We start from the raw sequence: 115,343 nt of genomic DNA on the forward strand, positions 1-115,343 counted from the left end.
GTAGAATATAAATTATCAAATGATGAGTATGTTGATCATCGAGCATTTGAATAAAAAGTAAAAGCTATCCATCATAAATGATGGATAGCTTTTACTTTTTATTTAGTTAATGTTACTAATGTGTAGTTCTTTTTACCTTTACGGACAAGAACGAAACGCTCATCAAATGAGTGAGCAGGTGTTAATGTGAACTCTAAATCAGTGACTTTTTCACCGTTTAACGTGATCGCACCATTTTTAATATCTTCACGTGCTTGACGTTTTGAAGGTTCGATACCTGCTTCGATTAACCAATCTACTAGTAAGCTTTCGCCGATAGGCATGTCAGCTGAAGGCATGTTTTTGAAGCCTTGTTCGATTTGGCTAGCAGTTAAGTTAGACACATCGCCAGAGAATAGGGCAGCAGAGATTTCCAATGCTTCATCTAAAGCTTCTTGACCGTGAACGAAACGAGTCATTTCAGCAGCTAATGTTTTTTGAGCTTCACGTTTGTGAGGTTCTGTTTCTACTTTTTCAGCTAAAGCTTCAATTTCTTCTTTTGTTAAGAAAGTGAAGAATTTAAGGTATTTAACAACATCGCGGTCATCTTGGTTTAACCAGAATTGGAAGAATTCGAATGGAGATGTTTTCTCAGCATCTAACCAAACAGCGCCACCAGCAGTTTTACCAAATTTAGTTCCGTCTGCTTTTAACATAAGAGGGATAGTTAAGCCGAATGCTTTAGCTTCAGCACCTTCTTTTTTACGGATAAGATCAAGACCTGCTGTAATATTACCCCATTGATCCGCGCCACCAATTTGTAATTGAACGTTATGTTCGCGGAATAGGTGTAAGTAATCCATAGATTGTAGAATTTGGTATGTGAATTCAGTAAATGAAATTCCAACTTCTAAACGACTTGATACGATATCTTTAGCTAACATTGTATTAATGTTAAAGTTTTTACCGTAGTCACGTAAGAAATCTAATAATGTTAACTCATGAGTCCAATCGTAGTTGTTAACCATTGTTAAATCTTGGTTAGACTCAAAATCGAACAAACTCTTCATTTGAGCAGTTAAAGCATCAACGTTATGTTGAACTTGTTCTAATGTTTGCAATTGACGTTCTGATGTACGGCCACTCGGGTCGCCGATTGTACCAGTTGCTCCGCCAATTAAGATGTATGGATGATGTCCAAATGATTGGAAACGTTTCATCATCATGAACGGGATTAAGTGTCCAATGTGCATACTATCTCCAGTAGGATCCACACCACAGTATAATGAAATTTTTTCGTTAGATACTAAGTCGTATAGTCCGTCAGCATCCGTTTGTTGGTTAATCGCGTCGCGCCATGTTAATTCATCAATAATATTCATTCTTTTTCTCTCCTTTTAGTTTTAATACATACAAAAAAGTCCCTGCAAGTTCTAGAAACTTGCAGGGACGAAATAAACAGATTCCGTGGTACCACCCAGATTGTATGATTAATAATTTAACCATACCACTTATTAGACCTGTAACGTAGGTAGCACGCTTGATTTTTTATGTGAGTGTAATTCATTACGGTGTATGTGCCAAATTCCAGCGACCTTTGGCTCTCTATAAACAGTGACAGGTAATTACTTCGCTCAATCAAGTTATTTTTGAATGTAAACCAAGTCTAGTCCATCTAATTTTAAATGTCAAACACAAATTTTCTTTATTATAATTTAATGAGAAAATAAAGGTAGGGTAAACAAAAGTGGTCGGATTAATCAAAAAAAAAGTAGTTGCAAAAAAATAGAGGGTTGATAATACAATGTTTATTGTATCAGTGCTTATAGAACGGATTAAAGCTTTAACGCATTAAAGAATGCAAGCGTAGAATTGGCGAAATGGTTTGCTAATCAAATTTTAATAAAACTAAAAAAATCGCTTTGACAAAGTATTTTTTCGGCGATATACTTCACTTGTGAAAAAGTTGCATTAGATTTTTAGGCCTAAAAACAAAATGTGCGATCTTTTTTTAATAAGGAGGAACAACATATGTCACAAGGAAAAAAATTATCACTTTTTGGTTTGATCGGTATTACAATGGCATTCTTTGGTACCGTTCGTAGTGTTCCGACATTGGCATCATCTGGTTGGACACAAATTGTATACATGTTAATTGCAGCACTTATGTTTGCTTTACCAATCGCTTTAATGTCTGCTGAACTATCAACAGCTTGGCCTGAAGAAGGTGGCCCACAAGTATGGGTAAACAAAGCACTAGGAGAAAAATGGGGCTTTGTGACATCTTGGTTACTATGGGTACAAATGTTTTTCGGTATGGTTATGGTAGCTTCAACAGTAGGTGTCCTATTCGGATATGTTATTAATAAACCGGAATTAGGTAGTAATAATATCTTTATCTTCTTTACTATCGTGTTATCATATTGGGTTATTACATTACTTAACTTAAAATATGATATGGTAAAAATTGCAGGTAACTGGGGAGCAATCATCGGTGTCTATATTCCTTTTATCGCCTTAGTTGGATTGAGTATCGCTTACTTTGCTAAAAATGGTATTAACCCAAATGGTTACTTAGCTGATTTTACAGTAGGAAAATTATTCCCAGATTTAACTAATTTAAAAACATTACCAATCTTAACAGGTGTTATTTTTATCTTTGCAGGTGTTGAAATTTCTTCAGTACATGCGAACAATATTGATAACCCAAAACGTAATTATCCAATCGCTGTTATTGCATCGGTATTAGTATTAGTTGTCTTTAACTTAATCGCTGGTCTTGGTGTTGCCAATTCAATCGATGCAGGTCAAATTAACAATTCAGATATTACACAGCCATTCGTAGCAATGACGACAGATTTGGGTATCCCAGCTATTTTTAATAATATTATTTCATTAATGATTTTAATTGGGGTTCTCGTTCAATTAAGTGCTTGGGTACTTGGACCAAGTAAATCAATGATCAAAGTAGCAGAAGAAGGTAACTTACCTCCATTCTTCCAAAAACGTAATGGAAATGGTATTCCAATTAATATCGTATTAGTTCAAGCTACTGTTATTTCATTAGTATCAACTGCGTTCTTATTTATTGAAGATGTAGGCGCAGCGTTCTTAGTTATTACGATTACTACAACAATTTTATATTGCTTGGTTTACTTGTTAATCGCTATTTCAGCTATGAAACTTCGTAAGACATTACCAGAGATTGAGCGCCCATTCCGTCTAGGTAGTAAAGGAAATGGTTTGATGAATTTTGTTGCAAGTATTTCTATTATTAGTGTAATCTTAACAATAGCCGTTAGCCTAATTGCTCCTGAAGGGGTAGACAATCAGCTAGGTTATCTTGCTTACCAAGTTATTGCAACAGTTGTGATGGTTGGTATTGCCTTGTTAATTTACAACTATAAAAAACCAGAGTGGAAAAAATAATAAAACGATAAACTACTATTAAGGAGAGAGTTAACATGTCAGAAAAAATTATTTCAGAAGAAATCATTGATCCATCAGAAACAAATTTAAAAGCGTTATTCTTAGGTGATAAAGGTGAAAACGTTGATATCTATAAAAATATTATGAACCGTATGATCGATGAGCATGTAGGCTGGAGACAAAACTACATGCCACAAGATTTACCAGTGATTACACCTCAAGACCGTCGTGAAGAATCATTCCAAGCGACCGTAGATAACATGAACAGCGTATTTAATGTTTTGAGTTCTCGCTTACGTACAGATTCATTACCATGGCACACAGCAGGTCGCTTCTGGGGTCATATGAACTCGGAAACACTAATGCCTTCAATCATTGCTTACAATACAGCCATGTTATGGAACGGTAATAACGTAGCGTACGAATCTTCTCCAGCAACATCAAAAATGGAAGAAGAAGTAGGACAAGACTTATCAGCTTTAATGGGTTATGGCGATAAAGGTTGGGGACACATCGCATGTGATGGTTCAATCGCTAACTTAGAAGGAATCTGGTATGCTCGTAACTTCAAATCATTACCACTTGCGATTAAAGAAGTTGTTCCAGCAGCTGTAGAAGGTAAAACTGAATGGGAATTACTAAACATGTCTACAGAAGAAATCCTAGATGTATTAGATGAAAATCAAGACCACATGGATGAAATCAAAGAACGTTCAGCTCGTAGTGGTAAAAACTTAGAAAAATTAGGTAAATGGATTGTTCCTCAAACAAAACATTACTCATGGTTAAAATCAGCAGACATCATCGGTGTTGGGTTAGACCAAGTTATTGCGTGTGATGTTGATAATGAATACCGTATGGACGTTGATGCTTTAGAAAAACTAATTCGTGAATTAGCAGCTGAAGAAACACCAGTTCTAGGTGTAGTAGCAGTTGTCGGCTCAACTGAAGAAGGTCAAATTGACCGCGTTGATAAAATCGTAGCACTAAGAGAAAAATTAGCTGCTGAAGGCATTTATTTCTACATCCATGTTGATGCTGCTTACGGTGGATATGCTCGTTCAATCTTCTTAGATGAAAACAGCAACTTCATCCCTTACGATGAAATCCAAGCAGCTTATGAAGAAAATGGTGTCTTCCAAGGTGAAAACCACTGGTTAACTCCTGAAGTTCATGCGTCATTTAAAGCAATCGAATCATGTGAATCAGTAACGATTGACCCTCATAAAATGGGTTATGTTCCTTATTCAGCTGGTGGCGTTGTTATCAAAGACGTTCGTATGCGCGACGTGATTTCTTACTTCGCAACATATGTCTTTAAAAAAGGTGCTGATATTCCAGCATTACTAGGTGCTTACATTCTTGAAGGGTCTAAAGCAGGGGCTACTGCGGCAGCTGTTTGGACAGCACACAAAATCTTACCACTTAACGTTAAAGGATTTGGTAAATTAATCGGAGCAAGTATTGAAGGAGCTTTCCGTTTCTACAACTTCATCGATGGTTTAGAATTCCAAGTTGGCGATAAAACAATCGTAATGAATGCTTTAACTCGTCCAGACTTTAACATGGTTGACTATGTGTTCAACGAAAAAGGGAATACAGACCTTAAAGTGATGAATGACTTAAATGAAGAGTTCTACCAATATGCGTCATACGCTAAAGGTGGCACTTACCATAACGAATTTATCACATCACATACTGATTTCGCTGTGCCAGATTATGGCGATAGCCCATTCCCATTTGTTGAAGGATTAGGCTTCAGTCGTGCTGAGTGGGATAAAGAGCAAAAAGTAACAATCTTACGTGCTGCTTGTATGTCTCCATACGCTCATGATGAAAAAGTATTTGCTGAATATTCAGCTAAAATTAAAAAAGCAATTCAAGAAAAATTAGAAGCCATCTATAACGAAAAATAAAAACTTCTGATTTTAGACGGAAAAGGTGTATAGCGTTTGAGTTATACATCTTTTTCCGATTTTATTTAATGGATCTGAAAAGAGGGATTGTATGGATAACAACGTGTCTTTTAAAGAATCAGTTGTCATGTTACTTCTGATTTTAATAACTATTGGTTCAGGTATTATTTTCTTTCATTTGTCGGCGCATATTGCAATTTTAGCAGCTATTTTTCTTTTAATTAGTTTTATGATGTATAAGGGCATGAGTTGGGATGACATGCATGAGGGCATTATTTCAGGTATTACACCAGGACTAATCCCAATCGTTCTCTTTATATTAATCGGGGCAATTATCAGTGTCTGGATAGCATCGGGAACGATTCCTACTATTATGGTCTATGGTTTCTCTTTTTTATCACCAAATTTTTTCTTAGTGGCAGTTTTTGTCATTTGTGGGATTGTTGGTGCAGCAGTAGGAAGTTCATTTACAACAGTTACAACTGTCGGTATTGCATTTGTAGGCATGGGTAAAATGATGGGGTTTGATCTAGCTGTAACTGCAGGTGCGATTGTATCAGGTGCTTTACTTGGTAATGTTATTTCACCATTGTCTGATACCGCCAATTTAGCAGCTGCAACAGCAGAGGTTGATTTATTTGAACATATTAAAGCTGTTCTTAAAACAGTTATTCCTGCATTTGTTGTATCGCTACTATTCTTCTTTATTTTAGGAAGAAACCATACCAATGCGGTGGACACTAATGAGATTGATCAGATGGTAGCGGTTTTGAAAACAAACTTTACGATTTCACCAGTTGTGTTACTACCGGTATTGGTGTTATTAGTTTGTGCATGGAAGAAGATACCAGCTATACCAACACTGTTATTAAATATTCTTTTATCAATCGTTTTAATAAAAATATATCAAGGTTCAGCCGTGACAATACAAGATTTTGGCACGTGGTTGCAAGAGGGATTTGTTGCTAAAACAGGTGATAAAATGATTGATCCACTCTTGTCAAGAGGTGGAATCCAAAGTATGATGGGCTCTGTATCCTTGATTATTTTGGCCTTAACATTGGGGGGCTTACTTATCAAGATGTCTGTTATTGATACAATATTAGACCGTATCAATGATGTGTTATCTAAACCAAATAAATTAATTGTTTTAACTGCCTTAACCGCAATAGGAGTCAATTTATTAATAGGTGAGCAATATCTGTCAATCATCTTACCTGGCAAAGCATACCGTCAGCGTTATGAGATGTTAGGATTAGAGCCGACGTTACTATCACGTACTCTATCTGATGCAGGGACAGTTGTGAATCCGCTTATACCATGGGGAGTAAGTGGTGTGTTCATTGCAGGCGCCCTAGGTGTTCCGACATTATCCTATGTCCCATATGCCATTTTCTGTTATGTTTTACCACTATTAACACTTGTACTAGGCGCTTTTTATAAAAAAGAAAAAGTGGTTTAATTATCTAAGGAGGACTATTATGCGTATTGATCAATTAAAAGAACAAGATATTGAAACGTTTTTTAAAGCCGTGATGTCACTTGAGAATGTTGATGAATGTTATGATTTTTTTGATGATTTAATGACACTGAAAGAAATGAAAATTTTCTTAATGCGTTTTAACGTAGCGCAGATGTTACTAGATGGTAAAACGTATCAAGAAATTGAAGCAGAGACTCATGCGAGTACCGCCATTATTTCTAGAGTGAAGCGTTCCTGTGAGGAAGGCAATCAATCGTATCAATTACTTCGTGAACGTCTAGTCAAGCAAGATAGACTTATTATAGAAGAAGCCCAAGGATTTAAGCATTAACTGATGGCGTATGCCATCAGTTTTTTGTTTTTTGACAATCTGTCTTATTTCCTTTAGGATATAAGAGGATAAGATGTTATAGGAGGGAAAAAATGATAAAATCACTATTAAAATCGATACTTGCTTATTTTTTAGGTTTATCAGTGTGGTCAATTGGAACGGGCATTTATGATAGTATGACAACTTTTAACGAGACTGAAGGTGTTGGGCCGTTCAAATTATTTTGGAACTCGTTGTTGCAAAATTTAGTGGATGGTGTGATACAACATTTCTTAATTTTTGTCATTTTTATTACGGTAGCCTTATTGATTAAAGGCAAACATTATCAAAGTATCATTAAAGAAAGTATGATTGTCTCTGGATTATTTATATTAGCTAATTTTGTGATTATGGTGGCTCACTATATCAGAGTAGGGACACTTGAAATGGGACTTAAAGCAATTGCTATCCAAGAAAGTATGATTTTAATTCGCTTAATTCCATTAGCTATTTTAATTGGATTATTCTATTATGCTATTAATCACGATCGTCATTTTGATACCTATGATGAGTTAGAGGAAGCGGAAGTTGAAGATGTATTAGAAGACAGAGATGTTACATCACACATGGCTAAAATAGAAGAAATTGCTAAAACAAGTAATTTACAACCTGATTTAGTCGAACCAACAGAGAAAAATATTTCAGAAGAAGTGTTAAATACAAGTTCAAAAGAAACGATTAAAGAAGAAACAACTAATTAATTCAATTTAAAAGAAAAGAGACGATTAGATGGTATTTCAGGCAACTTTAGAAGACTTATCTGAGTGTTTGGAGCTTGCACAATTATTGTGGCCGAGTTCAGATAAGATAGCACTTGAAAAAGAGTTAGAACAGTTACTGCAAGATTCTAATGCTGCTCTTTTTATAGAGAAAGATAAACTAAGCAGAACACTAGGGTTTGCGCAAGTACAATTACGTTTTGATTATGTAGAAGGTACCCGTTCATCACCTGTAGGCTATTTAGAGGGGATATATGTTCGTGAAGAGTCAAGACGTGAAGGCTTAGCCAAACGTTTGATTTCAGCTTGTGAGAGTTGGGCGAAAGTTAAAGGGTGTAGTGAGTTTGCTAGCGACTGTGAACTAACTAATACAGAAAGTTATATGATGCATTTGAAATTAGGATTTGGCGAAGTAAATCGTGTGATTTGTTTCAATAAAGATTTATAAAAGGACGGCGAGTAATCGCTGTTCTTTTTTTTATAACAATGTAAAGTGTGCTTGACATAAATAGCTGACTATTTTATACTAGGGATGTAAAGTTAACTTGTCATACGGAAGAAGGTTAAGAGATGAAGAATTGTTTAAGTGAGATAAGAAAGCAAGCGAACCTAAGTCAAGAAACTTTAGCTAAAGAACTACGTGTCTCAAGGCAGACAATAAGTTCACTAGAAAGCGGAAAGTATAATCCATCGATTATTTTGGCGATGCGAATTGCTAGGCGATTTGATTTAGCGGTAGAGGATATTTTTATTTATGAGGAGGAAATTGATGATGCAAGTAAGTAATAAAAAAATATGGAGCTATGTGATGTTAGGCATAGGAATAGGTTGTATTTTAGGGAGTTTAGTAGTAAAAGAAAGTACAATGAGTGGTTATATTATGGGGTTAGGCGCTGGTTTAATGGGGGCGTCGGTTGCTCAGTTAATTAAGTATCATAAATTATTTAATACAGAAGAAAAAAGGGAGTCGTATCAAATCGAAGTAGAAGATCCCAGAAATACGGAAATTAGAACAACAGCACGAGCTAGGGCAGGATTTTATTTGGATTGTGCGCTTGTGGGCTTGGTTTTAATTTTACCTTTTACTAACGCACCATTTTGGGTAACGGTGGTACTGATAGTGCTATTCTTAGGCTATGAAGTATTGACTTATAGTTTTATCAAACGATTAAATAATAAGATATAAAAAGAGCAGACGCTAATGTCTGCTCTTTTTATTTTATTCTTGATAGAAATATTTTTTAACTAAGAAACTACCATCGATGACTAGGAATAGGCCAACGATTAACGTGAACCATGAAACGGTATCGTTCTTCAAGTACATGAATAGGCTGAAGGCGAGTAAGATAATGCCTGATACCAACATAGCTGTAAATGAAATTAAGTTCTGTGTTTTCTTTTGTTTTTTTATTTTTAAATCAGACTCTAAGTGCTCATCAGATTTGATTAGTTCATCTACTGAGACGTTGAAGTGTTTAGATAACAGCTTTAGGTTTTGAATATCAGGTAAGTTTTCGCCACGTTCCCAATTTGAAACCGCTTGTGGTGAAATATTTAACTTATTCGCTAACTCTTCTTGTGTCATATTAGCTTCTGTCCGTAATTCTTCTATTTTTTTTGAAATACTCATAATAAATCGACCCTCTCTTTATTATAATGGCGTAAATGTTGTATAAAAACGAACCGATTAACATTAACAGTAACCGTTATAGGCACATTATAGCAATCTTTTCTAAAAATGTCACAAACTAACTGATAATTTTCATACATTTGTTTCTAAAGTCTAAAATAATGACTGTTCCCCTTTACAAAACGAACGTACGTTTGTATTATAGAGGTGTAAGAAATAAGAAGGTGATACAGTGACTATTTTTATGGACTATGCTAATGAGACTAGACGAGCAGTTCTTTGTATTGATGTTAAATCCTTTTTTGCATCAGTCGAATCGGTTAAACATGGGTTACATCCTCTTCAAAGTGAGGTAGTGGTCATGAGCCGAGGGAACCAAAATGGTGGATTGGTATTAGCGGCTAGTCCAAAAGTAAAAGAAAAATATGGATTGAAAACAGGGTCGAGAAAGTATGAATTCCCACGTAAACACCAGATGTTGATTGTGCCACCGAGAATGGGGCTTTATGTGAGGGTTAATGGATTGATTAATCAAATTTTTCAGCAATACGCTGCTAAAGAAGACATTCATACTTATTCTATAGATGAGTCGTTTGTTGATATAACAGCAAGTTACCATCTATTTGGAACATCTGTTTACGAAGTGGCACAAAAAATTCAACGTCAGATTTGGGATGAGCTTCGCCTTGCTGTTGCTGTTGGGATAGGTGATAATCCGCTGCTGGCTAAACTTGCTTTAGATAATGAAGCAAAGGATACCGTGTCGCATATTGCTTATTGGTCATACGAGTCTGTCTCAGAAACCATTTGGAAAATTCCTAAATTAACAGATATGTGGGGTATTGGAAGTCGGACAGCAAAACGGTTAAATACACTCGGGATTTATTCTGTTTATGATTTATCACAAGCCGATGTGACACTTCTAAAAAAGCGTTTGGGTGTGATCGGAAGCCAACTCTATTACCATACTCACGGTATAGATAGAAGTGTGATAGCTCAGAAGCACATTATTCCACCAAGTTCCAAGTCGATAGGGACAAGTCAAGTATTAGAACGTGATTATACAAAACGTGAAGAGGTAGAGTTGATTATACGAGAAATGACGATTGTGTTGTCTGAACGCTTACGACAGACAGGTAAGCAGACCAGTTGTGTGTCTCTTTCGATTAGCTACTCTAGGACGGAACAGTCCAAAAGTTGGTCGAAACAGTTAACGATTAGCCCAACGGATCAGACTAGAATACTTAGTGAAACCTTGCTCCATCTATTTAGAGAGCATAGAGAGAACAGAGCAGTTCGGACGATTGGTTTAAGTTTTGGAAAATTAGTCAATCAACCGTATCAGCAGCTCAGTTTATTTGACGAACCGGAACGACAAGTTAAAGCGAGCCAGTTGGACAAAGTTGTTGATCAAGTGAAAAGTCATTATGGCAAGACGGCACTATTTCTTGCTAGTAGTTTACAGGAATCGGGCACTTATATTAAACGAAGTCAATTGTTAGGAGGGCATCAGCGTGATAGTACAAGTTGAAGAAGACTACGAAGATAGAGGAATGATGAAGTGGCAAGGTTTTATTCTGACAGAGCACGAAGAGGAATTACTCCAGTTACCAGAATTCAAAGAAATTGTTAAGAAAGTTGATGTGTACTGGGATTAAATTTATAGAATAGATTATTAAGTTTTTTAAATAATGGATTATATTTAAGAAAGTCAACACAAAACAAATGTTAAGTGGTAAAATAAATAAGAAGAGTGTACGAATAACTCTCGTTAATAACAAGGTCTAATTAGAGTAACAAGGAGGAATTTTATATGTGTACAGGTGTAGGATTTATTACAAAAGATGGCAATACAGTATTTGGTAGAACGCAAGAATATGCGATGCCACTACCAGTTCAAGGGGCAATCATTCCAAGAGGATATGTTTCAACTAGTCAGTTGTTAACGCCAGTGACATTTAAGTATGCGACTGTCGCAATTGTTATGGATGGTAAAATGAAAGATATGAATCTAGCTGAACAATTAAAAGCATTTAACCCAGAGATGGCTGCTTTAGTTGATCAATCTGAAGAAACAGAAATGATTATGGATGGTGTTAATGAAAAAGGTTTAGCAGGTGGGTCATTCTACTTTGGTAATGGCTATAACAAATATGCTGAAGTTGAAGATATCAAGGCTGCAGGTAAAACACCAATGCGTGGAGAAGAGATTGTCACTTATGTATTGGCTAACTATAGCTCAGTAGAAGATATTAAAACTAACATTAACAACGACGTTCAAGCTGCAAACGTAAAAAATGTTTTGGGTGTCGCACAACCGCAACATTACGTCTTCTATGATAATACAGGTGCCTCAATCGCAGTAGAACCTGATAATTATGATGGTTTTACTATTACTGAAAATACAGCTATGGTATTTACTAATACACCGCATATGGACTGGCATTTAAAAAACTTACAAAATTATGTAGGTCTTGATTACTATAAAAATGAACCTCGTGAAATTGGAACAACTATGGCGATGTCAGCAGGTAAAGGAAGTGGCGTCTTTGGTTTACCAGGTGATTTCACACCTCAGTCTCGCTTTGCTCGTGCCGGTGTTTTAAGAAACTTAATGGTTCAACCTAAAGATTCTGAAGAAGGGTTGCACCGTGTCTACAATTTATTAAATCAATTTGATTTACCGTATGGTATTGTTCGTACACCGGGTGAAATGATTAAAGGGGAAGATGCGGTTCATTACACAGAATACACATCAGCTTACAGTTTGGACCCTAATAATCTTGTTTTAACAGTAAGAACATTTGAAGATGGTCAAATCCAACGTTTAGAGATGACACCAGATATGTTCGAAGGTGACAAAGTATTACGCGCCGCTGTCTCAAGAAAACAAACATATAATGTTCTATCAGCAAATTAATTAATAAAATAAAAAACAGCCTAGAAGCCCCAACTTCTAAGCTGTTTTTTATTTTAAAGATTGTCTATAAAGGTCATGACTTTTAAATCCTGCTTTTAGGCAAGTAATCATGGTATCTGTTCGTTTGGTTTGAGTCACTTGTTGTTTAGCGCTAAAAATAAAACGCGCCCAACTGCGTTGATAACCAGGAGTCAAGGCTTCAAAGAATAGCCGTTCATCTGGGTGAGTATTAAGTAAATTTATAACATCTGGAACTAAGTGATCATAGTCGGAAGCGATTTGGCTCTTAGTAGGTAATTTTAGCTGTTGTTTGGTGCTGTATTTAAGTCCGACTATTGTAAAAGTGTCATCAAGGCTAACCATTCTAGAAAATTTAAGGAGACTATTGGGGACATATCCCTCTTCATCTACCTCTAAGCTAGGTAAAATTTCATCTCGATGGACATAGGTATTGTACATTTTATTTCCTTTTTTGGGATAAGCAATAAAGAAGTAGCCATTTTCTTTTAAAAGTTGTAAATAATTGACCTGTGTAACCAATTCTTTCATGTCATCCATCGTTAAAGCGAAAGCTATAATTAAATCATAAGAAGCTTCTAAAACATCACAATCACAGTTGGTTAATTCTAAATCTAAAGTGTAGCCTTTAGGCTGTTTAAGAATTAGTTTACTAGGATATTTCGTCAAATTTAGTTTCTTGATTATCGGATGTGGTGTCACAGAGTATCCCTCCATAAGTTGAATTGTTACTTGTAGTTTATCATAATCCTGAGATTTGAGAAATAAACAAGATTATGAGATTAAATTAATGAAAGTTTACAGAAAATATGAGATACTATTCTTTGTGATTTTAAAATTTAAAATTGAAGTGAAAGAGGCGTATGGTGTGAATGTATTAGTCGAATTGTATCAACCGTTTTTTGATAAAACGAACTGGATTAATTTTTTTAGCTCGTCAAGTTCTTGGATGTTATTGTTATCGCTGATTGTTATGGAGTGTTTGTTATCAGTTGATAATGCAGTTGTATTAGCGGCTCAAACGAAAACTTTAGATAGTGAATCAGATCGTCGTAAGGCGTTATCTTATGGTTTGTGGGGGGCTTACTTATTCCGCTTTATCGCCATTGGATTAGGAACATATTTAATTAATCTATGGCAAATAAAAGTAGCTGGTGCGTTATATTTAATCTATTTAGCTTATGCTCACTTTTTCAAACCAACAAAAGAAATTCAAATTAATGAAAATGCAAGTACTAAGAGTTTTTGGAAAACCGTGTTATCTATCGAGTTAATGGATATTGCCTTTTCAGTAGATGCCGTATTAGCATCACTTGCTGTAGCAGATAATCCTGTTGTTATTTTATTAGGTGGCTTTATTGGTATCCTATGTATGCGTGGTATCGCTCAAGTGATTGCCCGTTGGATGGATAGAATACCAGAACTTGAAGGTATGGCTTACTTCTTAATCTTCTTTATCGGAATCAAATTATTCTTATCTATTCCAATGATCGATTTTGAAATTCCAGCGAGTGTCTTTGCTGGTGTGGTAGCATTATCGTTTATTGTAACGATTGCACTTAATAAATATCGTCAGAGCAAAAAAGTTTCAAATTAATTATAAATAAAAGTCCTCATATGTAGACGTCTGTATAGACTAACCTATGTATGAGGGCTTTTTTATATGAATAAATAGAAAAAATAATAAGGATGAGAACGGCTATAAATAAAGGGGTGATGTAGGTAAAGATAAACCGATAAAAATGAAGACCTATTCTTTTCTCAGTATCATAGCGCGGGTCATTAAGGTCTCGTTTAAATTGATCAGGTGTACGACTAAAAAATAATGCCCCTGTTAGTGTTGTAAGGAAAGCAATTAAGGTGAGGATGCCAGAAATAAGTAAGAGGATGAGCAAGAGAGTCGTGATAGTTTCGATTGTCATCGTTAATTTTCCTTTCGTGTTCAGAGTATCTGTTACCAAGTAGTATAGACTTAAAGAATTATTAAGACAACCTTGATCAGATAGGTTTAGTAATCTCTTTCTATGGACTTTTGGCGGTAACGTGAGAAAATTAATGGGAGTAATTCTATTAATCAAAGGGGTGACTATCATCGAAATAAATAAATTATTAAAAGCAAAACGTCAAGAGTTATCTTTAACACAAGAACAGGTAGCAGAAAAGATATATGTCTCTCAGAAATCTGTTTCAAATTGGGAGACAGGTAAAACCTATCCTGATATCGAGAGTTTAGTTCGCTTGGCAACTTTATACGAGTTATCTTTAGATAACTTATTGTTAGAAGAACCAAAGGCAGTTGAGGCGAGTACAGAGCAAACAAAGCGAACAGTATTAAAAAAACTATCACTTTTCCCATTTTTAACAATAATTGTCTTGGTAATCATCTTACTTGGACAAAAATGGTGGGGAGAACTTTCGGAAGAAGTCAGTCTTTTAATTAGTTTAGCAGTGGTATTAAATCTTGTTCCGCTATACAGTTTAACGAAAAAGGAAATAGGGGAAACAAAAAATAGCAGCGATCAAGCGAGTCGTTTGAAAAATAACGGAAGGCTTGTTTTTATCGTGTTAGTGACGATAATTGGGTGTTTTTTAATCTATAAAGTTCCAAGTTTAGTATCCGATTAACGCTTGCAATAAGACTGAAGCTTGTGTTTTAATCAGAGAGATGTAAGACAAAGTTCAAGATAGAAAGCGATGTGACCTATGAAAGTACTAATAGTAGAAGACGAGACAGATTTACGTGCAACCTTAGCAGAAGGCTTGAGACTATCTGGCTATGCAGTAGATGAAGCTGAAGATGGTGATCAAGCGTTGTTTCTTTATGAAACAGAAGGGTACGATCTAATTATCTTAGACATTAATTTACCGAAACGAAACGGTTTTTCAGTATTAGAGCGGATTCGTCAGTCAGACTTAGAGACAAAGATTCTAATGTTAAGTGCCCGTTCACAGGTAGAGGATAAGATTAAGGGGCTGGATGTTGGCGCTAATGATTATTTAACAAAGCCTTTTGATTTTAATGAACTCGAGGCCCGCATCCGTAATTTGTTGCGTCGTCAGTTTATCCAAGAACCAGAAGAACTTTGCTTTGATAAAGTGGTATTGAGTACCGCTAAGAACGAGGTGACGATTTCAGGAACTATCTTGAAATTAACAAAAAAAGAATTTTCTATTTTACGTTATTTAATGACGAATTCAACTAAAGTCATCAGTCAAGAAGAGCTAATTTCTCATGTATGGGACAGTGGTGCTAATCCGTTTAGTCACTCGATTCGTGTGCATATAGCCTCTCTTCGTAAGAAGTTAAAGGAACAGCTAGGCTATGACATTATCGTGACAAAAGTCGGGGTAGGTTACGTCTTAGAGGCTAGAGCAGGTGATGGAAATGGTTAAAAATCAGCCAATTCGAGTGAAGTTGATGGTCGTAACCATGAGCGTGTTATTGATTTGTTGTCTAGGGTTGACGGTGTTTACAACATTATCTGCTAAAAGAATGTCACATCAGATTGCCTCAACGACTATCCCAGCTGTCAAAATTAATGGCGCAGATGATGCAGTTGAAGAGAGCTTTCCAGCACTGCCTATGAGTGAAGCACCAGCACTGCCGGATCCGGCTGAAGTGAAAGTCAAACAAGAGAATATTTTAAAGCGGTATTATCTAAGTAGTTTTGGTTATATGGTGGGGATTATTATCGTAGGTGGCTTATTAGCGTATTACCTTTCAGGGCGTGCTATGGGAAGTCTAGTAGACTTAAATACTAAGATTAAAAATAGTTCAGTAGATACACTAGCAGATGAATTAGAAGTTCCCCCTACACATGATGAGATAGCTGAATTAACGGTTTCTTTTAATAAGATGACACGCAAGTTGAAAGAGTCCTTTGATTTTCAACAGCAGTTTTCAGCTAATGTAGCCCATGAACTTCGCACACCTTTAACGGTTCTTAATACAAAATTAGAGGTCATTAAACGTAAGAATCCAGAGTTAGATCAGGAAAGTACTCGTTTTATAGATGAATTAAGTCTACAAGTAGGACGTTTGATTGAGATGGTGGAGAAATTGCTGCAATTGACGCATGAGTACCAGTTAGAAGAGCAAAGTACGATTTTAGCAGAGGATTTAATCAATAGCATTTTGCCAGACTTTTCGGAAAGTATTCAAGAAAAAGAGATAAGTGTAACAGTTGAGTTAGGCGAACAGGAATTAACGGGTGACTTAGAATTACTGTACCGTGCATTTTATAATGTGATTGAAAATGGGTTGAAATATAATGTACAAGGTGGCAGTTTAACAATAACAGGAACTGAAACACAGGACTCTTCCCAATTTGTAATTGCGGATACAGGTATTGGTATTCCGAAAGAATATCAGGACGACGTTTTTCAGTCGTTATTTCGTGTAGATGATGCAAGAGACCGTAAAGTCGGTGGCGTCGGTTTGGGATTAGCTATTGTGAAGAAAATTATAGAGGCCCATCAAGGCACTATTACTGTAGAAGATAATCAAGAAGAGGGTAGAGGAGCAGCATTTAGTCTAACACTACCAAACAAAAAGGAAGCGAGCTAATCGTTTCCTTTTTTCTTTACATAAATTTAACACCTCTTTTGTTACAGTTGCAAAGTAGGAAGAGGAGGAAGAATATGATTCAATTAAAAAATCTAACAAAAACAATCGAAGGGGATCGCATACTGGATGAGATTACACTTACATTAGGTGAAGGTCTAACTTTTTTAACAGGACCATCAGGAAGTGGAAAGTCTACTTTATTACGCTTACTCTCAGGGATTGATGGAGCCTATGAAGGTGAAATCAAACTAGGCGGGCAGGTTTTATCTGAGTTGAAAGGCAAAGAAAAAAGTTATCTTTTAAATCAAAAAGTAGGGTTCATTTGGCAAGATTATAAACTTTTTAATGAGATGACCGTGTACGAAAACATGATGATGCCCACTCATTTAGCCAAAAGGAAAGTACCTAATGCAGAAAAAATAATGAATCAGTTAAAGCTATCCGTGTATAGTGGTACGAAAGTTCGTGATTTATCAGGTGGACAACGTCAACGTGTCGCGATTGCTAGAGAATTAATGAAAGATCCAGATTATCTGTTAGCCGATGAGCCGACTAGTGCTCTTGATAAAGAAACAGTTGCAGACGTTATGGCAATTTTTAGAGACTTAGCGAAAACGAGAAATGTGATTATTGTAACTCATGATAAAACTCAGTTACTAGAGACGGACCAAGTGGTAGAATTAGCCAAAGGACGGGTAAAAGAGACTCGAAATCTTGACGAGACTGCTGTTAATCCAGCCTTGAAATTAGAGAAAAATAGAGTGTTAGCCTTTAGAAAAGTAGCAACACTTTTAAAAACAATGGTAATGACTCATAAAGGGCGATTTTTAACGGCAATCTTAGCGTTAATTCTGGGTACAACTCTTCTTTTAGGTGCGACAAGTGGCACAGTAGAAGAATCAAAAGAAGGTGGATTAGATAACGTCTTGGAGACATATGGTGATACTGTATTAGACATGAGTTTAGTAGGTAGTTTTATGAGTGCCGCTGGAACTGATGGTGATGATGATCAAGGCCCTTCAGCAGATGTTAATCAAGATGTTAGCAGTTTATATAAGCGTTACAAAGAAGATGAGCGTGTTCAATTTGTCGCCTATAGTGTGGCCTTTAATGATATTAAAATCAAAGTAGATGGGGAAGAACATACCGTTCAAAGTTCTGGAAATGCCCCTGTGATTAATAAAGTGTTAGCCGGCCGAATGGCAAATGGTAAAGAGAATGAAGTAGTCGTACCCGTAAGTTTTGTTGAAAAACTGGGTCTGTCTAATGAAGAAGCTTTAGGAAAAGAAATTGATTTTTCCGCAACCGTGACGACATGGAAAGGTGATGAACCTATCTTTAAACCCACTCAAGCAAAAGCTAAAATTGTTGGTGTGATTGGGACAACAATCGTAACGGGAACGGGGCCTGATATTTTTACTTATGAAATAGAAGATTCTTTCTTCTTTAGTGAATCAGCTTTAACTAAATTACTAAGTGTATCGGATAAAAAAGTCAGTGAATCTAATTTTATCTTGCGTGCGACAACCCCTCAAACTTTGATTGAGCTTAGAGATGAAATGACGAGCGAAGGCATTGTACCATTAGGCAATTTTGAGGTTGTGGAAGATGTAGTTAATCTGTCAGAAGAAACAGATGAGCAAAAATCAAACGTTCAAGGGATTATGCTTATAGTGGTAACGGTAATGATAGTCGCTATTTACTTGATTAGTAGCTTGTTACGTCGTAAAGAGTATGCGATTTATAAATTAAATGGTTACGATAAAGTAAATCTTACCCTTCTAAATACTGTTGAGACAGTGCTAGAGATAGTTCTGGCAGGAGTGTTATTAATCATACTAGCACCTATACTGACTAACATTATGGGAAGCGTAATGGGAGTAGAAGAACCTGTCCAACAGCCAGTAAACCAAACGTTATTAGTTGTGACGGTATTAGGACTATTAGGTGGTATTGTAAGAGAAGTTATTTTAAGAACAACAACGGTAATGAGAGCATTTAAGGTAGGGAAAAACTAATGTATCAGTTAAAAAATGTAACAAAAAAATATGATGAAAAAGTAGTCCTAGAAGATGTTAATTACACGGCACCAACCTCGGGTTTACTTTGTGTGATGGGAGAATCAGGGAGTGGTAAAAGTACCCTCCTTTCTCTTATTGCAGGACTAGACCGTGACTATGTGGGGGATATTCAGTTAGCTGGACAATCCCTGCATGAGTTGAGTGATAAGGCCTTAACCCAATACCGCAAAGACTATATTGGTTTTATTTTTCAAGAGTATCACTTATTAGAAGGGTATACTGCTTTGGAAAATGTGGTGTATCCAGGTGCCTTGAAGGAACAAACGCAATCTGCAGAATTAAAAGCTCTAGCTTTACTTGAAGAAGTGGGCTTGAGCGATAAAGCGTCATCTAAAGTAGAAGCATTGTCAGGTGGTCAAAAGCAACGTGTCGCAATCGCCAGAGCTTTATTAAATGAACCAGAGGTGATTATTGCGGATGAGCCGACAGGTGCACTAGATCATGAGACGATGACTGGAATTATGACAGTACTTCAAGAAATAGCGAAGACGAGATTAGTTATTTTAATTACCCACGATCCAGAAGTTTGTGAGTACGCAGATGAGGTCTTAACTATTCAAGAGAACAAACTCATTGTGGCAAGGGCTATGGATAAAACCGTTCAGCATCACAAGCGTTCCTTTGGCCTAACCCCTTATCCCAAAGTACCGACAGCTAAACTGGCTGCAAAAGAAGTGAAAGTCGGTCTAGGGCACTATCTATTACTCGCCTTATGTTTCGCGATTGCCAGTACCTGTATTATGCTTGCTTTGTCAGCAGGAGGTGTGGTAGATAATTCTATCGCTGAGTTTAAAGATAAGAACGAAGCCCTAGCAAACGGTTATCTTAATAAGAAAAACGGGGCAACAGATAAGGTTATCAGCGAGTTAAAAAAAGACCCACGATTGGATACGGTATACAAGCAGTATATCTTGAAAAACTTAACATTAGAGTCTCAAGGTAAAACAGTAAAACTTGCCGAAAAATACCCTATGGCAAAATCAAATGAAAGCTTTTCATATGGGAGAATGCCTAAAAAAGGGAAAAATGAAGTGGCTCTTAGTGGCACCTTAGCCAAACAGTTTGCGCCTAAAATTAACGAATTAATTGGTGAAACAGTGAAGCTAACTGTAAATAAACAGACAAAATCGTATCAAGTTAGTGGTATCTATAACGCAGGATATGATGATATTTACCTGAGTTCTGACCGTGAACAGGCTTACTATGACTCACTAAAAAATGAAAAATGGTACTCTGTCACGTTTGATGTAACAGAGTTTGATAGTTTACCTAAGGTGTACAAGGACTTAACAGCTAAAAAGTTAAAGCCAGAGATGGCAGTCGAGGAAGTAACGGCAATGTTAGCATCTTTTGCTAAGTTAAAATCACTATTTTTAGTGATAACAGGCTTAGTGTTGCTCGTTTGCTTATTTTTAGTCAGTGTTATGATGATAAAACTTCAAACAACACGGAAAAAAACATTGAGTATTCTAGCTGCTTTAGGATTTAACAGAGCCTTACTGTCTAGGTTAATCGACTGGGAAAATAGTATCCTAACATTGGGAACAGTTGTCTTAACAACGATAAGCCTTACAGCGTGTTACGGCATTAGTCAGTGGTTAAACATCCCACTGGGACTTAGCTTGACTAAACTGATGAGTGTCATAGCCGTGACAGCAGGAGCTGTTTTAATAATCAGTTGGGTTATGAAAAAAGTACCCAAACAAGCGCAATTGCTTATGGATTTAAGAGAATAAAGTAAACGCCCCACTACTCAAAAATGAACTGCCCCCATAGATTGAGACGAATATAAAAATACCTCCGTTGAATTCATGTAAAATGAAGAAAATGGAGGTGTTTTTGCTATGAAAAAAGAGTAACTTATTCTGTTGAAGTAAAAGAAGCGGCTATCAAAATGAAATTAGAAGGTAAAACAACACGTGAAATTATGGATGCCTTAACTATTAAAAATAGTACCCAGGTTAAAACGTGGTGGAAAGTGTAATCGAAACTGTACAAAATTTCATCACATATTATATAATGAAAATAGAATTCAACAAAAATACGGTTACTTGTCTTCGATAGAGTATCGAAGACAAGCAACCGCGTAGGTGTTTTTATTACTCTCTCATTTCAGGGGTTCAGCCCCCATTATGTTTGGCTTTTTTTGTTTTTAAAATAGTGATACAATAAATTTCGAAATGATGACAGACTGATAAAGGAAATGTGCGGATAATGGAAGAGAAAAATAATGGAAAAAAACATGTAGCCTTTCCAAAGTATCAACAAGTAGCGTTGGAAATAGCAGAAAGAATTGTTGAAAATCGCTATAAATTTGGAGAAAAAATACATGCCCGATCAACGCTAGCTAGTAATTTTAATGTCTCACCTGAGACTGCTCGTAAAGCCATCAATGTCCTGGTTGATTTGGATATCATGGAAGTTCGTCATGGGAGTGGTTCTTATGTGGCCTCTCGTGAAAATGCCCAACGATTTGTCGATAAATATAAAGATGTTCAGTCGGTTCAGGAAGTAAAAATAGATATTTTGGAAAGTGTATCTCGACAAAAAGAAGAGTTAAACCATTTTTCTGAATTATTAAATGACCTTGTTAGTCAAACAAGTAAAGTTCACCAGATATTACCCTTTGCCCCTTATGAGCTAGTCATCAATTCAGAAGCGGTACTGATTGAAAAAAGCATCGTGGAACTGAATATTTGGCAAGAAACAGGTGCGACGATTGTAGCCATTCAAACAGGGACAGAACTGTTAGTCTCGCCGGGACCGTATGCTAAAATCAAAGAAAATGATACAATTTATTTTGTCGGAGATGAAAGCGCCTTACAACGCATGACCAGTTACTTTTATCCAAATGAATAACGCAAAACTAAGACTTGTAGCGGTTTTTACAAGTCTTTTTCTTTTGACACAAGTGACCACACAATGTTACGGTTGAGTGGTCACTTTGATTTTTTAGAAATCAGAAGTAAGTTTGTATGAGGGGTGTTTTTTTGAGTAAAGTAAGAGTGGAGAATCTAACGAAAGTCTTTGGTAAAAAAAGTCAACAAGCGTTAGCGATGGTTAAAGAAAACAAAAGTAAAGATGAGATCATGGATGCAACTGGCGCAACTGTGGGAGTGTATGATGCCAGCTTCGAAGTTGAAGAAGGAGAAATATTCGTTATCATGGGTCTGTCAGGAAGTGGTAAATCTACGCTGATCAGACTGTTGAATCGTTTAATTGAACCATCATCAGGACACATTTATATTGATGGTGAAGATGTTTCTAAAATGAATAAAGACATGTTACGTGATGTGCGTCGTCATAAAATCAACATGGTATTTCAAAACTTTGGTTTATTTCCCCACAGAACGATTTTGGAAAATACCGAATATGGGTTAGAAGTTCGTGATGTTCCTAAAGTAGAGCGAACAGCTAAGGCGGAGAAAGCGCTAGATAACTCAGGGTTACTATCGTTTAAAAATCAATATCCTGATCAATTATCAGGGGGAATGCAGCAACGAGTTGGTTTGGCTCGTGCTCTAGCTAATGATCCAGAGGTCTTATTAATGGATGAAGCATTTTCTGCATTGGATCCTTTGATTCGTCGTGAAATGCAAGATGAATTGATTGAGCTACAAGCGAAAGTTAAAAAAACAATTATCTTTATTACTCATGATTTAAATGAGGCATTAAGAATTGGTGACCGTATTGCCTTAATGAAGGATGGTCAAATCATGCAAATTGGAACAGGGGAAGAAATACTTACAAACCCTGCTAATGAATTTGTTCGTGAATTTGTTGAAGATGTTGATCGCTCTAAAGTACTAACAGCTCAAAATATTATGGTGCCGGCTTTAACAACAAATGTTGAAATTGATGGGCCGAATGTTGCTTTACAAAGAATGCGTAAAGAAGAAGTGAGTATGCTCTTAGCGGTTGATCGTAAACGTAAATTAAAAGGCAGTTTGACGGCAGAGTCAGCACGTGATGCTAGAAAAAATAATTTAACTATTAAAGAAGTCATTGATAAAAACGTTAAAAAAGTTCATCCAGACACACTAATAACGGATATGTTTGATTTGATTTATGATTCACCAACTCCGTTAGCTGTAGTTGATGACGACGATCGTTTGATTGGCGTGGTTATCAGAGGTAGTGTTATTGGTGCTTTGACTGATACAGATCATGATGTTGAAGTGTCAGTAGAGGAAGCGGGAGGTGTTGCAAATGTTTAATATTTTACAATCACCTATTCCGGTTGCAGAATGGGTTACTACTGCAACCGATTGGTTAACGAATACATTTTCAGGTTTATTTTCAGTTTTACAAAAATCTGGTCAATGGGTTATGGAGCTAATGACGAATTCGTTGCTCTTTATTCCACCGCTAGTAATGATTGCTATTTTAACAGTCGTTGCCTATGTTATTTCTAAACGTAAAATAGGTTTAACGAGTTTTACGTTGTTAGGCTTATTATTTATTTATAATCAAGGGTTATGGTCAGAATTAATGAGTACCGTAACATTAGTTATTATCTCAAGTTTAGTTTCAATTATTATTGGCGTGCCACTAGGGGTCTTAATGGCAAAAAGTGATAAAGCACAGAGCATTATCACGCCAATCTTAGATTTCATGCAAACCATGCCAGGTTTCGTTTACCTAATTCCAGCCGTTGCTTTCTTCGGAATTGGGATGGTTCCAGGTGTTTTTGCATCAGTAATTTTTGCTTTGCCCCCAACGGTCAGAATGACAAATCTTGGGATTAGACAAGTACCAACTGAATTAGTTGAAGCGTCAGATTCTTTTGGTAGTACTGGTAAACAAAAGTTGTTTAAATTAGAATTACCACTTGCTAAAAGTACAATTTTGGCAGGGATTAACCAAACTATCATGTTAGCCTTATCAATGGTTGTTATTGCATCGATGATAGGAGCTCCTGGATTAGGCCAAGGCGTTCTTTCAGCTGTTCAACGTTCGCAAGTCGGCAGTGGCTTTGTAAATGGCTTAGCGCTTGTTATATTGGCTATTATTATGGATCGCTTTACCCAATATCTAAATCCAAAAGAGCGTCGTGCAACAAGTGATACAGCCAGTAAGAAAAAGAAAATTTTAACTCGTTTACTAGCTTTAGTCGTTATCTTTGCTATAGGTGGTGCAACCTTATCATCTTTTGTAGGTAAGAAGAATCAGGAAGTCACACTAGCCTATGTCGAGTGGGATACAGAAATTGCATCAACAACTGTTGTATCTGAAGTGTTAAAAGACATGGGATACGATGTGAAAATGACGCCACTTGATAGTGCGATTATGTGGGAAGCTGTCGCCAACGGTGAAGCTGATGGTATGGTAGCGGCTTGGTTACCAGGAACTCACGGCTCTCAATATGATAAATTTAAGGATAAGTTAGATGACTTGGGTCCTAACTTAGATGGTGGTGCGCGCTTGGGATTAGTTGTTCCAAGTTACATGGATGTTAACTCAATTGATGAGCTAACAACTGAAGGGAATCAGCAAGTTGTTGGGATAGAACCGGGTGCCGGTGTGGTTGCGGCAGCTGAAGAGACAATGGCTGAATATGCTAATTTATCAGATTGGAATCTGATGTCATCCTCAAATGGAGCGATGACAACGGAACTAGCAAAAGCGATTAAAAATAAAGAAGAAATCGTCATTACAGGCTGGTCACCTCACTGGATGTTCTCTAGATATGATTTGAAATACTTAGAAGATCCAAAAGGAACGATGGGTGGTGATGAAAGTATTAAGACGATGGTACGTAAAGGATTAGAAAAAGATAGTCCGGAAGTGTATCAAGTCTTGGATAATTTTAATTGGGAGTTAGCCGATATTGAGTCAGTTATGCTAGCTATTGAAAAAGGTGAAAAACCGGTGGAAGCAGCTCGCCACTGGATAGACAATCATCAAGAACTTGTAGAGAGCTGGAAAAAAGCTTAGTCATTTGGGAACTGATCCCATAGATTGAGACACATATAAAAACACCCCCGTTGAATTCATGTAAAATGAAGAAAATGGAGGTGTTTTTGCTATGAAAAAAGAGTAACTTATCTTGTTGAAGTTTGGAAATTGGAAGAGCAAAAGGCTATTTTTAAGCCAGAAAGAGTTACCGATTGAAGAGTTTGCTACAGGAGATTCATTAGAGTTAACAAGGGTTGATTCTAATGATAAAAAATCTATACTTGAAGAAGGGAAAGTTGTAACACCTATTCAAAATAAAGTGAAAGAAAGTCAACATTTGGAAGACAATTCATTTATTATTGGAAATAGAATAAGCACACTTTGTTATGAAATATCATGTAATGGTGATAAGAAAAAAGTTGTTAAGCCCGTATCGGTCAATAGAGTAATGGATAATCTGTCTATATTAGAATTTAGTCATCTTTTCGAGATACCTTATTCATGGAGAGGACACGATATAACGTTTAATATTAGAGTGCAAGATACTTTTAACAAAATTGTTGAAGGTTCTGAAGAAAAAATAATTATTCAGTCTAAAAAATAGGAAGTAACTTACTAAAAAACAGGAAGTAACTTATATGAAATAAAGCGAGTATTCAGAATAGATAGCTAAAATTATACTTAAAAGTGGTTAACTAAATCTTAAAGTTATTTTTATCTGTTTAACAAAACCCAAGCCCCACATTACCGTAATGGAGTAGTGTGGGGCTTGGGTTTTGTTTATTTTTTAACCATCTCTGGCAATTGTCGTTTGACTAATTTACCAAGTGAGTTACGTGGCAGTTCATCTATCACGTAATAGCACTTAGGTTGTTTGTAATGAGCGACAAGTCCATCTATTTCTTGTTTAATCAACTCTTCATCGAAAGTAAGTCCTGGATATAGGACAATATAAGCTGTAACGATTTCGCCCCAATACTCATCAGGTTCTCCTGTTACGGCGACTTCTTTAACTTGTGACGTCGTGAGTAGGGCATTTTCCACGCGGAGTGGGTAGATATTTTCACCACCAGAAATAATCAGCTCTTTCTTACGTCCAACGACATATAAGAAACCTTCCTCATCAAGATAACCAAGGTCACCTGTTTTTAGGAAGCCATCTGTTGTTTTAATCATCTCTGCATTGATGTAACCCGGTGACACATTTGGTGCTTTAATCAGGATTTCACCTATGCCATCTTCGTTAGGGTCTTCGATTTGAAGTTCCACAGGGAAGAGTGGCTGACCACTTGAACCGATTTTTCGCTTAGCATCACGGGCATTTAGTGCAATCACTTGCGACGCTGTTTCCGTCATACCGAAGGATTGAATAATCGGTAAATCAAGGGCATGGGCTTCTTCTAATTGAGCGACCGTTAGGGGAGCACCACCTAATAGGACACAACGAAGTGACTCTTTGTTCTCAGCAAAGTCTGGAACTTTGAGAAGTGCCGTCAGCATCGTTGGAACGAGCGAAATATGCGTAATAGTAGCTTCTTTAATCAGCTGACAAATCAGTGTCGGATTAAATTTTTCGACAAGATAAACGGTATTTCCGTAAATAAGACTCTTCATCATCATAGAGTACCCACTAATATGGAACAAAGGAACCGTTAGGAGCCATTTGTCATCAGGAGTCATTCCAACATTAAGAGCAGAGCCTGTCGCACTTGATAAGTGATTCTGATAGGTCTGTTTCACGCCTTTAGGGACACCTGTCGTACCAGAGGTAAACATAATGGTTGCCACGCTATCAAGCTCTAATGGCTTCTGAGTGTAAGATAACGCATCTGTTGTAATCTGTCTTAGTTCAACTAAATCAAGTACAGGACAAGGGCAGTCTATCAGCTTATCGCTAAAAATAGGATCAACAATCACACAGTCTGGCTCAGCGATTGTAAGTTGTTGTGCGATTTCACCAGCCGTTAATCGGTTATTTAAGACCACCACTTCGACTTGTAGCAAGTGAAGGGCAAGGAGTAGTAAATAAAAGTCTGCATGATTACGACCTAAAACAGCCACCCGTTGTAAAGTGGGTGACTGTGAGGTAATCGCAGTGGCAAGTTGTGTCGCATCAGTTTCTAATTCTTTAAAGGTCCAGCATGTATCGTTAAATACTAAACCCAATTGATTCGGACTCATCTTAGCCCGTTTGATTAACCAGTTTTCCATACTTAGCCTTCTTTTTATGGGAATTTAGGGAATTGGTCAAAGTTAGGTTCTCTCTTCTCTAAGAATGAGTTTTTACCTTCTTTGCCTTCTTCAGTTGTGTAGTAAAGCATTGTGGCATCACCAGCGAATTGTTGTAAGCCAGCAAGTCCATCTGTATCAGCGTTCATAGCAGCTTTGATGAAGCGGATAGCAGTAGGGCTCTTCTTAAGAATTTCTTTCGCCCAGCTGATTGTTTCTTCTTCAACTTTATCTAAAGGAACAACCGTATTAATCCAACCCATTTGTAAGGCTTCTTCAGCAGGGTATTGTTTACATGTGAACCAAACTTCTTTAGCTTTCTTATGTCCAACGACACGTGCTAAGTAGCCTGAACCGTATCCAGCATCAAAACTACCTACGTTAGGGCCAGTTTGACCAAATACAGCATTATCAGCTGCAATTGTTAAGTCACAGACTAATTGTAAGACGTTACCGCCACCGATAGACCATCCTTTAACCATTGCAATAACTGGTTTTGGAATCACACGGATTAAGCGTTGTAAGTCTAAAACGTTTAAACGAGGGATACTGTTTTCGTCGATGTAACCGCCATTTCCACGGACACTTTGGTCTCCGCCTGAACAGAAAGCTTTATCGCCTTCACCTGTAAGGATGATAACACCAATTGAAGCATCATCGCGAGAGATAGTAAAAGCTTCAATCATTTCTGAAACTGTAAGTGGTGTAAAGGCATTATGAACTTGAGGACGGTTGATTGAGATTTTCGCAATCGCACCTTGACGCTCAAATAAAATTTCGTTGTATTCTTTAATAGTTGACCAAGTCATATTGGATCATTCCTTTCTCGTATATCTAGGAACATTATACATTATTTTCAGAAAAAAACATTGAAACTGGCTCAAATTAAGCCAATATTATTGAATGGACTAGTTATATGTGATTTACTTACTAAGTGAAAAGCGATAGTTCAATAGAGTTTGGAGGGATAAGATGGATATTATAAATTTATTAGGGATTGTCCAAGAGACAGTCACGAAAGAAAAAGTAGTGTTATCAATGGAAGTAAAAGAAGAACATTGCCAGCCTTTTGGTATTATGCATGGTGGTGTATCCGCTGTACTTGCCGAAACAGCAGCAAGTCTAGGGGCTTTAGAAAATGCGGAAGAAGGTCGTATTCCTGTAGGGATGGACATTCATTCGAGACATGTTAAGTCTGTTGCAAAAGGTAGACTAGCGGTGGAGGCAGAGCCTGTATCAATTGGCAAGACGGTTCAAGTCTGGGAAGTGACGATTACAGACGACCGAGAACGTGTGATCAGTCATAGTACGTGTAGTTTAATGATGATTGAAAGGAAAGGGTAACATGGCATTAACAAAACAAAATAAGATAAAAGGCTTAATTTTACTGGCTTTTATGTTTGGTTTATTAGTAGGCCCAATTCCTTTTGGGTTAACGGTTAATGGTTGGCGTGGTGCTGTGTTATTTATCAGTTTTGTGATCAGTAGTTTATTAGGACTTGCCCCAATCGGCATGCAATCGTTGATTGTCTTGACATTAATAGGGCTGTTCAAATTAACGCCAGACAGTAAAGCGTTATTTGCAGTCTTTGGTTCGGAAAGTATTTGGCTAGTTATTTTTGCCTTTTTCATTGCCATTGGCTTTCGTAATACAGGTTTAGGAAACCGAATTTCATATGGACTCATTCGTTTGATGGGAAATTCAGTTCAGTCCGTTGGCTATGGACTTATCTTATGTGACCTTGTCGTCGCACCCTTCATCCCAAGTAGTAATGCAAGGGGAGCAGGTATCGGTTATCCGATTACTACTTCTGTGATTGACTCATTAGAGATAGAGGATAAAGAAGAACGTAGACGAGCGGGGTCTTATTTTAGTATGGTAAGTTACCACGGAAATTTACTGACAAGTACGTTGTTTTTAACAGCGATGGCGACGAATCCAATGGCTCTTTCAATGGCGAAAGATTTAGTAGATGTTGACCTAAGTTGGGGGAAATGGTTAATGATTATGGCTATTCCTAGTGTCTTAGCTTTGTTATTAATTCCTTATGTTTTGAAACAACTTATTAAACCAGTCGATTTTGATACAGCTAAAATCAAACAGGATGCGTCAGTTAAACTAGCTGAGATGGGGAAATTAAAACAATCAGAGATGATTTTAATCGCAACCTTTGTCTTGATGATTTTCCTATGGTCATTCGGAAAGCAGTTTGGTGTCAACGCCACAGTGGTATGTATGATTGCTACGTCGATTTTGTTAGTGACAAATGTGATAGCTTATGATGATATCTTAAAGGAAAAGAATGCTTGGGATATTTTAATATGGATGTCGCCTTTACTACTTTTAACGTCAATTATGACCAAAGAAGGTGTGATTGACCGTGTGGTTCAGTTAGCGCAGAACTTACCAATGAATGTCTCATGGGTGAGTGTTTATATTATCGTATCGTTATTATATGTGTATTTACATTACTTCTTTACGAGTACAGTGGTTCATTTGCAAGTGTTATTTTTACCATTCTTAACGATTATGTTAAGCTTCGGCGTACCAAGTTTACTTGCAGTGATGACGTTAACAACGTTACTTGCGATTACACCAGGTATGACGCATTACGGAACAGGGACATCTGGACTTTATTTCTCACTAGGTTACACGCCACAGAAACAATTATGGCTAATTGGATTTGTCATTTCAGTTATTGAATTGGTATTATTTCTTGGGTTATTACCCCTTACAACAGGGTGGTTTGGATAAGAAAAAAGAGGCTTAGGCCTCTTTTTTTTATTACATTTGAAAACTGACATTAATATTATTATTTTTTCCAGTGACAGTCCCTTTTAACCAACAAGTTTGCATGATAATTCCCATATAATCTGTTGCGTTGAAAGATAGTTTTCCATATTTATCACCTTTTGAGAGTTTTTCTTTAGAGTACGTACAACCGATTGTAAGTATCCACATATTTGAAACAGATGTGACTTTATTATTTGTAACTTTCATATCAAAAGAACAATTTATTATTAATCCAGTATAAGAAACTTCCCATATGGTCCATGATTTTGATGAATTGCTACTTACAAGGTGTGAGTTTTAACGTATAAAGGTTACCATTAGAATCTAAACCTTGAATCGTTTTTTTAGTGCCGTCACTTTTAAAATTGACAGTTTCAGTCAGTTTATTTATATGATGTGAATTATTATGTTGAGAGGCATAGGAAGATGTTGTTCCAACAAAAGTGAGAAATAGAGAGATTAAAACTGTTAGGAAAATTTATTTTTTAAAATTATCATGTGAAACTTCTTTTGAAATAAAAAAAAGTAATTTAAAAATGATAAAAGCGATTAGAGAGACAGATAAGAGTGTTAGTGTTGTGAAGGTGAAGTGATGATAATAGGAAAAAAGTAAAAATGTAAATATTAGAAGTAAAAAAAATAATTTTTTACTTCTAATCAATATTTTCCTAAAATAATATCTACTGTCAATAGGTTGACTTGTTTTTTCGGAATTAGTAGTGGTAATGAGGGAATCGAGTGATACGTTAAATAGGGTTGTAAGTTGAATCAAATGCTTTAAATCTGGAATTGTTTCGTCACGTTCCCATTTTGAAATAGATTGTCTTGATATGTTTAACATTTCAGCAAGTGATTTCTGAGAGAGTCCTTTTTCTTTTCTTAATTCAAATATCCTATAACCAAGTGTTTTCATCAAAAACCTCCTATTTATTGAAGCATAGTTTGCAATTTAATTGTAACATTTTTTGGGGATTATCTAAGAACTTTCAAGTTGCATAGTTGTAAACTATTAGTTTCATTTTTGTATTTTAATAAAAAGACTTGCTTTTTATACAGTTACGCTATATAGTTTAACTATACAGTTCGACTATATAAGAGGTGAAAATATGAGAAATTCAAGATTACCGTTAACCGAGACAGTATATTATCTTCTATTAGTCTTTAAAAAGCCGACCTATGGCTATTTAGCTATTAAGGAAATCGAAGAATTAAGCGAAGGTGACGTTAGGATTGCGGCGGGAACCATGTACGGTGCGATTGAAAATTTATTAAAGTCAGAGATGATTGTCCAAGTGTCATCGGAAAATGAACGACGTAAGATGTATCAAACAACAGCTTATGGTAATGAGGTATTGGAAGAAGAAGTAGCACGTCTAAGTCATTGTGTACGTGTCTGGGAAAAATTGAATCGATAGGTATTGGAGGAGAAGATAATGAGAGAGAAGAAAAAGTGGAAGATTTTTGTATCATTAGATAAAGAAGAAGCGTGGTTAAACAAACAATTGGAAAATGGCTGGCGCTTTACTGGTATAACAGCTATGGGCCGTTATAAATTTAGAGAAGTTGAAGCAGTGGACCATGATAAGGTTATTCGCGTTGATTACAGAAAATTTGAAAAAACAGCCCCGTATTCAGACTATCTTCAGTTTATGGAAGATGCAGGATGGAAGCATTTGGCAGGCAAAAAAGATAGTGGCACCCATTACTATATTGGGAGTAAGACGAATCAAATGGAGCTTTATTCAGATAATGATTCAAAATTAGAACGAGATAAGCGCTTAAGAAAAGGGTATGCGGTGTCTATGTTACCTATTTTAGTCATTTATTATGTTTTATTTGAAAAAGGTAGTGTGTCAGCCGTTATGAATCCCTCGCAATTTTTCTTAACACCAGGACTATGGGAAAAAACAGGTAGCGCCTTTACAAAAGCCTTTTTATTTGAACTCCCATTTGCGGGAATGCGATTAGCAGTTGCCTTAATATTCCCAATAGTATTGATTTTCTTTGGGGTAACGTTGGCTAAAATCCAATGGAATATTTTGCAACGAGAGAAAATGATTAAAAAATAAAAAATGTTCTTTTTTTGTTCAACTGTTATTTTTAATGAAAAAAATGCTAAAATACAGAGTGGTGTAAGCGTTTTAAATAAAAGTAATGGTAAAGAACAGGAGAGATTAGATGTCAAATAAGTATTCTGCAAAAGGACCGAATCAGCCTTATTTTCACGGGTTTAGTGCTCAACAGTTATTAAATTGGTCACCAGAAACTGATAAAACTGCGAAGTATTTTAGATCAGAAACACCATTAGCAGCAAGAAATAAGACATATAGAGAGACTCAAGCACAACCAGCGATAGCTCATCAAGCAGAGGTTATAACATTATCAGGTGATTATGGAGACCCAGGAGCAGATCTATTAAAAGGGATACCTGATGTTACTCGGACAGTCGATGCTTTTGCTCGTCATAATTTTCAATTTTGGCAGTATGTTGATTATTACGGGGCATGGAATGGTATGGCAATAGATGGTATGACCTATGATGATATCAAAGAGGCAAAGGATACAGTGTATGGTGTACTTAATTATCCTAACCCAGCCTATACAGATGCAGCTCATCGTAATGGCGTGAAAAGTTTAGGCGGTTGGTTTTGGCCTAGAGAAGACGATTTTTCAGAATGGGTAGCCAGCGAAAATGGTAAATTTCCAATTGCGGATAAAATGATTGAGTTAGCGAGATACATGAACTTTGATGGGTATTTTATCAATCAAGAAGCGACAGTGTCTGAAGAACACGCAGTAAAATTACAAGAGATGTTAATTTATTTTAAAGAACAAGCACCTGATTTATATATTCAATTTTACGACTGTATCAAGCCTGATGGTGAGCTATATTATGTTAATGGGTTTACAGACGTGAATAGTTACTGGGTAGAAGCTGAAAATGGATGCGCGTCAGATAGTATGTTTATGAACTATGCGTGGCATACCGAACGTTTAAAAGAAGCCAATCGTCACGCAAAAGAAATGGGGAGAGATCCTCTTGAGATTATCTTTGCAGGAACAGAGCATCAAAAATATGGGTTTAATCCACCGTATGATATCCGCCAGGTTTTTAATACTGAAGAAACACCTTTAGCATCATGGGGATTATTCTGTACGGATTTCACTTTTTCGCGTTATCCAGGCGATAATTTAGATAATGCTAATCAACATGATATCAGTGAACGTGACCGCCAGTTTTGGTCGGGGCCAAAATCAAATCCGACAGATACTGGGCGTTTAACTGAAGAAAACAGCGCTCCTTATTCGGATAAAATGGTACCTAATGACCGTGATAACCCGGATCACTGGGATGGTGTCGCTCATTTTATTGCTGAAAAAACAGTGATTAATACGGCACCATTTGTGACTCATTTTAATACAGGACATGGCTTAGCTTTCTTTACAGAAGGTGAAAAGCAAGCGACAAGAGAATGGAGCAACATGAGCAGTCAGGATATCCTCCCAAGCTGGCAGTGGTGGCAAACAGGAGAGGCGCTAATTGACTTTGATTACAACACAGCGTGGAATGGCGGAAGTTCGCTTAAAGTATCTCAACTTTCTAAGGACACGTTGGTTAATTTATTCAAAATGGATGTCATGTTAACAGGAGTAGAACAACTTTCTGTGATTACAAAAGCTAAAGGAAACGTAAAAGGAAGTTTAGTCCTTTACTTTAAAGATGATTTAGAAAATCCAGTTAGTCTGCCATTTGGTGTCAGAGAAACATGGGAAACAAGTTGTTTTGAGTTGAGTTTCTATGAAGGGCGCGAAATTGGGAAACTTGCTTTAAATGTAATAGGTGAATCAGATAGCGAGATATATGTGGGTGAATTGAGTCTGAAAAATAACATAATAGAGTTAACTGGAAAACCTAGTTTTTCTGTGGAACAGTATCTAGAAGAGAGTGGCGAAGCTTTTGTGACGGCTACTTTAGATGAAGAGATTATGTATTACGATATTTGGGACAACACTAACAATTTTATTGACCGTGTCCATGCATCGGACAGTTATCTTAATCATATCAGTAAAGACGCCACACAGTTAATCGTAAAACCCGTGTCACACAGTAGAGCCTCTTATGATGAGATTGTGGTTGAGTTAGTTTAAAGAAGGAGAGTATTAATGTCAGGAAAATTAATTAGAGATTTATTACAAGAACCAATTACTAAAACCTTCCCTGATGCGGAGTTTCGAGAACTTACAGGTGAAGAATTACACGATGCTTTAACAGGTAAATTACAGGAAGAGGTTTTAGAATACATCCAAGCGCCCAATCGTGACAATAAACTGGAAGAGTTAGCTGATATTTATGAAGTATTAGAGGCCTTAGTGACGTATGAAGGATTTGATAAAGAGACAGTGACCTCTAAAAAAGAAGAAAAGAAAGCCGAACGTGGAGGATTTGAAGGCGGCGTGTATTGGGATAAAAAATAAGCTGTTTTAGTCTTTTCCTTGAACGATAATTGTCCAAAAAATAGTGAAGCGAACACCGTTATATCAGCGGTTGTTCGCTTTTTATATATATAGCGTAGCAGTATAATAGCCGAGTAAAGAAGTTATGGTGGTGGCTATCTATAAATAGGAGGTGGTGCTTATGAAAATAAGGGCTAAATACTATGAAGGGAGAAGCCTTTTGTCAGCATTAGAGACGATTAAGCTGATTTTAGCTATAGGGATGTTTACTATATCTTTAATCAGGTTAGTGGTCGACTTGCTAAAAAATGACGAAAAAAAATAACCAACCCTATACTTTGACGAGTTAGCTGGTTATTTTTAATCAGATAATATTGTCACCATCTTAAATGGCTTTACATAGAGAGTGATACGTGCAAGTTGACTGTCATTCTCTTTTCACTTAGGATTATACGCTAGTTGTGTCGGAGTTTCAATTTTTATTTAATGAAAGGTGTGAACGTTGTGAATGTACCATTGATGTTGTCTACAGGAGTATCTTTAGGGTGTGCGGTTAGTAGTTTTATTTTTCGAAAAGAGAAGTACCGCTATAAGATCGGTTATAGTAGTAAACGCGCAAAATCTTCACGATATTCTTGGGATATGGCACAAAGTTTTTGTCTAGTCATCATTACTGGTGTTAATTGCATTTATCAAGTTGTTGGAATCAAGTTTCCTCAAGTAGGAAGTTTTGGGGGAGTATTGCTTGTTAATGGTTTTGCGGTAGTGTTAGCAATAGGTCTCACGGAATTAGTATTAAAAAGGCAAGATTCAAAATAAAATGATAGAGCGTAGTGAAAGAGAGTATAGTCCTTAAAAGACCTGTTGAAGGTCTTTTTTTTGAACATTAAATTTAAAAGAACTTGACATGTTATTTTTAGTAGTATATTATACGTTGTATAGTATTATAAAAAGAAAAGGTGATAGCGTTGAAATTGCTTAGCAGTTCACAGATATTAGAGTTAAGTGTCTTAAGTTTGCTAGAAAAAGAAGATTTGTATGGTTATTTCATTACACAAAAAGTACAAGAAGTCATTGATATTTCGGAATCAACACTATACCCTGTTCTACGAAAACTTGAAAAGAATGATTTTGTTGAAACCTATAATCAAGAATTCCAAGGTCGAAATAGAAAATATTATTCTAAAACAGCCAAAGGAATAGGACGATTAGCGGAGTTAACAGCTGAATGGACAGAGTTTCATACTAAATTTAATGAGTTAATAGGAGAATGATATGAAAAATAAGACGGATTATTTATCGGAATTAAAACTTAATTTAAACAAAGTCTTACCAGCTGTAGAAGCGGAAAATGCCTTTTTATATTTTGAAGAATATATTTTAGAGGCAGAACTTTCAGACTATGGTGAGATTGAAGAAAAGTTAGGAACACCTAAAGAGGTAAGCTACAATGCGATTATTGATTATCAAGAAGATCAATTGGAAAATAAAGAATCAAGCCGTCGCGTGAAGTGGTTACTACCGATTACATTGTTGTTATCTGCTCCAGTGGGGCTACCTTTAATTTTAGCAGGGATCCTAATTGTCTTAAGTGCGTTAATTATATTAGGAATAGGCTTATTTTTACTAAATCTGATTGTTGTTTTGTGTTGGGGAATGGGCGGTGTACTTGTTTTGATGAGTGTCTATACACTCTTTCATCATGTGCCTACAGGTTTATTTAATCTAGGAAGTGGCTTAGTTCTAATTGCCTTAGCTTGGATTTTAACACCGTACTTTATCACATTTTCAAAACAAGTATCACTGTCTGTTTATAAATTTTTATTAAATAAAATTAGACCTAAAAAAAGAGGCGAGGTGAGTTACCATGACTAAAAAATTAATCGTGTTAGGCATAGGAGCAAGCTTGATGCTAATAGGGTTTATATTTAAACCATACTTATCAGTATCTTATGATATGGATAAAAAAGAAATCGTAATGTCGCATAAAATAGATTAATCTGTGAGGCGAAAGATGACTGTGAAATCTGAGTCTCTTTTATTATAAAACTAAATAATAGACCAGTCTGTCTAGTTGGAGTGTATATGAAAAAATGTAAAAGTTGTGACCTAATAATAGTGACAAAAAATGAGCACTGCCTTTTTTGCTCAGAAGAGTTGATCGCAAGTGAGGAGGTCGTTAAAAATCCGATTTATTATCCGAAAAAGCCACTTACGACTAAAGATGTAAAAAAAACGGAACGTTTTATTTTGAAAATAGGTGTTATTTTGGGTGGTTTATGTCTCTTACTCAATCTTATGACGTGGGGTATAAAGCCGGTCTTATGGTCGTTTGTGGTGATAGCAGCCTATTTATATGCTGGGAAATTCCTAACGGTTTATATGAGAGATTTTTGGAAAGGGAAGTTTGGCAGATCCTTAGTAACCCATTATATTTTTCTAAGTTTTTTTGTGACAACAATCGATTGGGTTACGGGTTTTTCTGGATGGTCTTTAAATTACGTTATTCCACTTTTACGGATTATAAGTGTGGTCTTAATTGGAAGTATTGCCTTTTATCGAGGTAGTTTTTGGACCAGTGAATTTGGTTACATACTGACACTGTTTGCGACCAACATATTTTCCGTACTGATGCTATTTTCTGACTCAGCACGGGTCATTTGGCCCAGTGTTTTATCAAATTGTTTTATGGGTGTGGTACTTATTATTTTAATAAGGCTAAAACCTAACGAATTAAAAGAAGAAATCAAAAAAAAATTACATTATTGAAAGAGGTTAATAGTATGAAAAATATTTGGGATTATAAAGAAGTTGCATCAGAGGAGTCAATTGAGTTAACACAGGAAGCCAAGTTAAAATGTTTGGTAAGTGAGTTAAAAAAATCAGTACCCTTTTATAAAGAAAATCTGCAACAAATAGAAGCCAGTGATTGTAACTTATCTAAATTAGAGACACTACCTTTTACGACAAAGCAAGACTTACGAGATAATTACCCATTAGGAATGCTAGCAACAGATATGAAAAAAGTGGTGAGATTACACGGTTCTTCTGGTACAACAGGGAATCAGACATTCGTGGCTTATACTAAAAATGATTTAGAGGTGTGGTCAACATTAGTAGCACGGTCATTAACAGCGATTGGTGTCACATCAGAAGATAAGATGCAAATTTCATTTGGTTACGGTATGTTCACTGGTGGTCTGGGAATTCATGGGGGAGCAGAAAAAGTTGGAGCAACTGTTATTCCAGCTTCGGCAGGCAATACTCTCAAACAATTAACATTTATGAAGGATTTAGAAACAAGTGTTATTTGTTGCACGCCGTCGTATGCGTTGTATCTATCTGATGCTCTCAAAGAGCAAGGGCTAACATCAGCTGACTTAAAGTTAAAGGTGGGCTTATTCGGAGCAGAACCATGGAGTGATGAGATTAGAGAAGAATTAGAGACGACCTTGGGCATACAGGCCTTTGACATTTACGGTTTATCTGAAATTATGGGACCAGGTGTGGCATATGGCTGTCAAGAAAAAGAGGGGTTACACATCAATGAGGACCACTTTATTGCAGAAGTAATTGATCCCGTAACAGGAGATGTTTTACCAGAGGGTCAAGAAGGAGAATTAGTTATTACCACATTATCCAAAGAGGCATTTCCACTATTGCGTTATCGTACAGGCGATATTACACGGCTAATTCCAGAAAAATGTAGCTGTGGTCGTACATTTAAACGAATGGCAAAGCCAACAGGTCGGGTAGATGATATGTTGATCGTGAAGGGTGTGAATCTTTATCCTTCTCAAATAGAGGCACTACTTCTTTCTAATAAGAACTGTCTGCCTCATTATCAACTAGAACTTAGAACGGTTAATCATATGGATGAATTGAGTATTAAAGTAGAGAGTCGATTGATTAATGAAAGAGACGTTGTTAAACTGGAAAAGGATCTAAATTCTCTTTTTAAAACTGAGATAGGTTTATCATTGCCTGTTAAGGTTTTAAAAGAACAGACACTAGAACGTTTTGAAGGAAAAGCGACACGTGTTATTGATAATAGGAAGGAAGATTAATATGAAAGAAGTATCGACTAAAGAACATATATTAGTAATCGCCAAAGCGTTATTTCAAAAACAAGGCTATGCGGCAACTGGCATTACACAAATTTTGAGAGCAGCTGACATCCCAAAAGGCTCACTGTACCATTTTTTTCCAGGTGGTAAGGAAGAACTGTTAATTGAATCGATAAAAGCGACATTAAAAGACAATGATGCGTTCCTCACTACTTTATTTAAAGGGATCAAACCAGGTATCTCGCGTATTTACAAGTTACTAGAAGAAGTGGGGTCATATGAGTCGTATGATGGTGTGGTCCCTTTTGCACTTATTGCCCTTGAAACAGCCGAGGGGAACGAGAATATTAGACAACACTGTGAACAAGCTTACCGTTATATTTTAAATCGTTTGGCTAAGGAATTTGAAGCAGAAGGTATGGATTCCGAACAAGCGTATCAATTAGCGGGTATGATTGAAAGCTCACTTGAGGGGGCATTAGTTTTTGTTCATACCTTTAAAGATAAGACGTACATCCAAACGACAGTAGATAACCTTAAGCGTTTAATTGATTTAGAAATGGCAACTCTTAAAGATGAGTAAAAAATGGCATAAACTAGATAATGCTAGTAAGCTATTCAGTGCCGTAGCAACAGAAAAGAATAGTGCTGTGTTTAGAGTGTCTGCTACATTAGAAAAAGCAATCGATAGAGTCGCCTTGCAACATGTTACGGATCAGGTTATTCAACGATTTCCAGGTTTCGGTTATACCATCAAGAGTGGATTTTTCTGGAATTATCTCGAACAAAATCCTCAAAAGGTCAAAATAGAAAAAGAAACACCCTTAATCGGTGCGCCATTTGATTTAACGAGTTACGATGAACATCTTATTCGAGTGCTTTATTATCATAATAAACTATCAATTGAGGTCTCCCACATTGTATCGGATGGAGCAGGCGCATTGGAGTTTTTTAAAGTATTATTATTTTATTATTTGAAGGAAATCGGATGTCAGTTAGATGATCGTTCTTTTTTATTCAAATTAAATGAAGAGCCAAAACTGGAAGAGTGGGAAGATTCCTTTAAAAGATATGCTACAGCTGAAGAGACTGAAACATGTAGTTTACCTAATGCCTATCGACTTAATGGAACGTCATTAAGAGAGGTAGAGGTTATCCACGGTACAGTCTCACTGACCGAATTAAAAAAATGTGCCGCCTCTCATGACCTTAATATGACAGCCTTTTTGGCTAGTTTGCTTATTTATAGTTGTTATCAAACAAAGGTTAAAGAAACACAGACAGACGATTCAGTCGTCGTATCTATTCCGGTTAATTTAAGAGGATTATTTCCTTCAAAGACGCTAACTAATTTCTTTGGCACCATCACAGTTGAAGTAAAGGGAACTAAAGAGCTTACTCTACCGGATATTTGTGAAGTGGTTAGGGCACAATTTAAAAATCGCTTAACTAAAGAAAATCTTCAAAGAATGATTAATGAGAATGTTGAAATGGAATCAAAACAGTATTCTCGCTTAACACCTTTAGTTATTAAGGAACAAGTCATGAGGTTAGCATTTGCTAAGCGTGGAGAGCAGAAAAAAACACTAACATTTTCAAATTTAGGTGCGTTTCAAGTACCACAAGAACTGCAATCGCATATTAAAGCGATTAACGTGGTATCGTACCCTACTTCAAACGTCCCAATTAATTGTTGTGCGATCTCTTATAATGACAATATGGCCATTACTTTTGTTAGAAATATAAGTGAGACAGATGTTATTCAATATTTTTTTAGCTATTTGAGTCAGAGTGAAAAAGTGAGGGTTGAAATCAGCACGTCTTAAGGATAATTTAAGAAACAAATGCATGTAATAACTGTACGCTTAGACTGAATCTAGGTTAAACTATAAGTAACCACAATGTATAAGGAGTGACAAGCAGATGAAAAAGAAATTATTAATAGGTGCAGGAGTTGTCTTAGTCGCTGGTGCTTCATTTTATGGCTATAGAACAATAACAGACAACAAAAATCGTCAGAAGGCAGTAGATAATTTTGTATCAGATTTAAAAAAACAAAACTTTGATGCATACAGTCAATTATTTTCAAAAAAATCACTAGAAGATTACACGTTAACGAATAAAAAAGTAAAAGAACGTTATGAAACAATTTTTGATAGTATTGGTGTTACCAAAGTCAAAGTAACCAATCTTAAAGATGAAAAATACGGCAAGAAGAACTACAGACTGACTTATAATTTAGAATTAACTACCCCAGAAGGTGTTATTAAACCAGAAAAATATAAAGCTATTTATTCTAAGTCTAGTAATGGGAAGTATGAGTTCAAATGGAGCTCGTATTTAATTTTCCCAGGTATGGAAGCGACCGATAAAGTGTTGTTACAAAATGATGTTGTCGAACGTGGCGCTATTTTGGATCGTAATGGGAAACCACTGGCAGAAAATAAAGAATTTAAACAAATTGGGATGAATCCGACTCAACTAGGTGACGATAAACAGGCGGCGTTGAAAGAAATTAGTGAAGCTATCGACATGCCAGTTGAGAAACTAGAAGCCTTACTCGAACCTGAGTGGACAAAAGGTGACGTTTTTGTGCCTATTAAAGTGCTAAATGATAAAGAAGAAGAGGCGCTAAAAGATAAGTTGCCAACTGGAACAAGCTTAATAACAAAAAAACAGCGTTACTATCCTTTAGAACAGTCAGCGGCTCATTTAATAGGTTATGTAGGACAGCCGACGGCAGAGGATTTGGATAAAAATCCTGATTTGGATGAAACGACTCCAGTGGGACGAATGGGACTTGAACAAACGTTAGATAACGAATTAAGAGGTAAAAATGGGTTATCACTAGTTATTACTACAGCAAAAGGTGATGTCAAAAAGACCGTATTCAAAAGAAAAGCGGTTGAAGGAAAAACGATTAAATTAACACTAGATAGTGACGCACAGCAAAAAGCTTTTGCGTCATTAAAAAATAAACCAGGCGCTATGGTTGCTTCTGAACCGAAGACAGGTGACCTTTTAGTCTCAACAAGCTCACCTTCTTTTGATCCTAATCAATTTGTAAGTGGTATTGGAGATAAGGCGTATAAAGAATTATCAGAAGATAAAAATTTACCTTTCCTTGCAAGATACGCTAATCGCTATGCGCCAGGTTCAACTTTCAAGACGATTACCGCAGCAATTGGTTTGGATGCAGGTGTTATCAAACCGGAAGAAGCATTACCAATCGACGGTTTAAAATGGCAAAAGGATAACAGCTGGGGTGGGTTTTGGACAACACGTGTTAAAGAGCAACCGACTGTTAATCTAGAGCAAGCGGTAGTGTATTCTGATAACATCTATTTTGCACAACAAGCACTCAAAATGGGTGAGAAAACATTAATGGATGGGTTAGCTAAATTCCCATTTGGTAAAGAAATGTCACTCCCTATTGCAATGGAACCTGCGAGTATTGCGAATGAAAAGAAACTAAAAAATGATATTTTATTGGCAGATACAGCTTATGGCCAAGGACAATTAATGATGACACCTCTCCAACAATTAGAAATGTATAGCGTCTTTATGACAGATGGCAATTTAATCTCACCAAAACTTGTTGCAGATGCTAAAAATGAAAAGACAGACGGTGTGATCAGTGCAAAATCTGCACATTTGGTTTTAAATGATTTAGTGGGAACTGTTGCCAATGAAGATGGTTATGCTCATAACTTATATCATGATAATTTTAAATTAGCAGCTAAAACTGGGACAGCTGAGATAAAAGAAAAGCAGGATACCGTCGGAACTGAAAATAGCTTCCTGTTATTTTTAGATCAGGAGAAGAGTCGTTTTATGGGACTTGTCTTTTCAGAAGATTCACGTAAAAATGGTGCAGCAAATGAGAAAGCAGAAGAACTTGTTAATTATTTGGAACAAAACTATAACTAAATGTCCACATCAAAAATGATAGAAACCAGAGCATAAAAAAGTAGGGATTTTGAAAAGTTATAGCCTTAAGTATATGATTTGTTGAGTGATATGAGGTAGAATGAAGGTGTCGATATAACCAGACGTGAAAGGAAGAAGACATGAAAACATTTAAAGAAGCGTTATTAAACAAGTTAGATGACACAATGATTCCAAACGTAGCGGCACATTTAGTAGAGATGTATGAAACCGAATTAGAAGAGGATTCGTTAAGAAATGCTTTAGTCAGTTTTAAAAATTCAATAGCATCAGTTAGCGATCAGCCCAATGATGATTTTAAGGTTCTTATTGAAAAAGAAATAGAGCCTATCACCAAGATAGAATACTGGAGTCCAACACTTTTAAATGTTGAAACAGAAGAAAAATTTGCAGCAGATTTAGTTCCTTTTGAAACTGTTTTTAATTATATAATGGCAGAAGATTTACCAAGCGAGGCTAGCGTGCTAGGTGACATTATCTGGGAAATCACTTTCGATGGGTGGACAAAAGAAGAGCAGCTAGAACGAATTAAAAATTATAGAGGGTAATAAAAAACGACCTTAATCAAGGTCGTTTTTTTGTTAAGTCGTAAATTAAACAGATATTATACAATAAAGAGATTAATAATTTCTTTTTTTATAAATTTCACCCTATTTTTTCAGTAAAACATAAAAATGTAAGTTAATACCGCGCATTAAAATAGCGTTTTCTTGTATAAAAAGTATCCCGTTTGATCTATACTGAGTGTAGTGACTTATATTCTTAAGATAGGGAGGAAGTTTTAGTATGTATTTAAAATCACTTAAATTAACTAATTTTAGAAAGTTTAGAGATGGGGAAAATGTGTTAGAAATTGCACATGAATCAAACAAATATGAAGAACCAAGCAAATTGAATGTATCTAAAAATACAACAATGATTGTAGGTAGGAATAATAGTGGTAAAACTACAGTTTTAGGTTTGTTAAGCAAGTTATCACAAAGTAAAAGTGGGTCTACTTCATTATTTAATGTACATGATTTTAACCTTAATTATTTAAAAAGCATATATGATAAAATCATTGTGGGTTCAACTGAATATGAATTACCAACAATTAAATTTCAGTTAGAAGTAGGGATTGATGATTTAGAACATAATTCTTTGGCGTACTTAGAAGAAATTTTATTAATTAAAGATATTGGTAAAGCGGGAAGTTTTAAAATTGACATTTTATATCAAGCGCTAAACGAAGTGAAGTTAAGAACGGAATTTGACAGTATTTATAGCTTATATGAAAAACAACCTGTTCGAAATTTAGAAAATATAGAAAAAGAGTTATATGAAAAATTAAAAGAGAAAAGTTTAAAAGAGTGCATTGAATATTGCGATGAACATTCCGAAAGAGAAGAAACTAATAAAAAAGGGTATCAATATATTAAATTTCAAAAAGAAGAGTTATTCCGCAAATATTTAACTATACTTAGTAATGCAACTTATGAGTTAGCTTTTTTTCCGGAAGGTAGTGATGATAAAGCAGACAATTTTTCATTGTCTAATCTGTTAGATGTTAAAATGGTGAAGGCGAACAATATAAATGGAGAAAACTGCTTATCAAAGGCATATAACAAAATAATTAAAAGCTTTTTATCAAATAATCAACGGGGAATTGATCAATTACTTGAAGATATTAATTTTGAGACTAAAAGTTTAATAGATACAAATTATACGCAGCGTTTAAATGGTGTTGTTCAAAAAATAGAGTCTTCAAAAAATTTGGAAATGAACTTAATATCAGCTATTAAGATGGATGACATACTAAAAAATGCAGTAACATATGAGTATTTAGAAAATGAAAATTATATACCAGAAAATCAATTCGGATTGGGTTATACTAATTTAATGGTTATAATAGCGGAACTTGTAGAGTATATTGATATGTATAAGGAGCAGAATTATACAGATAAAATTAATTTGATTTGTATTGAAGAGCCTGAAACTTATATGCATCCACAAATGCAAGAATTATTTATTACAAATATTGAGGAAGCCATAAATACTTTATATGACAGTAAAGATTTTTCTGATTTTAGAGAAAATATCCATAAAATTAATTATCAATTACTTATTTCAACTCATTCACCGCATATATTAAACAGTAAAATACATCAAGGGAACAAATTAGATAATATTAATTATTTAACCCATACTAATACTAGTGAGTCTACAGGTAAAATTATTCCGCTAAAAGATGATAAAATAATTGGACAAGAGATTAAAAAGAGAGATAAAAAATCAACTGAAAATTCAAATGAAGCTTTTGTTGAGGTTACAGATTTTCAATCTTTAACCTATATAAAGAAACATATGAGAGTGGAAACTTCAAATATTATGTTTTCCGATGCAGTTGTTATTGTCGAGGGACCAACAGAAGAGGCTTATCTCAAATATTTGATTAGTCAAGATAGTAGGTTAAAAAAATTGTATATAACAGTTTTGTGTATTAATGGTGCATATGGAAAAGTGTATTTTAAACTTTTGAAATTAATGCATATTCCAACAATACTTTATACAGATATTGATTTTAATAGAACTGACGAAGCAAAAAAAGGAGGTTACGAACAATTAAAAGATTTAAGTAGTGAATTATTGAAAGATAGTGCGAAACTTACTACCAACTCAACACTTAAGTACTTTTTAGATGAAAAAAATGACCAATGTGCTAAAGTTTTGCATACAACAAATCAACAACTTCTTGAATTGAAAACGGATTATTATAAGGATCAATCAAAAGATGAACAGTATTTTATGTATGATTTTGATTCTTTATTTGTTATAACTCAAGGAAAAGTTCATGATTCATATGCTACAAGTTTGGAAGAAGCAATATTATTAACTAATGCGGAAACAGAGTCAAAATATTTAAATGAATTGTTAAGAAAAATGATGCCTCATATATATAAGGAAGCAGCAGGAGGAACTAAAGAGAGTGAAGCTGATCTTAAAGAGAAGGCTTTCTATTTTCAAATAAAGATAGGATCAAGTAGTAATAAAACAAAGTTCATGAATCAAATATTGTTTGATTTAATTACAAAAGATAACAAAAAAATAGATATTCCTATATATATAAAATTAGGATTAGATATTTTAGCACATAAGCTTGGTGTTGAGGGAGGGGTTTAAATGTTAGCTAAAGAAAATCAAGAGTATATAAAAGACGAGAGGTCCATACAAGATGAAATAAATAATTGTTTGGACAATTCAGTAAGTTTTTGTTTTAATGCGGGAGCAGGGGCAGGGAAGACATATGCTTTGGTTGAGTCTTTGAAATATGTTTTGAACTCAAAAAAGATTTTAACCTATGCAAATAGTAAAGCTTTGTGTATTACATATACAAATGCAGCTAAAAATGAAATGAGAGATCGTTTGGGGAATAATGAGCAAGTTGTGATTACAACAATTCATGATTTTATGTGGGAATTAATCAAAAGACAACAGCCGTTATTATTAAAAGTACATAGAGAAAAAATTGTGAGTGAGTTAAATAAAATAAATACTTTGTTAGAAGAGGATAAAAAGTGTGAATGTCCAGACGAATTAGAAAGTTTACTAGATAATCCCGAGTTTATTGAGCAATTTTATAAGAGTTATTCTTTGAATAAACCTGAATTTATTGCAAATATGCAAGAGTATGTACAAGGTGAAGCTTTTGAAGAGTTAAAGAAGAGATTCGGAAACTTTAAGGCGCGAATTAATAGTCTTATTAAGAAAAAGAATTATACCCAAACATTAAGTAATATTGATAATAAAGAAACAGGTTTTACAAAAGTGAAATATAAATCAACATACAATCGCGATAATTTAAATAAAATGTACTTCAGTCACGATACATTATTAGAGTATGCTAATAAAATTATTGTGACGGAGTCAACAGATATTTATAAAAAAATGATTGTTGATAAATATTCAGTGATTTTTATTGACGAGTATCAAGATACCACAGAAGATGTTGTCATGATATTAAAAATGTTGGATGACTTTGCTAAGAAGAAGAATTACAATTTTACAATTGGTTATTACGGTGATGATGTTCAAAATATCTTTAATAAAGGAATTGGAGATAAACTTGGTGAAAAGCATCCTAATTTAAAGCAAATAAATAAAAAGTATAATAGACGTTCGTCAGAAGAAATCATAGGCACTATCAATAAAATTAGAAATGATAAAATTGTCCAAAAGTCAATTTATGAGGATGCATCAGGTGGAACAGTAACATACTGTATTGTTAAAGATGAGGATAATTTTTCTGAGAGTATACAAAAAGTAACAGAGGATTATATTAAAAAACATAAAAATATTAATCAGGTTGATGAGTTTGCGTGCTTGCTTTTAAAGCATGAAGGGTTATCAGAGATTCAAGGGTTTAAGGAATTATTTGACAGTATTAAAGATATGCCTAAGTATAAAGGTGATAATTATAAGCAAATAAATACTGAATTTTTGAGTAATAATGATAAAAATTTAGGTTACTTTCTATTATATATTAAAAATCTCATAAGGTTTAAACAACTAATGTTAGACAAAAATACACCAATAAAAACTATAATTTCATACGTAAAAGATGATAAAGATTCTCGTAAACTTACATTTTTGATGTTAAGAAAGTTTAATGAACAATTTATAAAGATCGAAAACGAATCAAAAGAGAGTACATTATCAGAATATCTCGAGAGGCTAATAAAAGTATCAAAAGAAGAAATACTTGTAAAAAATTTGTTGTGTTCTATATTCGGATTAGATAAAGAAATAATAGAATTAGAGGATATAAAAAATAGTGCTGTAAATTTCTTTAAATGCGAAGATAATACTGAGAAAGTGAACGTTTTTTTTTATTTAAGTATTAAGCAATTTGTTAATTGGTACAAACACTTGACGCGAGAAATGTCAATAAATATGAATTATTTAACTTATCATAATTCAAAAGGCTTGGAGTTTGATAATTTATTAGTTATCTATGACAATATTTTTGCACGTGATAAATCATATTTCTCAAAGTTTTTAACTAATCTAGAAGGTGAAGGTTTGTCTGAATCTAAAGAAGAGAAATGGAGAGAAGCCAGGAACTTATTATATGTTGCTTGTTCTAGAGCACGTAAAAACCTTTGTATGGTTATAAAAGAATCTGATCTCCATGAGATTTCTGAGGGAATTAGGGCATTGGGGTTTAGTGAAAAATCAATATAACATTTGTAAAATTATGCGGTATAAATACTAAAAAAGCCTCGAACGTAATCGTTCGAGGCTTTTTGTTATTTCCAAGTTGTAATATCAGTGATAGGTAAACGAGCGGTTTGTTTGCCTTCTTCAGCAGCTTTACCGATGCTCACAATCATAACAGGCATATGACGAGTAGGGTCCATATCAAAAGCTTCTGCTAAGTTCGCACGGTCAAATCCGCCAATAGCGTTTGTGTCATAACCGTAAGCACGAGCTACTAACATTAATTGCATTGATACAAGTCCAGCATCTATTAGGGCAATTTGTTTCAAGCCTTCTTCTGGCATGTTATCGTACATCTGAGCGAAACGACCTAATTGTTTTTCTTTGATTTCTTCAGTTAAGCCACCGATTTCAACTGATTTAGAGTAAATCTTTTCAGCATTATCAAAGCTTTTTAAGTCACCGAATATTAAAATCATGGCAGCTGCTGAATCACTTTGTCTTGAATTAAAGCCAACTAGTGGGCGTAATTTCTCTTTACCTTCAGGTGTATCAACCACAACAAAACGCCAAGGCTGCATGTTAATTGATGAAGGAGCCGTTGTAGCATCTTCTAAGATTTGTTTCATAATGTCTCGGTCAATCTTCACGCTAGGGTCGTATTGACGGATCGAACGACGGCCTTTTAAAATATCGCTAAAATCATTGTTTATATATGTATGTTCACTCATGTAAGTGACCTCCTAATAGTTCGTTATAGTGTTCAAAAATACCTGAACTCAAACAATATAGCATGTTTCCATAGGGTTGTAAACTTTTAACATTGTGTTATAGTGAGCGAATTAAAGAAAATTAGTTTGAATAAAATGAAACCATTTTGCAATATGAATCATCTAATAAGTATAGTGGTAAAGGAGTGAGTGAATGAAAGAGGAAGTAGTGGTCAAACGGGCCATAAAAGGGAACAGTGACGCTTTTGAAGAGTTAATGACTAGGTATCAAGAACAAATGTATCGGACGGCTTATTTATATTTAGGTAATCAAGAAGATAGTTTAGATGTAGTCCAAGAATCAGTCTATCAAGCACTAAAAAATATTAAGCAAGTCCAAAAGCCAAAGTATTTTAAAACGTGGTTAATGCGGATTGTCATTAATAATGCGATGGCTTTAAATAAGAAAAAAGCACAAGTGATTTTCTTTCCTGAAGGTGATGAGCGAGAAGGTATGGATGCTGTTATTTATGAAGAATCAATAGAAAGACAGACCGATAGTCACCTGGATATAACGACCGCCTTGGCACAACTCAAAGAAAGTTACCGAAAAGTGATTATTCTTTATTATTATCAGTCCTTATCCGTAAGAGAAATCGGTCAAGTGTTAGAACTATCAGAAGGAACAGTCAAAACAAATCTAGCTAGAGGCAGACAAGCGTTAAAAGAGGTCTTATTAAAGGAGGGTGAGTCTGATGAACGACAAACAAATTAAAGAAAAAATGGCAGAGATTGAAGTTCCTAAAGAAGCCTTGGAAAACGCTGTCAAACAAGGGATGAATCGAGCTAAACAAGAAGAGGTAGCGAGTGTCGGAAAAGGAATGGGCAGAATAGGAAAAATCATACTTTCAGCTGTAGCCGTGGGTGGTTTATTTGTTGGTTCGGGTTATCTGATTCCATCTTTAGGAGAGGTTTATGCCGACATTCCATTTGTAGGGAAATTATTTCAAAGATTTGATCCAAATATAAACCTTGCAAGTACCTCTTTATCAGAATTGGACTTAGTTGAACCATTAGAAACTGACGGTTTAACGATACATGTGATTGGTAGTTATTATGATGCGGGTAAAATAGATATTGTGTATCAAATAGTCTCAACAAATAGAGATAAGAAATCAGATCAAAAAGATTTAAAGCTGACAGTTGATGTTGGAGAATCACCACTTATTAAGGGTAACGATGTGAGCAATGATATGCGTGAATCAGAAAATGGAGAGGCATTATTTGATGGGCAGTTAACTATAGATTTATCTCAGGATAAAATACCGGATAAGATGATGGTTCCACTAATTGTTGACACTGGTGGTAAAAAGAAAAAAATTAATGTTCCTGTTGAAAAAGTTGTAAGTCAAGCCTTACCATCAGGTTATTCAGTAAGTACCGAAACAGAGGAAGGTCGTTATACTGCAACTATCACTAAAGTGTTAAAAGGCGAGTCACGCACCATGGTTGATTATAAAATTGAACAACCGAAAGGAACAAGTGTTGATGCGAGCTGGGCATGGTTTATGGGAAAAGATAAAAATGGGCAAGAGGTGGAATGGCCTATTTATTCAACCGGAGCACTTGTAAAAGTAGAAAAATCTTCAACTAGTGATATCGGTAGTTATCGTGCGATTTTGCCAAACCGCTATGTTGATAATGAAGGCGAGGAAGAAAATGTACTAGGAAATGTTTCTGTTAAGTTTGATATCGCAAATGCACCAAAGAATAAGCCTGTAGTGGCAGTGAAAGATAACTTTCCTCGTGTTCTTCCAGCGAAAGATGAACGCTTTACGATGGAAGTTATGGATGTGACTGAAGCGGAAAATAAAATTGTAATGTCTGTGACATTTCCAAATTTAGCGGAGGATTATAGTAAAGATGATTTAGAACAAAGTTTAGCAGCCTTTACGTTAGGGAATAAAGAGTATGTTTCCAGCAATACTGTCCCAGATGAGTATTTTACTGATCCAACAACATTTTTACACAAAGAGCCAGTTGTAACGGATGTTCACTTTGAGCAAGGTCAAGGCTGGTTGGGAACTGTTAGTTTTGATCTAAAAAAACTCCATGGATTTGGAAAAAATAAACACCCTAAATACGATCGAGACCAAGCTTATATAGGTGGAAATATTAGTAGTCAGAACGTTAGCTTAGGTAATTTAGAATTAGATTTAGGAGAATAAGTAAAAGCCACTACTTTTAATAGTAGTGGCTTTATTTGGGGTTTCATGATACGTTAAGTCTTAAATAGAGGACTTGTTTTATCTGAAGTTAGTAAATTGTAATTCGATTGGAAGGGTTAAGTCACGTGTTAATTTAATAACAGCTTGTAAATCATCACGACTTTTCCCTGTGACACGGATTTGTTCATCTTGAATCGTTGCTTTGACTTTTAATTTTGAGTCTTTAATCGCTTTGATGATTTTTTTAGAATTGTCACGGTCAATCCCACTCACTAAGTCACCATATTGACGAGCATTTCCGCCAAGTGCATGTTCGCTATCTGTGAACTGAATGTTTTTAATCGGGACATTGTGTTTGACTAATTTGCTGAATAGCACATCTTTTACTTGTTCAACTTTATAGTCATCTTCAGCAACTAGTAATAGTTTGCCATTTTCTAATGACATGCTTGCGATTGATCCTTTAAAATCAAAACGGTTTTTTATTTCTTTTGTCGCTACTTGTAGGGCATTTTTTACATCTTCTTCATTAATTTCTGAAATGATATCAAAACTAGGGTCTTTTGCCATGTTTTATTCCTCCTGAAACGCAGCTCAATCGTGCGTTAGTATTTAAGTGTAAACGTACTCATACTATATCATGAATAGGAGAGACAAGAAAGTATCTAAAATAACAGTAAAAACGATTAAAAAAGCTTTATTTAAACAGAATAAACTGCTATTCTATCTTATGGAGAACAAAAACAATAATAGAAATAGGGGGAAAGTTATGCAAACAAATTTAAAATGGACGTTTAAGAACGAATTATTAACGAAGTTAATTGTAGTAGTCGTAACAGGTATTTTAGCGGCTGTTTCATTAAATATATTTTTAATACCAGCCAATGTATTTTCAGCAGGACTTAACGGAATTGCGCAATTGGTCTCAGGAGCATTTGATATGTACCTTGGGATGACGGTTAATACAGGGATATTGATTTTTGTACTAAATATTCCGATCTTTTTAATCAGTTGGTTGAAACTAGGTAAAGAAGCAACGGTCTACAGTTTCTTAACAGTAGTCTCAATGTCAGTCTTTACAATGATTATTCCACAATATTCTATAACAGATAATGTGTTATTAAATACAGTAGCCGGTGGTGTAGTAGTAGGTCTAGGTGCAGGGCTTTGTCTTGTTTTTGGCTTTACAACAGGTGGACTTGATATTATCGCATTAGTCGTAGCAAAAACAACAGGTAAAACAGTCGGAAGTCTTTTGTTCTTACAAAACTTATTAATTATCCTAGTGTCAGGTTTGATGTACGATTGGGAAACAGCATTATATACTATTATTTCAATTTTCTGCTTAACACAAATCGTAGACAAGATGCATACTGGAAGCCAAAAAATGACAGCCTTTATTATCTCTAGTAAATCTGATGAGATTAAAGCCGCTATCCATTCAGCGATTCCTCGTGGTATGACATTATTACCAGGACGTGGTGGTTTCACTAATAAAGAGAACACGGTTATCATGATGGTTGTGAGCAAGTATGAATTATATGATTTAGAAAAATTAGTTTATGAAATCGATGAAAATGCCTTCGTTAACATCGTGCCAACACAAAGTGTTATGGGACAATTCTTAAATGAAGACCAACAACGTGAACATCGTAAAGCCTTACAAACAAAATAAATTGTAAAGAGTGGGACTGTAAAAGGTCACCGCTCTTTTTTATAGCGGATATCAAGACTTTCTCATTTACAAACGCTAGTGTAACGGTTATTATAGATGAAGAATATAGGATAATTAAGGAGGCAACTGACGTGAGCGAAGTAAACGAGTGGTCAGCTGAAGAAATAGAAGAAATCCAAGGTAGAATTGTCACAGCCCTAGAAACGGTAGTCGATCCAGAATTAGGAATCGATATTGTAAACTTAGGTCTTATTTATGAAGTAGAATTAGCAAAAGATGGTTTCTGTACAATCAAAATGACTCTAACAACAATGGGATGCCCATTAGCAGATGTAATTACAGATGATATCCATAAGGCTTTAAAAGACGTACCAGAAGTCACAGATTCAGAAGTGAAGCTAGTATGGTACCCAGCGTGGACAACAGATAGAATGAGCAGATATGCACGTATTGCTTTAGGGATTAGATAGAGCTAAGTTTAATACTCTCATGGTATTGATTAAATTTTTAATCGGAAACCAAATTATAATGACAAAAATAATAAACTCTTTCGTTAGCTAATAAGTTGATGAGGGAGTTTTTTGTTATGAAACTATTATGATTAAAGTATTAAGAGGCTTATCTCCAAAGACAATAAAAAATAGGGGATAACTTTATCAGGGAGGGAATAGTGTACTCATTAAAAAATAACTATCTTTATACATAAAAACTATTAAAAAAGACCTATAGCTAGATTGAAAATAACTTAATTTCAATGGTAAAATATAAATAATAGCGTTAGTTATGTTAACAACGTTTTTTTATGCTAGGTAAACGAAAGTGATATAACGATGACTAGCATAGCCAAGAGACTCTAAAGGAGAGTATAATGATTTATTTTTACGTTACATTGCTAATTTTGTCTAGTATTTTAATAGTGTTTGCTACTCAAGTAATGAAACTATTTAGGTTAAAGCAAGAACAGAAAAAAAGAGTTAAGAACTATCAAGAGCTACATCGTATGACTGATTCTGAACTTTTATTGTTCAAGAACGAAATGGCTGAAGCCAAATCAACTATTCTTGGGATCGAGAAGGTGATAAAGGATGTCCCTTCCCTAGAGAAGAATGAAGTTATTTCTAACACATTAATGGAATCTAAAAGTATTTTCAATCAATTGATGGAAAATCCGCGTGATTTAACGCAATATGATAATTTCCTATATCGTAACTTGCCGACTCTTCATCTATTACTGTCTAAGTATGTTGAACAAAGTGATAGTACAGAGGAGTTATTGCATCTTATAGGTCAGAATATTAATCAAGATTATGAAAAGTTATTAAAAACAAAACAAGCTGATATAAATATGGCGAAGGAGTTTATCAAATGAAAAAAGAATCTTCTTTTTCTAAAGAGTATGATGAACTTTTTGAAAAAATTACCTTAAATTTATTTGTTACACTGCAAATGAAAGTCTATTTTTTGGTCGGTTCGGTGTTGCTTATAGGTTTGTTTTTATTCCAATCTTTTTATTTGCCTGCACAAATCAATAATACTATATCCGATTTCAATAAAATTATGGAAGAAGGAAATAAAGAGTTGGATAGATTAGATGAAGAATTACCATATAAGGAAATACTTCCACTAAGAGAGTTAGGCTTAAAACCCATTTTCAAACTAAACAATACAGATGCTGAACCTTATCAAATAACTGTTAGTAAGGAAAAAATAACATTTGGAAATGATTATATTTTAACAATAAATAGTCCTAACTATACATTAGACAAAGATTTTTCTAAGGGTTTAAAAATTACTCCTATTGAAAGAGTATCCTATAAACACCGAGTACCAAGTAGTGACGTTCTCTCAAGTTATAAATTTGATGTACTCAATTACATTGTTAATTATGATACTAAGTCAGAGAAGCTTACCTATTTTACTGATACAGCCTATGATTCACAGGTGTATACTAATATTTTTATATCTGAAAACATTATTGATAATCTTTCAATTCAGGTTAACAAAGATGAAGGAGCTTTTTATAAAGTGTTCCCTATGAAAAATATTGGCAATGTACAAACAGGATTTATTATCAATGCTGAACCATCTGATACTAGCGTAGATGAAAATAATAATAGTATCCCAAGGACCTATGTTGGTCTAGATAAATATTGGATTTTTCCTGATGGAATGGGTATTTATGTTAGACAACAACAAGATTTTTATGGGGATTTACGTAGTGATGATAAGCAAAAAAGTTCTATGGAAAATAATCTAGAAGAAATTAATATCTTTATACAATTATTTGACGATAAACGTTCTATGTATACATGGTTAAACGACACGTTTAAATTGGAATTAAAGTGATAAGTTTATTAGAGTGAAGAAATCTAAAAAGTATAAGTAAACTTGCATGGTACCCAGCGTTGACGACTGATAGAATGAGCAGATATGCACGTATTACTTTAGGCATAATATAATAAAAGGCGGTCTAACTTTAGTTAAAAAGTTAGACCGCCTTTTATTTAGCTGTTCTGCTATCAAAAAATGACAAAAATAACCAAGCCTTAACTTTACCCAGTTAATTGGCTTTGGGAAAAGAAATCATGTTTCCGCATGTTTCTCTTTCAAGTCGGATTATACGCCAATATATTTTGAGATTCAAGTAAAATAATCAAAAAAACACACTATAAATAGACAGGAGTATCTATAAATTTAAAAGTGATAAATTGTGATGTTATTTAAAAATAAATGTTGGAGAAAGTAATACTTTAGATAAAGAAATCAGAAGATGAACTAGCCTTTAAACACTGTTATATCAATGTTTGTTCGCTTTTTTTATTTATAAGGAGTGCTATAATGGTCGGGTAAAGAAGTTAGGGTGGTGGCTATCTTAGAGTGGAGGTGGTGCTTATGAAAGTAAGGACTAGAATCTATGAAAGGAGAGGCCTTTTGTCTGCGTTGGATACGATTAATTTAATCATAAATATAGGGAAGTATACTATAGCCGTGATTATATTAGTCGTGCTGATATCAAATAATGACAAAAAAAATAACCAAACTTTAACTTTAGCCGGTTAATTGGTTATTTTTTTTTAGTTAATCTCGCTACCATCTTAATGGCTTTACGACTAGAGAATCATGTTTGCGCATGGTTCTCTTTTCAATTTGGATTATACGCTAGATGACTGGAAGTTTCAAATGAAAGTTATCTCTTTTACTAGTCGCTAAACTGATGCCCTTATATAGTTATTACGCATAGTATTATTTTTTTTATAAAATAACAATTTTAACAAACGGTTCATAAAAGGCTTATTAATCAAATGGAGAAGTGATATAATTAATTTGCGTATATTAATCGCGTGAGTGCAGTGATATGGTTGATAATAATCAATCTTTAAAATCACTCTTGCTAAATGAATGATAACGATAAAGTTGACTTATTTGAATCGGATGGGTGATTTTAGATAGTTTAAAGAGAGAAGGTAATGATGTGAGCGTTTCTATAGAACCAAAGCAAGAAGACTGGAGTAACCTGAAGACCAAATTGACTGAAGGTGAAATGACAATAGTTACAAGAATTAAAAAGCTCTTTGAGTCAAGTAATAGAACGATTGAATTGTTTATTCAACCAAATATTAATGGCTTAAGACCAGATATTATCTGCATTGAAAAATCAAATGGTACTGTCAAGGGTGGTATTTGGATCATTGAAGTAAAGGATTGGGATTTAACTCATTTTTCTATCAAAAATGATAGCTGGATTTTTGATGATACATATGAAAAAAAATCTCCTATAAAACAGGTAGAACAGTACAGAAATGAAATAATAGATATTTCTAATACGTTAAAATTCAAACTATTAGTAAATACAAAAAGTCCGTCAAATTATTTAGTAAAAACAGCCGTCTATTTTCATACAGATACAAGAATTGCATATGATTCAATCTATACTGAAGTGATATTTAAAGGAGTTACCGATGAGGAATTGAGTAAATTTTTTGTATCAACAAGTCGTGATTCTCTGGAGCTGGAAACTTATAATAGTGTGAAGCAATATCTAGGTTATTTAGAAAGTGATTTTGAAACACCTGAATTTAGTGGTGATTCCAAACAAACGAGGATATTGTCTGAATTTAACTCAGGATTTAAAAGAAAAAAAATTATTGGGCCAGCAGGTTCTGGAAAAACTGAACTCTTAGCTCAAATGGTAGCAAGTGAATTAATGAATGGTAAAGAAGTTTTAGTGTTGACCTTCAACATTACATTACGTCGATTTTTACATGATAGAATCAGAAATGCCTTGAAAAAGAAGGTTGAAAAAAGTCACTTAACCATTGATAATTATCATCGTTTCGTGAACAAACAATGCCAACAAGCTACTGGTAAAAGGTTAGGATGGTCTGAACAAGCTTATAAGGATGTTAATATGTTTGGTAATGATAATTCAGAATCATTACCAAAATTTGATGCCATATTTATTGATGAATATCAAGATTATTGTACGGAATGGGCTACAGTAGTTGAAAAGAATTTTTTAGTTGAGAATGGTAGCTTTGTAGTACTTGGTGATGCTAATCAAAATATTTATAAGCGTGAACTTGAAGGAAAAATCTTACCACGCGTTAGTATTATTGGTAGACCTAATGAGTTAAATGTCAGTCACAGATCCATTAATGCTATAACAAAAATATCAAAAGCGTATCAACAAGAATTTTTAGCAGGGATGTATGATACTCCGGAGATAGAGATTGAACAATTAAATATGTTTGAAGTTTCTGAAGGCACAATTTTTCTTACAAATGAGACTGAGCTGGATTCATTTTTCAAAAAAGTTAATACTTTTTTAGAAAAAGAAAATATTATTCCTAATAGAGTGTCAATCATAGGCTTCACTAAGGAAAAACTAAGAGATTATATTGATAGCTACAATAAATGTTGTCTGGAACAAGACGGGATGCGTCCTAGAACAATAACTAATCAGTCTAGAACAGTTTGTAGTAATAAGGAATATAACCTGTTATCATGCAATGAAAGCAAGGTAAAACAGTTTGAGCGAACACTTAAGAGTAATTTCAAACCAAATTACGGGACAACAAAAGCGATCACTGTTAATTCATTAAAAGGATCGGAGACAGATGTGGGAATAGTAATACTAGATGACCTTATAAATATGTCTTTAGATAAAAATGATAATTTTGAAGAGTTATTGTATACAACCATTACAAGAGCAAGAAATTATTTAATTATCTATTATAATGAACGAGAGAACTATCCTGAAAAAGTAAAAGAGTTTATAGAATTTTTAAAGAACAATGAGAATGTAAGATTAATTGCTGGATAGTTTATTTAAATAGGCGACTCACAGCCTACTAGCTTTAGCAACATTTCCATGTATATACTAGATAGTAGCGATGAGTAGTATGTTTTACTAACGAAAGAATTTACATAATGAAAACCTCAAAGAGCTGTTAGGAGACAGCCTTTTGAGGTTTTTTATTGTTTACATAAGTCGTTAGAAATATAGTCATTGGTGTTATTAACCAGTTATCTATTTATTTCTGCCAATTGCGATCTATTTAAATTGGATTAATTTTACAACTATGAATATTCTTATATTTACCCTAATATTTATAATTGTCTATTTAATTATATGGACGGTATCTATGATGAAACGCAAAAAAGATATTACGATTATCAATAAAACTATCCGGTAATTTAGTAGTTTTGTGATGAGTTGCTATAGGCATTAAGATAGTTAGGATTAAGTAAAAGTTGCCAAGGGCTATGTTATAATAGGAAAAAGATAAGTATACTTTAGAAAGAGGGAATTAATAGATGAAATTAAGTAATGGATGGAAAATAGACTATGGAAATGATGATTCTAAGTTTAAATTATTCTCAAATACTGAAAATGAAAATGAATATATTGTTAGAGGGAGCCTGGAAAACGGACCAATTATTTCATTCATACTGTCAGAGGATTCTATAGAGATACTAGAAACCGCTTGGCAAATAGCATCAGTAAATGTCAATTGGGCAAAAAAAGTCATTACTTTAAATGAATATGAAGAAAGTGACGATTAAGAAATAAGCAACTATGACTTAATTTTGTTGTTATTTAAAAAAAGTTACAGTTGATACGACTCCATAATAATATCAGATTTAAAAGAAATTAGAGGGATATCTAGTAATGGAGAAAGGGAACAAACACTGTTATATCAATGTTTGTTCCCTTTTTTTATTTATAAGAAGTGCTATAATGGTCGAGTAAAGAAGTTAGGGTGGTGGCTATCTTAGAGTGGAGGTGGTGCTTATGAAAATAAGTACTGAAATCTATGAAAGGAGAGGCCTTTTGTCTGCGTTAGATACGATTAATCTAATCATAAATATAGGGAAGTATACTATAGCTGTGATTACGTTAGTTGTACTAGTATCAAATAATGACAAAAAAAAATAACCAACCTTTAACTTTGAGCGGTTAATTGGTTATTTTTTTGATGAACAACGTTACCATCTTAATGGCTTTACGACTAGGGAATCATGTTTATACATGGTTCTCTTTTCAATTTGGATTATACGCTAGATAGCTGGAAGTTTCAAATGAAAGTTATCTCTTTTTCTAATAGCATGGTAATAAAACTAATTAGATCTATCTATTTTATGTCTATTGCTGATAGGACGTTATATGTATCTATGAGGTGGTTATCATGGAATATGTATCTGCGACAGTGCTGGCTAAAGAATAGAATATATCAAAACGTACGGTATGGTGTTATGTAAAAAAATGTGAAAGTAGAAGCAGATATGAAATTGATAAATTAGTGATTCAGTTATTTAAATTCATATTGACAAATATAAGATCAGGTAGTACTATAATTATGAAATCGATATCATAAAGGAGAGGATGAAGAATTGGCTACAATTAAAGATGTAGCAAAAAAGGCTGGGCTATCTGTTTCAACGGTATCTCGATATTTGAATAATCATCCTTATATCTCTGATGACAAACGTAAAAGAATTCAAGAAGCTATGGCAGAGTTGAATTACACACCAAGTTCAGTGGCTACTCAGTTACGTTCTAAAAAAGGAACTATGATTGGTATTTTAGTATCTAGAATTGCTAACCCATTTTTTTCACATTTAGTAGACTCAATTGAAAAAAATGCAAGGCTACATGGTTATACTGTTTTAGTAATGCAAACGTACGATGATAAAAAAGCAGAGAAAAACATGTTAGAGATGCTAAAACAAAGGGTTATTTCTGGTTTGGTAATGTGTTCAATAGAAGGCGATTCTAAAACAATTGAGTCTTATCAAGAGTATGGCCCTATCGTTTTATGTAACGAGCACATTCCCGAAACACAATTACCACAAGTCTATACGGATCAAGAGGTTGCTAGTTTCGAAGCTACTGAATATCTAATTGCTCAGGGGCATAAGAAAATTGCATATTGTACGGGAGGGAGTCTAACGCGAGGAGGACATGGTAACTCACGAACTGAAGGATTTGAAAGAGCGTTACATACGCATAACTTGCCAATGAAAATTGATTGGATATTTAAGCAAGTTCATACGATTCAAGATGGTATGGAAGTAGCTGATAAATTATTAGCATTGCCTGAAGAAAATAGACCAGATGCTATTTTTACAAGTAGTGATGAAGTAGCGAGTGGAATATTAGAGAGATATTTAGATGTGGGGAAACAAGTCCCCCGTGATCTAGCTATTTTAGGATTTGATAATCAGCCATTTACTGGAATGTTGTCAGTACCCCTGACAACAATAGCTCAGCCTATTGAAGCATTGGGACGAGAGTCTACAAATTTATTAATTTCCTATTTGGAAGAAAAAGACTATCAAATTGATACATCTGATTTAGTATTAAAACTGATTATAAGAAAATCTGCTTAGGTAGATTTTTTTATGACCAAATGTGGTATCGATACCACAAAGAAAGGAGAAGAATATGACTAGTAATTTAAAGAATCAAATGGTGGAACTAGAAGAAAAACAATTTTGGAAAGAGGAAGTCGTATATCAAATTTACCCAAAAAGTTTTTATGATAGTAATGATGATGGTATAGGGGATATTAAAGGAATTACTAAAAAATTAGATTATTTAGCTGATTTAGGTGTAACCATGCTATGGATTTGTCCGATTTTCACGTCGCCGATGGTTGATAATGGTTATGATATAGCGGATTATAAAGGTATACAAAAAGAATTTGGAACAATGGAAGATTTAACAGAACTGATTAGCGCTGCAAAGGAAAAAGGGATAAAATTAATTTTGGATTTAGTTGTTAATCATTCTTCAGATGAACACGAATGGTTTCAATCTGCTTTAAGTAGTCCAGAGAGTCCATACCGTGATTATTATATCTTTAAACAAGGTAAGGAAGGAACTACACCGAATAACTGGCGTTCAATTTTTGGTGGAAGTGTCTGGGAGAAAGTACCGAATGAAGAAAATATGTATTATTTTCATACTTTTGATAAGAGGCAACCTGATTTGAATTGGGAAAATCCTAATCTAAGAGCTGAAATTTACGAGATGATTAATTGGTGGTTAGAAAAAGGTCTTACTGGTTTTAGAATTGATTCCATCACATTCATAAAAAAAGACCAAGACTATGGGGATGTGACGCCTGATGGAAGTGATGGTTTAGGTAGTGTTAAGCATAAAACAAGAAATCGTCCAGGTATTGAAACGTTCTTAGCAGAATTAAATGACAAAACGTTTAAAAATTATGAATGTGTTAGTGTCGGTGAGGCACCAGGAGTGCCGTACGAACAGTATGATCAGTATATTGGCTCAGATGGTTATTTCAATATGATATTTGATTTTCATTATGCGGATATTGACGTGGAAAATGGTAGTGAATGGTTCCGTCGAACAAATTGGCAACCGAAAGATTTTAAAGAGTTATTGTTCAAAAGTCAGGAAGCCGTTCAAGCAAGTGGCTGGGGGGCAAATTTCTTAGAAAATCATGATCAACCTCGTTCTCTATCGAAGTATATTACGGATAGTCGTTATCAAAATGAAAGTGGTGCAAAAGCACTAGGCACGTTATTTTTCTTCTTAAGAGGAACGCCTTTTATTTATCAAGGACAAGAAATTGGAATGAAGAATTTCCAACGAGAAACAATAGACGATTTTAATGATGTTTCAAGTATTGATAACTACCACCGCTCAATGTTAGAAGGTTTTTCAGAAGAGGAAGCTTTAGGTTTTGTTAATCAACGCTCGAGAGATAATACACGAACACCGTTCCAGTGGGACGATACGGAACGAGCTGGGTTTAGTCAATCATCAGAGCCATGGTTAAAATTAGTTGGTGATCAATCTGAAATTAATGCTGAAGATCAAATTGATCGATCAGATTCGATTTTTTCATATTATAAGGAAATGATTCAATTAAGGAACCATTCACCTTACCGTGAAACGTTAATTTACGGTAGTTTTTCACCATTGGATACAGCAGATGATGTTATTGCTTATGAGCGTTTAGGAGAAGAAACAATTCAAATATTTGTTAATTTAAGTAATCAAGTTCAAAAAATTAAGGCATCAGGAGAAGTATTACTTAATACGTATTCTGAGTTAGAAAATATTTGTGAATTACAACCTTATCAAGCCATCGTTATTAGAAAGGAAGGCAGTCATGACTAAAATAAATTATGAAGCTATTGCAAAAAAATTGGTCTCAATTATTGGAGAAGATAATATCGTGTCCGCAACGCACTGCGCGACACGGTTACGTTTACAAGTGAAGGACCGTCAAGCGATTGATGATACACAAGTTGAACAGGTTGAGGAAGTCAAAGGTGTATTTTATAATGCTGGACAATACCAAATTATTTTAGGAACAGGAATCGTAAATAAAGTCTACGATTCCTTACAAACTATCTATTCCTTTAGTGAAGTGTCGAAAGATCAGATGGCAAAAGACGATTCTTCAACACTTCAAAGAGCTGTTCGGAATATTGCTGATATCTTTGTACCAATTATTCCAATTTTAGGGGCTACTGGTTTATTTCTTGGATTAAAAGGCGTGCTATTTAACGAAACAGTATTAGGTACAATGGGTTTAACAATGGAAAGTATTCCGGAATGGTTAAATGCTTCAGTCACCGTTTTGACAGATACGGCATTTGGCTTTCTAACGGCATTTATTTGTTGGTCAGCATTTAAAAAAATGGGTGGCTTGCCTATTATTGGTTTTTTAGTCGGTTTAATGTTAGTTTCACCGGCTTTGCCTAATGCTTATGCAGTAGCAGGTGGAACAGCTGAACCTATTATGGCTTTCGGAATGATTCCACTTGTAGGATATCAAGGGTCTATTTTAACAGCACTAATAACAGGGATGCTTGGTGCTACATTAGAAAAGAAATTACGAAAAGTAATGCCTAATGCAATGGATCTGATTTTTACCCCATTCCTAGTTATTTTTGTTTCTGTTTTTACAGCGCTATTTATCTTAGGACCAATCGTTCATGCATTTGAAGGGCAGGCAGTTAAAGTAATTGAAATGTTCTTACACTTACCTTTAGGTATAGGCGGATTAATCATTGGATTTTTGTATCCGATTGCAGTTATGACAGGAATGCATCATATGTTTATAATGATTGAGACCTCACTGATCGCTTCTACAGGATTTAATCCACTGATTACAGTATGTGCGATGTATGGGTTTGCAAATGCTGCTGTCTGCTTGGCAATTGCATTAAGAACTAAAAATTCATCTGTTAAAACGGCTGGCATTTCAGCAACGGTAACACAAATGTTAGGCGTCAGTGAACCAGCATTGTTTGGAGTTGTCATGCGAACAGGAATGAAAGCGATTATGGTTATGTTATGTAGTTCTGCAGTAGGAGGGATGGTATTATCGCTATTAGGTATCCAAGCTAATAGCTATGGGCTTGCCGTGTTATTATCACCATTAATGTATATTTATGAACGTTACCAAGTGGTTACTTATGTGTTAGTAGGGATAGGTACATTTATATTAGCCTTTATCCTAACTAATCTTTTTGTAGTAAAAAAAGATCAACATGATTTAGAAAATGTTGTAGAAGAAAGCGAAAGTCAAACAGATAAAATTTATTCGCCTATTCAAGGTCAAATAATTCCAATTACAGAAGTTAATGACCCTGTTTTTTCTAGTAAAATGATGGGTGAAGGATTTGCTGTCTTACCAACTGATGGTGCAATAAAAGCACCATTTAATGGTACTATCAAGATGATTGCACCAACTAAACATGCTATAGGTATAATCACAGAAGATGGTTTAGAAGTACTCTTACATATAGGGATTGATACTGTAGAATTAAATGGAGAGCCTTATGATTTAACAATTAAAGTCGGTGATACTATTCAACAAGGTCAGATTATGGGATCAGTTGACTTGAATATGATTGTTGAAAAAGGGAAAGATACAACAGTAATGGTGATTATTACGAATTCAAAAGAAGCCATCACTGGTTTAGATTATGAAGAAGATTATGTTTTGCCAATCTTAGGAGCGTAGGTGATAAAGGTGGAGTGGACAACAACTGAACGTTATCGACCTTATAAAGAATGGCCAGATAGTTATATAAAAAAATTAAAAGAGCAAGTGACTCAATCAAATTGGCGTTTGAACTATCATATTCAGCCGGAAACAGGACTACTGAATGATCCTAATGGCTTTAGTTTTTTTAATGGTAAGTGGCATTTATTTTATCAGCACTTTCCTTTTGGACCAACCCATGGCTTGAAATCGTGGTTTCATCTTAGCTCCATTGATTTGATACACTGGGAATCAGAAAAAACATCCATTGAACCAGAGATGAGCTATGAGTCTCACGGTGTTTATTCTGGTAGTGCGATACCTGTTGATGAAAAGTTATTTCTTGCCTATACAGGTAATGTTAGAGATGATTCTTGGGAGCGTCATAGTTATCAATTAGGGGCGTGGTTAACGAAAGAGGGGGATTTAGAGAGAATTGAATTACCTTTAATCAATCAGCCGCCTAATGGATTTACTATGCATTTCCGTGATCCCCAAATTATTCAATATGAAGACAGGTATTTAATGGTAATTGGCGGTCAGACGGATGATCAAAAAGGTAAAGTATTGTTTTTTGAAAGTTATGATTTAAAACAATGGAAAAATTTGGGGCCTTTAGAAATTAATCAGGATTTAGGTTTTATGGTAGAATGTCCTAACTTACTTTTTATTGAAAATAAAACAGTGCTACTGCTGTGTCCCCAAGGATTAGATAAAAAAACTGTCGATTATCAAAATGTGTACCCGAATACGTATATACTTGCAGATAATTATTCAAAAGAAGACCATCTGTTACAACACTCTGAACAGCAACAGTTACTTGATGAAGGTTTTGACCTCTATGCGACACAAGCCTTTTGTGCGCCAGATGGACGTTGTTTAAGTGTAGGGTGGATTGGATTACCGGAAATGGAGTATCCCACTTTTCAAGAAGGCTGGGCTCATAGTTTGAGTTTGATAAAAGAGCTCACAATTAATGAAGGAAAACTCTATCAGTATCCTGTCGAGGAAACCAAGTTATTACGACAATCTCAAGAAAATTTAGTTGTTTCAGCAAAAGAAACATTAGTGATACAAACTGAAAATAGTTATGAATTACAGTTTAAAATTCCTAATCAAAGTAAAGGAGAAATTGCTTTGTTTTCGGATGAATTAGGCGAAAAAGCATTAATTTTAGACTATGATACTGAAAATGGGACCGTAAGTCTTGATCGTAGTTCGACAGACTACCCATTGAATTCAGATTACGGCTATACGCGGAAAGTAGAGATTACTAAAGGTCATTCAGTAGAATTTACGATATTTATTGATCAATCAACCTGTGAAATCTTTATTAACCAGGGAGAGAAAACTATGACTACAACTTACTATCCAAATGAGAACCAGAACTATTTAGTTATTGAAAGTGATCAAGAAGTAAAAGGTACTTATTATCGATTAGCTAACTAGTGATTAGATAAAAAAAGACAATGAGATATTTAGCTCATTGTCCTTTTTTGCGAGGCATAACTTATCTACTCTTATGATTTCTCCCTTGACCTTCTCGTTGCGTCACCCTTTATGATAAACACGAGGAGGAGATAGTATGAATATAACACTAGTAGACACGCAACAGTTTTATACTAAAGCATGTACAGAGGCTGTCACAGAGGATCAATTTAAATACGAGGTTATGGCGCCCGTTAAGGAAATGTGGGAATATCTCAACGCTCCAATGACAGCGAAAATGCCAGGCGGGTATGATGTGGTAATGGCATCAGAGATGCTTGGGATTTGGACACCTAGAAAGAGTTGTGACAATATTAGGGAGTCTTATAAAGACTTGCTAGCAACGGGGATTTATGAGGAAGCGACTGAGGTTATCAAACATGCTAGACAGAAGTTTGAAGAAATTAACTACATGATTCCTTTGGATGAAGTGGTAATTAATATCTTACTGGGCGACGACGAGAATACGATTTTAATGGCGAGTGAGGGTTACAGTGGCTTTGGTGGTATTCCGGGCTATATCTTATTAATCGTGGTGCCTAACGCCTTTAATCGAACGAAATTAAAGTCAGCCTTAGCCCATGAGTTTAATCATAATGTTAGATTTACCCATGAGCCTTTTAATCATGGTGATGTGACAGTCGGGGAGTATATCGTGATTGAAGGCTTAGCGGAGGTCTTTGCCGAATCACTATACGGTATAGAAAACAGAGGGCCGTGGGTATGTGAGTATGATGAGGAAGAGATGGCGTATACGACGGAAGTATTTAAAGATAATTTAGAGGTCAAAGGCTTTGAACAAGTGGCTGCCTATATGTACGGTGATGAGGTGGCTAAAAGTATGGGCTACTTGCCAGTAGGTGTCTCACGAAACGCTGGCTACACTATTGGGTATCATGTGGTTAAGTGTTATTTAGAAAATACAGGTAAAACAATAGCTGAGGCGACCGTGACATCTGCAAAAGAGATACTAGAGATGAGTGGTATGTTTAAATAAATAATGAAGATCGCAAACGTTTAAAGATGTTTGTGGTCTTTTTTAGCGCAAAAATGTCAAAAGGTCTTTACATTTCGTGGTAACTGTAGTTAAATTAAAATGTAAAACATATTTGACAAAGGGGTGTTAGAATGGAACTTTTATTAGTAGGTATATTTCTGTTATTTATCGTGGTAGCAATCGGTTTAATAGTTAAAATGTTTATTTCATTATCTGTAATGGGTGATGAAAGAAGGGTTATGATTATTGAGAAATCTGCTACCTCAACATTTGGGATAATAATGGGTCTATTGGTTGTGGATATCATCGAGAAAATAGTTAGGGTCTTTATGAATCCAGATGCACCAGTAGAAAATACATCAAGTTTTATTTATCTGACAGTAGCTGCGATTGTATTTTATATTTCACTAGTTCATAATAAGCGAAAGTTTGGATAATAAATGGAAAACAAAATTAAAGAGCTTAGAAAAGAATTAGGTCTATCGCAAGACACTCTAGCAAAACAATGTAATGTCAGTCGTCAAACGATAAATGCTATTGAGAATAATAAGTATGATCCAACCTTACAGTTGGCGTTCAAGTTAGCAAAGACACTGGATACACCAGTAGATGGTTTATTTAACAGTGAGTCGATAGAATAATAAAAACCCTCAAAAGACTGTAAAAATAGTCTTTTGAGGGTTAGTTTTTTAATTTTCTCTGTTATATGAAATGGGGACTGTGAAAATACAAATTCTAAGGTCTTATTTTTATCTCAATTTTAATTCAAGAAGAGTTGAAATTGGTGTAAGATGTAATTTTGCTCATATGCTAAAAATTATTTAAAAGAGGTACTTCTTCTTCTAAATAATTTTTATGTAAATTTTTTAGTGAATTATGAAACTTCTTAAATTCTTCCTCGTCTACACGACGTTTGCGTATTTTCGTTATTTTGTTTATATTAGTTCGTGAATATACTTTAGAGTATGCACTTTCTACAATGTACTTTTGTATTTCTTCAGCAAAAGACTGAGAGGCTTTTTGATAAAGCGGAGTCGATTGACCCACTGTTGCGAATAATAATTTAGTTGGAGACAACGGAAAAATAATATTTGTATTATCTGTCCCCCAGCCACCATCAAAATGATAATTATTTTTATTATAAAAGTTTAAAAAAATTACAGGATCATCAGAAGTGGCCCATTCAAAATTATTAGGTGAATCATAGATACACCAAGAAATTTTATTTAAGGTTTTATAGGTAGAAGTAAGAAGATGTTTTATGCCAAATAACCACATTGACTTACCAGCAACGGTTTGTACGTTTATGAAGGGATTATTCTCATCTTCTTTTTGAATATCGATATTCAAAGGGAGGAGTTTATCGTATTTTAAATTTACTTTATCATTATCTCGTAATGTTTTAGTTGTTTCAAATTCTTGTGTTATAGATATTGCCAATTCTTCGATAATATCAGGAAAGATATCTATCACTGTTTTTTGAATACGAGAAAAACCTTTTAGAGTTCGAATGTATTGGCTTGCAACAAGTTTTGAAATATATTCTTTATCCTTGTTATCTAAAATATAATAAGTATTTATTTTGTCGATAAACGAGCTATATTGCATTTCAAATTCTGTCGAAAAAAAATCTTCCATTTCATCAGTAAGTTCACCTTCATTAAAATATAGATATAATGAATCGAGGCTTGAAGTTCTTGAAATAGAGACCTGATTCCATTTAGGGAAGTTTTCATGAGAAACCAAAAGATTATATTCATAAATTTTGTTGTTGTTAGCCCATTGTTTTAAATAAGTTTTTGGAACATAGTGATTATTACGCTTCAAAATACTACCTCCTTTTTATAATACAAATATATCCACATTAGGGATTTTTTTCCTTGACTTTTCGTATGCTTTAGCACTACAATTACCCCATAAGAAATAAATCGCATAAAAAAATGGCACCTCACGACGGGAATCGTGAGGACTTGCTCAGGTCAACAGAATGAAACACTCTGACCCAATCAAGCTTGCCATAGTTAATGCTAACACCAACTGGATAAAATGTAAACGATTTTTGTCTTGTTTTTATGGGCTTTTTAAAGTTTATTTAGCGAACGAAAAGACATGTTTTATCCAGTAGGGCGGAGCCTTATTTAACTATGTCAGAGAGGTTGGACAGATACTTGTTCAGCCTCTCTTTTTGCGTTCTTTTAGCCTTGACGGTGATTTATTTCTTACTTTTTTATTGTCAGTTACTGGCCGCCAATCGTTTTACAACATTGTCAATTGTCCGATACTCGAGTGAAAATGAAAGAGGCGAGTTGTATGAAAATTGTTGGTGTAACATCCTGTGCCACAGGAATTGCGCACACTTATATCGCAAAGGAAAAGCTAGACACAGCAGCAAAAGAATTAGGATTTGAAGCAAAGGTTGAAGCACAAGGCTCAATCGGAGTCGATGATTTACTGACAGCAGAAGACATCAAACAAGCGGATGTAGTGATTATCGCAGCCGATGTCAGCATTGATAAATCACGATTTGAAGGCAAACCCATTGTTAATGTTCCCATCAGTATGGTGATGCGCTCACCAAAAGAGTTTTTGAAAAAGGTTGCGTCAAAACTCGAAGAAGGGAAGTAATAACATGGCAAAAAAGAAAAAAATTATTATTAAACAACATGTCATGACCGGCATCTCCTTTATGATTCCTATCATCGTCTGTGGTGGGATTTTAGGAGCACTGGCTAAAGGATTTGGAGGCTATGATATCGGCAGCGCCGTCGAAGCAGGCGTTACCCCGTTTAGTAATCTTGATCCCTTTACTTGGACAGGCTTTTGGTGGTCAGTTAATCAACTAGGCACCTACGCTATGGACTTTTCTGTTGCCGTTATGACAGCAGGGATTGCCTTTTCAATTGCCCAACGTCCCGCTATTATTCCAGGACTCATTATCGGCTAAACCGCAACACAATCCAAAGCCGGCTTTTTAGGCGGACTCTTAATGGGATTTGTTGTCGGTCATTTTATTAATTGGATGAAAACATGGAAGATGCCAAAAGTCATGGCAGGGCTAATGCCAGTTATGATTATTCCAGTAATAGGCACAATTGTAAGCGGTCTTATATTTATAGGCATCTTTTCCGTTCCACTGAACTACATTATGGAGGCATTCCAAAATTGGATTATTGCTCTAAATGGTGGTGCCAAATCAGTTATCGGTGCAGTTATTGGAGCGTGCATGGGATTTGACTTAGGTGGACCCGTCAATAAAACCGCCTCACTTGCAGCGAATGCACTAGGAGCAGATGGGATTAATGGCCCAATGGCGGCGAAGATAGTAGGAGGGATGACCCCACCTATCGGGATTTTTATTTCCTCACTCTTAGCACGTCGTAAATATGACAGTGTCGAACTTGATACAGCAAAAGCGGCCTTACCAATGGGCTTATGTTTTATTACCGAAGGTGTGTTGCCCTTTGCAGCACGCGACCCACTACGTGTTATTCCATGTTCGATGGCAGGTTCGGCAGTTGCAGGTGCGATTGCAGTAGGAGTCGGATGTGAATCAGTTGCTGGACATGGTGGTATCTTTATTGTTCCAATGATGACGAAGCCGTTGTGGTTTATGTTTGCTTTAATCGTTGGGTCTTTTGTCACAGGAATAACCTATGCCATTGTTAAGAAGAAAACCATTGAAGGTGAAGAAATTATTGAGGCAGAATTAAAAGAAGAGTTTGATATTGAGTTTACCTAAAGAAAAGGGAGTGTCAACATGTTAGTGTCAATGAAAGCAATACTAGACGATGCCAACCAGCACGGTTATGGCGTTATGGCGATGAACAGTATCAATTTAGAAATGGTTCGTGCAGGAATTCAAGCCGCCGAAGAAGAGAAGTCAGCAATTATTATTCAAATGGGACCCAATCAAATCAAACAACATGCCTCAATGAAAGACCTAGCACCAATCGTCAAAAACTTAGCCGAATCAGCAAGTATCCCTGTAGCGCTTAACCTCGATCATGGTACAAATTATGAGGATATTATAGCGGCTGTCCAAGCTGGCTTCACGAATGTTATGTTTGATGGCTCATCTCTGTCATTTGAAGAGAATGTGGCTAAAAGTGAACTTGTCGTAAGTGTCGCTCATAGCGTGGGCTGTTCCGTAGAAGCGGAGTTAGGTCATGTAGGGCAAGCCGTAGATGGGGATGATTTGGACCAAGATCTACTAACAAACGTTGCCCAAGCCAAAGAATTTGTCGAAAGAACAGGAGTCGATGCTTTGGCAGTGGCGGTAGGAACAGCTCACGGTGATTATCCAAAAGGAAAAGTGCCTAAGTTAGACTTTGAACGGTTGGCTCAATTAAAAGCAGAATTAGACATGCCTTTAGTATTGCATGGCGGTTCTGGAGCTGGAGAAGAGAATTTAAAACAAGCCGTTGCTTGTGGCATTAATAAAATCAACGTCTGTACCGATGCCTTTAGTCACTGTGTTCAAACGATGGCAGAGAGTTTATCTGATTCAAAAAAGATGGATTATCTAGCGATTAGTATGACTGTTGAAGCAAACTTAAAACAATTTGTGAAAGACTATATGAGAGTGATTGGCTCTAGCGGACGATACGGATACGGAAAGACAGGTTATAATGGACATGAATAATCAATCAGAACCGAAAGAAGTCGAGTTATCCTTTGATGATTTTTTTAACGTGAAACTTGTTGATTTAGATATGGCAGTTGAGACAAAGGAAGAAGCAATCGCTCATTTGTCAGATCTTTTAGATAAACATGGCGTGCTCAGCCATCAAGACGATTATATCGTCACAGTCTACGAACGAGAAGTCTTAGGCATCACAGGTATGGGCGATGGTATTGCTATTCCCCACGGTAAATCTGATGGTGTCATCAAACCAGCGATTGCTATCGGACGCAACACCAAGCTAATTGAATGGGAAAGCTACGATAACCAGCCTGTAAACTTTATCTTCCTATTTGCCATACCAGGAGATAAAGAGCATGCCACGACACATTTAAGAATGCTAGCAAAACTCGCAGGCAAACTAGGTGACGTCGAACGAGTGGCTCGCCTAAAACAAGTCAAAACCTATGATGAACTATTAAATGTATTCAAATCATAAAATCAACTAAAAACTTTTTGGGTAAGTTTTAGTGATAGATAGAATAGAAGCAAGCCATGAACGAGAAAATGTTCATGGCTTTTTATTGTTTGAGAGTAAGACCAATCCCACAAACTTAGCGATTTTGTGGGATTTTTGCGTAATTAAGTGTGAATACAGCTATTTTGTATATCAAACTAATAAGGAGTGAAGGCAATGAGTCATACCAAAAATAATCAAGCAATCAAAGAAATAACCCATCAAGATATTTATGAGTTACATGATACATGGGAACAGCTACAATCATGGCAAGAAGTACTTGTAGTCCTAGGAAAGTTTTTTGAAGATGAAAGTAGACCGGTTAATAAACAACAACTCGCAAAAAAATACTACGCCAGTTCGCGAGTCTTTCAAGTATTTTATACAGATTTCAACCAAACTATGGAACGAATGGAAAAGCAGATCGTCGAACTACGACGTAAGAAAAAGATTTGATTTTATGTGACGAACTACTATAATTGCGTATAATTCTTTTACTGGTTATCTAGTGCTTTTAATCCTATCAGAGTATTAAAAAAACTATCAATTAATTTTGATAGTTTTTTGTTTATATGTCTTCCGATATCTTAAAACTCTAAGGTCTAAGCATCTCTTTTTCTGCCCATGCCTCAATTAAGCGATTCAGCCGTCTTATTTGAGTCTCTTCTTTTTTGGCACTCATTACCCACCAAATAGAATCTCTTTTGTAACCAGGGGGGAGTTGGTTGTAAAATTCCCAGGACAGTGGGTTCTTTTCGATTTCATCCAGGTAGTTTTCTGCAAGAGCAACGTTCCGATCAACGGAAGAATAACCAGCTTGGTCTTTTCTTTGATTGAAAAGAGCCAAACCTTCAGGTCTCATCTGATTGAGCTCTATTAATTTTTGAGCCTTTTCGACATTAACTTTACTCCAAACACTGTTAGGTTTACGAGGTGTAAAGCGAATTTTATAACTCTCATCATCAATGGTTTGTCGTATCCCATCAATCCAACCAAAGGACAAGGCGCAGTCCACTGATTCGGGCCAAGTAAGACTGACTTTCTTCGTTTTTTTCTTATAGAATCCAACCCATAGTTCATTAGATGTTTGATGGTGAGCAGTTAACCACTCAATAAAGTCTGCTTGATTTGTAAAAAATAGACTATCATTCATTTTCTAACCACTCCATTATTAGTTTGTTAAGTTCGTTAGGTCGTTCTTCTTGAATCCAGTGTCCAGCATCCAACGCTGCCACATCAATATTGGGTACAAAATCTTTTATATTGGGAAGAGGTGGGATGATATCTTTCTCGCCGTATACCATTAAGGTTGGCTGGTGAACGATAGGGGACACTTCTCCTAATATATCCCAATTACGATTCAGGTTTCTATACCAGTTAATACTTGGCGTGAAGCCTGTTTTCTTGAAGCTTGAGATATAAACATCTAGGCCTTGCTCACTCATAACAGGTTCGCCTAACGTTGCTGTTGCACGAGCTAAATTAATCATTTGCATCCCATCACTATACCCTTGACTAGGGTTATTTTTTCGATATAAGTTAGTCATAAATTGTGAGGCATGGTCATCTAATATGGCATCTGCAACACCAGGTTGTTTGTTAAAGTGTACAAAATAATAATCGTCCCCAAAGAATTCTTCCATAAAATCAAGCCACGGTTGCTCTCCACGAACTTGATAAGGCAATGATAAGTTAATCATTTTACGAACGCGTGTCGGGTGTAATAAAGCCATGCTCCACACCACACTAGCACCCCAGTCATGACCCATAAAAATCGCATCTTCATAGTTGTAATAATCTAATAGGGCAACAAGATCGTTTGTTAAATGTTCAATATCATAGGCTGTGACTTCCTTTGGACAAGATGATTGTCCATACCCACGTTGGTTAGGAATAATAACGTGATAACCTGCTTCTACAAGAGGAGCGACTTGATGTCTCCAAGAATAAGCATGCTCTGGCCAACCGTGGCACAGAATAATAGGTTGGTTTTTATTTTTATCACCCGCTTCGAAAATTTCTAGTTCTACTTCGTTAACGGAAATAAGTGTTGATGTTGGGAATTCATTAGTGTTTGTCATGTTAATAGCCTCCTAAATATACTAAAACTGTCTTACAAAATAATAGTATCATGTAGCTGTGACAGTAGTATGTCAGGTTTGAGATAGAAAATTCAATTAATTATATTTTCCAGACATTAAGCTGAGTTTTGCTGCCACTTTTTGCCGAAATTCTTGTGGCTCTAAGACCTCAATATGGTCGCCAAAGCCAAAGACAAGAGAGAATAGCCAGTCTTGGTCAGGTAAGGTAGCGGTGACCAAGAATTCTCCAGTGTCTAACACGGTAATATCTTCTTTATTAAAAACATCTTCCACACGCGCTTTCATGATGGGTGAGATTTTTAAAATCAGTGTTGTTAGGGGTGTTTGCTCGTTGGATAATTGTCTAACTTCGTGATAGGATTTTTTACGACGGTTAAAGGATTGATTCTCAGACTGAGCCTCCGCTATTCGGGATATTCTAAAGGTTCTGAAGTCTTCTTTTAACTGACAGTAAGCAAATAAATACCAGGTGTAATTTTTAAAAATAAGTGACATCGGTTCGACTTGTCTTTGGCTTGTGACATTATCATAATTACGATAGTCTATCGTTAGCAAATGTGTTTCTTTAATAGCATTTCTTATGGTCTTCACTAATTCTTTTTGACTGGGAGAGTCTCCGTACGGATGCAAATCTATGATGATTTGTTCAAGATGGAGATTGTCACTTTTATTGTCAGGAACGATTGTTTGTAACGTTTCTATAGAGGAATCTAGCTCACTATCGTTAAGTGTAGAATTAATATCCTTAAGCACAGAAAGTAGGGAGGTCAGATTATTAAGAGTTAGAACTTGATTATTTAATTTATAATCCTCATAAATGCTAAATCCACCATTATTTCCAGCATGAGAAATGATAGGAATACCAGCTAAATTGATTGTTTCAATATCTCGGTAAATCGTCCTAATCGACACTTCAAATTTTTCAGCCAGTTCATTAGCTGTGACACGATTTCTATTAAGTAACATGACTATTATGGTTAGCATACGTTCGATTTTCATTTTTTTCTCCTTCAAATGACGGGGTCAGCCGTTTGATTTTAAAATACCTAGTATTTATGATAATAGAGTGGAAGATTGGAATCAAATAGAAAGGTTTAAAAAAGAGGTAAATTAAATTAGGATACAGCTACTCAAAAATTAACGAGTATTTGAGTAGGAATTCTTGATTTATAAAAAGGCAGACCCACTTATTTCTAAATGGTTCCCGACTTTTTATTTAATGGATCTATTACTAGATGCAAATGAGTCACTATAATAAATTGTTTGTTTATAATTTTGAAGGTGTATAAAAATTTGTGACTGCTTCAGTCATCTCTGATTCAGCTGTTTTCAAAATAGCTTCAGAATCCAATACGGCAGTTCCTTGAGCGCGAACAATATCAAATTTATTAAAGCCCATAATCTCTTGAAACATTTCTTTTAGATAATAGTGAGAAAATTCTAAAGGTGTATATCGGTCATTTAGCGTGTAAATGGAACCACTGGCTTGAAGTAATAAAACGTTGTAATCATCAGTCATCAATCCAACAGAGCCATCTTCTGTGTATTTAAAAGTTTCACGAGCTATTAAAATATTATCAAGATAGTCTTTCATTCGAGAGGTTATATTGAAGTTATGAAGAGGTGAAACAATAACAATTCGATGGTGTTCTTTAAATTGAGTGAGTAAATTAGCCGAAGTGCTATAAATTTCTTTCTCAAAAGAGTTTAGCTCAAGACCTTCTCTTTGTTTATTCCAAATACCAAGTAACTGATCCGTTTCAATTCGAGGAATAGGTTGATCATATAAATTTAGAACAGTAGGCTTTTCTTCAGGAAAACGTTTAGAGAATTCTTTTAAGAATAACTGTTGTAGTTTAGATGAAAAACTATAGTCATTTTTAAAATCGGGGTGTGCGTTAATAATTAATGTTTGCATATACATGCTCCTTTTCTTTTGATAAACTAAGTATAAAATAAAAAGGTGCCAGAATAAGTCACCTTTTTGGAGGGATAGAATTGAAAAAATCAGAACGATTAAATCAAGAGCTTATCTTTTTAAGTGATAAATATTCATTTCAATTAAAAGACCTACAGTCAGAATTTGGTATCTCCAAAAGGACTGCATTACGAGATGTTGAAGAATTAGAGTCTATGGGATTAGCGTTATATGCTGAAAATGGCCGTCATGGTGGGTATAAACTAATTAATCAAGGGTCATTAGTCCCTGTTTATTTTAACAGTGAAGAGATTCAGGCTATTTTCTTTTCCTTAAAAGCATTGGATGTTCTCTCTTCTACACCATTTAAAAAATCATATACACAAATAAGGCAAAAGTTATTCGCTACTTTGTCTGATGAACGAAAAGATATGATTTCTCGTACTCTTGATGTGATTCATTATTATAATGTTGGCCCAATTAATGATTTGAAAAATTTAGATCAGATTTTAGAAGCTACGTTGGAAGATAGAGTAGTTCGTGCACATTATAGACAGTTTGAACATGATATAATTGAAATACAAATCCTAGAGTTGTTTTATCGAAATGGTATTTGGTTTGTAAGTGCCTTTGACAGGTTAAATGGGAAATGGGGAACATTCAGGTGTGATTGTATGGAAGAAGTGGTCATACTTGAGGCAACAGGTGAAGAATTAGACAAAACTGAATTGAAAACTATCCAAAATGAGTATGAGGAAATCTATCACGATATTCGCTTTAGATGTCGTCTGACTGATAGTGGAAAAGAAACATTCAAAAAAAATAATTATCCAAATATGAAGCTAGAGATGATTGAAAATATCCCTTATATCATCGGAGGATATAACAAGGAAGAATTAAATTATATGATAAATTACTTATTATCATTTGGTCAAAATATTACTATTGAATACCCTGATGAATTGAAGGCCACCTATTTAGAGAAGTTGAATGAAATTATCAGCCGCTATTGATTTACTATACGATCCTGATTAACCAAATAGTTAGTGGTAGCATTAGTTGAGTAATAAAAAAAGTGCCTACTCAGTCGAGTAGGCACTTTTTGATTTTATCTTTCTAAATGTAAAATAGGATAAGGTTTATCAAATCCATCGCGTTCGCTTCTTGAAACAACTTTAAATCCGTGTTTTAAATAAAAGTCTTTTGCACGACTGTTTTGTTCATTAACATCGATTTTCGTAATGTTTTGAGTTTCAATTAACCAAGTTAAAATCTGATGACCATAACCCCCACCAATTTTTTCTGGATCAAGGAAGAGCATATCTAATTCTTGTCCACTTGTTCCGCTAAAGCCAATGGGAGACTTATCAATTGACCAGATTCGTAATTCTACATGGTCTAGAAAGTTAGGTATTTGTTCTTTATAAAAGTCTAAGTCATCGGGGCTAAGAAAAGCATGCGTCGCTTTTGCCGATTTCTCCCAAATGTCTAAAATTAAGTCGTGGTCTGAGTGTGTTGCTAGGTAATTGTTTAACATAATAGTTCCTTCTTTCAATTTGTTTTTTTTATCATCTCCTTTCCTATACATAGTTGATAATTCTTTGGGTGAACCCCCATTTAAAATAATTAGTCATAGCTTACTCCTCTATTTAAACGTTTGTATCCAGTTTATAGTCAAACATTTTTTTTGCAACTATTATTTGCTATCTGACTAGATCAAGAAAGGGTAGTTTTATTCTCGCGATATGTTGTATACTTATTCTTAAATAATGATAGAGTGGACGTGATGAGATGTTTAAAGACTTAAAGAAAGCGGCAAGTGAGGTCGTAGGTCGTAGAGAAGTGAATGATTTTATTGAGGTGGGGTCGGTTGCTGCAGCTCTTTTGACAGCAGATGGTAATATCTATACAGGAATTAGCATAGATTCAGCTTGCTCTTTAGGTTTTTGTGCCGAGCATGGTGCAGTGGCAGAGATGCTAAAAGCGGGTGAAAATAAAATCGTTGCGTGTGTAGCGATTGATGGTACAGGAACACCAGTGCCACCGTGCGGACGTTGTCGTGAACTATTAACACAGTGTGACAGTTCAAATAAAGATGCTCAAATGGAAGTGGCTGAAGGGAAATGTGTTACATTAAGGGACCTTCTTCCAGAAGATTGGAAAACAGGACAAGACCGCAACTATTAGAAAAGAATGTTGAGGATAACGATGATTAGAACAAGGAAAGTAGCTCTTTAATTTTGAACTAAAAATTAAGGAGCGATGGTTAATGTTTAATAAAATAGAGAAAGAAACATGGGTTAGAAAAGAGCATTTTAACTATTTTTCAACTCAGGCAAGAAATTCATTCAATCTCACAAAAAAGATTGAAGCTACAAAAGTTTTAGAGGTGAAAAATCAATACGACTTATCTTTTTACGGGATAATGTTGTATGTGTTGACAAAGACAGCCAATGATATTCCTGAATTAAGAATGGGGTACCATAAGGGCGTGCTAGGGTATTGGGATGACGTACATCCTAGTTATACGATTTTTAATGAGAGGACTAAAACGTTTAGTAATATCTGGACGCCTTATCAAGAGGATCTGCTAGCTTTTGTAAAGTCAATGCAAGAAGATAAATCGAGATATAAAAATCAAACAAGCTTATTTCCTCAAAAAAATTATGTTGAAAATACGTTGACTATCTCATGTTTACCGTGGTTAGACTATGACTCCTTTTCAATAGAAGTGGAAGACCAATCGTTTTATTCACCGATTATTACGTTTTCTAAGTATGTTATTGAGGGAGAACAAGTGGTATTAAAAGTATCGCTTCGTTGTCATCATGCGGTGGCTGATGGGTATCATGCGAGTTTGTTTTTTGAAACATTAGAAAAATACATTACCACGTTAGGTAAGTAAGGAGGGACATATGACAATTAAAATTATTCAATTAAGTGAGTATCCTATGTTACAAAATGAGGCAGCTAAGTGGTTTGCAAGTAAGTGGGAGATTGACGAGTTAATCTATTTAGAAAGTATTCAATCAGAAGGGCTGATTCCTAGTTGGTTTGTTGCATTAGAGGATGAAAAAATTATTGCTGGTGCGGGTGTGATTGAAAATGATTTCCATAATCGACCAGATTTAACGCCTAACATCTGTGCGTTATATGTGGAAGAAGACTATCGAGGACAACGATTATCAGAAAAAATACTGTCTGAAATCGAAAAATATCTAAGTTCAAAAGGAATTAGCAAGGTCTATTTGATTACTGACCATGAAGGCTTATACGAAAGGTATGGGTGGGAGTTTGTAACGTTAGTCCAAGAAGTAGACACCAATGAAGATATTAGATTATATGGGAAAGAGTGTTAACATACTATTTTGACAGAGGAGTCTGAATTTGCTAAACTAACATTAACAAATCAACTTACTAGGAAATGAGTGAACTTTTTGAGTACGAACAGTATCTAAGACCATAAACTTAATTAATAAATAAAACTGTTAACATAACAGGGTTATTTAGTGTACCCATTAGTTTAGTTTGAGATATTCTGTCAGTACTGCACTTAAAAAGAAGCTTGTCGATTAGTTTCAGATAAGGTTTATTTGTGCACGATATAGAATTCAATCCAAGAGAGTGGGGCGTTATAGCCGCGCTCTCTTTTATTTTAGTTGATTTGTTACAAGGCAGGTATCTCTCTAAGAAAGAGAGAATAGAAAATGAATAAACAAACGGAAGAACACACACAATTTAATGTGATAAAAGAACTAATAAGTGAATTTGCAACGAGTCAAACGGTCAAAGATCGCCTGCTTAGTTTAGAACCTACTAGCGACTTGGAAAAGGTAAGGCAGTTACAAGCGGAAACAGGTGAAGCTTTAGAAATTTTAAAGGATAATCAAAGTATTCCCTTCATGATGAGTCAACGAATTGATAGGATTTTTGAAAAAGTGGAAGAGGGCTATGTTTTAGATCCAAAAGAATTACATGATGTAGAAGATTTTTTACGATCTATTAAGCAGCTAAAACAATTTTTTGAAAAAAGAGAAACACAGTCACCTATTTTATCAAGCTATTGCAAAAAAATAGTTATCTTCAATGAATTGGAAGAACGACTAAGCGTTGCAATCAAGAATAATCAAGTATCATCAGAAGCATCGAGTAAGTTGAAGAAAGCAAGACAACGTGCTCAAAACTACCAAAGTGCGATAAGGGACAAGCTTTATAAATTTATTAATAGCCCAAGTAATAAGTCTAAAATACAAGAATTTATGGTGGTTGAAAAGAATGGGAGCTTGACAGTTCCGCTGAAAAGTTCATTTAAGACGAGTGTAGCAGGGCGAGTGGTATCTGAATCAGCTAAAGGTTCAACGGTGTATGTCGAATTAGATAATACAAAATCTTTAACTGAAAAATTACAAGAAGCGCATGCTGAAGAAATTATGATAGTGTATGAAGTACTTGCTGATTTTTCAGAGCAAATTGCAAGTTGCTTGAAACAGATGAAAGATAATACTGAAATTGTCTTCAAACTAGAAGAAATTACAGCTAAAGCGACATACAGTTTGGAGATTGAGGGTGAGAAAATAAGAATTAATGATCAAGGTGTGATTAAGCTAGTTAATGCGAGACACCCGTTATTGAAAAATAAAGCCGTTCCTTTATCAATGGAATTAGGTGGCGAACATCGAGGACTCGTTATTACAGGTTCTAACTCTGGAGGAAAAACCGTTGTGTTAAAAACAATCGGTTTATTAACCTTAATGACAATGGTAGGTATCCATGTGCCAGCAGAGAAAGAGACAGAAATCAGCACGTTTAATCATGTTCTTGTTGATATTGGTGACTATCAAGATATAGATAATGCATTGAGTACTTTTTCTGGTCATATGTCTAATATGAAACAGGTTCTTGACATCGCTGATACGCGTTCTCTTGTATTGGTAGATGAGATAGGAAGTGGAACAGAACCGTCAGAAGGGGCAGCGTTAGCAATGGCGATGCTTGACTATATGATTGATAAAGGAGCGATTGTCGTTGCTTCAACGCACTATGGGGAAATCAAAGAATTTGCAATCAAAGAACCTCATTTTGTTACGGCAGCCATGGCTTTTAATATTGAAACACTAGAGCCACTTTATCAACTATTGATGAACGAAGTAGGGCAGAGTAATGGACTTTGGTTGGCTAAGAAGATGTTAATTTCAGATGAGATTTTAGAACGTGCACAGTATCATATGAACCAACGAAGTCGCTAAGGTCCAGTGTGATACTAAATTTAAAAAGCTTGAACCTATTTTTAAGACAATAGGTTCAAGCTTTTTTGTCTGTTCTGCTTTATAAAGCGTAGACAGATTATGTTATGATACGAGTGATAGTGAGTAAAAAAGTCGAAAAAGGTGAGAGTAAATGTCAGTGGATATTGCGATAAGAAAAATGATCGAAAGTGATTGTAGAGATATTGATGAACAATTTATTCAACAAGGGTGGGGATCTCGTCGTGAGGTTCTATCTAATTATCTGAAAGAACAAGAAGCGAAACAGAGAAAGGTTTATGTTGCCTTATTTAGAGGGAATGTTGCGGGATATGTAACAGTCGTGCCTCTAGCAAAAGAAGGCCCTTTTAAAGGAAAGTATCCTGAAATTGTTGATTTTAATGTATTTGAAAAGTTTCAAAAGCAAGGCGTTGGCAAACAGTTATTAGATAAAGCAGAGTGTTCTGCTAAAGCTTTTTCTACAATCATCACCCTTGGAGTAGGACTTCATAAGGGCTACGGTCCTGCTCAGCGTATTTACGTTAAGCGAGGTTACGTTCCAGATGGTTCAGGTGTATGGTTTAATAATATCAATTGTGAGATGAATGAACCGTGTCAAAATAATGATGACCTCGTGTTATATTTATCAAAAGAATTGTCATAAGACTATTAAGAGTTTTTTGATTTTTAAATTCAAAAAGTATGGTTAGGATTCTTTATTCCAAAATATTGTTTGATACTTATAAAAATATGTTCTTTTTCTTTGTTTTAGAGCAATTTTTTTGTACTTCTTGTGTTATATTTAATAAATAAAACATAAAAAGGGGTATTTGTGAACAAGATGACAGATTATAAAGATGATGAATCGACAAACAGCCAAGTTAAAGATTACGAACGCTTAGCTATGATTATCAATCAGAAAAAAACGAGAGATAAAAAAAGTTTATTAAAACTTGAAATGGCCCTTGCATCAGATAGAGCAGTTAAAAATGCCTTACAAGAGATGTTGACAGGGATTGAAAAAGAAGAACGTCGTAAAAAGATAATTGCAATTCTTATTGGTGTAGCTGTTTTAGCAGGTGGAGCGTACTATCTTATTATGAAACAAGGGATTAACTTTCCGTCATTTAAAAAAGAACCTGATAAAATAGTCTCTAAACAAAAGAACGATAAAAAGGTGGTACCTTCTAAAGAAAAAAAAGTAAAAAAAGCGCAGTTATCTGAGAGTCAGGTGAAAAAATGGGTAACTTTAGCTTTAGAAAAACAATACAGTACAAGTTCTAATGTCCCAGCTTACGAGCTAGAAGTTCGTGTAGGAGAGGACAGTTTAGTCTATGTTGATATGATATCAACTCGTACATCAAATAAAATTGGTATGTTCAGAGTAAATGAAAAAGGCAAGCTTGAAGAATCTGGTAAATATCTTGAAGGTGTTCAAAAGGATAACTGGGTTGCCCTTTCAAGCGAGTACCCAGATGTCGACAAAGTAAAGGTGGTCAAGTTTGATGTTAATGCGAAACCACTTGAAAAAGATGGCTTACAAATTGATGAGTTTGCACGTTTGTTTGCCGCATGGCGTGAAAGTGATGCCCCTATAATGCCGCTTTCTCAGTTTTCAGATAATTTTTCTAAAAACGTAGAAGATATTGCTATTGTTTATAATTTTAGGGATTCAAAAACACTTCAAGTCAGTGAGAATAAACCAAATCAAATGTTAAACTATTTTTATACGTATGACACAAAGGAAGAAAAAGCATATCAATGGGAGAATAAAGCTGATGCAAAGAAAGAATTTTCACCTGAATTAACAGATTTCATTAAAACTAATCAAAAAAAAGAACCAACCTATTAATATGATAGGTTGGTTCTTTTTATATGTTATCAATAGGCTCATCTGTTCGACTCACTTTTAACAAGCGATTACTGAGCTGTTTGATTTCTTTATCACTAATAGGATAGAGATCTAAATAACGAGAAAAATAAAGGCCACCTACAACTGATTTAATAAATGTTATTGTGTCAGCATTAAGATCTGTATCTTTATAGAGACCATCCATTAGTTCGGCATACATTTCCTTGAAACGTTCGGGTGTTTTTTTCATAATAGTGCAGGTGATTCCAAATTGTTCGCCATTTAAAATATCTTCTTGTGCCGTATGTAAGAAGGCTTGAATGGGATTTAGAGGTCTGCATTGTCTGGTTGTTAGGGACAGCATACGTTTTTTGAAATTTTCGAATATCTGTAAGGCAATAGCATCTAACAACTCTTGCTTACATTGAAATTGTTTAAGTAAACAGCTTTTAGTAATGCCGGCTTCTTTGGCTGCCGTTTCTATTGTAAAGCTTTCTAGTTCATTATTAATTAAGTATTGGATTGAGGCATCAATGATTTGAGTTTTCATAGGGCTCCTTTTATATAACAATATAATCTTTAGCTAGTCTAGTTTATCTAAATTTAAAAAATTAGTCAAATAATAGTCATTATTTTGAATCTAAAAAAAATTAAGGTATACTTAAATTATAAAAATAGTTAGGAGAACAAAGAAATATGGCAAAAAAACAGCATGTAATGTCTCTGCTTATTTTGAGTAGCCTTATTCTCGGACTAACGGGATGTACTGAGATGGTCGCAGATAAGCATGAACCTTCCCACGAGACAACAGTCAAAGAAACAAGTACAACGACTCTAAAAGTTGAAGAGACTAACAAAAAGTTATTAGTTAATTCAATTGGTGTTGATGTGACGTTAAAAGTGAATGAGAAAGACCCGAAAGCTTTTTCGATTGAGGGTAAAAAATCAGTTGTTCAAATGTATGATGATAAGGATCAATTGGCAATTGTGTTAACACAAGTTACAAAAAAGAAAAATGATACGGTCACTATAAACGTAGGTCAAGATAGTCTCAAGTCCGTTATCATAGACTTGAAAAACAGTAATCTTGAAGTTGAGGGTAAATTTAAGGGAAATACACTAGCAGTAACCTCTCAAAAAAGTAAGCTGGTGTTTGCAGATAGTATTAAAACAAATGATGTGTCATTTAAATTAGAAGAAAGTAATTTAGAGGCAACCGATTTAGCTGTATCAGATGCTACTTTTGAAGCAAGTCAGGGAAGTTTTAAGTTTGATACTGTTCAATCGAATACCTTGGATGTTGATTTAGTGAGAGGAAGTTTTGTAACAAAGGAAACAGAGGGACGTTTAGCTCTTTCCGCAAATCAAGGTGATATCAAAGTCGGTAATATCAAAGGTTCAGCTACTATTAAAGTGGATGAGGGCAGTGTGATTGGGAATTTTAAAGAACTAGAAGATGCACTTACACTTGATTCTCAAAAAGGTCAGGTGAAACTATTACTTCCAGAGAAACTCGCTTTTTCATATGAAGGAAAGGGAGAAAAAGGAATTATTTCCACTGACTTTGATGAAAAATTAAAGAACCATGAAGGACTTGCAACAGGTACGGTTAATAGTAATCCCAATGTGAAGGTTAAAGTAAATGCAAAGGGTGGCGCTATAGATATACGTCGTCCGCAAAAAGGAGAGAATGATAAAAATGCCAAGAACGATTAGACCTAAAGATTTTGATGGGGCAAAGTCAGTTATTCATAATGCTTTTTTAGAAACGGATCCAGAAGCTAATGAAGATGTATTAGTTGAAGCGTTAAGAGAAGAGCCAACGTATGATGAGGAGTTTGAACTGGTTATCGAAAAAGATGGCGAAATTATAGCACATGGCATGTTAAGTGATATTGCTATAGGTGAGGAGAAAGGCTTCTTAGCTCTGGCTCCCTTAGCAGTGAAGAAATCAGAGCGATGTCAAGGTTATGGAGCATCTATTATTGCTGAACTTGAAAAACGGGCAATCATGATGGGGTATCGTGCCGTTAGTATCTTAGGTGATCCTGCTTATTATAGTCGTTTTGGGTATACAAAAGCGGCTGATTTCGGTGTAGAGTCTCCATTAGAGGTTCCAAAAGAGTACTATATGATAAAAGAATTGGTACCAGGAGCATTAGCAGACACTTCAGGAGTTGTAACGTATGTTGGGAGTTTTGGGATAGAATCATAAAAAAACGTTTTCTACTAATAAAAAGACCGTTCAGGTCTTTTTATTTTACCTAAACGAACAAAAACACGAACGATTAAATTAGAAAACGATTAAACAGTCGACTTTTTGTTGTGGTGTTATTTTTCAGTAGCTATACTAAGGGTGTTCAAAAGAAGCGAACGAAACAATTTAGATGTTGTCTATTGTTCGTTTTTAATACAACTATAAAGGGGATTGGGTAGAGAATGGAGAAGTTTTTTAAGTTAAAGGAAAATAACACCACAGTAGGAACTGAGATTATGGCAGGTTTTACCACATTTTTTGCAATGAGTTATATTCTTTTTGTTAATCCATCGATTTTATCTTTATCAGGAATGCCGTTTCAAGCCGTATTTTTAGCAACAATTATTTCAGCAGTAATCGGGACGCTTATTATGGGTTTATTTGCTAACGTTCCTTATGCGCAAGCACCGGGGATGGGGCTTAATGCGTTTTTTACATTTACAGTAGTCTTTGGTTTAGGCTATTCATGGCAACAGGCTTTAGGAATGGTTTTCTTATGCGGAATGATTAATATTTTTATTACGGTGACCAAGGTACGTAAGTTAATTATCAAATCAATTCCAGAAAGTATCCAACACGCCATTGGAGGCGGTATTGGGGTTTTCGTAGCGTATGTTGGGATTAAAAATGCAGGATTACTTTCTTTCTCTGGTGACAGTCAAACGATTGTTGAGTCAGTAGTAGAAGGTGGGAAAGCGACAAACGTCACATTAAATGGCGGTATTGTCCCAAGTTTAGCTAACTTCAATAACCCTGGAATTCTCTTAGCTATCATCGGTATTATTTTAATGATTGTTTTAGTATTAATGGATGTTAAAGGCGCTATTTTAATCGGAATTATTGGCACAACGATTCTCGGTATTTTAATGGGTGTAGTTGATCTAAGTTCAGTTGATAGTCAAAAAAACTCATTAGCGAATTCGTTTAAAGATTTAGGTGTGACATTTGGTGCTGCATTTGGGCCAGAAGGTTTGCCATCCTTGTTTGAAGATAAAGCCAAAATTCCTCAAGTTTTAATGACGATTTTAGCATTTAGTTTAACAGATACATTTGATACGATTGGCACATTTATCGGAACAGGACGTCGTACAGGTATCTTTAGTAAAGAGGATGAAGAAGCGTTAGCGGATAGTCGTGGCTTTAAGTCTAAAATGGATAAAGCGTTATTTTCAGATGCGATTGCTACATCAATCGGTGCTGTATTTGGGACCTCAAATACAACAACGTTCGTAGAGAGTGCAGCCGGTATTGGGGCAGGTGGACGTACTGGTTTAACATCAGTGGTCGTTTCGATTTTATTCTTGTTCAGTAGTTTATTAGCACCGTACATCAGTTTAGTTCCAGCTCAAGCAACAGCTCCTGCGTTGTTATTAGTAGGGATCATGATGTTAGCATCATTTAAAGAAATTAATTGGAGTGATTTAGAAGACGCAGTCCCAGCTTTCTTTGCATCAATATTTATGGGACTAAGTTATAGTATTTCAAATGGGATTGCAGCAGGGTTTATCTTCTTCATTATTGTTAAATTGGCTAAACGCAAACCAAAAGAAATTTCACCAGTTGTATGGGTAATTACAGCATTGTTCATCGCTAATTTTGTTTTAATTGCAACGATGTAACAGTTAAAACTTCCTCGTAAGAGGGAGTTTTTTATTTTTGTCTCCTGACAGGAAAAGGTGTGTCACACGCTTAAATATGCTATAATAGACTAAATGTCTACACAGAGGGAGAGTCACATGAAAAATTTATTAGGTAACGTATTTACAGCATTGATTACAGATGAAAATGACACATCATATTTCGTCCAAAAAGAGGGCGTCACATTTAAATTAGATAAATCAGAAGGTGAACACGAATTGGGTTCAGCTGTTGAAGGATTTGCTTATACAGGTCAAAAACAAGAAAATCGTTTCACAACTAACATTCCTACCGTAACGAGAGAGCGTTACGATTACGGAACAGTAGTAGCAACACGTAAAGATTTGGGTGCGTTTATTGATATCGGTCTTCCAGATAAAGAAGTCGTTATTTCTATTGATGAGCTGCCAACGATGAAACAATTATGGCCTAAAAAAGGTGACCGTATTATGGTAACTTTAATTTTAGATAACAAAGATAGAATGTGGGCAACACAGGCAGACGAGAGTATTTTTATGGCCGTAGGTCGTCACGTGGCGCAAACAAGTAAAGAAGACTTTTTAAATAAGGACGTAGAAGTAACAGCTTACCGTCTAAAAGTTGCAGGAACGCATGTTATTACTAATGATTCATATTTAGGATTTGTCCATCCATCAGAACGTTTTGTAGAGCCTCGTTTAGGTGAAGTTCTTAAAGGACGTATTGTTGGGTTAGCACCAAATGGGGTTTTAAATATCTCGTTGAAACCACGTGCTCATGAAGTGATTTCCGATGACGCTATGATGATTTTAGCTTTCTTAGAAAAATCAGCAGATGGTACAATTCCATTTACAGATAAAACAAGTCCAGAAGAAATTCAATCTACATTTGCGATTTCAAAAGGTCAATTTAAACGTGCGTTAGGTTCGTTAATGAAAGAACGCCGTATTAAACAAGAAGATGGTAAAACAATTTTATTAAAAGCTAAATCAGAAGACAGCGAGTAATTCTCGTTGTTTTCTCTTTTTGTTTTAATAATCGCACCTTTTTTCTAGCACTTTTTTGTTATTTTTGTTATTTTATAGGTAATTAATAGTTTGTTATTTAAACGAATGCTGTTAATTGTGTAGGAATGACTTTAGAAAGAAGTGATTGAGATGACTTATATCAAAAGAAGAATAACTGAAGAGGAACGTTTACAATATGAACATATGCGGATGAAGGACCCCGTTACAATGCAGCCGAGCGAGGCAAGGCATGTGACGCTTTCTGAACAAGATATGGCTTATATGATTTCGTTATCTAACCAACGTATTTCGTTTATTTATGAGATGCCTCGTTATTTTTGTTTTTCTATTAAAGAAAAATTTGTTTTTTTCTTTGTTATTAATCAAGCTGAAAAAGGGGCAGAAGATGCTAAAGTCATTTATGTTAAAGGGATGAAAGTTCCGAAAGAATTGGAAGAGATGACAGAAGAGATACTTCCGATGATTGAAGAAGCATTAATGGTGTATTATTCTGATTATGAAATTGCAAAACTATCCATTGAAGGTAAAGATAAAATTCAGTGTTATTCTGAATTGAAAGATGGCGTATTATATTATTAGATTAACTAGCAGGTTGCTTAGCAATCTGCTTTTTTAGGAGGCCGATATGCAACAAGGATATGTGACGAAACAAGCTCTATCACTTGCGCTTAAAGACTTAATGAAAACAACTGAACTGGATAAGATTCGTGTGAGTCACGTGACGACAGCTGCAAAGTTATCTAGAAATACGTTTTATTATCACTTCTCTGATATTAATGAGTTGCTAGCTTGGACGTATGATAATGAAGTAGTTAATGGTTTAGGAACCTTCAAGGGGATCAACACATGGCAAGAAGGGTTAATGCGTGTACTTGATTATACAGAAGCCAATCGGGCATTTTGCTTGAATACATTTCATTCATTAAGCCGAGATCGTTTGGAACAGTTTTTATATCAAATTACCTTTAATATGTTAGATGGTATCATGGCAGATGATGAGCATTTGGTTGATTTGGAGGAAAATCTAAGAAAAGAAATCGCGGATTTTTATGGACGGGCGATTGTAGCGCAAATTATTCATTGGCTTGTAATTAATTTAAGAGAAGAGAAAGTAGACTTACTTGCACGCATTGAGCGTATGACAGTAGGGGCTATTGATAGAATTGCTTCAAAATGTTCTAGATTTAACTAGAATCTTTTGGGCAATTTCTTTTTTTTGCCCAAATTTTGGGCAGAAGGTCTATTTTGTCTATAGTTTATAATCTCACAAGGCTTATTATAAGGGTGTAGAAATTATTACATCCATTAATTATTTTATAGGAGGAGATTTATATGTTTTTCTTTGAAAGTATGCCTTGGCAATCAGCTCTAATGTGGTTTGTCGTGTTAGGTGCCTTGATTGGGTTGAATGAAATCAGCCGTCTTAACAAATGGGTAGCGTTAGTAATGTTTACTGTCGTGCCAGTTGTCCTTACAATTTTTGTTTGGCCAACAACAGCAGGACCAGGTAGTAGTACTGGAACATGGTTCCACTGGGTTAAAGTATATTCAGCTTTAGCAGGGTGTCTTGGTTTCTGGTATATTCGTTATGTTAAAGGATCTGCAGCAAGTAAATACTTGTTAATGTTCCCTCCATTTATTCTAGCTTTCAATATTATGGAAGCTGTTGCCCGTGATTTCCAAGTTTACGGCATGCATGTAGATGGTATGGTTGATGGTGTTCGTATGATTTCAGGTAGCTGGAACATTATGAATGGTATCGCTGGTATCTTAAATATCGTTACAATTTGTGGTTGGATGGGTATTCAAGTCAGCAAAAACAAACAAAAAGATATGGTTTGGGCTGACCAAATGTGGTTCTGGATCATCGCTTATGATGTATGGAATTTCGCTTATGTATACAACTGTGTATCAGATCACTCATTCTATGCTGGTTTAGCGTTATTATTATCATGTACTATTCCTGCATTCTTTATCAAAAAAGGGGCTTGGTTACAACACCGTGCACACACATTAGCATTTTGGATGATGTTCACGATGACATTCCCAGCATTTGTTGGTGAGTCACAATTCGCTGTACAAAGCTCACATAGTACAACAGCTTTATTCGTTTTAAGTTTTGCTTCATTAGCGGCAAACGTTGCAGTCTTCATTTATCACATTTATACTATTAAAACTAAAAAACGTAATGTGTTAAAAGAAGAAATCTATGTTGGCTCTAAATCATTTGAAGAAGTAAAACAAGCGAACTAATAAATAGTGAAAAGGATAATTCTTAAGAATTGTCCTTTTTTTTAGGTTCTAATTGAGAATCATTGAAATAATTAGAGGCTTAGATTATAATGGTTATAAATTCGATGAAGCACAAGAGGTTTCAGATTGTAATAATTATAATTAAGGAGTAGATATATGGATACTGGAGCTATGTTAACTAAGATTCGTAAACAATTACATGAAGGCGGCTATAAATTAACGCCCCAACGTGAAGCGACTGTTTTAGTTCTATTAGAAAATGATAAAGATCATATGTCTGCTGAAGAGATATACATGTTGGTAAAACAAAAGAGTCCAGAAATAGGCTTAGCTACTGTATATAGAACACTTGAAATGTTAACGGATTTAAAAATTATTGATAAGATTAGTTTTAATGATGGTGTTTCTCGCTATGATTTAAGAAAAGAAGGCGCACAACATTTCCATCATCATTTATTATGTTTGGAATGCGGCTCGATTGAAGAAATTGAAGAAGACCTACTTGGCGATGTTGAGAAGGTTGTTGAAAAACGATTCAACTTCTTAGTTAAAGACCATCGTTTGACGTTTCATGGCGTTTGTCGTAACTGTCAATCTGGAAAATAAGTACAAAAGTGTAGGTGCAAGTTTGCCTATGCTTTTTTTATTACGAGAGTGTATAATAAGCGTCTAAAGGATAGAGGTGTCCAGTTATGCAAAAAAGAGAAGATGATTTAAAAGATTATAGTCATTATTTAAAGGTAGAGCGAGGTCTATCTGAAAATACTATTGTTAGTTATGAACGAGATTTAAAGCGATACATGTTATTTTTAGACAATCAAGCGATTGGGAGTTGGGACGAGCTTGATCGCTATGTTATTTTGACTTTTCTAAGAGAATTGACGGATGAAAAGAAATCAGCTGCATCAATTACACGTATGATTTCAAGTTTAAGAAAGTTTCATCAATTTTTAAAGCAAGAGCGTTATACGGATGTTGACCCTATGCAACACATTGAAACGCCTAAAAAAGCTCAAAAATTACCGAAAGCTCTTTCTCAAGATGAGATTGTCCGCTTGCTTGAAGCCCCAGATACGACAGATAAGTTCGGGATTAGAGACAGAGCCATTTTAGAGGTGATGTATGCTACAGGGCTACGTGTGTCTGAATTGATTGGGCTAAAAATGTCTGATTTGCATTTATCATTAGGGTTAATCCAAACAATCGGTAAGGGTGATAAGGAGAGAATTATTCCATTAGGTGATATCGCCATCCAGTGGATAGAAATCTATCTAGAAAGAAGTCGACCTAAACTGAGTCGACCGGGACAGAGTGACCCGCATTTATTTTTGAATCATCATGGTAAAGGGTTTACTAGGCAAGGGATATGGAAAAATCTGGCGAAGCATGTTAAGACTGCGGGTATTGATAAGGAGGTAACGCCTCATACGTTACGCCATAGTTTCGCCACTCATTTACTTGAAAATGGAGCTGATTTGCGAATCGTTCAAGAATTACTAGGTCATTCTGATGTTTCGACAACCCAAATTTATACCCACATTAGCAAGCAAAGGCTTGCTGATGTTTATAATGATTATTTTCCAAGAGCTTAGTACCATAACCCAGTGACTTTCGCTCGTTAAATATGCTATAATATACAATTGCGAAGGAGTCGAGCCATGGAGAAATTAAATGTTAAACTAGATGTTTTTGAAGGACCATTAGATTTACTTCTACATCTAATTAAAACGCTAGAAATTGATATTTATGATATACCAATAGCAGATATAACAGTCCAGTATATGGAGTATATTCGGACGATGAAATTATTACAATTAGAGGTGGCCGGTGATTTTATCGTTATGGCGGCGACGCTTATGTCGATTAAGAGTAAGATGTTACTACCTAAACAAGAACTTCAGATGGATGATGACAGTGAGTACGAAGAGGAAGAAGATGACCCTCGTGCTGACTTAGTTGCTCAATTGCTGGAGTACCGAAAATATAAATATGCGGCAACCGTTTTACATGAATTGGAAGAAGAACGTGGTCAATATTATACGAAAGAGCCATCAAATTTAGAAGAATTCCAAGAAGAAATCGTTCCTCTAGAGACTGGTAAGGTTAATACGATTGATTTATTCCTAGCGTTTCATGAAGTGTTAGAACGTAAAAAACGTTTAACACCAATGGAAACAACGATTGTTCATGATACAACGACGATTGAAGATAAAATGACGCATATTCGTATGATTGTTGAAGGTGTTGAAGGAACAGATGGGATTGCGTTTAATTGCTTGTTCCAAGATTATTCTAAAAGTGAAATTGTAACAACGTTTATGGCATTACTTGAGCTGATTAAAGGCTGCCATATCTTAGCAAAACAGGAAAATAATTATGAGCCCATTATGTTGTACCGACATCATGATCTTGTGATGGAATAGAGTAGGAGTTTATGTATGGAATTAGAAAGTAAAATAGAAGCGTTATTGTTTGTAGCAGGAGATGAAGGGATTTCTTTAGAAGAGATGTCAGGTTTATTAAAAGAACCAACTGCTATTGTGTTTAAGGCGATTGAAAAATTAAAACAACATCTTTTAGAGTCGGAATTATCAGCTCTTCATATTTTAGAAGCAGGTAATCAATTTATTTTAACGACAAAAAAAGAGTTTGCTGATGTGATTAAAGATTATGCGCAATCACCGCTTTCTAATACACTGTCCCAAGCAGCGTTGGAAACTCTTTCGATTATTGCTTATAAACAACCTATTACTAGAAGTGAAATTGATGAAATTCGGGGTGTTCAAACATCAGGAGCCGTTCAAAAGTTAGTTGTTCGCCAACTAATTAAAGAAGTTGGTCGTGTTGAGGGGCCGGGGCGTGCTATCCTGTATGGAACAACGGATTATTTTATGAATTACTTTGGATTAGAAGATCTTTCAGAGTTACCGTCGATTTCAGAGATGGAAAATGAAATTGAAAAAGAATTGCCAACAGATCTATTTTTTGCTAACTTTCAAGAGGAGTTAGGTTTGGGTGGATTAGAAGAAACTAAAAATAATGATGAGACGACAAGTCTCACAGAGGAGATTGACGACTAAATGGAAAGACTACAAAAAGTTATCGCACAAAGCGGTGTGGCTTCAAGACGTAAAGCAGAAGAATTAATCCGTGAAGGACACGTACATGTTAATGGTAAACGTGTGACAGAGATGGGTGTTAAAGTAAACGGAAATGATATTATCGAAGTACAAGGGGTACCACTTTATCAAGAAGATTATGTTTATTTCTTATTATATAAACCAAGAGGTGTTATTTCAGCAGTATCAGATGATAAAGGTCGTAAAGTTGTAACTGATTTTTTACCTGGTGTTTCAGAGCGTATCTACCCAGTAGGTCGTTTAGATTATGATACGTCAGGTTTGTTATTATTAACAAATGATGGTGATTTTGCTAACAAATTAACCCATCCGAAGCATGAAGTTGATAAAACATATATTGCTAAAGTGAAAGGCGTGCCTTTCCCACAAGATTTAAAACCACTTGCACATGGCGTTAAAATTGAGGGTCGTAAAACGGCACCTGCTAAGTACCGTATTATTTCAACTGATAATGTGAAACAAACAGCGATTGTTGAATTAGTTATCCATGAAGGACGTAACCATCAAGTTAAAAAAATGCTTGAAGCAGTAGGTTATCCTGTTACGAAACTTAAACGTGAATTATATGGTGATTTAAATCTACATGGTATGAAGCCGGGTCAATACCGAGCGCTAAGTAAACGCGAAGTGAAAGCCTTAGTAGAGCTATCAAAATAAAATGAGTGATCCAGTGGGGGACGTTGTATGAAAACTCGTAAGTATCGCATTTTAATAGTAACATCAGAAGATAGAATCGCACTTAAATTAAAAGAAGCTTTAGAGTTGAAAAATTGGACTGTCGTTGTTGCCCCTACCTACAACGATGGTTTATTTTTATTCCGTGAAAGTGAAATTGATCTTGTTGTGGCAGATAGTCAGTTGGATCAGGGAGATAATTTATCATTTTTAAAGGAAATTAGAGCACTCTCCTGTGTGCCAGTTGTTACTGTGACGAATGGTGATACAAGTAGAACGGTAATTGAGGCTTTTTCCTTAGGAGCTGACGAGGTAATCGAGAGACCGTATCATTATGACGAGGCAGTATGTAGGGTTGAGCGCTTATTTCGTTATTATTATGAAAACTCACCTTTTTATGAAACGACAGGGACTTTTAAAGCGCCAGGACTTGTTGTCGATTTTGCTCAAGAATGTGTTACCGTTGAAAATAAACAAGTTGAGTTGACCCATTTAGAGTACAAGCTTCTTATTTATTTGATACAGCACCAAGAGCAGGTTGTGGCACGCACGGAACTATTAGAAGAGGTATGGGGGTACGATAAATTTGGATCGAATCGAACAGTAGATAACGTGATTCAAAAACTTAGGAAAAAATTAGGGGAGTATTCAGAGGATGTCGCAGGGTTTATCAAAACAGAATGGCGTCGTGGTTACCGTTTTAAAGTAACGAATTAAAAAGATTGTGATTTTTTTAATTTAAAGAGGTATTTCGATTGAATTTTATCCGTTATTTGTTATAATATAGTGGAACATAAAAATATTTTAAGGTTCGTCTTCAGGGCAGGGTGTAATTCCCGACCGGTGGTATAGTCCACGACCTGTTACCCTTTGGTAATGGCTGAATTGGTGAGATTCCAATACCGACAGTAAAGTCTGGATAAGAGAAGATAGAGCTTATTTGATGATAACCTCAGATAAGACTATGCTATTTTCTGCCCTCATGTAGAAAATAGCTTTTTTGTTGCATTGAGAAGTGTCATCGAGTAGTTTGCCTGAGATGGGTCCTTGTAGGAGGATGACATGAACAGAAGTAAGACTCAAAAGATGGTAGGGGTAGCCATGCTAGGGGCAGTAGGATTCGTTTTAATGATCCCTGTATTTCCAATTATCCCAGGATTTCCATTCATGCAAGTGGATTTTAGTGAAATTCCTATTTTAATTAGTACCTATTTATTTGGACCACTTGCCGGAGTGCTCACAGCATTTATCAGATCTGTATTGCACTACATTTTAACGGGTGGGGATTTATCTAAATTAATAGGAGATGCTACAAGTTTTGTTGCAGCGTTGACCTTTGTATTGCCGGTTTATTATTTTACTAAAAATAGACAGACGAAAAGAAGCTTAATTATTGGGTTCTTTATCAGTACGATTTTCATGACTGCGGCGATGAGTGTTGTTAATTATTTTGTAGCACTACCATTGTATTTCAAAGTCTTAAGTTTTGATGTGGGGATGCCTTATGCTAAATACGTTTTAATAGGTGTTGTTCCATTTAACTTGATAAAAGGAGCGTTGGTTAGTACAGTATTCTTAATGATCCATGCTAAACTTTTACCATGGCTACAAAAGAAAACTAAAGTCAAACGTTCATAAGAAAAAGCCGAAACTCTGACTAAAGAGTTTCGGCTTTTTTCTTGTTTTATTTTTGTTTTTCAATGATAATAGCACGTGTCGGGCATTCTTTATAAGCTGCCATAGCGTCGTGTCCTGTCAAATTTTCGGCTTCTAATTCTAATGATAACGTGTTAGGGTTGTCTTTGAACAATACAATACCATTATCTGTATAATCAAAAATAGTTGGAGCGAGGACTTGGCAAAGCCCACAAGCAATACATTTTTCTGGAACGATAGATAGTTTCAAATTAAGTCACACTCCTAAGTGAGGTATAAAATATGAATACATTAATTTTAGCGTTATTTAAGTCAGGTGACAAGCTCAAACTTTCAAGTGTCTGTCATTTGCTGAATGGTAAGCGTACAGCTTCTGTTTTGACATTTGGTTTTTTTCAGGACAGCCTGTCATTTTTTGGTTTATTTCCTACTATGACTATAGAATTTTTAGAGAAAAGTTGCCTACAACTTAGTTCGAAGGGATTACTGACTAGAGAGAGTGATCGCTTTGTTATAACAGAGAAAGGGCTAACTTTTTTTTATGACAAGGAAGCTTGTTTAGATAGTAAGTTTGATGGCGTGACCCATAGTCGGACGGCTCAGGTTTTTTTTGAGCTTTTGTTGTTTGCAACTCAAGTTGTATCAAACGCCTCTTATAAGGAGAGTAACTATATTCCGATAGATTCTAATAATTTCCATCATTATCAAGTCAAGAGATGGTACGCAAAAAATAAAGTTAGCTCTTCTTTTGTTGTTGATTTCTATGAAGAGTGGGAGCGGTTAGTTTTGACACTTCCAGAGGAAAAAAGAAGTGGTCTCGTGGCGATGTTATCAGGTTTTACACAAGTGGGTCAGACGTTTGACCAAGTTTTTTATCAAAAAGAACAGTATCGAAATAAATTAGAAAACTATTTAGCTAAAATATCGTTGCAACATTCGCTTATAAAAGAAGTCGCTCAGATTGATAAGGAATACCCTTTGTTTAAGTCGTTGTACGACATTTTACTGGAAACTGCTGGGAATCATAGCGCGTCAGAAACGTATCGATTGTCAAAAGAAGGGAATGCTATTGACGCTATTAAGTCCAAGCGCAAGTTGAAAGAAAGTACAGTTGTGGATCATATAATTGAAGGTCTTATTTTAGATGACGAACCGGATTATTCGCTCTATTTGCCAGCTGATTCAAAGCGCTATTTTGAACAATACTTACAAAAGAATTCCGATTTTCAAAAATGGCGTTTTCGAGAGGTAGTAGCTAACAAGGAGCATTCGTTTTTATCATTTAGAACGTACCAAATTATGAAAGAAAAGGAGAGGCGTTCTCATGCGAACTAAAGAAGAGCTGCTAACTAAGATTTATGGTTTTTCAGAGTTTAAATCAGGCCAAGCTGAGGTGATTGACTCTGTAATGGAAACAGGTCAAACGCTTGGCATACTTCCTACGGCAACAGGGAAAAGCTTGTGCTACCAACTGGCTGGCTATATGACTTCTGGGACGGTACTGGTAGTATCTCCATTACTATCTTTAATGGAAGATCAAGTCAGGCAATTACAAGCACTGAAAGAAAAGCGAGTTGTAGCTCTCAATAGTCAGCTGTCTATGTCGGACAAACAATGGGTGCTATCTCATTTATCGGATTATAAATTTATTTTCATTAGCCCTGAGACGCTACTGCAACCCGTTGTTCTTAAGCGGTTGATGCAATTAGAAATAGGGTTGTTTGTAGTTGATGAAGCACATTGTATTATTGAATGGGGCATTGATTTCAGACCGGAATATGAAAAATTACTCGATGTTTATCGTGATTTAAATGCCAGACGCTTACTTGCTTTGACAGCTACTGCAACATTAGAGGCTGAGCGAGAAATTAAAGCTAAACTTTTTCCCTCAGAACCTGATGTTATTAGACGGTCGGTGGATAGAGAAAATATTTCTTACTATGTAGAGGAAACAGAAGATAAATATAACAGGCTGAAAGAGCTAATTGGAAAGATGAAGGGGCCGGGAATTATTTATTTTTCAAGTAAAAAACAAGCTGAAGTTGTCTCTAAGCAATTGGAATCCGATTTATCTGAGTCAGTGACATTTTATCACGCTGATTTAACGCAACAAGAAAGAAGTCTTATTCAAACGCAATATATTAAAGGGCAAATTAGAATACTGTGTGCTACAAATGCATTTGGTATGGGAATAAATAAAAAAGATGTTCGCTTTGTTATTCATTACCATTTGCCATCGAGTTTAGAAGCCTACCTTCAAGAGTCAGGTCGGTCAGGTCGAGACGGGGAAGACAGTGTCTCAATTATTCTGTATCAAAAAGGTGATGAACGGATTCATTATTTTTTGCAAGAGGCACTGATTGAAGAAGTTGAGTATTTTAAAACGTTCGTTTCGTTTTCTGAAAAAAAGCAGAAAGATAGTCTTTCTTTATTAAGTGAGTTACAATTAAAATGGCTAGAAAATGACACTCATCAGAGTGAGAATCGGGATCAATTGTTTGGGAAATTAGAGGATAGAATAAAAGAAAAAAGTGAGAATATTGAAAGTGTCTTACGTTATTTAAAAGACACAAATTGTAGAAGGGTACATCTACTCCGATATTTTGGTGAAAAAAAGTCTAAAAAAACAACGTTTTGTTGCGATAACTGTGATGGATATGGTAAAATAACTAATGATGAGACTTTAGTGTCCGTTTATAAAAATACTAAAGAGTCCTCATGGGAAGAAATGTTAAAGAATTTATTTAATTTTGGTTAAGAATGGCACAATTATAAAATTGTGTGATAAAATATAACAGATTAAGAAATATCAAGGAGGAACAAATCGTGGCAGATAATAAAAATAATGAACCATGGGAACAACCTATTTTTGAAGATGAGCAAGGCGAAAAGCAGGAGGAGCCGTCATCACGTTCTCAAAAACGTAGCAAAAAGAAAGGTGATAGCGTCTTTATCACAGTATTAGTATTATTACTTTTAGCTATTGCGGGGTTACTCGTTTATATGTTTAGTATGTCAAGTAAACAATCTCTTGAACCGAATGATGGTCCAGTAATTGTTAATGGAGACAAAACATCAAAAGATAAAGATAAAATAAAAAAAGAAGCCAAAGAAAAAGCTGAAGAAGCTAAAGCTAAGGCAGCTAAAGAAAAAGCGGCAGCAGAAAAAGCTAAAGCAGAGAAAGAAAAGGCTGAAAAAGAAAAAGCAGCTGAAAAAGCTGAAGCAGATAAAGAAAAAGCAGCAGCTGAAAAGGCAGAAAAAGAAGCAGCTAAAGAGGCAGAACAAGCAGAAAAAGAAGCCGAGAAAGCAGCTGAAAAAGCAGCTAAAGAAGCTGAAAAGGCAGAAAAAGAAGCAGCTAAAACTGAAAATGATGGCGAAAATGGTAATGAGTCACAAGACGGAGAAAAAAACCAAGATCCATCAAACAATCTAGATAATCAAAACAGTGAGACTGGTGACCAATTAAATCCAGATGGTACACCTAAGGATCCTAATGCAACACAAAATGATCCGAACGAAACTACAAACGACGGACAAGCTAACGATCAAAACCAAGGTGGCGGTAGTGCTGTGACGATTCAGGGTGGAGAAACATTGTATTCACTTGCAGCAGCGCACGGCATGACAGTTGATGAAGTTATGGCGTTGAACGGTATGGGTTCTCCAGATTTACATGTTGGACAAGTTATCAACTTTAATTAAAAGTAAAAAAGAAGTTACCTAATGGTAACTTCTTTTTTTTTGGCGTGGAAAATGATATGATTAAAAACGATGTATGATGAATTAAAAAGGGGTAATGAGATGACTAAAATTAGTATTGCTATTGATGGTCCTGCTTCAGCAGGGAAAAGTACAGTTGCAAAAATATTAGCAAAGGATTTAGGATATATTTATTTAGATACAGGAGCGATGTATCGTGCGATAACTTATGCTGCTTTAAAATCAAACTGTGATTTAGCGAGTGAAGAAGCTATTGCTAAATTATTACCAACTACAACGATTTCGTTCAAGCAGACTGAACAAGGTCAATTAGTATTTATAAATGATGAAGACGTAACGGAAGCAATCAGAAAGCCAGATGTTACGAATGCAGTCTCTCAAGTTGCGGCTCAAGCGGCAGTTAGAACGGATCTAGTAAGAAGACAACAAGCATTCGGTGAAGAAGGTGGTATCGTGATGGATGGTCGTGATATCGGGACGGCGGTTTTACCTAATGCTGAGGTTAAAATCTTTTTAGTAGCGAGTGTTATCGAACGTGCGGAACGCCGCTATAAAGAAAATATTGAGAATGGGATTGAGACGGATTTTGAAACATTAAAGAAAGAAATTGAAGATCGTGACTTTAAAGACACAACACGAAAAATTTCTCCTTTAGTACAAGCTGAAGATGCGTTGAAGATTGATACAACAGGTATGGGGATTGCAGAAGTTGTTACTGCTATCAAAGATCAAGTTACCTTAAAAATGGACAAAAAAAGATAAAATAAAAATGTAGAAATCGCTTTCTATTTAAGATACAATAAAAATAGATTATTAGTAATAGGGAGGCCGTTAGTATGTCAGAAATCAAAGAAAACCAGATTGACCAAGATGAAGCAGTGATGTTAGATGCTTTAGAAAGTTTTAAAGATGTTGAGGTTGGAGATATCGTTCAAGGTGAAGTACTTGTTTTAGAAGATAAACAGGCAATTGTTAGTATTCTAGGAACCGGTGTAGAAGGTGTCATTCCGGTTAAAGAATTAACAGCATTCCCAACAGAAGATATTTCTAGTTTAGTAAAAATCGGTGAAATACTTGATTTAGTAGTGATTACATCGATTGGTAAGGATAAAGAGAATGGAAGTTACCTACTTTCGAAACGTCGTTTAGAAGCCAAGAAAATATGGGAAGATGTGGAAGCCGCTTTTGAAGCGGATGAAGAAGTAGAAGGAACTGTTACAGATGTTGTAAAAGGTGGGTTAGTTGTTGATTTAGGTGTACGTGGTTTCGTACCAGCTTCAATGATCGACACTCATTTTGTATCTGATTTTTCAGTTTATAAAGGTCAAACATTACGCTTTAAAGTAATGGAAATTGAACCCTCAGAGAATCGTTTAATTCTTTCTCGCAAAGTATTATTAGCGAAAGAGCAAGCAGCTAAAAAAGAAGAAGTTCTTAATAGTTTAGTAGCGGGCGATATTATCAAAGGTAAAGTGGCTCGTTTAACAGATTTTGGTGTATTTGTTGACTTAGGTGGCGTAGATGGACTGGTTCATATTTCTGAACTTTCTCATTCTCATGTCTCTAAAGCGTCAGATGTACTAGAAGTTGGAGAAGAAGTAGAAGCTAAGATTTTATCAATAGATCCTGAAAAAGAACGTGTATCGTTATCTATTAAAGAAACATTAGCAGGCCCTTGGGATAATGTAGCTGAAACAATTGGAACAGACGATGTTGTGACGGGCGCTATCAAGCGTCTAACAAGCTTTGGTGCTTTTGTTGAGTTGCAACCGGGTGTTGAAGGGTTAATTCATATTTCGCAAATTTCACACAATCATGTTGTAACGCCGCATGAAGTGTTACAAGAGGGTCAAGAGGTTACAGCTAAAGTATTAGAAGTTAACCAACCTGATCGTCGTATTGCATTGAGTATTAAAGCGTTAGAAGAAAAACCTCAACAAGAAGAAGTTTTTCAAGAGGATGAGGTTGTTGATATTCCTGAAGAAGTAACGGGATTTAGTTTAGGTGATATCTTAGGTGATGCGCTAAAATCAACAGAAGACTAGGGAAATAAGAAGAGTTTGAGGGGTAACCTCAAGCTCTTTTTTTGGTCTAAAAAGGAAAAAGCGCTAAGAATTCTCATTTTAATAGGTGTAAAGACTTGTGTCGCGTGGATTGATAGGGTAAACTACTAAAGAGCTTTGGAATTATAAAGGAGGGATTGTCCTATGGCAAATCCAACAATTGCTATTGTCGGACGCCCAAATGTGGGGAAATCGACAATTTTTAACAGAATCGCTGGGGAACGTATCTCAATCGTAGAAGATACACCTGGTGTAACAAGAGACCGTTTATACGCAACTGGTGAATGGTTAGGTAGAGAATTTAGTATTATTGATACTGGTGGGATTGATTTAACGGACGAACCGTTTATGGATCAAATTAAATATCAAGCAGAAATCGCTATTGCTGAGGCAGATGTTATCATCTTGTTATCAAGCGCGCGTGAAGGTGTGACAGATGCAGATGAAATGGTTGCTAGAATGTTATATAAATCAGGTAAGCCTGTCATTTTAGCTGTCAATAAAGTCGATAATCCAGAAATGAGAACTGATGTCTTTGAGTTTTACTCATTAGGATTAGGCGATCCATATCCAGTATCAGGAAGTCATGGTATTGGTTTAGGGGATGTTTTAGACGAAGCGGTTAAACATTTTACTACAGAAGTAGAAGAAGAAGACGATGGTATTATCCGTTTCAGTTTAATCGGACGTCCCAACGTTGGAAAATCATCACTTATTAACGCAATGCTTGGTGAAGAACGTGTTATTGTATCTGACGTAGCGGGAACAACTCGCGATGCGATTGATACAGAGTTCACGTCTGCCAGTGGTCAGCCATTTATCATGATTGATACAGCAGGTATGCGTAAACGTGGTAAGGTCTATGAAACAACCGAGAAATATAGTGTGATGCGTGCCATGCGTGCTATCGAGCGTTCAGATGTTGTTTTAATGGTTATCAATGCGGAAGAGGGAATTCGCGAATACGACAAACGTATTGCTGGATTTGCTCATGAAGCAGGTAAAGGTATGGTTATCGTTGTAAATAAATGGGATACTCTTGAAAAAGAAACAAATACGATGAAAGAGTTTGAAGATGAAATTCGTAAAGAATTTAAATATCTTGATTATGCTCCGATTGTTTATGTTTCTGCTAAGACGAAACAACGTTTACATCAATTACCGGATATGATTGAAAAAGTAAGTATGAATCAAAACTTGCGTATTCCATCATCGCTTCTTAATGATGTTATCATGGATGCGGTTGCGATTAATCCGACACCGACTGATAAAGGCCGTCGTTTGAAAATTTTCTATGCAACACAAGTTGCGGTTAAACCACCGACATTTGTTGTTTTTGTAAATGAAGAAGAATTAATGCATTTTTCTTACGCACGTTTCTTAGAAAATCAAATAAGAAAAGCATTTACATTTGAAGGAACACCAATTCACATCATTGCAAGAAGACGTAAATAGCGTGAAATCGGCATTTTAACACAAACTTCTTTTATGTGCAATAAATTTAATGGGCATAAATTACATTTTATTTAAATTGTTAAAAAAGAGTGAAATACCTTGATATAAAAGGATTTCTATGCTATCTTAATTAAAGAAATATTGAGTTATTCAATACTTCTGTAGTTGATTTGGTTTTCTAGATTAATTACTTAAGATGTCTACAAATTAAACATCTATTATTTATCAGGAGGTGAAAATGAACATGGCAAACAAAGCAGAATTAATTGAAAAAGTTGCTGAAAAAGCTGACTTAACTAAAAAAGATGCTACTACTGCAGTTGACGCAGTATTTTCAACTATCCAAGATTTACTTGCTGATGGTGAAAAAGTACAATTGATCGGTTTTGGTAACTTTGAAGTACGTGATCGCGCTGCTCGTAAAGGACGTAACCCACAAACTGGTAAAGAAATCGATATCCCTGCAAGCAAAGTACCTGCATTCAAACCAGGTAAAGCATTGAAAGATGCTGTTAAATAGTTAGCAGACATAAAGCTAGTAAGTTTCGACTTACTAGCTTTTTTCGTGCTTTTTTTGTAAGAATAGCCTATACTTAAGAGTGATTTATAGTAGTGAGATTGACTCATTATTTGAGTATGAAGAGAATTTATCCTGACATAATGAGTGGATAGATAAGAGGGAGCGAAATAATGGAAACGTATAGCGAAAAAATGTTAGTTGCAATAAATGAAGGAGATAGTGTTGAGGCACAACTTCAATTCGAAAATGCTTTGAAAAATGATACACCAGAAATTCTGGCTGCATTAGGTGAGCAGTTAATGGGAGCAGGCTTTATTGATGAGGCGCAATTGATTTTTGAACAGTTGCTTGAAGAATTTCCAACAGAGTTTAGTTTATATATTCCGTTAGCGGAAATTGCTATCGAAAATGATAAAACGGATGATGCGTTTGATTATTTAGAGAAAATACCAAAATCAGATCCAAGTTATGTGGAAGCTCTAATGGTTACCGCTGATATTTATCAAGTTTTAGGCGTTCCGGAAGTAAGTATTAAAAAAATTGAGGAAGCCCAAACAATTATGCCTGATGAACCAGTATTAACATTAGCTTTGGCAGAGATTTATTTTACAATGAATCAATACGTTAAGTCTGCTAAGTTGTATGAACAACTTAGAGGGACATCAATTACAGAATCGATTAACCTAGATGAACGTATTGGAACAGCGTATGGTATGGTTGGTGAATTTGAAGAAGCCATCCCTTATTTAGAGAAAGCGAACCAAGATGACCCTACAGATGAGCGTGCTTTCCAATTGGCAATTACTTATATTCAAGTTGGTGCTCGTGACAAGGCAATTGTATTATTAGAACAGTTGCGTTTATTGAACCCGACATTTGAAGCGTTATACTTACCGTTAGCGAGTGCGTTATTAGATGAAGGTGAGCTACCTAAGGCTGAGGAAGTGATTGCAGAAGGAATTAGACAAAATCCTTATTCTGTTGATATGTTCCATTTGGCATCAGATAGTGCTTATCGTCTTGGTAAAATTCCAGATGCTGAGGAATATTTGAGACGTGCTATTCTATTAGAAGATTCAAAAGAGTTTTCTATTATGAAATTAGCGAATTTATTATTAGCGGATGAGCGCTATGAGGACGTTATTGATACGTTGTCTGAATTTAGAGAGAGTGACGAACCGCAAGCTTTCTGGACTCTTGCGCAAGCTTATAATGCGTTAGAAGAGTATTCAGAAGCAGCAGTGTTCTTTGAAAAAGCATTACCTGGTCTAAGTCATGAGGCAGATTTCTTGAAAGAATACGGATTATTCTTAAGAGAAGAAGGTCAGTTAGAGAAAGCAAAGGCGCTTCTTTCTCATTATTTAGAACATGTTCCAGATGATATGGAAGTTCACGAGCTTTTAGGTTAGGAGGAAAATATGGTTAATTTAGATGACAAGATAGCATTTTTGCATGAAGTTGCGAATGAGTATCTTTTCGGGCGTCGAGAAGTGTATTGGGTTTTAAATTATCTAGAAACACATCCGGCTATTTTGGAAAACGTTGTATTTGTAGAGCATGCTGACAAAACAACTCGTGGGTTAAAGATTATCTCTGATATAACTGAAAATGACCCTATGACCCTTTATTTATTCGATATGACATTTATCGATCCTGAACAGATTTTTCATGAAATGCGTAAAAATTGGAAAAAAGAATTGTACGTAGAGATTGTTTTGCCAAATTCAAATCAATTACCAAGTTATTTAGCAGTTTTAGAAGATAACCCTTTTAATCCTTGGAATGACACGATTTCACTAGAAGATGAGGCGAGTGTAGATGATGCAATTGAATCTGTATTGTCAGATTTTTCGAGAGAAAGCTTATTAAAGCAAATTGATGATGCTTTGGAAGTAAATGATAGTGCTCTCTTCAAGCAATTATCAGAGAGGCTAACAGAAGAATTAAATTAACCAAATAGATTGGATAAGATAGTATGAAAATAATGAAAGTACCTAAAGAATTTACCGTTGCTAAACCCGTAATGGAACAATTAGAAACTGCTGGATTTGAGGCTTATTTTGTCGGTGGAAGTGTCAGAGATCTATTACTTAATAAACCGATTCATGACGTCGATATTGCAACTAGTGCCTACCCTGAAGAAGTTAAAGGCATTTTTCCTCGGACGGTTGATGTGGGGATTGAGCACGGGACTGTACTCGTCTTACATGAAGAAGATCAGTACGAAATCACAACGTTTAGAACTGAATCAACGTATCAAGATTATCGTAGACCGGATGAAGTTACGTTTGTTAGAAGTTTAGAAGAAGATTTAAAACGTCGGGACTTTACAATTAATGCATTAGCAATGTCTCAAACAGGTGAAATAGTAGATTTGTTCTCTGGAATGAAGGATTTAGAGTCTAAATTGATTAGAGCCGTAGGCGAGGCGTCAGAGCGCTTTAATGAGGATGCCCTACGTATGATGAGAGCGGTGCGTTTTGCTAGTCAACTTGGATTTACTATTGAAGAAGAGACGTTAAAAGCAATCGAATTAAATAAGGCTTTATTAAGTAAAATCTCAATAGAACGTGTCCAAATCGAGTGGGTGAAGTTATTGTTAGGTCATGATAGAAAATTAGGTTTAGTGTCATTTATTGATACCGGATGCTATGAGTTCTGTCCAGGGTTTGCGGATAAGAAAGAGAAGTTACAACTATTATGCGATACCGCTTCGGTTCCTTTTTTAAATGAGGCGCAGGCTTGGATGTTAACTTTATGTTTTTTAGAAATTAATCCTGGTGAAGTGAAGCGTTTCTTGAAAAAATGGAAACTTTCTAATAACCTGATGAAAAGAATTACTTTAATTTTAGCAGCACTTAACTGGAGACTAGAAAACGACTGGACAAATGAGTGGTTGTTTAATGTTGGAAAAGAGAATGCTAGTCTTGTTGAACACTCCATGATTTATTTTAATCGTCCGCTTGATGTGTTAGAAACTGAAAAACGTTATGATCAATTAGTGATTAAAACGAAGCAAGATTTAGCAGTAGACGGTCAGATGTTGATAAGTGCAACTGGAAAATCAGCGGGACCTTGGTTAGGTGAGATGCTTAATGATATTCAACTTAAAGTGCTGAATGGTGACTTGTCAAATAACGAGGCTGACTTACTGGCTTATGCTTCTAAAGAGTGTTAATAATCTAATGAGATGAGGTTGGTTAGGATGAAAGAATTTAAAAAAGGTTATTTACCTAATGATAGCCATTCTGCAAAAGTGATGGGCTCCGGAACGCTAGATGTTTTGGCGACACCGGCTGTTATTGCCTTTGCAGAAAACTGTTGTGAACAGCTACTGTCACATGATTTAAGTGAAAATCAAGCCAGTGTTGGGACGTGGATTGACATGGCACATAAACGTGCCTCTAAAACTAAAAGCGAGATAGTAGTTTGTGCACATATTATCGAACAAACTCCTAAAGGTGCTAGTTTTGAATTTAAGGTAACATGTGGTGACGAACTTGTTGCAGTTGGAAAGCACAAAAGAGCGGTGATTGACATCGAGCGCTTTATGGCAAATGTATAGCGAAAAAGGTTCTTGAAATAATTTATGAATTATTTCACAAGTTTTTGTTTACAATTAAAAAGTTTGTGATATAATTAACATATAAACAAAACAAAGGAGCTAATTACAATGACAAAACAAATGACAGGCTTTAGATTCTACTTCAGAAATAACGAAACTTGGACTATTAAAAGAGAAAATATTGGGGATTTATGGATCAAACAAATCACTACTAGTTTTGGTCGTATCAATGGTGGCGAATTTGAGAAAATTAATCCATGTGAAGGGTTTAAAATTGAAATCTTTGAAGAAGCAGATCACGTACAAACAGACGACATCAACCTTGGTGGTTTAGAATTAGGGATGTTCGAACGTGCGTTAAAATATCAAGATATTGAAAAAATGAACATCATCTTTGATAATGGTGAAGAAGATTTAATCTACTTCCCGTATGAAGATAAAGGAACACCAGGTCAAGAAGGTCTTGATAATAAACACCAATCAAGCAAAATTTCAAAAGATGGTAAATTATATATCGTAATCGATCCAAAACAATCAGTTGAAGATGTTTACGGAGATAAATTCTAATAGAATATTATAAAAGGGACGGCTTAGGCTGTCTCTTTTTTTATTACAAAAAGATGTCAGTTTGCACGAGATTGTCATATCTGTTAAAATTAACTGACTAATTAAAGACAGGTGGCAGTTAAATGAAAGAATTGCGTATCGAGAATTTAACGAAAACATACGGTGAAAAAACCCTATTTGACGATATTACTTTTTCAATTCGAACGGGTGATAAAGTTGGGTTGATAGGTGTGAATGGGACAGGTAAAACAAGCTTACTTAATATTATCGCTGACAAAGATGGTGCTGACAGCGGGGAATTCAACAGACCGCAGGAGTATCATGTAGGTTACCTATCTCAGCAAACAGAGTTTGATGGTGATGTGACAGTGGCAGAAGCCGTTTTTCAAGGTGATTCACCATTACTTAGAGCGGTCCGCTCTTACGAATTAGCACTAGTTAATTTGGAAAAAGACGGCAATAGTTCTGATTATCAAGCAGCCTATACAAAAGCCGAAGAAGTCATGAATAAAGAAGATGCCTGGTTGGCAGATACTAATGCAAAAACGATTTTAACCCAGTTAGGGATTACTGAGATTTCTAAAAAAATCAGTGAACTATCTGGCGGACAAAAAAAACGTGTGGGACTTGCTCAAGTTTTGATTCAAGAACCAGATTTATTATTACTAGATGAACCAACCAACCACCTTGATTATAAAGCAATCGAATGGCTAGAGGGCTACTTAGCACATTATCATGGTGCGTTAGTTATGGTTACTCATGATCGTTATTTCTTAGATCGCGTCACGAATAGAATTTTTGAATTATCATTCGGTAAGCTGTATGAGTATAAAGGAAATTATCAGTCATACTTAGGAGCTAAAGCTGAAAGAGAAGAGACTGAAAAAGCGCAAGAGCACAAACGTAAGCAACTTTACAAACAAGAGTTAGCTTGGATGCGTGCAGGTGTGCAAGCACGTGGAACGAAACAACAAGCTCGTATTGACCGTTTTAATGACTTGAAAGGTGATTTGAATCAAGTAAATGAAAATGGGGCAGTTGATATTTCAATGGGGAGCCAGCGTTTAGGTAAAAAAGTATTAAGTATTGAAAATGGCTTTTTCGATATGAATGGTCAAACCTTATTAAATGATTTTGAATTATTGGTTCAAGGTCGTGACCGTATCGGCATTACTGGACAAAATGGGGCAGGTAAATCAACGTTGCTTAATATTTTAGCAGGACGTTTGTCTTTAAGTTCTGGAGTTTATGAAATAGGTGAGACGGTTAAATTAGCTTATTATACTCAAGAGAATGAAGATATGGACCCTAATAAACGCATGATTTCATATTTGCAAGAAGTGGCTGAGGAAGTAAGGCAAGCGGATGGTACAACAACAAGTATCGCAGATATGTTAGAACGCTTCTTGTTCCCACGCTCAAGTCATGGAACTGTGATAGGTAAGTTATCAGGTGGGGAAAAACGTAGGCTTTATTTATTAAAGCTATTGATTGCTCAGCCTAATGTCTTACTATTAGATGAACCAACTAATGATTTGGATATCGATACACTGACTGTTTTAGAAGACTATATTGCTAATTTTAGTGGAGCAGTTATAGCCGTCAGTCATGACCGTTATTTCTTAGATAAAGTGGTTGATAAATTACTTGTATTTAAAGGGCAGGGTATTATTGAGACGTATTTTGGTAACATGACACACTATTTAGAAACAGCTAAAGAAGAGAGCAAGCAAGTTGAAATAGCTAAAAAAGAAAAAGTAGAAATCACTCCTGTTACTGAGGTTAAAGAAAAGAAAAAACTAACCTACAATGAGAAAAAAGAGTGGGATACAATTGAAGAAGAAATTGAAAAATTAGAAGCTTCAATCGAATCTTTAACAGAAGAGATGAATCATCAAGGTAGCGACTTTACAGCGCTTCAAGATATTCAAAATAAAATTACCGAAGCAGAAAAGAACTTAGAAAACAAATTAGCAAGATGGGAATATTTAAGTGAATTTGTTTAAAGCGAAAAGGTGCTAAAATAATCAACATTTTGAAAGGTGAGGCGAATGGAACAAGCATATTTAGATCTTGGGAAAAAAATCCTTAACGAAGGAACAGTCAAATCAGACCGAACAGGTACAGGAACTAAAAGTATTTTTGGACATCAGATGCGTTTTGATTTAAGTAAGGGATTTCCCTTGCTTACAACAAAGCGTGTGCCATTTGGCTTAATCAAAAGTGAATTATTATGGTTCTTAAAAGGGGATACGAATATTCGTTATCTTTTAGAACATAATAATCATATATGGGATGAATGGGCATTTGAGCGTTATGTTAAAAGTGATGAGTATATGGGACCAGACATGACAGACTTTGGTAGAAGAGCAGTTACAGATGAGGCGTTTAATGTTGTTTATAAAGAACAGCTTGCGCTATTTTGTGACCGTATTTTATCAGATGATGAGTTTGCTGCTAAATACGGTGAATTAGGAAATATTTACGGGTCTCAGTGGCGTCACTGGAAAACGACTTCTGGAGAGACGATTGATCAATTAAAAGATGTCATTGAAATGATTAAGACATCACCTGATTCTAGGCGCTTAATAGTTTCTGCTTGGAATCCGGAAGATGTCCCAACTATGGCGCTCCCGCCTTGTCACACGTTGTTTCAATTTTATGTGGCAGAGGGTAAGTTAAGTTGTCAATTGTATCAAAGGAGTGGCGATGTCTTTTTAGGTGTTCCGTTTAATATTGCGAGTTATGCTTTATTAACGCATTTAATCGCACAAGAAACTGGTTTAGAGGTTGGGGAATTTGTGCACACGATTGGAGACGCGCATTTGTATAGTAATCACTATGAACAAATGGAGACACAACTGGAACGTGACATACGTGAGTTTCCAACATTAGTGTTAAACAAAGATAAAAAATCAGTTTTTGAGTTTGATGTGAGTGATATTCAATTAGAAGGATACACCCCACATAAAGCGATAAAAGCACCGATTGCGGTTTAGGAGATTTTTAGGAGGATTTTATTATGTTAGCAGCCATATGGGCGCAAGATGAGAGTGGTTTGATTGGAAAAGAGAATAAATTACCGTGGCATTTACCACATGATTTAGCATTTTTTAAAAATACCACAGAGAATAATACGATTGTTATGGGGAGAACGACATTTGAAGGAATGGGCAAACGTGCCTTACCTAATCGTCAAACAATTGTTTTAACGTCTGATCGATCTTACGAATCAGAGGGTGTAACGGTTTTACACTCAGTTGAAGACGTAGTAAAATATGCTGAAACCTTTGAGGGGATAACATTTATTACAGGTGGAGCTAAGGTTTATAAGGAGTTCTTACCACATTGTTCTGTTTTATACCGAACAGTAATTCATGAAACGTTTGAAGGAGATACTTATTTCCCGGAAGTAGATTGGGAAGAATGGACAATGATAAATATCAGTGAAGGTTTAACTGATGAACATAATTTATACAAACATTCTTTTGAGACGTATCAACGAAAAGGTTAATTTAAAATCGTAATCGTTTAGATTGCGTTTTTTTAATGATAAGTTTCTTAACAGAAACTTATCTTCTTATCAATTGATGACGTTATAATTGTATGATATACTTCAAAAGATAATAGAGTAAGATAATAAAGTAAATTTATATAGAGATAGGAAGATGTTTATGTGCGGTATAGTTGGTTTTGTCAGCACGAGAGATAACAAAGCTGAAATTATTGAAAATATGATGGATACAATTGTTCACCGTGGGCCTAATAGCTCAGGTGTATTTACTGATGATCAAGTAGCATTAGGATTCCGTCGTTTAAGTATTGTAGATTTATCAGGTGGGTCACAACCTATCTATAATGAAGATGAAACAAAGATTATTATTTTTAATGGTGAAATTTATAACTATGAAGAAATTAGAGAAGACTTATTAGCTAAAGGTCATACTTTTAGAACAAGTGCTGATACAGAGGTTATTTTGCATGGATATGAAGAGTATGGCGTTGATATTGTGAAACAATTACGTGGAATGTTCGCATTCGCTATTTGGGACCGTGAAACAAATGAATTATTTGGAGCCCGTGACCACTTTGGGATTAAACCTTACTACTATGCAGAGATGAATGGCTCATTTATGTTTGGTTCAGAAATTAAGAGTTTCTTAGTTAACCCTGATTTCAACAAACAATTAAATAAAAAAGCATTAAAACCATATATGACATTCCAATACTCAGCATTAGAAGAAACATTCTTTAAAGATGTTTACCGTATCCCGGAAGGTCACTATTATACATATAAAGATGGTAAATTAGAAATTACAAAATATTGGGATGCTGACTTTAAAGAAGAAGACATGACATTAGAACAAGCAGTTGATTTAATTGACGAAGCGGTTGAAGAGTCAGTAAAAGCTCATACAACAGGTGAAGTTAATATCGGTGCGTTCTTGTCTAGTGGTGTTGATTCAAGTTATGTAGCGTCAGTTTTACGTCCTGATAACACGTATTCAATCGGGTTCGGGGACAAATCATATAACGAATCACATGAAGCAAAACGTTTAACAGATAAATTAGGTTTGAACAACACATCTAAAGTTGTAACAGGGGAAGAAGCGTTTGATTATTTCCCATTAATTCAATATCATTTAGATGAACCTGATTCAAATCCATCATGTGTGCCATTGTACTTCTTGTCAGAAATGGCAAGTAAAGATTCTACAATCGTACTATCTGGTGAAGGTGCGGATGAATTATTTGCAGGTTACCAAAACTACGGTTTTAATACTCGTAATAGACCTGTTCGTGTGTTTACTGAAACACTTAAAAAATTACCTAAAAAAGCGCGTTATTCAATTGCACGTACTATCAAAAAAGCACCAAACTTTAAAGGTAGTATGCATATGTATACATCACTTGCGCCAGCTGAAGATTTCTTCATTGGACAAGCAGAAGTATTTAAAGAACATGAAGCTGACACATTCTTAACGAAAGATTACCAAGAAAGTGAAACAGTGAAAACAATTGTTAACCGTCAATATACAAAAGTTAAAGACTTATCAGAAGTTAAGAAAATGCAATATTTAGACTTACACCAATGGATGCCTAAAGATATTTTACTTAAAGCTGATAAATTAAGTATGGCTCATTCTATCGAATTACGTGTCCCATTACTTGATATTCGTATGATGGAAGTAGCAGAACAAATACCTACTAAATACTTGTTAAATGCAGAAAATACTAAGTATGCTTTCCGTAAAGCTGCTAACCGTCATCTACCTGATGAGTGGGCTGATCGTGAAAAATTAGGATTCCCAGTTCCAATTAAGGATTGGTTACGCACTGAAAAATTCTATAAACAAGTGCGTGAAATGTTCTCAGAAGCATTCGTTCCAGAGTTCTTTGAGCAAGATAAAATCATTCAATTATTAGATGATAACTACAATGAGAAAAATGATGAACGTCGTAAGATTTGGACGATTTATACATTCTTAACGTGGTATAAAATCTTCTTTATTGACGGTGAAAAACCAAAAGTTGGTTAGTTCAAAAGTACAAGCTTATAGCTTGTACTTTTTTTTTTGCACTTTTTGTGAGCAAATTCCCATGGTATTCTTCACTTTTTTCGGCAATTTATGATATAATGTGTTGATATAGAGAGGCTGTGATAGTGATATGATAACTTTAGCAAAAATAGCTAATTTATTAAAAGAAAACCAATTAGTTAGAGAATTTATTATAGATAATGAGTGGCATTATGCTATCAGTGAAGACGTAGCTGAATCCACTATTTCTCATATAACCTATGATTCACGAGCGATTAAAGAAGGCTCGTTATTTTTCTGTAAAGGATTAGCATTTAAATCGGACTATCTTGAACAAGCCATTGCCGATGGTGCGGGTTTTTATGTAACAGAAGTTAATTATGAAATCCAATCGGATGCAGTTGGTATTATTGTGACAGATATAAAAAAAGCAATGGCTTTAATTAGTATGGCTTTTTATGATTTTCCTCAAGATGAACTTAAAGTGATTGCCTATACAGGAACTAAAGGTAAAACAACGGCTGCTTATTTTTGTAAATATATTTTAGAAAAAGCAACGAATCAAAAAACAGCATTATTATCAACAATGGAAACAATTTTAGATGGTAAGACATCAATTAAGTCATTACTTACGACGCCTGAGTCTGTTGATTTATATCGTATGATGAGAGAAGCTGTTTCAAATGGTATGAGTCATCTCGTCATGGAAGTATCGTCGCAAGCTTATAAAACTGACCGTGTTTATGGCCTTAATTTTGATGTTGGAATTTTCTTAAACATTTCAGAAGACCATATTGGGACGATTGAACATCCTGATTTTGATGATTATTTTTATTGTAAGAGACAGCTATTGAAGCATTCAAAACAAGTTATTTTAAATAAAAATAGTGATTTTTATGCCATTTTAGAAGACGTAGCGAAAGAATCTACAGATAAAGTTATCACATATGGTGATGACTCAGTCGAGGCAGATTATACATTTATACCTTCTTCAGAAGGTAAAGGGAAATTTGAAGTGGTAGCTAAAGAAGATAAGTTAGCGATTGCAGGTGATTATGCTATTAATCTACTTGGTGATTTCAATCAAGGTAACGCGCTTAGTGCCATGATGGCAACCGCTCTTGTAGGTGCTAAAAAAGAGGCGATGTCAGAGGGGTTATCTCTTGCTAAAGTCCCAGGACGTATGGATAGTTGTGTGACTAACAAAGGCGTTCCAGTTTATGTTGATTTTGCACACAATCTTTTAAGTCTACATACCTTACTTTCGTTTGTAAAAAAAGAGCATCCTGAAAGTAAGCTTGTCGTTTTAATCGGAAGTACAGGTGGTAAAGGTGTGTCACGTCGTCATGATTTTGGTAATGTGTTATCAGAACTTGCAGATATCGCGGTTTTAACAAGTGATGATCCAGGTCATGAAAAAGCAGAAGATATTATTGCGGAAATCCAAGAAACAATGACAGATACTGTTCGTTGTGAAATTGAAGTAGACCGTGAAAAAGCAATTGAATTAGCGTTAAACCTAGCTGGTGAAAATGATGTGGTTGTTTTAGCTGGTAAAGGGTCAGATAAATATCAAGTTATCGGTGACGAACGAACACCATATGAAGGTGACTTAGAAATAGCAAACAAGTTAATAGAAGGTGGATATTAGAATGTCAAATAGTAAAGAACAATTTCAACCAGTATTGCTAGGTAGCGATATTAACGTATACGGAATGGCACGCTCATTTTATGAAGAATTTGGAATCGTGTCAGAAGCGTACTCTTCTGCAGCATTAGCACCAACAAAACATAGTAAATTAGTAAATGTTAATGTATTTCCTGGTTTTCATGATGATCCAACATTTATTGAAACAATGCGTAAGATTGTAAAAAATCGTACGAACAATGATATTAAGTATGTTTTAATTCCTTGTGGAGATGGCTATGCTGAGTTAGTATCAAAACATCGTGAAGAATTATCTAAAGATTTTGTATGTACAGCAATTGATCATGACTTATTTGAAACATTAGCGAATAAAGTAAGTTTCTATGAAACATGTGAAAAATATGATTTACCATACCCAAATACATTAATTATTAAACAAGATATGGTAAAAGAAGGTGAGTCAATAAAAGTTCCATTTGATTTCCCTGTAGCTTTAAAACCAGCAGATAGCGTGATGTATTTAGATGCAGATTTTGAAGGCCGCAAAAAAGCTTTCACAATCAAAGATCAAGCTGAATTAGATTTAATTTTAGGTCGTGTTTATAATGCGGGATATACAGCTGAAATGATTTGTCAAGATTTCATCCCAGGTGATGATTCTGGTATGCGTGTGTTAAATGCCTATGTTGATAAAGATAGTAATGTTCGTATGATGTGTTTAGGCCATCCTTTATTAGAAGACCCAACACCAGATGCTATTGGGAACTATGTGGTTATCGCACCTGATTTTAATGAAGATATCTATAAACGTATCAAATCATTCTTAGAACGTATCAATTATACTGGGTTTGCTAACTTTGATATGAAGTATGATCCACGTGACGGCGAATACAAATTATTTGAGATGAACTTACGTCAAGGTCGCAGTAGTTTCTATGTGACACTTAATGGCTATAATTTATCACGTTACATTGTTGAAGATCGTGTGATGGGTAAACCATTCACAGAAACAATTTATGGTAATGGCGATATGTTATGGATGGGTGTACCGAAGA

118 protein-coding genes, 2 pseudogenes, 1 riboswitch and 1 other annotated feature (1 of these 122 running past the window's edge) are annotated in these 115,343 nt (G+C 35.3%); of the genes and pseudogenes, 103 read left to right on the forward strand and 17 right to left on the reverse strand.

Features of this window, described 5'->3' with window-relative positions:
- Nucleotides 1–98 precede the first annotated feature (98 nt).
- Nucleotides 99–1,361 (reverse strand): tyrosine--tRNA ligase, encoded by a 1,263-nt coding sequence (gene tyrS, locus OL233_RS06115; protein WP_275471459.1) that lies wholly within the window; start codon nucleotides 1,359–1,361, stop codon nucleotides 99–101.
- Nucleotides 1,362–1,421: 60 nt separating this feature from the next.
- Nucleotides 1,422–1,630, reverse strand: a binding site (T-box leader).
- A 380-nt stretch (nucleotides 1,631–2,010) separates the two neighbouring features.
- Here tyrS and tyrP point away from each other — a divergent pair.
- The 8 genes from tyrP (at nucleotide 2,011) to OL233_RS06155 (ending at nucleotide 9,082) form a co-directional block, all read left to right on the forward strand.
- Nucleotides 2,011–3,408, forward strand: a complete 1,398-nt coding sequence (gene tyrP, locus OL233_RS06120) for a tyrosine-tyramine antiporter (RefSeq protein WP_275471460.1) — start codon at nucleotides 2,011–2,013, stop codon at nucleotides 3,406–3,408.
- A gap of 35 nt (nucleotides 3,409–3,443) precedes the next feature.
- Nucleotides 3,444–5,324: a tyrosine decarboxylase gene (gene tdc / locus OL233_RS06125; protein ID WP_126829977.1), complete on the forward strand. Its 1,881-nt coding sequence runs from the start codon at nucleotides 3,444–3,446 to the stop codon at nucleotides 5,322–5,324.
- A 91-nt stretch (nucleotides 5,325–5,415) separates the two neighbouring features.
- Nucleotides 5,416–6,786, forward strand: coding sequence for a Na+/H+ antiporter NhaC (gene nhaC, locus OL233_RS06130; protein WP_275471461.1), 1,371 nt, complete (start codon nucleotides 5,416–5,418; stop codon nucleotides 6,784–6,786).
- Nucleotides 6,787–6,805: 19 nt separating this feature from the next.
- A complete protein-coding gene (locus tag OL233_RS06135; protein ID WP_275471462.1) occupies nucleotides 6,806–7,138 on the forward strand; it encodes a YerC/YecD family TrpR-related protein in 333 nt (110 codons plus the stop codon).
- 92 nt (nucleotides 7,139–7,230) lie between these two features.
- Nucleotides 7,231–7,878: a hypothetical protein gene (locus OL233_RS06140; RefSeq protein WP_275471463.1), complete on the forward strand. Its 648-nt coding sequence runs from the start codon at nucleotides 7,231–7,233 to the stop codon at nucleotides 7,876–7,878.
- 28 nt (nucleotides 7,879–7,906) lie between these two features.
- Complete coding sequence (gene aac(6'), locus OL233_RS06145) at nucleotides 7,907–8,344, forward strand: aminoglycoside 6'-N-acetyltransferase (RefSeq protein WP_275471464.1); 438 nt, start codon at nucleotides 7,907–7,909, stop codon at nucleotides 8,342–8,344.
- 122 nt (nucleotides 8,345–8,466) lie between these two features.
- The gene (locus OL233_RS06150) at nucleotides 8,467–8,682 is read left to right on the forward strand and encodes a helix-turn-helix transcriptional regulator (RefSeq protein ID WP_275471465.1); all 216 of its coding nucleotides are present in this window, start codon (nucleotides 8,467–8,469) and stop codon (nucleotides 8,680–8,682) included.
- Nucleotides 8,666–9,082, forward strand: a complete 417-nt coding sequence (locus OL233_RS06155; protein ID WP_275471466.1) for a hypothetical protein — start codon at nucleotides 8,666–8,668, stop codon at nucleotides 9,080–9,082. The genes OL233_RS06150 and OL233_RS06155 overlap by 17 nt, the downstream gene beginning before the upstream one ends.
- Nucleotides 9,083–9,115: 33 nt before the next feature.
- On the opposite strand, the gene OL233_RS06160 is transcribed toward OL233_RS06155, so the two are convergent.
- Nucleotides 9,116–9,526 (reverse strand): helix-turn-helix domain-containing protein, encoded by a 411-nt coding sequence (locus tag OL233_RS06160; RefSeq protein WP_275471467.1) that lies wholly within the window; start codon nucleotides 9,524–9,526, stop codon nucleotides 9,116–9,118.
- 232 nt (nucleotides 9,527–9,758) lie between these two features.
- On the opposite strand from OL233_RS06160, the gene OL233_RS06165 reads away from it, so the two are divergent.
- From OL233_RS06165 to OL233_RS06175, 3 genes are all read left to right on the forward strand, one after another.
- A complete protein-coding gene (locus OL233_RS06165) occupies nucleotides 9,759–11,057 on the forward strand; it encodes a Y-family DNA polymerase (protein ID WP_275471468.1) in 1,299 nt (432 codons plus the stop codon).
- Nucleotides 11,041–11,184 (forward strand): hypothetical protein, encoded by a 144-nt coding sequence (locus OL233_RS06170; RefSeq protein WP_275471469.1) that lies wholly within the window; start codon nucleotides 11,041–11,043, stop codon nucleotides 11,182–11,184. Before OL233_RS06165 ends, OL233_RS06170 begins: the two co-directional genes overlap by 17 nt.
- A gap of 155 nt (nucleotides 11,185–11,339) precedes the next feature.
- Nucleotides 11,340–12,446: a linear amide C-N hydrolase gene (locus OL233_RS06175; protein WP_275471470.1), complete on the forward strand. Its 1,107-nt coding sequence runs from the start codon at nucleotides 11,340–11,342 to the stop codon at nucleotides 12,444–12,446.
- A 48-nt stretch (nucleotides 12,447–12,494) separates the two neighbouring features.
- On the opposite strand, the gene OL233_RS11420 is transcribed toward OL233_RS06175, so the two are convergent.
- Nucleotides 12,495–13,166: a YdeI/OmpD-associated family protein gene (locus OL233_RS11420; RefSeq protein ID WP_275471471.1), complete on the reverse strand. Its 672-nt coding sequence runs from the start codon at nucleotides 13,164–13,166 to the stop codon at nucleotides 12,495–12,497.
- 166 nt (nucleotides 13,167–13,332) lie between these two features.
- On the opposite strand from OL233_RS11420, the gene OL233_RS06185 reads away from it, so the two are divergent.
- The 10 genes from OL233_RS06185 (at nucleotide 13,333) to OL233_RS06230 (ending at nucleotide 25,614) form a co-directional block, all read left to right on the forward strand.
- Complete coding sequence (locus OL233_RS06185) at nucleotides 13,333–14,061, forward strand: TerC family protein (protein ID WP_275471651.1); 729 nt, start codon at nucleotides 13,333–13,335, stop codon at nucleotides 14,059–14,061.
- 458 nt (nucleotides 14,062–14,519) lie between these two features.
- A complete protein-coding gene (locus OL233_RS06190) occupies nucleotides 14,520–15,089 on the forward strand; it encodes a helix-turn-helix domain-containing protein (protein ID WP_275471472.1) in 570 nt (189 codons plus the stop codon).
- Nucleotides 15,090–15,167: 78 nt separating this feature from the next.
- The gene (locus tag OL233_RS06195; protein ID WP_275471473.1) at nucleotides 15,168–15,857 is read left to right on the forward strand and encodes a response regulator transcription factor; all 690 of its coding nucleotides are present in this window, start codon (nucleotides 15,168–15,170) and stop codon (nucleotides 15,855–15,857) included.
- On the forward strand, nucleotides 15,844–17,031 hold the full coding sequence (locus OL233_RS06200; RefSeq protein WP_275471474.1) for a sensor histidine kinase: 1,188 nt from the start codon (nucleotides 15,844–15,846) through the stop codon (nucleotides 17,029–17,031). The genes OL233_RS06195 and OL233_RS06200 overlap by 14 nt, the downstream gene beginning before the upstream one ends.
- A gap of 74 nt (nucleotides 17,032–17,105) precedes the next feature.
- Nucleotides 17,106–19,049 (forward strand): ABC transporter ATP-binding protein/permease, encoded by a 1,944-nt coding sequence (locus tag OL233_RS06205; RefSeq protein WP_275471475.1) that lies wholly within the window; start codon nucleotides 17,106–17,108, stop codon nucleotides 19,047–19,049.
- A complete protein-coding gene (locus tag OL233_RS06210) occupies nucleotides 19,049–20,848 on the forward strand; it encodes an ABC transporter ATP-binding protein/permease (RefSeq protein ID WP_275471476.1) in 1,800 nt (599 codons plus the stop codon). The genes OL233_RS06205 and OL233_RS06210 overlap by 1 nt, the downstream gene beginning before the upstream one ends.
- Nucleotides 20,849–21,326: 478 nt before the next feature.
- Entirely contained in the window at nucleotides 21,327–21,971 is a 645-nt protein-coding gene (locus OL233_RS06215) for a GntR family transcriptional regulator (protein ID WP_275471477.1), read from the forward strand.
- Nucleotides 21,972–22,102: 131 nt separating this feature from the next.
- A complete protein-coding gene (locus OL233_RS06220; RefSeq protein ID WP_275471478.1) occupies nucleotides 22,103–23,329 on the forward strand; it encodes a quaternary amine ABC transporter ATP-binding protein in 1,227 nt (408 codons plus the stop codon).
- Nucleotides 23,322–25,049 carry an ABC transporter permease/substrate binding protein gene (locus OL233_RS06225; RefSeq protein ID WP_275471479.1) on the forward strand — a complete coding sequence of 576 codons (1,728 nt, stop codon included), beginning with the start codon at nucleotides 23,322–23,324 and terminating at the stop codon, nucleotides 25,047–25,049. The genes OL233_RS06220 and OL233_RS06225 overlap by 8 nt, the downstream gene beginning before the upstream one ends.
- Before the next feature lie 112 nt (nucleotides 25,050–25,161).
- Nucleotides 25,162–25,614 (forward strand): hypothetical protein, encoded by a 453-nt coding sequence (locus OL233_RS06230; RefSeq protein WP_275471480.1) that lies wholly within the window; start codon nucleotides 25,162–25,164, stop codon nucleotides 25,612–25,614.
- A 176-nt stretch (nucleotides 25,615–25,790) separates the two neighbouring features.
- Here the strand turns inward: OL233_RS06230 and menE are convergent, their stop codons facing one another.
- Together menE and menB are read right to left on the reverse strand one after the other, a co-directional pair.
- Nucleotides 25,791–27,221: an o-succinylbenzoate--CoA ligase gene (gene menE, locus OL233_RS06235; RefSeq protein WP_275471481.1), complete on the reverse strand. Its 1,431-nt coding sequence runs from the start codon at nucleotides 27,219–27,221 to the stop codon at nucleotides 25,791–25,793.
- A gap of 14 nt (nucleotides 27,222–27,235) precedes the next feature.
- Nucleotides 27,236–28,048, reverse strand: coding sequence for a 1,4-dihydroxy-2-naphthoyl-CoA synthase (menB, locus tag OL233_RS06240; protein WP_126830038.1), 813 nt, complete (start codon nucleotides 28,046–28,048; stop codon nucleotides 27,236–27,238).
- Nucleotides 28,049–28,211: 163 nt separating this feature from the next.
- Here menB and OL233_RS06245 point away from each other — a divergent pair, with 163 nt between their 5' ends.
- Together OL233_RS06245 and OL233_RS06250 are read left to right on the forward strand one after the other, a co-directional pair.
- A complete protein-coding gene (locus OL233_RS06245; RefSeq protein ID WP_275471482.1) occupies nucleotides 28,212–28,583 on the forward strand; it encodes a PaaI family thioesterase in 372 nt (123 codons plus the stop codon).
- Nucleotide 28,584: 1 nt separating this feature from the next.
- Entirely contained in the window at nucleotides 28,585–29,994 is a 1,410-nt protein-coding gene (locus tag OL233_RS06250) for a DASS family sodium-coupled anion symporter (RefSeq protein WP_275471483.1), read from the forward strand.
- A gap of 30 nt (nucleotides 29,995–30,024) precedes the next feature.
- Here the strand turns inward: OL233_RS06250 and OL233_RS06255 are convergent, their stop codons facing one another.
- Complete coding sequence (locus OL233_RS06255; protein WP_275471652.1) at nucleotides 30,025–30,288, reverse strand: DUF5626 family protein; 264 nt, start codon at nucleotides 30,286–30,288, stop codon at nucleotides 30,025–30,027.
- A 517-nt stretch (nucleotides 30,289–30,805) separates the two neighbouring features.
- A pseudogene (locus OL233_RS11465) lies at nucleotides 30,806–30,946 on the reverse strand (helix-turn-helix transcriptional regulator); the annotation flags it as partial.
- Nucleotides 30,947–31,139: 193 nt separating this feature from the next.
- Here OL233_RS11465 and OL233_RS06265 point away from each other — a divergent pair.
- The 16 genes from OL233_RS06265 to OL233_RS06340 all read left to right on the forward strand — a co-directional run bounded on the left by OL233_RS06265 (nucleotide 31,140) and on the right by OL233_RS06340 (nucleotide 47,723).
- A complete protein-coding gene (locus OL233_RS06265; RefSeq protein WP_126830044.1) occupies nucleotides 31,140–31,448 on the forward strand; it encodes a PadR family transcriptional regulator in 309 nt (102 codons plus the stop codon).
- Nucleotides 31,449–31,466: 18 nt separating this feature from the next.
- Nucleotides 31,467–32,102, forward strand: a complete 636-nt coding sequence (locus OL233_RS06270; RefSeq protein ID WP_275471485.1) for a DUF2812 domain-containing protein — start codon at nucleotides 31,467–31,469, stop codon at nucleotides 32,100–32,102.
- 109 nt (nucleotides 32,103–32,211) lie between these two features.
- The gene (locus OL233_RS06275) at nucleotides 32,212–34,182 is read left to right on the forward strand and encodes an endo-beta-N-acetylglucosaminidase (RefSeq protein WP_275471486.1); all 1,971 of its coding nucleotides are present in this window, start codon (nucleotides 32,212–32,214) and stop codon (nucleotides 34,180–34,182) included.
- 15 nt (nucleotides 34,183–34,197) lie between these two features.
- Nucleotides 34,198–34,509, forward strand: coding sequence for a nucleoside triphosphate pyrophosphohydrolase (locus tag OL233_RS06280; protein WP_275471487.1), 312 nt, complete (start codon nucleotides 34,198–34,200; stop codon nucleotides 34,507–34,509).
- Between the two features lie 160 nt (nucleotides 34,510–34,669).
- Complete coding sequence (locus OL233_RS06285; RefSeq protein WP_275471488.1) at nucleotides 34,670–34,813, forward strand: putative holin-like toxin; 144 nt, start codon at nucleotides 34,670–34,672, stop codon at nucleotides 34,811–34,813.
- A 179-nt stretch (nucleotides 34,814–34,992) separates the two neighbouring features.
- On the forward strand, nucleotides 34,993–35,307 hold the full coding sequence (locus OL233_RS06290) for a hypothetical protein (protein ID WP_275471489.1): 315 nt from the start codon (nucleotides 34,993–34,995) through the stop codon (nucleotides 35,305–35,307).
- A 149-nt stretch (nucleotides 35,308–35,456) separates the two neighbouring features.
- On the forward strand, nucleotides 35,457–35,762 hold the full coding sequence (locus tag OL233_RS06295) for a PadR family transcriptional regulator (RefSeq protein WP_275471490.1): 306 nt from the start codon (nucleotides 35,457–35,459) through the stop codon (nucleotides 35,760–35,762).
- Nucleotide 35,763: 1 nt separating this feature from the next.
- Nucleotides 35,764–36,363 carry a DUF1700 domain-containing protein gene (locus OL233_RS06300; protein ID WP_275471491.1) on the forward strand — a complete coding sequence of 200 codons (600 nt, stop codon included), beginning with the start codon at nucleotides 35,764–35,766 and terminating at the stop codon, nucleotides 36,361–36,363.
- Between the two features lie 210 nt (nucleotides 36,364–36,573).
- On the forward strand, nucleotides 36,574–37,257 hold the full coding sequence (locus OL233_RS06305) for a DUF6320 domain-containing protein (protein ID WP_275471492.1): 684 nt from the start codon (nucleotides 36,574–36,576) through the stop codon (nucleotides 37,255–37,257).
- A gap of 14 nt (nucleotides 37,258–37,271) precedes the next feature.
- Nucleotides 37,272–38,555 carry a phenylacetate--CoA ligase family protein gene (locus tag OL233_RS06310; RefSeq protein WP_275471493.1) on the forward strand — a complete coding sequence of 428 codons (1,284 nt, stop codon included), beginning with the start codon at nucleotides 37,272–37,274 and terminating at the stop codon, nucleotides 38,553–38,555.
- Between the two features lies 1 nt (nucleotide 38,556).
- On the forward strand, nucleotides 38,557–39,138 hold the full coding sequence (locus OL233_RS06315) for a TetR/AcrR family transcriptional regulator (protein ID WP_275471494.1): 582 nt from the start codon (nucleotides 38,557–38,559) through the stop codon (nucleotides 39,136–39,138).
- A complete protein-coding gene (locus OL233_RS06320) occupies nucleotides 39,131–40,381 on the forward strand; it encodes a condensation domain-containing protein (protein ID WP_275471495.1) in 1,251 nt (416 codons plus the stop codon). Before OL233_RS06315 ends, OL233_RS06320 begins: the two co-directional genes overlap by 8 nt.
- 97 nt (nucleotides 40,382–40,478) lie before the next feature.
- Nucleotides 40,479–42,485, forward strand: a complete 2,007-nt coding sequence (gene pbp4, locus OL233_RS06325; RefSeq protein ID WP_275471496.1) for a penicillin-binding protein PBP4(5) — start codon at nucleotides 40,479–40,481, stop codon at nucleotides 42,483–42,485.
- A 140-nt stretch (nucleotides 42,486–42,625) separates the two neighbouring features.
- Nucleotides 42,626–43,051: a hypothetical protein gene (locus tag OL233_RS06330; protein WP_275471497.1), complete on the forward strand. Its 426-nt coding sequence runs from the start codon at nucleotides 42,626–42,628 to the stop codon at nucleotides 43,049–43,051.
- Nucleotides 43,052–43,289: 238 nt separating this feature from the next.
- Nucleotides 43,290–45,662, forward strand: coding sequence for an AAA family ATPase (locus OL233_RS06335; RefSeq protein WP_275471498.1), 2,373 nt, complete (start codon nucleotides 43,290–43,292; stop codon nucleotides 45,660–45,662).
- The gene (locus OL233_RS06340; RefSeq protein ID WP_275471499.1) at nucleotides 45,663–47,723 is read left to right on the forward strand and encodes a UvrD-helicase domain-containing protein; all 2,061 of its coding nucleotides are present in this window, start codon (nucleotides 45,663–45,665) and stop codon (nucleotides 47,721–47,723) included.
- A 65-nt stretch (nucleotides 47,724–47,788) separates the two neighbouring features.
- Here OL233_RS06340 and OL233_RS06345 read toward each other — a convergent pair whose 3' ends face one another.
- Nucleotides 47,789–48,430, reverse strand: coding sequence for a nitroreductase family protein (locus OL233_RS06345; protein WP_275471500.1), 642 nt, complete (start codon nucleotides 48,428–48,430; stop codon nucleotides 47,789–47,791).
- A 193-nt stretch (nucleotides 48,431–48,623) separates the two neighbouring features.
- On the opposite strand from OL233_RS06345, the gene OL233_RS06350 reads away from it, so the two are divergent.
- Complete coding sequence (locus OL233_RS06350; protein ID WP_275471501.1) at nucleotides 48,624–49,184, forward strand: sigma-70 family RNA polymerase sigma factor; 561 nt, start codon at nucleotides 48,624–48,626, stop codon at nucleotides 49,182–49,184.
- Complete coding sequence (locus tag OL233_RS06355) at nucleotides 49,165–50,637, forward strand: DUF4179 domain-containing protein (protein WP_275471502.1); 1,473 nt, start codon at nucleotides 49,165–49,167, stop codon at nucleotides 50,635–50,637. The genes OL233_RS06350 and OL233_RS06355 overlap by 20 nt, the downstream gene beginning before the upstream one ends.
- A gap of 78 nt (nucleotides 50,638–50,715) precedes the next feature.
- Here OL233_RS06355 and OL233_RS06360 read toward each other — a convergent pair whose 3' ends face one another.
- On the reverse strand, nucleotides 50,716–51,207 hold the full coding sequence (locus tag OL233_RS06360; protein WP_126830091.1) for a YajQ family cyclic di-GMP-binding protein: 492 nt from the start codon (nucleotides 51,205–51,207) through the stop codon (nucleotides 50,716–50,718).
- A gap of 199 nt (nucleotides 51,208–51,406) precedes the next feature.
- On the opposite strand from OL233_RS06360, the gene OL233_RS06365 reads away from it, so the two are divergent.
- The 17 genes and pseudogenes from OL233_RS06365 (at nucleotide 51,407) to OL233_RS06430 (ending at nucleotide 66,972) form a co-directional block, all read left to right on the forward strand.
- A complete protein-coding gene (locus OL233_RS06365) occupies nucleotides 51,407–52,312 on the forward strand; it encodes a YitT family protein (protein WP_275471503.1) in 906 nt (301 codons plus the stop codon).
- A gap of 131 nt (nucleotides 52,313–52,443) precedes the next feature.
- The gene (locus tag OL233_RS06370; protein WP_126830095.1) at nucleotides 52,444–52,782 is read left to right on the forward strand and encodes a metal-sulfur cluster assembly factor; all 339 of its coding nucleotides are present in this window, start codon (nucleotides 52,444–52,446) and stop codon (nucleotides 52,780–52,782) included.
- A 398-nt stretch (nucleotides 52,783–53,180) separates the two neighbouring features.
- Nucleotides 53,181–53,681 carry a 5-bromo-4-chloroindolyl phosphate hydrolysis family protein gene (locus OL233_RS06375; protein WP_275471504.1) on the forward strand — a complete coding sequence of 167 codons (501 nt, stop codon included), beginning with the start codon at nucleotides 53,181–53,183 and terminating at the stop codon, nucleotides 53,679–53,681.
- On the forward strand, nucleotides 53,678–54,658 hold the full coding sequence (locus tag OL233_RS06380; protein ID WP_275471505.1) for a hypothetical protein: 981 nt from the start codon (nucleotides 53,678–53,680) through the stop codon (nucleotides 54,656–54,658). The genes OL233_RS06375 and OL233_RS06380 overlap by 4 nt, the downstream gene beginning before the upstream one ends.
- A gap of 26 nt (nucleotides 54,659–54,684) precedes the next feature.
- A pseudogene (locus OL233_RS11370) lies at nucleotides 54,685–54,771 on the forward strand (metal-sulfur cluster assembly factor); the annotation flags it as partial.
- A 433-nt stretch (nucleotides 54,772–55,204) separates the two neighbouring features.
- On the forward strand, nucleotides 55,205–55,372 hold the full coding sequence (locus OL233_RS11425; RefSeq protein WP_367618493.1) for a putative holin-like toxin: 168 nt from the start codon (nucleotides 55,205–55,207) through the stop codon (nucleotides 55,370–55,372).
- A 376-nt stretch (nucleotides 55,373–55,748) separates the two neighbouring features.
- Nucleotides 55,749–57,635 (forward strand): UvrD-helicase domain-containing protein, encoded by a 1,887-nt coding sequence (locus OL233_RS06385; protein WP_275471506.1) that lies wholly within the window; start codon nucleotides 55,749–55,751, stop codon nucleotides 57,633–57,635.
- 217 nt (nucleotides 57,636–57,852) lie between these two features.
- Nucleotides 57,853–58,008 carry a DUF3021 family protein gene (locus OL233_RS11430; RefSeq protein ID WP_367618496.1) on the forward strand — a complete coding sequence of 52 codons (156 nt, stop codon included), beginning with the start codon at nucleotides 57,853–57,855 and terminating at the stop codon, nucleotides 58,006–58,008.
- A 121-nt stretch (nucleotides 58,009–58,129) separates the two neighbouring features.
- Entirely contained in the window at nucleotides 58,130–58,378 is a 249-nt protein-coding gene (locus OL233_RS06390; protein WP_275471507.1) for a hypothetical protein, read from the forward strand.
- 229 nt (nucleotides 58,379–58,607) lie between these two features.
- Complete coding sequence (locus OL233_RS06395; RefSeq protein ID WP_275471508.1) at nucleotides 58,608–58,751, forward strand: putative holin-like toxin; 144 nt, start codon at nucleotides 58,608–58,610, stop codon at nucleotides 58,749–58,751.
- A gap of 455 nt (nucleotides 58,752–59,206) precedes the next feature.
- Nucleotides 59,207–60,205: a LacI family DNA-binding transcriptional regulator gene (locus tag OL233_RS06400; protein WP_275471509.1), complete on the forward strand. Its 999-nt coding sequence runs from the start codon at nucleotides 59,207–59,209 to the stop codon at nucleotides 60,203–60,205.
- A 79-nt stretch (nucleotides 60,206–60,284) separates the two neighbouring features.
- Nucleotides 60,285–61,967 carry an alpha-glucosidase gene (locus OL233_RS06405; RefSeq protein WP_437184409.1) on the forward strand — a complete coding sequence of 561 codons (1,683 nt, stop codon included), beginning with the start codon at nucleotides 60,285–60,287 and terminating at the stop codon, nucleotides 61,965–61,967.
- Nucleotides 61,960–63,825 carry a PTS sucrose transporter subunit IIABC gene (locus OL233_RS06410; protein WP_275471511.1) on the forward strand — a complete coding sequence of 622 codons (1,866 nt, stop codon included), beginning with the start codon at nucleotides 61,960–61,962 and terminating at the stop codon, nucleotides 63,823–63,825. The genes OL233_RS06405 and OL233_RS06410 overlap by 8 nt, the downstream gene beginning before the upstream one ends.
- A complete protein-coding gene (locus OL233_RS06415; RefSeq protein WP_275471512.1) occupies nucleotides 63,826–65,295 on the forward strand; it encodes a sucrose-6-phosphate hydrolase in 1,470 nt (489 codons plus the stop codon).
- Between the two features lie 136 nt (nucleotides 65,296–65,431).
- Nucleotides 65,432–66,331 (forward strand): DUF2268 domain-containing putative Zn-dependent protease, encoded by a 900-nt coding sequence (locus OL233_RS06420; protein WP_275471513.1) that lies wholly within the window; start codon nucleotides 65,432–65,434, stop codon nucleotides 66,329–66,331.
- Nucleotides 66,332–66,462: 131 nt separating this feature from the next.
- The gene (locus OL233_RS06425; RefSeq protein ID WP_275471514.1) at nucleotides 66,463–66,768 is read left to right on the forward strand and encodes a hypothetical protein; all 306 of its coding nucleotides are present in this window, start codon (nucleotides 66,463–66,465) and stop codon (nucleotides 66,766–66,768) included.
- 3 nt (nucleotides 66,769–66,771) lie between these two features.
- On the forward strand, nucleotides 66,772–66,972 hold the full coding sequence (locus tag OL233_RS06430; protein WP_275471515.1) for a helix-turn-helix transcriptional regulator: 201 nt from the start codon (nucleotides 66,772–66,774) through the stop codon (nucleotides 66,970–66,972).
- A 169-nt stretch (nucleotides 66,973–67,141) separates the two neighbouring features.
- On the opposite strand, the gene OL233_RS06435 is transcribed toward OL233_RS06430, so the two are convergent.
- A complete protein-coding gene (locus tag OL233_RS06435; protein WP_275471516.1) occupies nucleotides 67,142–68,158 on the reverse strand; it encodes a DUF4238 domain-containing protein in 1,017 nt (338 codons plus the stop codon).
- Between the two features lie 483 nt (nucleotides 68,159–68,641).
- Between OL233_RS06435 and OL233_RS06440 the strand changes: the two genes are divergently transcribed.
- The 6 genes from OL233_RS06440 to OL233_RS06465 all read left to right on the forward strand — a co-directional run bounded on the left by OL233_RS06440 (nucleotide 68,642) and on the right by OL233_RS06465 (nucleotide 71,925).
- Nucleotides 68,642–68,956 carry a PTS fructose transporter subunit IIB gene (locus OL233_RS06440; RefSeq protein ID WP_275471653.1) on the forward strand — a complete coding sequence of 105 codons (315 nt, stop codon included), beginning with the start codon at nucleotides 68,642–68,644 and terminating at the stop codon, nucleotides 68,954–68,956.
- A 43-nt stretch (nucleotides 68,957–68,999) separates the two neighbouring features.
- Nucleotides 69,000–69,275, forward strand: coding sequence for a hypothetical protein (locus OL233_RS06445; protein ID WP_275471517.1), 276 nt, complete (start codon nucleotides 69,000–69,002; stop codon nucleotides 69,273–69,275).
- Between the two features lie 42 nt (nucleotides 69,276–69,317).
- Complete coding sequence (locus OL233_RS06450) at nucleotides 69,318–70,070, forward strand: PTS fructose transporter subunit IIC (protein ID WP_437184408.1); 753 nt, start codon at nucleotides 69,318–69,320, stop codon at nucleotides 70,068–70,070.
- 18 nt (nucleotides 70,071–70,088) lie between these two features.
- On the forward strand, nucleotides 70,089–70,973 hold the full coding sequence (locus OL233_RS06455; RefSeq protein WP_275471518.1) for a class II fructose-bisphosphate aldolase: 885 nt from the start codon (nucleotides 70,089–70,091) through the stop codon (nucleotides 70,971–70,973).
- On the forward strand, nucleotides 70,966–71,451 hold the full coding sequence (locus OL233_RS06460) for a PTS sugar transporter subunit IIA (RefSeq protein ID WP_275471519.1): 486 nt from the start codon (nucleotides 70,966–70,968) through the stop codon (nucleotides 71,449–71,451). Before OL233_RS06455 ends, OL233_RS06460 begins: the two co-directional genes overlap by 8 nt.
- A 195-nt stretch (nucleotides 71,452–71,646) precedes the next feature.
- Entirely contained in the window at nucleotides 71,647–71,925 is a 279-nt protein-coding gene (locus tag OL233_RS06465) for a hypothetical protein (protein WP_275471520.1), read from the forward strand.
- A 139-nt stretch (nucleotides 71,926–72,064) separates the two neighbouring features.
- On the opposite strand, the gene OL233_RS06470 is transcribed toward OL233_RS06465, so the two are convergent.
- From OL233_RS06470 to OL233_RS06485, 4 genes are all read right to left on the reverse strand, one after another.
- On the reverse strand, nucleotides 72,065–72,622 hold the full coding sequence (locus tag OL233_RS06470; protein WP_275471521.1) for a YdeI/OmpD-associated family protein: 558 nt from the start codon (nucleotides 72,620–72,622) through the stop codon (nucleotides 72,065–72,067).
- Nucleotides 72,615–73,550: an alpha/beta fold hydrolase gene (locus tag OL233_RS06475; protein WP_275471522.1), complete on the reverse strand. Its 936-nt coding sequence runs from the start codon at nucleotides 73,548–73,550 to the stop codon at nucleotides 72,615–72,617. The genes OL233_RS06470 and OL233_RS06475 overlap by 8 nt, the downstream gene beginning before the upstream one ends.
- A gap of 96 nt (nucleotides 73,551–73,646) precedes the next feature.
- On the reverse strand, nucleotides 73,647–74,570 hold the full coding sequence (locus tag OL233_RS06480; RefSeq protein ID WP_275471523.1) for a helix-turn-helix transcriptional regulator: 924 nt from the start codon (nucleotides 74,568–74,570) through the stop codon (nucleotides 73,647–73,649).
- A 268-nt stretch (nucleotides 74,571–74,838) separates the two neighbouring features.
- On the reverse strand, nucleotides 74,839–75,489 hold the full coding sequence (locus tag OL233_RS06485; RefSeq protein WP_275471524.1) for an FMN-dependent NADH-azoreductase: 651 nt from the start codon (nucleotides 75,487–75,489) through the stop codon (nucleotides 74,839–74,841).
- 80 nt (nucleotides 75,490–75,569) lie between these two features.
- Between OL233_RS06485 and OL233_RS06490 the strand changes: the two genes are divergently transcribed.
- On the forward strand, nucleotides 75,570–76,502 hold the full coding sequence (locus tag OL233_RS06490) for a helix-turn-helix transcriptional regulator (RefSeq protein ID WP_275471525.1): 933 nt from the start codon (nucleotides 75,570–75,572) through the stop codon (nucleotides 76,500–76,502).
- A 95-nt stretch (nucleotides 76,503–76,597) separates the two neighbouring features.
- Here the strand turns inward: OL233_RS06490 and OL233_RS06495 are convergent, their stop codons facing one another.
- Entirely contained in the window at nucleotides 76,598–77,044 is a 447-nt protein-coding gene (locus tag OL233_RS06495) for a GNAT family N-acetyltransferase (RefSeq protein ID WP_367618494.1), read from the reverse strand.
- 236 nt (nucleotides 77,045–77,280) lie between these two features.
- Between OL233_RS06495 and OL233_RS06500 the strand changes: the two genes are divergently transcribed.
- From OL233_RS06500 to OL233_RS06525, 6 genes are all read left to right on the forward strand, one after another.
- A complete protein-coding gene (locus tag OL233_RS06500) occupies nucleotides 77,281–77,676 on the forward strand; it encodes a cytidine deaminase family protein (RefSeq protein ID WP_275471526.1) in 396 nt (131 codons plus the stop codon).
- An 82-nt stretch (nucleotides 77,677–77,758) separates the two neighbouring features.
- Nucleotides 77,759–78,394 carry a CatA-like O-acetyltransferase gene (locus OL233_RS06505; RefSeq protein WP_275471527.1) on the forward strand — a complete coding sequence of 212 codons (636 nt, stop codon included), beginning with the start codon at nucleotides 77,759–77,761 and terminating at the stop codon, nucleotides 78,392–78,394.
- A 10-nt stretch (nucleotides 78,395–78,404) separates the two neighbouring features.
- Nucleotides 78,405–78,848: a GNAT family N-acetyltransferase gene (locus tag OL233_RS06510; protein WP_275471528.1), complete on the forward strand. Its 444-nt coding sequence runs from the start codon at nucleotides 78,405–78,407 to the stop codon at nucleotides 78,846–78,848.
- Nucleotides 78,849–79,196: 348 nt separating this feature from the next.
- Nucleotides 79,197–80,735: an endonuclease MutS2 gene (locus OL233_RS06515; protein ID WP_275471529.1), complete on the forward strand. Its 1,539-nt coding sequence runs from the start codon at nucleotides 79,197–79,199 to the stop codon at nucleotides 80,733–80,735.
- 151 nt (nucleotides 80,736–80,886) lie between these two features.
- On the forward strand, nucleotides 80,887–81,396 hold the full coding sequence (locus OL233_RS06520) for a GNAT family N-acetyltransferase (protein ID WP_275471530.1): 510 nt from the start codon (nucleotides 80,887–80,889) through the stop codon (nucleotides 81,394–81,396).
- Nucleotides 81,397–81,573: 177 nt separating this feature from the next.
- On the forward strand, nucleotides 81,574–82,584 hold the full coding sequence (locus tag OL233_RS06525; RefSeq protein WP_275471531.1) for a hypothetical protein: 1,011 nt from the start codon (nucleotides 81,574–81,576) through the stop codon (nucleotides 82,582–82,584).
- 19 nt (nucleotides 82,585–82,603) lie between these two features.
- On the opposite strand, the gene OL233_RS06530 is transcribed toward OL233_RS06525, so the two are convergent.
- Nucleotides 82,604–83,134, reverse strand: a complete 531-nt coding sequence (locus OL233_RS06530) for a TetR/AcrR family transcriptional regulator (RefSeq protein WP_275471532.1) — start codon at nucleotides 83,132–83,134, stop codon at nucleotides 82,604–82,606.
- 146 nt (nucleotides 83,135–83,280) lie between these two features.
- Here OL233_RS06530 and OL233_RS06535 point away from each other — a divergent pair, with 146 nt between their 5' ends.
- From OL233_RS06535 to OL233_RS06600, 14 genes are all read left to right on the forward strand, one after another.
- On the forward strand, nucleotides 83,281–84,300 hold the full coding sequence (locus OL233_RS06535) for a DUF4097 family beta strand repeat-containing protein (RefSeq protein ID WP_275471533.1): 1,020 nt from the start codon (nucleotides 83,281–83,283) through the stop codon (nucleotides 84,298–84,300).
- Complete coding sequence (locus OL233_RS06540) at nucleotides 84,284–84,799, forward strand: GNAT family N-acetyltransferase (RefSeq protein ID WP_275471534.1); 516 nt, start codon at nucleotides 84,284–84,286, stop codon at nucleotides 84,797–84,799. The genes OL233_RS06535 and OL233_RS06540 overlap by 17 nt, the downstream gene beginning before the upstream one ends.
- Nucleotides 84,800–85,023: 224 nt before the next feature.
- Entirely contained in the window at nucleotides 85,024–86,460 is a 1,437-nt protein-coding gene (locus tag OL233_RS06545; RefSeq protein WP_275471535.1) for an NCS2 family permease, read from the forward strand.
- A 117-nt stretch (nucleotides 86,461–86,577) separates the two neighbouring features.
- On the forward strand, nucleotides 86,578–87,465 hold the full coding sequence (locus OL233_RS06550) for a CvfB family protein (protein ID WP_275471536.1): 888 nt from the start codon (nucleotides 86,578–86,580) through the stop codon (nucleotides 87,463–87,465).
- A 150-nt stretch (nucleotides 87,466–87,615) separates the two neighbouring features.
- On the forward strand, nucleotides 87,616–88,065 hold the full coding sequence (locus OL233_RS06555) for a hypothetical protein (protein ID WP_275471537.1): 450 nt from the start codon (nucleotides 87,616–87,618) through the stop codon (nucleotides 88,063–88,065).
- 46 nt (nucleotides 88,066–88,111) lie between these two features.
- The gene (locus OL233_RS06560) at nucleotides 88,112–88,678 is read left to right on the forward strand and encodes a TetR/AcrR family transcriptional regulator C-terminal domain-containing protein (RefSeq protein ID WP_275471538.1); all 567 of its coding nucleotides are present in this window, start codon (nucleotides 88,112–88,114) and stop codon (nucleotides 88,676–88,678) included.
- A gap of 140 nt (nucleotides 88,679–88,818) precedes the next feature.
- A complete protein-coding gene (locus OL233_RS06565; RefSeq protein WP_275471539.1) occupies nucleotides 88,819–89,739 on the forward strand; it encodes a DUF5692 family protein in 921 nt (306 codons plus the stop codon).
- A 156-nt stretch (nucleotides 89,740–89,895) separates the two neighbouring features.
- Entirely contained in the window at nucleotides 89,896–90,345 is a 450-nt protein-coding gene (gene fur, locus OL233_RS06570) for a ferric iron uptake transcriptional regulator (protein WP_275471540.1), read from the forward strand.
- A gap of 86 nt (nucleotides 90,346–90,431) precedes the next feature.
- Nucleotides 90,432–91,331, forward strand: a complete 900-nt coding sequence (gene xerD, locus OL233_RS06575; RefSeq protein WP_275471541.1) for a site-specific tyrosine recombinase XerD — start codon at nucleotides 90,432–90,434, stop codon at nucleotides 91,329–91,331.
- 66 nt (nucleotides 91,332–91,397) lie between these two features.
- Nucleotides 91,398–92,162: a segregation/condensation protein A gene (locus tag OL233_RS06580; RefSeq protein WP_275471542.1), complete on the forward strand. Its 765-nt coding sequence runs from the start codon at nucleotides 91,398–91,400 to the stop codon at nucleotides 92,160–92,162.
- 15 nt (nucleotides 92,163–92,177) lie between these two features.
- Nucleotides 92,178–92,819, forward strand: a complete 642-nt coding sequence (scpB, locus tag OL233_RS06585) for an SMC-Scp complex subunit ScpB (RefSeq protein ID WP_275471543.1) — start codon at nucleotides 92,178–92,180, stop codon at nucleotides 92,817–92,819.
- Nucleotides 92,820–93,536 carry a pseudouridine synthase gene (locus OL233_RS06590; RefSeq protein ID WP_275471544.1) on the forward strand — a complete coding sequence of 239 codons (717 nt, stop codon included), beginning with the start codon at nucleotides 92,820–92,822 and terminating at the stop codon, nucleotides 93,534–93,536.
- Nucleotides 93,537–93,563: 27 nt separating this feature from the next.
- On the forward strand, nucleotides 93,564–94,271 hold the full coding sequence (locus OL233_RS06595) for a response regulator transcription factor (RefSeq protein WP_275471545.1): 708 nt from the start codon (nucleotides 93,564–93,566) through the stop codon (nucleotides 94,269–94,271).
- A 92-nt stretch (nucleotides 94,272–94,363) separates the two neighbouring features.
- Nucleotides 94,364–94,489, forward strand: a riboswitch (FMN riboswitch).
- A gap of 127 nt (nucleotides 94,490–94,616) precedes the next feature.
- A complete protein-coding gene (locus OL233_RS06600; protein WP_275471546.1) occupies nucleotides 94,617–95,192 on the forward strand; it encodes an ECF transporter S component in 576 nt (191 codons plus the stop codon).
- Between the two features lie 46 nt (nucleotides 95,193–95,238).
- Here OL233_RS06600 and OL233_RS06605 read toward each other — a convergent pair whose 3' ends face one another.
- A complete protein-coding gene (locus OL233_RS06605) occupies nucleotides 95,239–95,460 on the reverse strand; it encodes a ferredoxin (protein WP_275471547.1) in 222 nt (73 codons plus the stop codon).
- Between the two features lie 32 nt (nucleotides 95,461–95,492).
- On the opposite strand from OL233_RS06605, the gene OL233_RS06610 reads away from it, so the two are divergent.
- The 18 genes from OL233_RS06610 to OL233_RS06695 all read left to right on the forward strand — a co-directional run.
- On the forward strand, nucleotides 95,493–96,545 hold the full coding sequence (locus OL233_RS06610) for a helix-turn-helix domain-containing protein (RefSeq protein ID WP_275471548.1): 1,053 nt from the start codon (nucleotides 95,493–95,495) through the stop codon (nucleotides 96,543–96,545).
- Complete coding sequence (locus tag OL233_RS06615) at nucleotides 96,535–97,968, forward strand: RecQ family ATP-dependent DNA helicase (RefSeq protein ID WP_275471549.1); 1,434 nt, start codon at nucleotides 96,535–96,537, stop codon at nucleotides 97,966–97,968. Before OL233_RS06610 ends, OL233_RS06615 begins: the two co-directional genes overlap by 11 nt.
- Nucleotides 97,969–98,036: 68 nt before the next feature.
- Complete coding sequence (locus OL233_RS06620; protein WP_275471550.1) at nucleotides 98,037–98,912, forward strand: LysM peptidoglycan-binding domain-containing protein; 876 nt, start codon at nucleotides 98,037–98,039, stop codon at nucleotides 98,910–98,912.
- A gap of 99 nt (nucleotides 98,913–99,011) precedes the next feature.
- Nucleotides 99,012–99,692 carry a (d)CMP kinase gene (gene cmk, locus OL233_RS06625; RefSeq protein WP_275471551.1) on the forward strand — a complete coding sequence of 227 codons (681 nt, stop codon included), beginning with the start codon at nucleotides 99,012–99,014 and terminating at the stop codon, nucleotides 99,690–99,692.
- Nucleotides 99,693–99,766: 74 nt separating this feature from the next.
- Complete coding sequence (gene rpsA / locus OL233_RS06630) at nucleotides 99,767–100,975, forward strand: 30S ribosomal protein S1 (RefSeq protein WP_275471552.1); 1,209 nt, start codon at nucleotides 99,767–99,769, stop codon at nucleotides 100,973–100,975.
- A gap of 162 nt (nucleotides 100,976–101,137) precedes the next feature.
- Nucleotides 101,138–102,448, forward strand: a complete 1,311-nt coding sequence (gene der, locus OL233_RS06635) for a ribosome biogenesis GTPase Der (RefSeq protein WP_275471553.1) — start codon at nucleotides 101,138–101,140, stop codon at nucleotides 102,446–102,448.
- A gap of 244 nt (nucleotides 102,449–102,692) precedes the next feature.
- The gene (locus OL233_RS06640) at nucleotides 102,693–102,968 is read left to right on the forward strand and encodes an HU family DNA-binding protein (protein ID WP_126830198.1); all 276 of its coding nucleotides are present in this window, start codon (nucleotides 102,693–102,695) and stop codon (nucleotides 102,966–102,968) included.
- Between the two features lie 170 nt (nucleotides 102,969–103,138).
- Complete coding sequence (locus OL233_RS06645) at nucleotides 103,139–104,377, forward strand: tetratricopeptide repeat protein (protein ID WP_275471554.1); 1,239 nt, start codon at nucleotides 103,139–103,141, stop codon at nucleotides 104,375–104,377.
- 9 nt (nucleotides 104,378–104,386) lie between these two features.
- On the forward strand, nucleotides 104,387–104,920 hold the full coding sequence (locus OL233_RS06650) for a YpiB family protein (protein ID WP_275471555.1): 534 nt from the start codon (nucleotides 104,387–104,389) through the stop codon (nucleotides 104,918–104,920).
- Between the two features lie 23 nt (nucleotides 104,921–104,943).
- Complete coding sequence (locus OL233_RS06655; RefSeq protein WP_275471556.1) at nucleotides 104,944–106,146, forward strand: CCA tRNA nucleotidyltransferase; 1,203 nt, start codon at nucleotides 104,944–104,946, stop codon at nucleotides 106,144–106,146.
- 27 nt (nucleotides 106,147–106,173) lie between these two features.
- Entirely contained in the window at nucleotides 106,174–106,533 is a 360-nt protein-coding gene (locus OL233_RS06660; protein ID WP_437184410.1) for a thioesterase family protein, read from the forward strand.
- Between the two features lie 108 nt (nucleotides 106,534–106,641).
- Nucleotides 106,642–107,100 carry a hypothetical protein gene (locus OL233_RS06665; RefSeq protein ID WP_275471558.1) on the forward strand — a complete coding sequence of 153 codons (459 nt, stop codon included), beginning with the start codon at nucleotides 106,642–106,644 and terminating at the stop codon, nucleotides 107,098–107,100.
- 122 nt (nucleotides 107,101–107,222) lie between these two features.
- Nucleotides 107,223–109,106, forward strand: coding sequence for an ABC-F family ATP-binding cassette domain-containing protein (locus OL233_RS06670; RefSeq protein WP_275471559.1), 1,884 nt, complete (start codon nucleotides 107,223–107,225; stop codon nucleotides 109,104–109,106).
- Nucleotides 109,107–109,151: 45 nt separating this feature from the next.
- Nucleotides 109,152–110,099 (forward strand): thymidylate synthase, encoded by a 948-nt coding sequence (locus OL233_RS06675; protein ID WP_275471560.1) that lies wholly within the window; start codon nucleotides 109,152–109,154, stop codon nucleotides 110,097–110,099.
- 23 nt (nucleotides 110,100–110,122) lie between these two features.
- On the forward strand, nucleotides 110,123–110,614 hold the full coding sequence (locus tag OL233_RS06680) for a dihydrofolate reductase (protein ID WP_275471561.1): 492 nt from the start codon (nucleotides 110,123–110,125) through the stop codon (nucleotides 110,612–110,614).
- A 160-nt stretch (nucleotides 110,615–110,774) separates the two neighbouring features.
- Nucleotides 110,775–112,640, forward strand: coding sequence for an asparagine synthase (glutamine-hydrolyzing) (gene asnB / locus OL233_RS06685; protein ID WP_275471562.1), 1,866 nt, complete (start codon nucleotides 110,775–110,777; stop codon nucleotides 112,638–112,640).
- Nucleotides 112,641–112,770: 130 nt separating this feature from the next.
- A complete protein-coding gene (locus tag OL233_RS06690; RefSeq protein ID WP_275471563.1) occupies nucleotides 112,771–114,291 on the forward strand; it encodes a UDP-N-acetylmuramoyl-L-alanyl-D-glutamate--L-lysine ligase in 1,521 nt (506 codons plus the stop codon).
- A gap of 1 nt (nucleotide 114,292) precedes the next feature.
- Nucleotides 114,293–115,343: the 5' portion of a carboxylate--amine ligase gene (locus OL233_RS06695; RefSeq protein WP_275471564.1), read on the forward strand. The gene runs 191 nt beyond the window's last position; only the first 1,051 of its 1,242 coding nucleotides appear in the window; its start codon is at nucleotides 114,293–114,295; its stop codon lies off the right edge, out of view.

Origin of the sequence: Vagococcus proximus, from assembly GCF_029143285.1 — a bacterium.
Taxonomy (GTDB): domain Bacteria; phylum Bacillota; class Bacilli; order Lactobacillales; family Vagococcaceae; genus Vagococcus_D; species Vagococcus_D proximus.

What these genes read in the sequence shown, in the direction of transcription:
- OL233_RS06580 (WP_275471542.1), top strand. Translation starts at nt 91,398, where the DNA reads ATGGAGAAATTAAATGTTAAACTAGATGTTTTTGAAGGACCATTAGAT.
- OL233_RS06190 (WP_275471472.1), top strand. Translation starts at nt 14,520, where the DNA reads ATGGGAGTAATTCTATTAATCAAAGGGGTGACTATCATCGAAATAAAT.
- OL233_RS06135 (WP_275471462.1), top strand. Translation starts at nt 6,806, where the DNA reads ATGCGTATTGATCAATTAAAAGAACAAGATATTGAAACGTTTTTTAAA.
- OL233_RS06515 (WP_275471529.1), top strand. Translation starts at nt 79,197, where the DNA reads ATGAATAAACAAACGGAAGAACACACACAATTTAATGTGATAAAAGAA.
- rpsA (WP_275471552.1), top strand. Translation starts at nt 99,767, where the DNA reads ATGTCAGAAATCAAAGAAAACCAGATTGACCAAGATGAAGCAGTGATG.
- OL233_RS06430 (WP_275471515.1), top strand. Translation starts at nt 66,772, where the DNA reads ATGGAAAACAAAATTAAAGAGCTTAGAAAAGAATTAGGTCTATCGCAA.
- OL233_RS06470 (WP_275471521.1), bottom strand. Translation starts at nt 72,622, where the DNA reads ATGAATGATAGTCTATTTTTTACAAATCAAGCAGACTTTATTGAGTGG.
- OL233_RS06155 (WP_275471466.1), top strand. Translation starts at nt 8,666, where the DNA reads ATGATGCAAGTAAGTAATAAAAAAATATGGAGCTATGTGATGTTAGGC.
- OL233_RS06645 (WP_275471554.1), top strand. Translation starts at nt 103,139, where the DNA reads ATGGAAACGTATAGCGAAAAAATGTTAGTTGCAATAAATGAAGGAGAT.
- OL233_RS06215 (WP_275471477.1), top strand. Translation starts at nt 21,327, where the DNA reads ATGGAAGAGAAAAATAATGGAAAAAAACATGTAGCCTTTCCAAAGTAT.
- OL233_RS06465 (WP_275471520.1), top strand. Translation starts at nt 71,647, where the DNA reads ATGAGTCATACCAAAAATAATCAAGCAATCAAAGAAATAACCCATCAA.
- OL233_RS06210 (WP_275471476.1), top strand. Translation starts at nt 19,049, where the DNA reads ATGTATCAGTTAAAAAATGTAACAAAAAAATATGATGAAAAAGTAGTC.
- OL233_RS06675 (WP_275471560.1), top strand. Translation starts at nt 109,152, where the DNA reads ATGGAACAAGCATATTTAGATCTTGGGAAAAAAATCCTTAACGAAGGA.
- OL233_RS06310 (WP_275471493.1), top strand. Translation starts at nt 37,272, where the DNA reads ATGAAAAATATTTGGGATTATAAAGAAGTTGCATCAGAGGAGTCAATT.
- OL233_RS06450 (WP_437184408.1), top strand. Translation starts at nt 69,318, where the DNA reads ATGGGATTTGTTGTCGGTCATTTTATTAATTGGATGAAAACATGGAAG.
- cmk (WP_275471551.1), top strand. Translation starts at nt 99,012, where the DNA reads ATGACTAAAATTAGTATTGCTATTGATGGTCCTGCTTCAGCAGGGAAA.
- OL233_RS06320 (WP_275471495.1), top strand. Translation starts at nt 39,131, where the DNA reads ATGAGTAAAAAATGGCATAAACTAGATAATGCTAGTAAGCTATTCAGT.
- OL233_RS06525 (WP_275471531.1), top strand. Translation starts at nt 81,574, where the DNA reads ATGACAGATTATAAAGATGATGAATCGACAAACAGCCAAGTTAAAGAT.
- OL233_RS06345 (WP_275471500.1), bottom strand. Translation starts at nt 48,430, where the DNA reads ATGAGTGAACATACATATATAAACAATGATTTTAGCGATATTTTAAAA.
- OL233_RS06315 (WP_275471494.1), top strand. Translation starts at nt 38,557, where the DNA reads ATGAAAGAAGTATCGACTAAAGAACATATATTAGTAATCGCCAAAGCG.
- OL233_RS06360 (WP_126830091.1), bottom strand. Translation starts at nt 51,207, where the DNA reads ATGGCAAAAGACCCTAGTTTTGATATCATTTCAGAAATTAATGAAGAA.
- OL233_RS06350 (WP_275471501.1), top strand. Translation starts at nt 48,624, where the DNA reads ATGAAAGAGGAAGTAGTGGTCAAACGGGCCATAAAAGGGAACAGTGAC.
- pbp4 (WP_275471496.1), top strand. Translation starts at nt 40,479, where the DNA reads ATGAAAAAGAAATTATTAATAGGTGCAGGAGTTGTCTTAGTCGCTGGT.
- OL233_RS06305 (WP_275471492.1), top strand. Translation starts at nt 36,574, where the DNA reads ATGAAAAAATGTAAAAGTTGTGACCTAATAATAGTGACAAAAAATGAG.
- OL233_RS06175 (WP_275471470.1), top strand. Translation starts at nt 11,340, where the DNA reads ATGTGTACAGGTGTAGGATTTATTACAAAAGATGGCAATACAGTATTT.
- OL233_RS06425 (WP_275471514.1), top strand. Translation starts at nt 66,463, where the DNA reads ATGGAACTTTTATTAGTAGGTATATTTCTGTTATTTATCGTGGTAGCA.
- asnB (WP_275471562.1), top strand. Translation starts at nt 110,775, where the DNA reads ATGTGCGGTATAGTTGGTTTTGTCAGCACGAGAGATAACAAAGCTGAA.
- OL233_RS06205 (WP_275471475.1), top strand. Translation starts at nt 17,106, where the DNA reads ATGATTCAATTAAAAAATCTAACAAAAACAATCGAAGGGGATCGCATA.
- OL233_RS06510 (WP_275471528.1), top strand. Translation starts at nt 78,405, where the DNA reads ATGACAATTAAAATTATTCAATTAAGTGAGTATCCTATGTTACAAAAT.
- scpB (WP_275471543.1), top strand. Translation starts at nt 92,178, where the DNA reads ATGGAATTAGAAAGTAAAATAGAAGCGTTATTGTTTGTAGCAGGAGAT.
- OL233_RS06395 (WP_275471508.1), top strand. Translation starts at nt 58,608, where the DNA reads ATGAAAATAAGTACTGAAATCTATGAAAGGAGAGGCCTTTTGTCTGCG.
- OL233_RS06560 (WP_275471538.1), top strand. Translation starts at nt 88,112, where the DNA reads ATGCAACAAGGATATGTGACGAAACAAGCTCTATCACTTGCGCTTAAA.
- OL233_RS06405 (WP_437184409.1), top strand. Translation starts at nt 60,285, where the DNA reads ATGGTGGAACTAGAAGAAAAACAATTTTGGAAAGAGGAAGTCGTATAT.
- OL233_RS06365 (WP_275471503.1), top strand. Translation starts at nt 51,407, where the DNA reads ATGCAAACAAATTTAAAATGGACGTTTAAGAACGAATTATTAACGAAG.
- OL233_RS06225 (WP_275471479.1), top strand. Translation starts at nt 23,322, where the DNA reads ATGTTTAATATTTTACAATCACCTATTCCGGTTGCAGAATGGGTTACT.
- OL233_RS11425 (WP_367618493.1), top strand. Translation starts at nt 55,205, where the DNA reads ATGAAAGTAAGGACTAGAATCTATGAAAGGAGAGGCCTTTTGTCTGCG.
- OL233_RS06610 (WP_275471548.1), top strand. Translation starts at nt 95,493, where the DNA reads ATGAATACATTAATTTTAGCGTTATTTAAGTCAGGTGACAAGCTCAAA.
- OL233_RS06200 (WP_275471474.1), top strand. Translation starts at nt 15,844, where the DNA reads ATGGAAATGGTTAAAAATCAGCCAATTCGAGTGAAGTTGATGGTCGTA.
- OL233_RS06140 (WP_275471463.1), top strand. Translation starts at nt 7,231, where the DNA reads ATGATAAAATCACTATTAAAATCGATACTTGCTTATTTTTTAGGTTTA.
- OL233_RS06280 (WP_275471487.1), top strand. Translation starts at nt 34,198, where the DNA reads ATGTCAGGAAAATTAATTAGAGATTTATTACAAGAACCAATTACTAAA.
- menB (WP_126830038.1), bottom strand. Translation starts at nt 28,048, where the DNA reads ATGACTTGGTCAACTATTAAAGAATACAACGAAATTTTATTTGAGCGT.
- OL233_RS06500 (WP_275471526.1), top strand. Translation starts at nt 77,281, where the DNA reads ATGTTTAAAGACTTAAAGAAAGCGGCAAGTGAGGTCGTAGGTCGTAGA.
- OL233_RS06300 (WP_275471491.1), top strand. Translation starts at nt 35,764, where the DNA reads ATGAAAAATAAGACGGATTATTTATCGGAATTAAAACTTAATTTAAAC.
- OL233_RS06245 (WP_275471482.1), top strand. Translation starts at nt 28,212, where the DNA reads ATGGATATTATAAATTTATTAGGGATTGTCCAAGAGACAGTCACGAAA.
- OL233_RS06505 (WP_275471527.1), top strand. Translation starts at nt 77,759, where the DNA reads ATGTTTAATAAAATAGAGAAAGAAACATGGGTTAGAAAAGAGCATTTT.
- OL233_RS06565 (WP_275471539.1), top strand. Translation starts at nt 88,819, where the DNA reads ATGTTTTTCTTTGAAAGTATGCCTTGGCAATCAGCTCTAATGTGGTTT.
- OL233_RS06670 (WP_275471559.1), top strand. Translation starts at nt 107,223, where the DNA reads ATGAAAGAATTGCGTATCGAGAATTTAACGAAAACATACGGTGAAAAA.
- OL233_RS06375 (WP_275471504.1), top strand. Translation starts at nt 53,181, where the DNA reads ATGATTTATTTTTACGTTACATTGCTAATTTTGTCTAGTATTTTAATA.
- OL233_RS06445 (WP_275471517.1), top strand. Translation starts at nt 69,000, where the DNA reads ATGACCGGCATCTCCTTTATGATTCCTATCATCGTCTGTGGTGGGATT.
- OL233_RS06410 (WP_275471511.1), top strand. Translation starts at nt 61,960, where the DNA reads ATGACTAAAATAAATTATGAAGCTATTGCAAAAAAATTGGTCTCAATT.
- menE (WP_275471481.1), bottom strand. Translation starts at nt 27,221, where the DNA reads ATGGAAAACTGGTTAATCAAACGGGCTAAGATGAGTCCGAATCAATTG.
- OL233_RS06270 (WP_275471485.1), top strand. Translation starts at nt 31,467, where the DNA reads ATGAGAGAGAAGAAAAAGTGGAAGATTTTTGTATCATTAGATAAAGAA.
- OL233_RS06355 (WP_275471502.1), top strand. Translation starts at nt 49,165, where the DNA reads ATGAACGACAAACAAATTAAAGAAAAAATGGCAGAGATTGAAGTTCCT.
- OL233_RS06530 (WP_275471532.1), bottom strand. Translation starts at nt 83,134, where the DNA reads ATGAAAACTCAAATCATTGATGCCTCAATCCAATACTTAATTAATAAT.
- OL233_RS06535 (WP_275471533.1), top strand. Translation starts at nt 83,281, where the DNA reads ATGGCAAAAAAACAGCATGTAATGTCTCTGCTTATTTTGAGTAGCCTT.
- OL233_RS06160 (WP_275471467.1), bottom strand. Translation starts at nt 9,526, where the DNA reads ATGAGTATTTCAAAAAAAATAGAAGAATTACGGACAGAAGCTAATATG.
- OL233_RS06150 (WP_275471465.1), top strand. Translation starts at nt 8,467, where the DNA reads ATGAAGAATTGTTTAAGTGAGATAAGAAAGCAAGCGAACCTAAGTCAA.
- OL233_RS06460 (WP_275471519.1), top strand. Translation starts at nt 70,966, where the DNA reads ATGAATAATCAATCAGAACCGAAAGAAGTCGAGTTATCCTTTGATGAT.
- nhaC (WP_275471461.1), top strand. Translation starts at nt 5,416, where the DNA reads ATGGATAACAACGTGTCTTTTAAAGAATCAGTTGTCATGTTACTTCTG.
- OL233_RS06195 (WP_275471473.1), top strand. Translation starts at nt 15,168, where the DNA reads ATGAAAGTACTAATAGTAGAAGACGAGACAGATTTACGTGCAACCTTA.
- OL233_RS06440 (WP_275471653.1), top strand. Translation starts at nt 68,642, where the DNA reads ATGAAAATTGTTGGTGTAACATCCTGTGCCACAGGAATTGCGCACACT.
- OL233_RS06550 (WP_275471536.1), top strand. Translation starts at nt 86,578, where the DNA reads ATGAAAAATTTATTAGGTAACGTATTTACAGCATTGATTACAGATGAA.
- OL233_RS06335 (WP_275471498.1), top strand. Translation starts at nt 43,290, where the DNA reads ATGTATTTAAAATCACTTAAATTAACTAATTTTAGAAAGTTTAGAGAT.
- OL233_RS06665 (WP_275471558.1), top strand. Translation starts at nt 106,642, where the DNA reads ATGACAAAACAAATGACAGGCTTTAGATTCTACTTCAGAAATAACGAA.
- OL233_RS06420 (WP_275471513.1), top strand. Translation starts at nt 65,432, where the DNA reads ATGAATATAACACTAGTAGACACGCAACAGTTTTATACTAAAGCATGT.
- OL233_RS06655 (WP_275471556.1), top strand. Translation starts at nt 104,944, where the DNA reads ATGAAAATAATGAAAGTACCTAAAGAATTTACCGTTGCTAAACCCGTA.
- OL233_RS06680 (WP_275471561.1), top strand. Translation starts at nt 110,123, where the DNA reads ATGTTAGCAGCCATATGGGCGCAAGATGAGAGTGGTTTGATTGGAAAA.
- OL233_RS06540 (WP_275471534.1), top strand. Translation starts at nt 84,284, where the DNA reads ATGCCAAGAACGATTAGACCTAAAGATTTTGATGGGGCAAAGTCAGTT.
- OL233_RS06380 (WP_275471505.1), top strand. Translation starts at nt 53,678, where the DNA reads ATGAAAAAAGAATCTTCTTTTTCTAAAGAGTATGATGAACTTTTTGAA.
- OL233_RS06555 (WP_275471537.1), top strand. Translation starts at nt 87,616, where the DNA reads ATGACTTATATCAAAAGAAGAATAACTGAAGAGGAACGTTTACAATAT.
- OL233_RS06250 (WP_275471483.1), top strand. Translation starts at nt 28,585, where the DNA reads ATGGCATTAACAAAACAAAATAAGATAAAAGGCTTAATTTTACTGGCT.
- OL233_RS06485 (WP_275471524.1), bottom strand. Translation starts at nt 75,489, where the DNA reads ATGCAAACATTAATTATTAACGCACACCCCGATTTTAAAAATGACTAT.
- OL233_RS06650 (WP_275471555.1), top strand. Translation starts at nt 104,387, where the DNA reads ATGGTTAATTTAGATGACAAGATAGCATTTTTGCATGAAGTTGCGAAT.
- OL233_RS06640 (WP_126830198.1), top strand. Translation starts at nt 102,693, where the DNA reads ATGGCAAACAAAGCAGAATTAATTGAAAAAGTTGCTGAAAAAGCTGAC.
- OL233_RS06590 (WP_275471544.1), top strand. Translation starts at nt 92,820, where the DNA reads ATGGAAAGACTACAAAAAGTTATCGCACAAAGCGGTGTGGCTTCAAGA.
- OL233_RS06545 (WP_275471535.1), top strand. Translation starts at nt 85,024, where the DNA reads ATGGAGAAGTTTTTTAAGTTAAAGGAAAATAACACCACAGTAGGAACT.
- OL233_RS06475 (WP_275471522.1), bottom strand. Translation starts at nt 73,550, where the DNA reads ATGACAAACACTAATGAATTCCCAACATCAACACTTATTTCCGTTAAC.
- OL233_RS06265 (WP_126830044.1), top strand. Translation starts at nt 31,140, where the DNA reads ATGAGAAATTCAAGATTACCGTTAACCGAGACAGTATATTATCTTCTA.
- OL233_RS06600 (WP_275471546.1), top strand. Translation starts at nt 94,617, where the DNA reads ATGAACAGAAGTAAGACTCAAAAGATGGTAGGGGTAGCCATGCTAGGG.
- der (WP_275471553.1), top strand. Translation starts at nt 101,138, where the DNA reads ATGGCAAATCCAACAATTGCTATTGTCGGACGCCCAAATGTGGGGAAA.
- OL233_RS06390 (WP_275471507.1), top strand. Translation starts at nt 58,130, where the DNA reads ATGAAATTAAGTAATGGATGGAAAATAGACTATGGAAATGATGATTCT.
- OL233_RS06340 (WP_275471499.1), top strand. Translation starts at nt 45,663, where the DNA reads ATGTTAGCTAAAGAAAATCAAGAGTATATAAAAGACGAGAGGTCCATA.
- tyrP (WP_275471460.1), top strand. Translation starts at nt 2,011, where the DNA reads ATGTCACAAGGAAAAAAATTATCACTTTTTGGTTTGATCGGTATTACA.
- OL233_RS06520 (WP_275471530.1), top strand. Translation starts at nt 80,887, where the DNA reads ATGTCAGTGGATATTGCGATAAGAAAAATGATCGAAAGTGATTGTAGA.
- OL233_RS06330 (WP_275471497.1), top strand. Translation starts at nt 42,626, where the DNA reads ATGAAAACATTTAAAGAAGCGTTATTAAACAAGTTAGATGACACAATG.
- OL233_RS06595 (WP_275471545.1), top strand. Translation starts at nt 93,564, where the DNA reads ATGAAAACTCGTAAGTATCGCATTTTAATAGTAACATCAGAAGATAGA.
- xerD (WP_275471541.1), top strand. Translation starts at nt 90,432, where the DNA reads ATGCAAAAAAGAGAAGATGATTTAAAAGATTATAGTCATTATTTAAAG.
- OL233_RS06690 (WP_275471563.1), top strand. Translation starts at nt 112,771, where the DNA reads ATGATAACTTTAGCAAAAATAGCTAATTTATTAAAAGAAAACCAATTA.
- OL233_RS06275 (WP_275471486.1), top strand. Translation starts at nt 32,212, where the DNA reads ATGTCAAATAAGTATTCTGCAAAAGGACCGAATCAGCCTTATTTTCAC.
- fur (WP_275471540.1), top strand. Translation starts at nt 89,896, where the DNA reads ATGGATACTGGAGCTATGTTAACTAAGATTCGTAAACAATTACATGAA.
- OL233_RS06285 (WP_275471488.1), top strand. Translation starts at nt 34,670, where the DNA reads ATGAAAATAAGGGCTAAATACTATGAAGGGAGAAGCCTTTTGTCAGCA.
- OL233_RS06660 (WP_437184410.1), top strand. Translation starts at nt 106,174, where the DNA reads ATGAAAGAATTTAAAAAAGGTTATTTACCTAATGATAGCCATTCTGCA.
- OL233_RS06615 (WP_275471549.1), top strand. Translation starts at nt 96,535, where the DNA reads ATGCGAACTAAAGAAGAGCTGCTAACTAAGATTTATGGTTTTTCAGAG.
- OL233_RS06455 (WP_275471518.1), top strand. Translation starts at nt 70,089, where the DNA reads ATGTTAGTGTCAATGAAAGCAATACTAGACGATGCCAACCAGCACGGT.
- tdc (WP_126829977.1), top strand. Translation starts at nt 3,444, where the DNA reads ATGTCAGAAAAAATTATTTCAGAAGAAATCATTGATCCATCAGAAACA.
- tyrS (WP_275471459.1), bottom strand. Translation starts at nt 1,361, where the DNA reads ATGAATATTATTGATGAATTAACATGGCGCGACGCGATTAACCAACAA.
- OL233_RS06480 (WP_275471523.1), bottom strand. Translation starts at nt 74,570, where the DNA reads ATGAAAATCGAACGTATGCTAACCATAATAGTCATGTTACTTAATAGA.